The following is a 114,866-nucleotide window of genomic DNA, read 5'->3' on the forward strand; positions in this document are numbered from 1 at the left end:
CGCCGTTGGCTTGCCGACATCATTGTGGGCGAAGTGGTGGCTTACCAAGAACCTGGCCGCTCGCTCGTTTGAGCAGGCTTCAAACTATAAATGTTGAACTTATCGCCGGCAAAAAGTGAAATGCAACGCAAATGGCCTGGTTCAAACATACGTTTGCGGTGGAACCGGGGACGGTCAGCTAGCAGGCGGCCGGTTGATCGTCACCTGGGCCACGTTCGAAGCATTGAGCGCGAAGAAAAACGGACTCGCTGTTGCCGCTGGCGGCAAGCGGGATTTTGAATTGTGTTTCGATTGAGATCCAGGAATCGGAGCTTCGTTGCTAGTGAATCAGGTCTTCGCGAATGTCAACGAACGGGGCGAAAAGCCGCTGCCACCAAGTTATCTTCGCCAAATCCTCCGTCTTATAGCCTTCGGCCCGCATCAGTTCGTTGTGGCAAATACAGTCGAGCACGCTGAGTTTTGGCGGCTCGTCGGACTCAATGACCAACCGCTCGGCATGGGCGGCCAGCAGCGTACTTTCGACGGGGGCGCCTAACATCTGGCGCTCAAGATCGCTGAATCGACGCGCTAGATCAAAGTGCCCACGGGCTCGCTGGCTCGACGCCAAAATGAGATTAACCGCGCTTATCACGGTCACTAACATTGACGCTGCAATGGCAACCGCGTGGGCGTCTTTATCTAGCACTCCGTATATCGCTGCGGAGCCTAAGATAAGCGACAAAGCGTTGCTAATTTGATCGAGCCTGTCGTAAAAGGCGCGTCGCCGTTGGTGATACCGAATGGAACGGCGGATGCCAAACAACATGGCATGCCAATTCTTCCGAAGCGCGGCGTCCGCATCCATCACTTGTTTTTCCGGTCGGGGTCGGGTGGGGGCAGTGTGTCTTTCACGGTGGGCTGATCGTATCGACCGCTGCGATCGTTCTTGATCGATTTCTCGTGCCCCCGGTCTCGCGGAAACGGGTTTGAGTCGTTTGTCTTGCCAGGGTGGATGGGGTTGGATGGATTAGTGGGATTGGATTTTTTGTCAGCCATTCGTTTCTCAGCGTGTTGTTTGTTTTGATTGGGAGATGCGAGTCATCATCCTACCAAATACTGCTAAACGAAATTGGTTGATATATAGCTAGTGTAAGCACAAGTATAGGTCGACCCGTTACCTGTCGTGAAAGAACCACTCAGTAAGCATCTAGCCCCGATGCATCATGGGCGTGTGATGCGACAGATCGGCCGGCGCAGCGGAAGGGACGCGCGGCAGCTCGTGTGCGGAGGGAGAAACGGAGGGAGACGCGGAGGTGTGAGTGCCCATCGTGATTGCTTGGATTTTGCGAATGTCTAAGGGCACGAGTGTACCGCGTCGGGGACATGACGAACCCTCGGCCGGATGGCTAACCCGAAGCTTCGAACTGAGCTCCATCTGCACCTTCAACCGTTTACGCAAAAACGCCGGCAAGCCGGCGTTTTTGCATTGGTCAGGCTGGCGCTTTTACGAACGTCCTGCCAGGAAACCGACCAGCAAGGCGAGGCCCGCGACAGCGCCGAGCGTGTGCCACGGCTTGTCGTGGACGAATTCGTCGGCGTAACCGGCGGCGTCGTTGAAGCGATCCGCAATTGCCGAGGACGAGCCGTCGAACTGCGAACGCGCGGACTTCAGCTTGGCCTGCAAATCCTTGCGCAACTGATCCACATTGACGTCTTTCGCGTCGCGAATCGAACTGTCGAGCTCGTCGAGCAATCCGCGCAATTGCGTGCTGGCCGAATCGACCACATCGCTTGCACCACGCACGGCACGTTGGCCGACTTTGGCGGCGTCATTGATGTTGCTATCGAGTGTAGAACGTGAAAACAGACCCATTTGCAGCTCCTTTGACGTGTCCCTGGTTGGTTTCGATCCGCGCATTGACGCCACGCGGCTCTCGATCGAATAGAGTTTGTAGCAAATACCGTTCCCGCACCCTGCGTTTTATCACTCTTCCACCAGCGCGCCAAGGTCCACGGTGCGCTCATTGCGGGCATGGCGTCGCATTGCCAGGGCCATCATCAGGCAAATAAACACGCCGAATACCACGATGATCCATTCCACCGGCAGTTTGGTCGTAAGCAGGAGCGCATAGGCGCCTAGCATCGATAAAACCGCCAGGTTCTGGTTGAAGTTCTGTACCGCTATTGACGCGCCCGCCGACAGCAACGTCGCGCCGCGATGCTGCAGGATTGCGTTCATCGGTACGATGAAAAATCCCGACAACGCGCCGAGCACGATCATCAGCGGATAAGCGCCGAGGATATAAAGCGGCACGAACAGCGGCCCGAGGTGCACGCCGGAACCCGCCGGAAACAGGTCCTTGTTGTAGAACGCCATGCAAATGGCGACGGCGCCCGTAATCAATCCCACGGGCAGGACCTTGAGCGAGCTGCGCAACGGCACCCACGCGGCTGCCGCACTGGCGCCTATCGCAATGCCGAGACCGGTCACACCTTGCAGCACCGCTGCTTTCGAGAGCGACAGGCCGAGGTTGGCATCGGCCCATTTGAGAACCAGCAATTGCAACGTGACCGCCGCGCCCCACAGCAGCGTGGTCACCCACAACGCAATCTGCGCAAGCTTGTCTGCCCACAAGACCTTGAACGCGTGCTTGAAATCGCCGATGAGCTTTGAAGGTTCCTTCAGACGGTTCTTGTAACGCGCGCCGGTATCGGGAATGCCGATATTGATGAGGGCCGCCGCGGCGTACACGACCATGACCGCGAACATGGCAGCGTCGGCGGCCGATCGAATCAGGACGAGGTGCGCCGCGCTCACGAAATGTTCGACGTACTGGCTGACCAGCGCGCCGCCTATCACCGTGCCGAGAATGGTCGAGCCGACAGTCGCCGACTCGAGCCATGCGTTCGCTGGAATCAGTTTTTCAGGCGGCAACAGCTCGGTGAGAATGCCGTATTTGGCCGGCGAATACGCAGCGGCGCCCAGACCGACGACGCCATAAGCGATCATCGGATGCACGCCCAGGATCATCAGCGCGCAGCCGCCGGCCTTGAGCGCGTTGGAGATGAACATCACGTGGCGCTTCTGCATGGAATCCGCGAATGCACCGACAAATGGAGCGAGCAGCACGTATGAGATCGTGAAGAAAATCTGCAGCAGCGGTGTCACCCAGGACGCGGAGTGCATCACCGAGAGCATCGCGATGGCGGCAATCAGCAGCGCATTGTCGGCTAGCGACGACACGAATTGCGCGGCGATGATCGTGTAAAAGCCTTTTTTCATGTGACGGGCAGGGCGGCAGCAAGAAGGTAAGGAAGTGCCGCGAGCGGCCGGACGGGACACTGTAGCGGAGGCGCGCGCCACGTGCATAAACGCCGTCGAACTGGTGCAAGACTTCTCGCGCGGATTCGATTCAATCCGCGTGCTCCATCGAAAAAGGCGGCCGCAGCCGCCTTTTCTTCAACCGTTATGCGCTCGCGCGCGTGGTCGTGAAGGGATCGAGTATCTTGATCATTTGCGCGTACACCTTCGGGTTCGCCGCGACGATCTCGCTCTTGTGCAGGAAATCCGATTCGCCCGTGTAGTTGCCAACCAGTCCGCCCGCTTCCGTGATCAGCAGGCTGCCCGCTGCTACGTCCCACGCCTTGATGCCCTGCTCGAAAAACGCATCGAGGCGACCCGCGGCCACGTTGGCCAGATCGAGCGCCGCCGCGCCCGGGCGACGCAAACCGGCGCACGCTTCGGTCATCTGCGTGAAGAGCTTGCCGTAGGCTTCAAGGCCGTCGCCTTCGCGAAATGGGAAACCGGTGCCAACGAGTGCATCGCCGAGACGATCCAGCTTGCCCACGCGAATGCGCCGCTCGTTCAGATAAGCGCCCGAACCGCGCGAAGCGGTGAAGAGGTCGTTGCGGGTGGGATCGTAGACCACGGCCTGCGTGATGATGCCCTTGTGGGCAAGCGCGATGGACACGCAGTAATACTGGAAGCCGTGGATGAAGTTGGTCGTGCCGTCGAGCGGATCGATGATCCACTGGAACTCGGATTCCTTGTCCGTCTCGCCCGATTCCTCGGCAAGAATGGAATGCTTCGGGTAAGCGGTCGTCAGCGTTTCGATGATCGCGGCTTCCGAGGCTTTATCGACTTCCGTCACGAAGTCGTTGTGCTGCTTCTTGCTGACCTGGATCCGGTCCAGATCGAGCGACGCGCGGTTGATGATCTGTCCGGCGCGGCGAGCAGCCTTGACAGCAATATTGAGCATCGGATGCATGAATAGAGTCCTTTGCCCGGCGGCAACGCTTTACGCTATGCGCATGAAGCTGGAAAACCCCGAGCGGAAAGTGCCCCGACCGGCGGGCAAAATCGACGTATGTGTCGACGGCAACGAATTGAAGAAGAGCGATGCACGGGCCTTTTCTGATGCCAGAACTGGCTGAATCTGCAAAAGCCGCGCGCGAATCCGGCATTTTACCCGAGTCGGGCCGTGCGCGGGTCGCGAGCGTTCTACCGCCGTGCAACCCGAAAAAACCGCGTCTGGCGATACCATGACGGTTTCTCACCTCTTTTTGCAAGCGTTCACCCTTGAACACGACCATTTCTCCGGCGCAACCCGCCGCTCAACCCGCCGACGCGTTTGCATCGACTCGATTCGTGCTCGTCGAGCCAAGCCATCCGGGCAACGTCGGCGCGGCGGCGCGCGCGCTCAAGACCATGGGATTTTCGCGCCTGATCGTGGTCGCGCCCAAAATCCCGTTCGTCACGCGTGAACCGGAAGCCATCGCGATGGCCTCGGGCGCGGATGACGTGCTGGCATCGGCGCAAGTTGTCGAAACACTCGCCGATGCACTCAGCGGCGTTCATTGGTCCATTGCGCTCACGGCCCGCACGCGCGAATACGGGCCGCCGCAAATGCCACCGCGTGCCGCCGTGGCAAAAGCCTGCGAGCAGGGCGAGGGCGGCGGCGCGCTTGCGCTGGTGTTCGGCAACGAGCGCGTGGGTTTGTCGAATGCGGACGTCGAGCGATGCAGCGCGATCGCGCACATCCCCGCCAATCCCGCGTACAGCTCGCTCAATCTTGCGCAGGCGGTTCAGGTTTTAGCCTACGAATTGCGGCTGGCGTTGCTCGATCGTTCCGAAACCGCTGCTAATGCAACAGCGAGTTCCGCGACCGCGAGCGCGCCAAGCGATGAAATCGAAGGAATGTACGCGCATCTGGAGCAGGCGCTCGTTGCGCTCGATTTCCTCGATCCAGCCAATCCGAAGAAACTGATGTCGAGGTTAAGGCGGCTGTTTTCGCGTTCGGGCCTGGAGCACGAGGAAGTGAATATCCTGCGTGGGATCGCCAAGCACATTCTTTTGCGGGTCAGGCGCTGACCAGGCAGACCGTTCTGCCAGCGGGGGCATCGAAGCGTTTCCGCGCGGCTCGTCCTACAATCTGCACAAAACAAGCTATCGATTCCCGAATTCGTGCTGAGCCCGATCTGAGCCGTAAGGGCATGAGGCACGCGTATTCGCGATAAACCCCGCAGATCACCGACCGAGCCACCGCCATGTTCAACCGACTTCGCGAAGACATTGCCGCCATCCGCGAACGCGATCCCGCCGCCCGCAGCGCCTGGGAAGTCGTGACGTGTTATCCGGGCTTTCACGCGATCGTGTTGCACCGGATCGCGCATGCGTCGTGGGTTGCGGGTGGACACTGGTTTGGACGCTTCGTCTCGCAGATGGCGCGGTTCATGACAGGGATTGAAATTCATCCGGGCGCGACGCTTGGACGGCGCGTGTTTATCGATCACGGGATGGGCGTGGTGATCGGGGAAACGGCGGTTATCGGCGATGACTGCACGATTTATCAAGGCGTGACGCTCGGCGGCACGTCGCTCGCGCGCGGCGCGAAGCGGCATCCGACACTCGAGCGTGGCGTGATCGTGGGCGCCGGCGCAAAAGTGCTCGGCGCGTTCACGGTCGGCGCGGATGCGAAGATCGGTTCGAACGCGGTCGTGGTGAAATCCGTTCCTGCAGGTGGAACGGCAGTCGGCAATCCGGCGCGCGTGGTCATGCCGGCAACGGCAAAACCGGCGCAAAAAGAATGCTCGCCCGAGCGCTCCGCATTCTGCGCCTACGGCATCACGCCGAATGCCGATGATCCCGTTTCCCTCGCGATTCACGGCCTGATCGATCATGCGTCTACGCAGACGCAGCGCGTGGACGAGATTGTCGCGGCACTGGAAAAACTGGGTACGCGAATCGATGCCATCAGCGGCGTGGAGAATGCCGCGTTCATCGACTTGAAGCATCTTTCAGATGTGATGAAGGGCGAGGCGGCGCGTCGCTGAATTTGCCAGGACTTGCGCTATAGCGGCAGCGCCCGGATCCCTTCAGCATCCACACGCAGATAACCGCCGCGCGGCTCGCCATGATCGAGTTCCCAATCAGGCATGACCCACCGCACGCCGTCGTTTTCCCGATGCCGCGCGGGCAAATGCGTGTGCCCGTGGATCATGGTGTGCGTGCCGGTACTGGCGAAGAGTTGCGCGACGGCTTCGCGCGTCACGTCGTATTTAGCTTGAACAGGACGCGCCCGTCCGTTTTCGCTCGTCGACCGCATGCGTTCCGCAATCGATAACCTCAGCTTCAGCGGCAAGCTCAGAAATACTTGCTGCGCCACCGGATTGCGCGCAAATCGCCGGAAGCGCTGATAAGCGGGATCGTCGGTGCAAAGCGCGTCGCCATGAGCGACCACCATGCGCGTGCCGAACGCGGTGATCACGAAAGGATCAGGCAAGGGCATGGCGCCGGCCGCGCGCATGAAGCGCTTGCCGAGCAGGAAGTCGCGATTCCCGTGCATGACATACAAGCCGATTCCACGCTCGGACAAGGTATGCATCAAGTCCGTCATGCGTCGCACGAACGTTGCGCGCGGGCCTTGCACGGAGGCTTCGAGCACGTCGTCGCCGACCCAGAATTCAAATAGATCGCCAAGGATGAACACCGAGTCGGCTTCGTTGGCCGTCACTTCGATGAAATGCTCGAACGCCGCCACCGTCTTTGGAATGGCATCGCTCAAATGGAGATCCGAAATGAAAAACAGCGGGCGCGCTGCAGCTTCAGCGCCCGCTGTTTCAAGTGAATCATTGACGCCTGATGTCAGGTCGGTCAGGTCAGTCAAGTCAGTCATTCACCGACGACAACAGCCTTCTCGATCACGACGTCATCGGCCGGCACGTCCTGGTGAAAGCCCTTCGAGCCGGTCTTCACCTTGCGGATCTTGTCGACGATATCCATGCCGTCCACGACCTTGCCGAACACGGCATAACCCCAGCCTTGCGATGTCGGCGCCGAGTGATTCAGGAACTCGTTGTCACCCACGTTGATGAAGAACTGCGCGGTCGCCGAATGCGGATCGTTCGTGCGCGCCATGGCGAGCGAACCAATTTCGTTCTTCAGGCCATTGTTCGCTTCGTTGTCGATGGGTGCGTCTGTCGGCTTCTGCTTCATGCCCGGTTCGAAGCCGCCGCCCTGGATCATGAACCCGTCGATTACGCGATGGAACACGGTGTTGTCGTAGTGTCCCTTCTTCACGTAGTTCAAGAAGTTCTCGACAGACTTCGGCGCCTTCTCGGCATTCAGTTCGATCTTGATGATGCCGTGATTCGTATGGAGTTCGACCATGATGAATTCCTTTCCTTTTCAAAAGTGGATGGAGCACTACGCGACGCGCACGGCGTATGCCTGCTGCTTGGATCTCTTACTTCCCGACTACGCTCGCGGATTCGATTACGACGTTCGATTGCGGCACATCGCCCATCGGCCCGCGTGTGGTGGTGGGCGTGGCTTCGATCTTCTTCACGACGTCCATGCCCGAGACGACCTTGCCGAAAACGGCATAACCGTTGCCGTCGCCGTTGGGGTAATCGAGGCCGGTGTTATCGACGGTATTGATGAAGAACTGCGACGTGGCCGAATTCGGATCGCTCGTGCGTGCCATCGCGAGGGTGCCGGTGCTGTTCTTCAAGCCGTTCTTGCTTTCAAGCGGAATGGGCGCACGCGTGGGCTTCTCAGCGAAGCTCGTGGTGTAGCCGCCGCCCTGGATCATGAAGCCCGGAATCACACGATGAAAGATTGTGCCGTTGTACTGCCCGGACTTCACGTAATCAAGAAAGTTGGCGACGCTTTTGGGCGCCTTCTCGGGATACAGTTCGACCTTGATGTCGCCTTGCGACGTCTTGAGCAGCACGTTCGGATGAGCGGCTGTCTGCGACGACTGCGCAAACGCAGGCGCCTGGGCGATGAGTGCAGCGCTGCCGAGCGCCAACAACAAACTTTTCATGAGCAATCGTTCCTCTGGTTGGAGCTGCATCTCGTGATGGTTTGAACGGACATCCGACCTTCGCGGTCTGATGTCCGTAGAAACGGGATCACGGTTTGGAAGGTGCGAAATACGGCGTGTTCGAGAGCGGTACGCTGGGTCCGCCGAATGGCGAATAAAGCGGTGCGGACATGTCGCTGGAAGATGAAGACGAGCCGGTCGTGCCCGAGTTCGGCGTGTTCCAGTCAGTGCCGTTCAAGGTTGAAGACGACGCTGACGACGAGGCCACAGGCGCGGAAGCCGACGTTGCAGACGAAGCCGCCGGCACGTGCGAGGCACCCGAAGCAGCAGCCGCAGCAGCGGCGGCCGCCGCTTCCGGACGACGGCGTGGCGGCGGTGAAACGATCTTCTGGATATCGCTCACGCGCTGCGCGGTCAGCGGGCTTCTCGATCCGAGCGTTTGTGCGCGCTTATACGATTCGCTCGCAAGCCGCAAATACAAATCACCGAGGTTTTCGTACGCGAGCGCGTAGCTTGGATTTGCCTTCGTCGCGGTTTCGAGCGCGACGCGCGCTTCGTCATAGCGGCCTTTCTTCGCGTAAAGCGCGGCCAGATTGTTATACGGCTCGGGCAACTCCGGATACGCTTGCGTGAGTTCGGTGAACGCGGTGATGGCTTCGTCGTCGCGATTCAGCCGGGCGAGTACGGTGGCGCGCTTGAACTTCGCCTGGACGTCGCGCGGATTGGTTGCAAGACGTGCGTCGAGCTGGATCAGCGCACTTTGCCATTGCTTCTGCGAGATCGCGGAGTCGATGGCGGGTGTGTCGTCGGCAGTGGCTGTGGAGACTTGTGCAAGCGCCGGCAAGGCCGGCCACAAAGTTGCGCCAAGTCCGAATGCGGCAGTTGCAAGTGCGGTCGCCGCGAGCTTGGCAACGCTTGATACGCGGCGGCTTGTAGGTTTCATAGGCTCGTTTCTGAATGTTATACTCCGGCCCATTCTAACAAAACGTCCGCAACGTTCCGTCGAACGTCCGGACAGTCTTTACGCCACTCGCGGCCGCCTCCGTTTTGATTCGCATGACCCGCATGTTTTCGCGGCGCTGCGCTCCTGTTCCGAGGGATCCTCATCGGTTTCCCATCGCACCGGTTATAGATGAACATGTCTCTCGCCGTTATGCATTCTTCATTATGTTGCTGCGGGTCATGCTGTCGTTCTAGTTCTAGTTCTTGTCGCCGGTCGATAGCAACCTGTAGCATGATCATCTCTGTGCCAATGTGCAGGTTGCACGGTTTGTAAAAGAATCCACGTGTGACACGAACAAGAAAACGCGCAGCACGCTCGCCACATTTGGCCAGCAATCGAAACACTCGGATGTCCCGGCCCCAAGCACCATCGTTTATGAACTCATTGCGCATCTACAACACGCTCGCGCGTGACAAGCAACTTTTTGTGCCGCTCCGTGACGGAGAAGTGCGCATGTATGTCTGCGGAATCACGGTGTACGACTACTGTCACGTCGGGCACGCACGCATGATGATCGTGTTCGACATCGTGCAGCGGTGGCTGCGCACGATCGGCTATGACGTGACATATGTGCGCAACATCACGGACATCGACGACAAGATCATTCGCCGCGCCGTGGAAAACGGCGAATCGATCAAGGCGCTGACCACGCGATTCATCCAGGCCATGTATGACGATCTCGATGCCCTCGGCGTCGAGCGTCCTGACCGCGAGCCACGCGCAACCGATTTCGTGCCGCAGATGCTCGGCATGATCCAGACGCTCGTGAACAACGGTTACGCGTATCAGGCGAGCGATGGCGACGTAAACTATGCCGTGCGCAAGTTCGAGGGCTACGGCAAGCTGTCGGGCAAATCGATTGAAGATCTGCGCGCGGGCGAACGCGTGGCGTCCAACGACGCGAAGCTCGACCCGCTCGACTTCGTATTGTGGAAACGCGCGAAAGAGGGCGAGCCGCCTGACACGGGCTGGGACTCTGCGTGGGGACGCGGCCGGCCGGGCTGGCATATCGAATGTTCGGCAATGGGTTGCACATTGCTCGGAGACCGTTTCGACATTCATGGCGGCGGCCAGGACCTGCAGTTTCCGCACCATGAGAATGAAATTGCGCAGAGCGAGGCGGCAACCGGCGTTCAGTTCGTGAACTACTGGATGCATAACGGCTTCGTGCAAATCGACAGTGAAAAGATGTCGAAGTCGCTTGGCAACTTCTTCACCATCCGCGAAGTGCTCGAGAAATTCGACGCGGAAGTCGTACGCTTTTTTATTGCGCGGGCACACTATCGTTCGCCGCTCAATTACAGCGACGTTCATATAGACGACGCACGTGGGGCGCTCACGCGCCTTTACACCGCGTTGAAAGATGTAAGCCCGGATACGAACCCGCTCGACTGGAACGAAGCGCACGCGTTACGTTTCCAGGCAGCCATGAACGACGACTTCAATACGCCCGTCGCCGTTGCCGTGCTGTTCGAACTGGCGAGCGAAGTGAATCGCTCGCAGGACGCGGTGCTCGCGCGGCAGTTGAAGTCGCTTGGCGGCGTGCTGGGTTTGTTGCAGCGCGAGCCGCGCGCGTTCCTGCAGGACGCGCCGGGCAGTAACAGGAATATTGGCGAAGAGGGCGCTTCCGGCCTCACGCCACTTGATATCGAAACGAAGATCGCTGCTCGCGTTGCTGCGAAACAAGCGAAGAACTATGCCGAAGCAGACCGGATTCGCGCTGAGTTGCTCGAAGCCGGAATTGCACTTGAAGACAAACCGGGTGGGTCGACCGAATGGCGTCGCAGCTGAACGTCCTTCGCATTTTCTGATCGACTCACCAGGTAGGAGGCATGATGGCAACGGCCAGAAAGACGCCGGCTAAACGAGCCGCGTCCGGAAGTAAAGCCGCGACCGATACGACGGTTACGCGGCGTGCAAATGTGAAAGCATCGACAGCGGCGTCCAAGCCATTGGCGAAGAGGCTCAATGGCGCGGCCGACGGCGCTTCGGGCAAGACGGCATCGGCTAAGCGGTTGGTCAACGGGGCAACGTTTGACGATGCGCCAGCTGCGAACGGCGCGACGCGCGCACGCAAGACGGTGCGTGCGGGTGCTGCGAAAGCGTCGCTGAAGAAAGCGAACGGCGAAGCCGCGAAACTGCTCGACGTGAAAACCACTGAAGCCGATGTCGCCGACGGAGCCGCGCAAGCGCTCGTACGCGACCCGCAGGCCGAAGGCGAAATCGTTCGAAAATCACGCGCGATAACGCCGGAAAAAGCGGTCCCCGTGAAAGCGGTCGCCGTGAAGACGGTCCCCGTGAAGACTGTTTCCGTACAGACGCCAGGACTATCGCCCGAAGCCGCGCGCCCTGAATACTGGGACAAGGCCTGCGCGGATCTCGTCAAGCGCGACCGGATCCTGAAGAAGCTGATTCCGAAGTTCGGTCCCGTGCATCTCGTGAATCGTGACGATCCGTTCACCACGCTTGCGCGTTCCGTCGTCGGTCAGCAGATTTCGGTGGCATCCGCGCAAGCTATCTGGAAGCGCGTGGAAGGCGCGTGCCCGACGCTCGCGCCGCAGCAGTTCATCAAGGTCGGACCAGCAAAGCTGCAGTCGTGCGGGTTATCGAAGAGAAAGTCCGAATACATTCTCGATGTCGCGCAGCATTTCGTCTCGGGTGCATTGCACGTGGACAGCTGGACGTCGATGGAAGACGAAGCCGTGATCGCCGAATTGACGCAGATCCGCGGCATCGGCCGGTGGACGGCGGAAATGTTCCTGATCTTCAATCTGTCGCGCCCGGACGTCCTGCCGCTCGACGACCTTGGCCTGATCCAGGCCATCAGCGTCAATTATTTCAGCGGCGAACCTGTCACACGCAGCGAAGCACGCGAAGTCGCGGCCAACTGGGAGCCATGGCGAACGGTCGCCACCTGGTACATGTGGCGCAGCCTTTATCCGGTTCCCGCCGATCACTAAAAGCGTATGATCGGAGTCGGGTAACTATCAATAACGTATAATCGATAGTTTCGACCCGAAATTTAGTGAGGCCGGCGCGGTTAGAATACGCGCTGCCCGATGCTTTAGGATTCGAACATATGAAGACCACTTTTCTGGATTTCGAACAGCCGATCGCTGAACTCGAAGCGAAGATCGAAGAATTGCGCTTTGTTCAGGACGATTCCGCTGTCGATATTTCGGAAGAAATCGAGCGGCTTTCGAAGAAGAGCCAACAGCTCACGAAAGACTTGTACGCCAACCTGACCCCGTGGCAGGTTTCGCAGATCGCGCGTCATCCGCAGCGTCCGTACACGCTCGACTATGTGAACGAACTTTTTACCGACTTCCACGAACTGCACGGCGACCGCTCATACGCTGACGACCTCGCCATTGTTGGCGGCCTCGCGCGTTTCAACGGTCAGGCTTGCATGGTGATCGGCCAGCAAAAGGGACGTGACACGAAGGAACGCGCGGCGCGCAATTTCGGCATGCCGCGTCCGGAGGGGTATCGAAAGGCCGAGCGCCTGATGCGTCTCGCGGAAAAATTCGGTTTGCCGATTTTCACGTTCATCGATACACCCGGTGCGTATCCCGGCATTGGCGCCGAAGAGCGCGGCCAGTCGGAAGCGATCGGCCGCAACCTGTATGTGATGGCCGAGTTGAAGACACCGATCATTGCGACCATCATTGGCGAAGGCGGCTCCGGCGGTGCGCTCGCCATCGCGGTTGCGGACAGCGTGCTGATGCTGCAATTTTCCACGTACTCGGTCATTTCTCCGGAAGGCTGTGCGTCCATTTTGTGGAAGAGCGCGGCGAAGGCGCCGGAAGCTGCCGAGGCGCTCGGTTTGACCGCGCATCGGCTGAAGGCGCTTGGGTTGATCGACAAGATCGTGAACGAACCGCTCGGCGGCGCGCATCGTGATCCAAAGGGCATGGCTGCATTGTTGCGCCGCGCGCTGTCCGACACGCTGCGTCAGTTCCACGGCATGAACGCACTCGACGTCCGTGCCCGTCGTTTCGACAAGCTGATGGCGTACGGCAAGTTCAAGGAAAACATGCCGGGAGCGTGAGCGTGCACGCTTCGCTCACCTTCTGCGGATAAGCGATCCCGTGACTTCCGACACTGAAACTTCCGCCAGCCGTCTTGTAACGGATGCAGTTCGCGCGGCGCTAGCCAATGTGTCGGCGTCCGCTAATAATCCCATCGCCGTCGCGTTCAGCGGCGGTCTCGATTCCACCACGCTTCTCGATGCCGCCGTGCGTTGCGCGGGGCAATCGCACATCGTGGCGTTGCACATTCATCACGGGCTGAGTCCAAATGCCGACGCCTGGGCCGCGCATTGCCACGCGTTCGCCCGTGCATTGGGCGTGCGGTTTGCATCGCGTCAGGTCGATGTGGTGCGAGAAGGGGGCGAAAGTCTCGAAGCGGCGGCGCGCGATGCGCGTTACAGGGCGCTCGATGCCTTATGCGCCGAGCATGGCGCCACGACGTTGTGGCTCGCGCATCACGCCGACGATCAGGCGGAAACCGTATTGCTGCAATTGCTGCGCGGCGCGGGCGTGGCCGGCCTTGCGGCAATGGCGCCGCAACGCGCCGACGGACTGTCCGTGCCGCGTGTGCGTCCGTTGCTGAACTTGCTGAGAGCGCAGCTCGAGCACTACGCGCATGAACGCGACCTGCGCTGGATTGACGACGAATCCAATGCCGATACACGTTACGCCCGCAACGCGTTGCGTCACGATGTCCTGCCGGCGCTCGCCGTGCATTTTCCCGGCTTTCGCGATGCGCTTGCGCGCACGGCATCGCACGCGGCATCGGCGCAACGGCTGCTGGATGATCTTGCGCGCATCGATTTGCAATCGGCTGCCCGCGCTGACGACGACAACGCGTTGAGTTTGCCGGCGTTGCTCGCTCTCGACGACGAACGCGCGATCAATCTGCTGCGTTACTGGATGCGCGCGTTTGGGTTGCAGGCGGCGTCGGCTGCTCGGATTGGTGAGATCCTGCGCCAAGTTCGCGATGCTGCAGCCTCCCGCGACGGCCATGCATTGCGCATCGATCATGCTGGGCATTGCTTGCGGGTGTATCGCGATTCCATTTTCTGGGAAACGGGCGAAAGCGCCGACCCTGCGGATCTCGACAATGGCGCTGCTTCGCCACGTGCGGCCAGCAGGCTGAACTGGGACGGCGAAAGCGTCTGGCGTCTGCCGCAATGGCGCGGGAGTTTCGTGTTCGCGCCGGTGGCCGAGGACGATCCCGACTTGGCCAGCTCCGTGTCCGAGGCTTTGCTGCGTTCCGAGCCGCTCGTTGCGCGTTCGCGTGCGGGCGGCGAGCGCGTGCGGGTTTCGGCGGATGGACCAAGCCGCACGCTCAAAAATCTGTTCCAGGAGCAGGGCGTGCCGGGATGGAAACGCGACGTGCCGCTGCTTTTTTCCGGCGATACCCTGTTGTTCGTGCCGCTGATCGGGATCAACCGGGCGTGCGAGCAACTAGGCGATAAAAGCGGTCACCGGCGGCGTATCGTGTGGCAGCCGGATCTGTTGATTGCATGATTGGGTTTGAAGTCGAAAAGCAAAAACAGATCGGTAAAAAGTTTGCCTTTTTGCACGCTGAAAGAGCGCCAATCCATGTCGCTTTGCCCGTTCCAGCTTGTGTTTTAGGCTTTGATCGGGTACGTTTACCGGTTTCCCGCAACGCCTTTCAAGCAGCTTTTCCGTCCAGAAGACGCGTTTTTGGCCGCTGGAATCGCATTTTGCGCGTGAGCGAACCTTGCGCGCGCGGCAATCGCGTTTCGTCGTCACGCTTAAGTCGTCGATCGCACTTTTCAGGTCCCGCCCGGCTTTATTTCCAGGGGCGGCATCTGTTGCAATACGTGAACCACGTGCGGTACGCGGCGCATTACACGGCGCGCAGCGCGGCTTTTCCTCCAGCTTAAAACGACAATGGCACTCATCGTACATAAATACGGCGGCACTTCGATGGGCTCGGTCGAGCGCATCAAGAACGTCGCCAGGCGCGTCGCCAAATGGCATAAGGCAGGCCACAAAATGGTCGTCGTCCCGTCGGCCATGTCCGGCGAAACGAACCGCCTGCTCGGCCTCGCGCGTGAAATCACCCCTGACCCCGACCCGCGCGAACTCGACATGATCGCCTCCACCGGCGAGCAGGTTAGCGTCGGCCTTCTGGCTATCGCCTTGCAAGCCGAAGGGCTCGAAGCGGTCAGCTATGCGGGCTGGCAAGTCCCGATCAAGACCGATAGCGCGTTCACGAAAGCACGCATTAGCGACATCGACGGCACCCGGGTGCTCGCCGATCTCGACGCCGGCAAAGTCGTCGTGATCACGGGTTTTCAGGGCGTCGATCCGGAAGGCCATATCGCAACGCTGGGACGCGGCGGCTCGGATACGTCGGCGGTGGCGATCGCGGCCGCATTGAAAGCCGATGAATGCCTGATCTATACGGATGTCGACGGCGTGTACACAACCGACCCGCGCGTGGTGGAAGAAGCGCGCCGGCTGGATCGTGTGACGTTCGAGGAAATGCTTGAAATGGCGAGCCTCGGATCGAAGGTGCTGCAGATCCGTTCGGTGGAATTTGCAGGTAAATATCAGGTGAAGACGCGTGTGTTGTCGAGCCTGACAGACCCTTTGATTCCGCTTGAAATTGAAATGTGCTCGGGCACCCTGATTACTTTTGAAGAAGACGAGACCATGGAAAAAGCTGTTATCTCGGGTATCGCGTTCCAGCGCGACGAAGCACGTATTGCCGTGATGGGCGTGCCCGACAAGCCGGGTATCGCGTATCAGATTCTCGGGCCGGTGGCGGATGCGAACATCGACATCGACATGATCATCCAGAACACGAGCGTGGACGGCAAGACCGACTTCACGTTCACGGTCGGTCGCGGCGATTACGCGCGCGCCATGGATATCCTGACGAATCAGGTCAAGGAACACGTGAAGGCCGAGCAGGTTCGTGGCGATCCCAAGGTCTCAAAGGTGTCGGTTGTTGGCGTAGGTATGCGTTCGCACGTAGGCATTGCCAGCACGATGTTCCGTACGCTGGCAGAAGAAGGCATCAATATCCAGATGATCTCGACGTCAGAAATCAAGATTTCGGTGCTTATCGACGAAAAATACACCGAGCTTGCGGTGCGCGCGTTGCACAAGGTGTTTGAACTCGATCGCGCGTGAACCTGCCTGTTGGCGGTTGAACGGCGGGTTAAAGCGGGGTGTTTGTCGGCGTTGCAAGGCTTGATCTGTTGCCTGTCACTGCGCCCTCAGATACGAAAAATTTTGTCTCATGAAATTGACCCGCAGCGGCTAACCCGCTATCATCTTGGCTTCGTCGCGCTGACTCCCGCGCGGCAGAAAGTGCAGGAGACGTGGCCGAGAGGTTGAAGGTACTCCCCTGCTAAGGGAGCATCTGGGCTAAAACCTGGATCGAGGGTTCGAATCCCTCCGTCTCCGCCAGAAGATGGTCAAAAACCCCGTAGATCTAACGATCTACGGGGTTTTGTTTTTGATGCGCCGGTTTTGTGCTTCGTGTGCCGTCAGGTTCTTAACGGTGAGCTTATCGCCCGTGCGAGGCTTGCCTTAACGTTTCAACGCCTGCGGCCGTCGCTTCATCGGCGGCGAAGAATATTTCGATGGCCAGCTCGGACAACGTCACATCGACCGGTGTGCCAAACACGAGCGTCGTCGAGATAAACGACAAACGTCCAGCCGTGGTGTTCAGCACGAAAGGAATGGCGAAAGAGCCTTCGTTTGTCTGATCGTCGTTTGAAGCACCCGGATAGCTTGCCAACTCATCGCGTAACGCCATGAGTTGCGCGTCACCACTTGCACGTATCTGCCCATCGAGCCTTTCGAGCAAATGCTTTCGCCATTGCCCGAGATTCACGATCTTCGACGCCAGGCCGCGTGGATGCAGACTCAAGCGAAGCACGTTGACAGGCTGTTCGAGCAACGCGGGATACGGACCGGCATCGGCGATAAGCGACGCAACAGCAGCGTTCGCCGATACCAGATTCCAGTGCCGATCGATCGCAAGCGCCGGGTAGGGCTCGTGGCTCTTCAATACTTGCTCGATGGCGAGCCTTGCGGGCGCCATCGACTGATCGTCCAGCGGGCGCTGCTGGTAGACCGGCGCGTAACCGGCGGCGGCGAGCAATTGATTGCGTTCACGTAATGGAATCTGAAGGTATTCGGCCAGACGCAGCACCATTGCGCGGCTCGGCGCGGCGCGCCCGGTCTCGATGAAACTCAGGTGCCGGCTCGAAATTTCCGCTTCATTGGCTAACAAAAGCTGACTCATGCGCCGCCGTTCGCGCCAATGCCTGATCAGCGCGCCAATGGATACGGTCGTAGATATGTTCGTCGAGGTCACGATGTTCATGTTCCTACCTTAGCCGAGCGCCGCGCACGCGGCCATTACCTCTAGCGTAATCGACGCGCTGCACGCCGCTGTCGATGATGGCTTCCAGGCCGCGCCAATCGGGTCCGGCCACAAGTCGAGTACGTCGGAAAAGGAGAGCATCATGACCGAGCATGAAATGTTGGTGGACCGTTATATCGATGCCTGGAACGAGACGAACATGTCGCGCCGCGAGACGCTGGCCGAGCAGGTACTGCTTGCAAACGGCCGCTATGTCGACCCGATGATGAACAGCACCGGGCCCCAGGGCTTCGCCGACATGATCGGCGAATTTCAGTCGGCCATGCCGGGTTTGAGCTTCGAGCGCGTTGGCAAAATCGATGCAACCGGCAAGACGGTGCGCTTCAGTTGGCGTTTGATCGATGCAACCGGCCGGCAATTTGCGAGCGGAACGGATATTGGCGATTTCTGCGTCGATGGTCGCTTCGCCAGCATCACGGGGTTTATCGATAGCGCTATAACGAATCCCGACTGGAGCGTCGAAAAATACGCGGCGTTCTGGGCCGCGCCGGACTTTAGCAAGCCGTCGGACGAACTGGCCGCTGGTATCGAGGGATATTGGCCGGGGCTCGATGCGCCGCTCAGCGGTATTGAAGCGTATGTCCGTCCGCTGCATGAACTGGTGCGCCGCGTCCCCGATTTCAGGCTTGAAGTCGCTGATCACGCAAGCCGTGGCGACACGGTTTTTATTCGATGGGTTGCCACAGGCACGCACGGCGGCGAGCCGCTGCGTTTCGAAGGCGTGGATTGCGTTCGGCACAAGGATGGTCAGGTCTATGAAAATCGTATTTTCTGCGACCATCCGCTGGTGCTTTCTCTGAATCGCTAGGTTGGAAAACCGGTTGCTGATGACTTGCTAGTCGTCCAGAACGTCATCTTGATCCGCGTCGGTTTCGGTCTGGCCTCGTACCGTGCGTCGCTTTTGCTGCACGTGATACGCGGTCAACACGGCATGAACGACCATGTCCAGCGCTGGCTTCGCGTTGCCTTGCTTGTCGGTCCAGACCTTCGGTGTGAGGGCGCCGGCAAGCGAGACGCTGTCGCCGTCATCGAGCGCTTGCAGCGCTTCCTTGGCGATATCGTCGAAAGCAATCACATTGATGAAGAGACTCTCGCCGTCGCCCGCTGCGGCGCGAACCCGGCACGTGACGAAGTGAGTGCCATGCTGGCCGGTACGTACTTGAGCCGTACCATAAAGCCGTCCGGAAACGAGACCGTCGATCATCGGATTTTTCCTTCGAAATCGCGGATTGTCTCATCGGAAGCGCGAGTCCGCGTGAAGCCTCGCTGAACATGACCATCCTGGTCCGCAGATCGGTGCCAGAAATCTTATGTCACATCTGGTCGTCGGTCGTAATTCGGGGTTACCGCCTTGAAACAATCCCGGCGACTTGTTCGGCTAAGATTTATCTCAACGAAACCGATAAACGTTGAGGCTTCAAATGAACAACAAATTAAAGACATCGATTTTTGCAGGAGCAGTAGCGGTCGGGGTGTTGGGACTATCTGGCGCGGCAATGGCGCAAGTTCGGCTGGGGATCAATATCGGCGTTCCCGCTCCCGCGCCAGTGTATGTTGCCCCGCAACCCGTTTATGCACCGCCTCCGCCGCCGGTTGTTTATGCGCCGCCCCCGCCGCCGGTGTATGCACAACCTGCCATCGTGATTGGCTGGCATGGCGATCGATACTATGACGGCCGCCGTTATTGGGCTCGCGATGACTGGTATCGCCACCATGGCGGCGGTCCGCGATATGGCGATCATCGCGGCTGGCATTGAGCGGTTGCCGCTCTTAGCGCTGCAAAGCACAAAAGGCCATTCGCGTAAGCGGATGGCCTTTTGATTTATCAGCAAGCTTTAGCGGTTTGCGGCATGTAACAAAGAGTAAGCTTTCCGCAGACAATATGCGCCGCCGTCGAACTTATTACAAAGTTGAAATACTGGATCGGCCTCTATCCGTTATATTCGCTTCCACCTGAACAATGACGGCCCGAGGCACGCCCTTACATGAACACGATCTGCAGTATCCGTAGTCTTGCCGGCATCGCTGGCATATGCCTCGTCACCTTGTCGGGCGCGGCCCATGCAGGCGGCGTGCACCTGGGCATCAACATTGGAATCCCCGCGCCTGTTTATGTGGCGCCACAGCCATATTACGCACCTCCACCTCCGCCTGTCATCTATCAGCCGGCGCCGGTGTATGCGCCTCCTCCGGTTGTGATCGGCTGGTATGGAAACCGGTATTACGATGGCCGGCGCTACTGGGCCCGTGACGACTGGTATCGTCATAACGGCGGCGGTCGCGGCTACTATGGCGGTCCGCCGCGCGGTCATGGCGGCGGCAACGGTCATGGCGGTGGCAATGGCAATGGTAATGGTCACGGCGGCGGACACGGAAACGATCACCGCAGATAACCACGCGCAAGCTGTACAAGTAAAAAGCCCGTTCCGGTATTCCGGGACGGGCTTTTGTTTTGCCGTGAGGCAATGCGTTCGCTGAGGACGTTACTCTGCAGCGCTTTGGGGCGTCATTCCGCCAACGACGGCATTAAAGCCGCTATCGACGTGAATTATCTCGGCGCTCACGCCGGCGGCCAGGTCCGACAACAGGAACGCCGCAACATTGCCCACCTGATCGATGGTCACATTGCGCCGCAACGGCGCGTTGTTTTCGACGAACTCCAGGATCTTGCCAAAGCTCTTGATGCCGCTTGCGGCCAATGTCTTGATCGGGCCGGCCGAGATGCCGTTCACGCGCACGCCTTTGTCACCCAGCGCTTCAGCCAGATACCGCACGCTGGCTTCAAGCGATGCTTTCGCCAAACCCATTGTGTTGTAGTTGGGAATCGCGCGCTCGGCGCCGAGGTAGCTGAGCGTGAGCAAGGCGGCATCGGGGGAGAGCATTGGCTGAGCAGCTTTCGCAAGCGCCGGGAAGCTGTACGCGGAAATATCGTGGGCAATGCGGAAATTCTCGCGCGTCATGCCATCGAGGAAATTGCCTGCAATCGCTTCGCGCGGCGCAAAGCCGATGGAATGCACCAGACCGTCGAGCGTGTCCCAGCGTTCCTTGAGCGAGGCGAAGAGGGCGTCGATGTCCTCGTCGCTTGCAACGTCGCAAGGAAAGATCAGGTCGCTGCCGAATTCCGTCGCGAACTCGGTGATGCGATCCTTGAAGCGCTCACCCACATAGGTGAAGGCGAGTTCGGCGCCTTCGCGCTTGCAAGCCGCCGCAATGCCATAGGCGATCGACCGGTTCGACAGCAAGCCCGTCAGCAGAATCCGTTTTCCAGCGAGAAATCCCATGATGCTCCTTAAGAAGTCAGTATTGCACTCGTCCCGAATGACGGCGCGATAGCGGCGCGAGAAGCGTGTGCGCCTCGTTACAATGCCCGGGACAATTGTTTTAAGTAGAATTCTCTCACATTGCCGGGCCGGCGCCGCGGCCAAGCGGGTATGGCAGACAATGCCGGCAAGACGTTTTTCCGATCATCGTTGAATGGTACGCATAAAGGCACTCATGACGACTGGCTCCCGATGGGTCATCGGTCCACTGTTCGCAACGCTGGTCATTGCTTTTGGCGCGCTCGTGGTTTCCCGTCCGGCATCGGCTGCTTACGCCATCGCGCAATATGGCGAGCCGAAATATCCGGCCGGTTTCAAGCACTTCGATTATGTCGATCCCAACGCGCCACGCGGCGGCACGCTGGTCCTCGCCAATCCGAACCGGCTGACCAGTTTCGATAAATTCAACCCCTTCACGCTGCGCGGCAATTCGGCGCCCGGTCTCGGCTTCATGTTCGAGAGCCTGACGACGGGAAGCCTCGACGAGGTATCGACGGCCTACGGTCTTCTCGCCGACGACATCAGCGTCGCGCCCGATGGACTTTCAGCCACGTTTCACATCAATCCGGGCGCGCGGTTTTCGAACGGCGATCCGGTCACGGCCGAGGACGTCAAATATTCGTTCGAGACGCTCAAAAGCCCGCAGGCCGCGCCGCAATATTCGGTGTACTTCGGGCAGATAACGCGGGCGGTCGTCGTCGATCCATTGACGATTCGCTTCGAATTCAAGGAGCACACGCGCGAGATGCCGTTCATCGCGGGCGGGATTCCGGTGTTTTCGCGCAAGTGGGGCATGAAGCCGGACGGAAGCCACGTGCCTTTCGATCAACTCGCGTTTCAGAAGCCCATAGGCAGCGGCCCTTATCTCATTGAACACTATGACAACGGCCGCACGATTACCTACAGGCGCAATCCGGCGTATTGGGGCAATGCGTTGCCCGTGCGCGTTGGCACGTACAACTTCGAGCGCATCAACTACAAGTTGTATTCGGACGGCGTCGCGCGGCTGGAGGCGTTCAAGGCCGGCGAATACGATGCGCTTGTGGAATATATCGCGCGCAACTGGGTGCGTCGGGATATCGGCAAACGGTTCGACAACGGCGAGCTGATCAAACGCGAATTCCGCAATCACAACGGCACCGGCATGCAAGGGTTCTTCATCAACTTGCGTCGTCCCATCTTCAAGGATCTGCGCGTGAGGCAGGCCCTCGATCTCGCCTTCGATTTCCAGTGGCTCAACCGCCAGTTGTTTTTCAACCAGTACACGCGTATCGACAGTTTTTTTGCCAACACGGATCTCGCGGCGACCGGCATGCCGAGCGCGGGCGAACTGGCGATCCTGTCGCCGTTGCGCGCGCAACTCGATCCCGCGGTTTTCGGTCCGATATTCGGCCCGATGGTGAAGCAGCCCGATACCGACGCACCCGGCTCACTGCGCGCAAACCTGATCAAGGCGCGCCAGCTTCTCGCCGACGCCGGCTGGACATATCGCGATGGCGCCTTGCGCAACGCGAAGGGCGATCCGTTCGTGTTCGAAATCCTGGACGACTCGGGTGGTGGCGCATCGATGGAACCCGTCGTTGCCACGTTCCAGCGCAATTTGCAGAAGCTCGGGATCGTGGCGAACTTTCGCCTGGTGGATTTTGCCTTGATCCAAAAGCGGCTCGATGCGTACGACTTCGACATGACCAGCATCCGCATGCCCGACGTGCAGATTCCCGGCACGGAGCAGGAGACGCGATTCGGCAGCAAATCGGCGGATCAACAGGGCTCGGATAATTACATCGGCTTGAAGTCGCCGGCGGTCGATTCGATCGTGCATACGCTGATCGGCGCACAGACCCGGGAGCAGCTTCTCGATGCCACGCACGCGCTCGACCGGGTCCTGATGCACGGCTACTATGTGATCCCGCATTGGTACACGGCGTCGCACCGGGTCGCGTATCGCAACACGCTCGCGTATCCGGCGACCTTGCCGCTGTACTACACCGCCGAGGACTGGATTACGTCTACGTGGTGGTTCAAGCCGGCTCAGCCCGCAGCGCAGTAAATTAAAGCATTCAACCGGACCGCCGCCCATGTGGAGCTACATCCTCAAACGCATCTTGCTGATGATCCCGACGTTGCTCGGCGTGCTCACGCTCACGTTCGCCGTGATCCAGTTCGTGCCGGGCGGTCCGGTGGAGCAAGCCGTGCACGAGTTGCGGCGCGGCGAGCAAACCACGAGCTTCGGCATGCGCCAGCATACGGGCGTGGATGCACAACAAGTCGCGCAACTCCGCGCGCTCTACGGCTTCGATAAACCTCCGCTACAGCGCTATTTCCTGATGCTCGGCCGCTTCGCGCGCTTCGATCTCGGCGACAGTTATTTCCGCCATCAAAGCGTGTGGTCGCTGATCGTGTCGAAGCTGCCGGTGTCGATCAGCATCGGCTTATGGACGTTTTTTCTTACGTATCTGATCTCGGTGCCGCTCGGCATTGCAAAGGCGGTGCGCAACGGTTCCACATTCGACGTCACCACAAGTTTGCTCGTGTTGATCGGCTTCGCGATTCCCGGTTTCGTGCTCGGCGTGTTGCTGCTCGTACTCTTCGGCGGCGGCTCTTTCTGGCAACTGTTCCCGCTGCGCAATCTCACTTCCGACAACTGGGCGACGCTCAGCCTCGGTGGGAAAATCGCGGACTATTTGTGGCACATCACATTGCCGATCATTGCGTCGGTGGTCGGCAGTTTTGCCGTGATCACCATGCTGACAAAGAACGCGTTCCTCGATGAAATCCGCAAGCAATATGTGCTGACGGCGCGGGCGAAAGGGTTATCGGAGCGAACGGTGCTTTGGAAGCACGTGTTTCGCAACGCATTGCTGCCGTTGATCGTCGGGTTTCCGGGCGCGTTTATCGGCGCATTTTTCACGGGCAGCTTGTTGATCGAGACACTTTTTTCCCTCGATGGCCTTGGTCTCCTCTCCTATGAATCGGTCGTGCGGCGCGACTATCCGGTCGTGCTCGGCACCTTGTATTTGTTCACGCTGATCGGGCTTGCAACCAAGCTGATTTCCGACCTTTGTTATGTGTGGGTCGACCCGCGCATTCAATTCGAACAACTGGAGCGTTGAGTTGAACCAGTCCATGCTCCGCACGCCCCGCGACAGCGACGCGCAACCATTGAGCGCGCCTGTATCGATCACGCCAGGCCGACGGGTCTGGCAGCGTTTCAAGCGCAACCGGCTCGGCTACTGGAGCCTCGTGATCTTCGTGATTGCGTTCGCGATCAGTCTCGCCGGGCCGTTGTGGTCCAACGATAAACCACTGGTTGTCCGCTATCAGGGCCATCTCTACTTTCCGCTGGTGAAGACGTATTCGGAAACCACCTTCGGCGGTGATTTCCCTACGCCTGCCGATTATCTGGATCCGTACATTCGCGACCGTTTCAGCGAAGGCGGCAACTTCGCCGTCTATCCGCCGAATCACTATTACTACGACACGCTCAACTACTTTTCGAAAGGCTCGAACCCGGCGCCGCCATCGCGTGAAAACTGGCTCGGCACCGACGACCGTGGCCGCGACGTCTTTGCGCGGCTGCTATACGGCTTTCGGGTATCGGTGATCTTCGCGCTGGTGTTGACGGCAATAGGCACTGTGCTCGGCATGCTCGCAGGCGCGGTGCAGGGTTATTTCGGCGGGCGCACCGACCTGACCGGCCAGCGGCTGATCGAGATCTGGAGCGCGTTGCCCGAGTTGTATCTGCTGATCATCTTCGCATCGATTTTCGAGCCGAGTTTGTTGCTGCTCGTGGTGCTGTTGTCGCTCTTCGGATGGATCGGATTGTCGGATTACGTGCGCGCCGAGTTCCTGCGCAACCGCACGCAAGACTACGTGCGCGCGGCGCGGGCAATGGGTTTGTCGAACGCACAGATCATCTGGCGGCATATCCTGCCGAACAGCCTCACGCCCGTCATCACCTTCCTGCCGTTTCGCATGAGCGGTGCGATTCTCGCGCTCACGAGCCTCGATTTTCTCGGTCTCGGCGTGCCTTCGCCAACACCGTCGCTCGGCGAATTGCTCGCGCAAGGCAAGGCGAATCTCGACGCGTGGTGGATATCGTTGTCGACGTTCGGCGTGCTGGTCGCGACCTTGCTGCTGCTTACGTTCATGGGCGACGCGCTGCGCAACGCGCTTGACACGCGCATCTCTGATGCCATCAAAGCCGGAGGCGGGAAATGAGCGCGCCGTTGCTGGAAATCGCTGATTTGCGGGTGCGTTTTGGCGACACCATGGCCGTCGATGGCGTCAGCCTCAGGATCGAACCCGGCGAGCGCGTGGCGCTGGTCGGCGAGTCGGGATCGGGCAAGAGCGTGACGGCGCTGTCCATCCTGCGGCTTTTGCGCGATGCCGAGCTGACCGGCTCGATCCGGTTCGACGGCCAGGAACTGCTCGTGAAAAGCGAAGCGGAAATGCGCAAGCTTCGCGGCTCCGACATCGCGATGATCTTCCAGGAGCCGATGACCGCGCTGAACCCGCTTTTCACCATAGGCGACCAGATCATCGAAACCATCGTGCTGCACGATGGTGTGTCGGCACGCGATGCCCGCCGCCGCGCGATCGACCTGCTTGCGCGCACGGGCATTACGGAGCCGGAAAAGCGCATCGACCGGTACGCGCATCAACTTTCCGGCGGGCAACGTCAGCGCGCGATGATCGCAATGGCGCTCGCATGCCGTCCGCGCCTTCTTCTCGCCGATGAACCCACGACCGCCCTCGACGTCACGATCCGCGCGCAGATCGTGGAATTGCTGCTCGAACTTCAGCGCGATGAGGCCGCGTCACGCGGCATGGCCGTCCTGCTGATCACGCACGACCTCAACCTGGTGCGCAAGTTCGCGCAGCGCGTGGCCGTGATGGAGCAGGGCGTGCTGGTGGAAAGCGGCACGGTGGAATCGATCTTCGCGTCGCCGCAGCATCCGTACACGATTCGCCTGCTAGAAAGCAAACCGGAACGTACGGTCCTGCCGGTCTTGCCGCTCTCGCCGGTTTTGCTCGACGCGAAAGATGTATCGGTGGAATTCGCCACGAAGATCGCCGGCGTCGGCGGCTGGTTCCGGCGTGGCGCGTTCAAAGCAGTCGACGACGTGTCGGTCACGGTGCGGCAGGGCGAGACGCTCGGTATTGTCGGAGAATCGGGATCGGGCAAATCCACCTTGGCGATGGCCTTGCTCGGTTTGCAGCGCACATCGCACGGTTCGGTGGAATTCCAGGGACGCGCGCTCGCTGATTACCGCGGCCGCGAGCAGACCGTGCTGCGCTCGAACATGCAAGTGGTGTTTCAGGACCCGTACAGTTCGCTCTCGCCACGCCAGACCATCGAGCGGATCGTGGGGGAAGGTTTGGCGCTGCATCGCCCGGAACTTGGCGCCGCCGCGCGTCACGCGAAGATCATCGCGGTCCTGCGCGAGGTCGGGATGGACCGGACCTGCCTGAATCGCTACCCGCACGAGTTCTCCGGCGGCCAGCGGCAGCGCATCGCAATCGCCCGTGCGCTGGTGCTTGAACCGCGAATCCTGATCCTCGATGAACCGACCAGCGCACTCGATGTCTCAATTCAACATCAAGTTTTGCGTCTGCTTGCCGATATACAACGGAAGTACAACATGGGCTATGTTTTCATCAGCCATGACCTCGAAGTCATTGGCGCGATGGCGCACCGGGTCGTGGTCATGCAGAACGGAACTATCGTCGAGATGGGTGATGTGGAGAATATTTTTGCCACGCCGTCCCACGAATACACAAGAAAGTTACTGAAAGCAGCGATCGCGGCCTAATTTTCACCAATTAGGTGCGCATCTCAATTGTATTTATCTATGCCTTTTGACATGTAAATAATATCTGGCTAGTATCGAGCAAACTTTTTCCGCATCACTCTGATTTTTCAGACTTTTTCACCCCAAACTTACCGACCGATGCAGCCATTGACCTTGACTCACACATGCGCGCGCGCAGCAGCCAGCATGTTGATCGGCCTGATGATGACAGCAGCTAGCGGTGCGTTCGCCGACGAAGTCAACATTTCGAGCCAAAATGCCAGCAACAGCATTTTTTCGTCGCCGAAAGCAGCTAATGACATCTATCCCGTTGCCGGTTCCGGCAATGTGACAAGCACCTCTTCCATCACCCCAGCCGCCGCTTCAAGCGGCAGCACGCGTTCATTCCTTTCCGGCATGGCGAGCAAGGCGGGCGACGTCGTCGTCGGCGCGCTCAACATGATTGGCGTGCGCTATCGCTGGGGCGGCAATACGCCCGATTCCGGCCTGGATTGCAGCGGCTTCGTGCGTTACGTGTTTCAGGACACGTTAGGCATGACGCTGCCGCGCCGCGCCGAAGAAATGAGCCGTGTTGGCGAGAAGGTTCGTGTGAGCGAACTGAAACCAGGCGATCTCGTGTTCTTCAACACCATGCGCCGCTCGTTTTCCCACGTTGGCATCTACATTGGTGACAACAAGTTCGTGCATTCGCCGTCCACCGGCAGCACGATCCGTGTCGACGACATGGACAACAGCTACTGGGAAAAGCGTTACACGGGCGCTCGTAGAATTGAGGCAACGTTCCCAATCGATGGCGTGGATCTGCGTCAGCGAGTCAATGCCACCATTGGCGGCAACGCGGACAATTAAGCCGCTCGGAATAATCTGACCGGCTGACTCTGCGCCAGCCGGCAGCCAAGCCCGCCCTCTAGAAGAAGGCGGGCTTTCCCCGTTTGTTCGTTCATGTCATCTGCGACTTCATAGTCAAGCACAAAACTTGACACGCTGATCGCTGCCTCCAGGCAACCTTGCCACGTACAATCGCCAGCTTTCTACCGCTGCTGTGACGCCCCGTCGCAGTCAATTACGCGAATGCTGTCAAAGCGTTTCGAAGTGAATAAAAGCGCACGTTGAAATTCGAAACAGGCTGCTGCAAATCTTCGCACCCTGACCAGTCAAAGTGCGTTTAGGATCGGAAGCGCTTTTAAACCCCGTCATTCTTCGATCGAAACGAACAAAACAGCTGCTTCTAAAAGTTAATAGTTTCGGAATCCGAAATGGATTTCCGGACATTCAAATGAATGTGACCCGGGGGCGTCAGGCTGCTTGGGTGAGGAGAGTGATATGGGAGAACTCGACCGATCGCGTCGCGGTTTTCTTAAGGCGAGCATTGCAGGATTGACTGTCATCATTGCGCCGCTTGGCAGTCGCGCTTTCGCCGCGTTGTTTGAAGAGAAGGTGCTCACGCCGATCCAGTGGGATATGGCGAATGGCCGCGCGAAGTTTCGTATCGACGGAATCGCGAAAGTGACCGGCTCGAAAGTTTTCGCCCGCGACGTGCGCGCCGCCGACATGCCGCACTGGCCGAATCAGCAATCGCATGCATTCATCTTGCGCACGACGCAGGCAGACCGGACGTACGAAGGGTTTGACCTCAGCCTGCTGGGTGACGAACTCAAGCCGGACCGGCTCGTTACGGCGGAAGATCTGGCGCGCGACGGCCTTGCGTTCCCCGCGTTTTACGGCGACGACATGCTTCTGCCTCCGGGCAAGACGCCGGCTTATCTGGGCCATGCCGTTGCAATGCTGATCTATCACGACTTCGCACGTTTTCGCTTCGCGAAGGACACGCTCCAGTTCCACGATGAAATCATTCGCTATGGCGCGAAGACCGGTTCGCTCGAACGCGATCCGTGGGGCACGTTCCGGTTCGTGCGCGTCGGCGGCGCGACGCCGTACGACGAGGACACGTTCTCGAGCCTGAAGGACACCATGCTGTTCCCGAGCGCCATGCGTAAGCACGAACCCGTCTGGGCCGCCGGCAACGCAAGTGGCAAGCTCGACCAGCAGGGCATGTTCCACGCTGAAAAGTTGCGTGACGAACTGGATCATCCGTCGGCTGACTGGCTTGTGCTCGATCGACACTACACGACCCAATCCATCGATACCGCCGCGCTCGAAGCCGACAACGCAAATTGCTGGTACGACGCGTCAACGCAATCGTTGCACATGGTCGTGCCAACGCAAGGTCCGAGCGAGGTCGCTGCAAGCGCCGCGGGCATGGCCGCCAAATGCCGTTTCCCTGTGAAAAACCTGTTTGTGCATCCGGTATCGACCGTGGGTTACGGGTCCAAGGATCACTACAACGTGCCGTTCTACGGACTCGTTGCAGCCATGTATGGCGAGGGCCGGCCGGTGCGTCTGGCCTTTGATCGATACGAGCAATTCCAGACATCGATCAAACGGCATGCATCGAAAATGCATTACCGGATTGGCGTCGATAGACAATCCGGCATGCTCCAGTCGTTCAATGCAGAACTCGAAGTCAATGGCGGCGGCCGCTCGAACTTTTCGCCTTCTGTGGCAATGGTCGGTGCATCGGCGGCGCAATCGATTTATTACTTCCCGAAAAGCGATCTGACCGGCGTGGCGACGGCCTCGCGTGCAATCGACGCCGGTTCCGCGCGCGGTTACGGCACGCTGCAGACCATGGCCGCAACCGAGATGCTGATCGACGAACTGGCCGGTCAGCTCGAAGTCGACGCCATCGACTTTCGGCTGAAAAACGCGCTGCGTTCGGGCATGAAAAACACGCAGGGCGCGATTCCGGCCGGCGCAATTCGTGTCGATGAAGTCTTGCAGAAGGCGAAGCTTCATCCGCTCTGGACCGGGCGCTCGAAAAAGAAGGCTGAGTACGAGTTGACGCATCCCGGCAACCGCTACGGCGTGGGATTCGCGTGCACGCAAAAGGACTTTGGCACTGGCGCGGAGGCGTCGTTTGCAAAGGTCGAGATTGCGTCCGATGGAACCATCAAGCTGCATCACACCGCTGCGGAAATCGGCACTGGCATTTCCACATCGCAAGCTATTGCGTGCGCGAAGTGGCTGGGCAAGCCGGCGACCGAGGTGCGCATGGCGATTATCGACTGGCCCGAATTGCCGATGATCACGAGCGGCGATCCGTACATGATGTCGCAAGGCGAGCAGGACAAAGTTTCGGCAAATCCTCGATGGACGCCGGAGCTCGTATCCCCTTCTAGTGCAACGAATTCCGCCTTCTATTTCACTCACAGCACGCACGAAGCTGCGCGCGTTGTCTTCACGCAGGGCTTGTGGCCAGCGGCCATGTCGATCTGGGGCGGCGGCATTGGCGGCGGTCAGGCCGCGCCGCTCGTCGTTCGTCGCGAAGATGCGCGATGGGTGCAAGGAAAGCTGACTGCGGCGGGTCTCGAACCGTTGCCGCTCGAACAGCTTGCGAAAAAGGCGCACGAGCTCGGGCTCGTCACCGGCGCGGTCGTGCATGTCTTTAACAGATGGCAGTGGACGGAAGCGGAATTCGATATCCGCGGCGTTACAGAACGTTTGCCGGTAGATGGCTTGTCGCTGCTCTTCGGCGCAGGCGAGCCCAAGAAAGATGACGCCAAGGCGGCCGTTCCCGCGTACCACGCGATCAACCGCAAGCGTGTTTTTATCGCGCCGGTTCAACGCAACAACGCCGCCGTGACGTATTACAGCGCCGTAGGAACGCTGGTCGAGCTTGCTGTGAACGAAGCGAGCGGCCGCGTGGACCTGCTCTCGCATCATTCGATCATGGAGTGCGGCAACATGCTTTCGCCGGAACTCGTATCGGGTCAATTGCAGGGCGGGTTGGCGATGGGTATCGGCCATGCGCTACATGAGTACTTGCCGCTTTACGAAGAAGGTCCCGGCAACGGCACCTGGAACTTCAATCGATATCACCTGCCGCGTGCAAGCGATGTCGCCGTCTGGACCCAGACCGGCGAAGTGCTGCCGCCGCTGTCGGAAACCGATCCGCCGAAGGGCATCGCGGAAGTGGTGATGATTCCGGTGGTCGCCGCAATCGTCAACGGTATTGCGCACGCTATCGGGCATCGCTTCAACGACTTGCCTGTCACGCCTCAAAACATTCAGGAGGCGCTCGCATGACGGCCCCGAATCAAACCAGCTCGATCCAGATGAAGCCTCTTTCGCTCACCATCAATGGCGTGGCGACCGGTCCGCTACAGACGCCCGACGGGCTGATGATGATCGACTTCCTGCATGAATATGTGGGCCTGACGGGTTCGCGGCTTGGCTGCGGGCAGGGCGTGTGCCATGCGTGCGTGGTGATTCTCGACAAGCCCGACGGCACGAGCGAAGAAGTGCGTTCGTGCATCACGGGCGCACATTTCTTCGATGGCAAGAAGATCCGGACCATCGAAGGTCACGGCACGAGAAACGAGCAAGGCGAGGTGGTTGAACTCACGCCTATTCAGCAAAAGTTTCTCGAGCATTTCAGTTTCCAGTGCGGCTATTGCACGCCCGGATTCGTCAATGCGGCGACGGTTTTTATCGAACGTCTGAAGCGCGAACCGATCTCGAAGGCGTCGGTGGATAGCGAGATCATGAAGGCGCTCGACAATCACATCTGCCGCTGCACGGGTTACGTGCGTTATTACGAAGCCGTGAAAGACTTAGTGATGAACACGCCTGGGCTCGTCAAGGATTCCGCATGAGCGCGACATTTTCAATCCGGCTTGGCGCCCTGGCTTTATGCATTGCGGCTTTAGCCAGTTTGACGGCGTGCAGCAAGGGGCCCGATAACGCGCCCGTCGATACACGCACGTCCACGCCCGAACAAATCGCGCGCGGCCGATATCTCGCGAAGGCCGCCGATTGCGCCGCGTGTCACACGCTTGCCGGCGGCGCGCCGTTTGCGGGCGGCGTGCGGCTCGGCTCGCCGTTCGGCACGTTTTACGGCACCAACATCACGCCGGACCCGGCGCATGGCATCGGCAAATGGAACGCGGCCGAGTTTTATACGGCGCTACACGATGGCGTGGCGCCTGATAAACACCTGTACCCGGCAATGCCCTACACGTCGTACCGGACCATGACGCGCGCGGACAGCGATGCGATCTATGCATACTTGATGGCGCAAAAACCGGCCGCCGTGCCGAACCGCGAAGCAGATCTCAAGTTCCCGTTCAACGTTCGTTTTGCTGTGATGTTCTGGAACATGCTGTTTCTGAAAGACAGCTTGCCGGATGCGTCGGTTGGAACATCGGCGGACTGGACGCGCGGAAAATATCTCGCGAACGCACTTGGGCATTGCGCCGAATGCCATACGCCTCGCGGTGTCTTCGGACAGATGAACGGTGCGAAGGCGCTGCAAGGTTCGGATCTCGGCCGCGTCGTGCCGCCTGACATCACGCCGGCAGGACTTGTCGCGCGCGGCTGGACCGGCGCGGATTTGCAGACGTTCTTTGCGACTGGAATCAGCCGCCAAGGGCCCGCGTTCGGTGAAATGCATCCGGTGGTGTTTCTGAGCACGCAATATCTATCGCCGGGCGACTTGCGGGCAATGTCGGTCTATTTGCTTGGCGATGCACCGCCGCCGCCCACGCCGGTACAACCCGGTTCCGCCGATGCCGCTCAGGTCGCCGCCGGTCGCAACACCTACGTTGCGCTGTGCGCGGGATGTCATGGGCTAGGTGGAGAGGGCAAGCCGCACGTGGCGGTATCGATGCAGGGAAGTTCTACACTGCGTCAAGCCGACCCGCACAACCTGCTCGTCGCGATGCTCGATGGCATGGACGCTTCGGCGTTCCCGGGTACGGAGAGCTTGCAGGCCATGCCGGGTTTCGCAAAAACGCTGAGCGACGACGAACTCGCGCAACTCGCGAACTATCTTCGATCAACCTGGGGCGGTCAACCCGGCGATGTCACTGCAGCAAAGGTGAAGGCGCTGCGCGACGCGCCTTCTCATTAGAGCATCGGGGCGCTGCTGTTTTTAAACGGCAGCGCCTTTTGCCGCCAGTTGCCGTTGCAGATCTGGCCAGATCCTGGCGACGGTTTCTTCGCCGGCCAGAATTGCGGCATTGCGCTGACTGAAGTCGCTCCCGCTCATGGCAGCGAGGTTCGGGCGGATGACGAAGTCGGCGTATTTATCGAGTTCATAGGCCTTGATGGTCTGACCCATGATCGTGAAGGTTTGCATCAGGACATCGAACGAACTCTGGGTCAGCGCGGTTTCCGGGCGCGCCGAAATGTCCACGGCAATGACGAAGTCCGCGCCCATCTTGCGCGCGAACGCGGCTGGAACCGGACTCACCAATCCGCCGTCAACATACTCGTGGCCGCCGATCTTCACCGGCTCGAAAATGGACGGCACGCTGCACGAAGCACGCACCGCAATGCCCGTGTTGCCGCGCTGGAACAGAATCGGCTGACCGGTTTTTAGATCGGTCGCGACAATTCCAAGCGGTTTCGCCATTTTCTCGATCGGTTTGTTGTCGAGAGTCTTGTTCAAATAGTTCTGCAGCGCCACGCCTTGCAGGAAACCGCGCGTGCGAAACGGCATGGCCCAGTCGCTTATCGACGCTTCGTCCATGGTGAGGGCGAGCTTGTTGATCGCAATCCCGCTCATGCCCGACGCCGATAACGCCGCGATCACCGATCCCGCGCTCGTTCCACTCAGCAGATCCACCTTCACGTTGCGCGCTTCGAGCGCCTTGATCACGCCGATATGCGCAAACCCGCGCGCCGCGCCGCCACCAAGCGCGAGGCCGATGCGAACAGGCCGCTGCGGCGATGTCGCAATGGGCGATGCGGGCGTAACCCCTGACGTTGTCGAAGCGCCGGACGATGATTGGGACGTGGTGGCCGTCGTGCAGGCGCTGAGCACGGCGGACGCACAGCCGAGAGAGAACGCACGGCGGGACAGCCCGGACGAGCGAGGCAAAGGTGGAAGCGGCGATTTCAAGTAATTCTCCTGCTGTGCGACGTGTGAAGCGAGAAGGGACAGCTCGACGGGCGAACCTGCCCATTTGGATAGGCCGTCGCGTAGCGGCGGACATGATAAAACATGATGACCGGCCGACGCAGGTCGAAAGCCCTCGGCGGGTATAATTCCATCTCGTATTCAGCGCTTGCAGTGTCTGACTGGGCACTGCGAGGGCATTGCGCAGGACAGCGCGCAGATCACGGCGCAGAAGCACTTTGCCCCAAGCCGTTCCCCGACGTATCGCTGCCTGGCAGTCCGTGCCGGCATGCGCATTTGAGCTATCGAGCACACCGCACATGACCCAAGTCCGTACCCGTTTCGCTCCCAGCCCCACAGGCTTCATCCACCTCGGCAATATTCGCTCCGCGCTTTATCCGTGGGCGTTCGCGCGCAAGATGAAGGGCGTTTTCGTGTTGCGCATCGAGGATACCGACCTGGAGCGTTCCACCGACGCATCGGTGGACGCCATCCTCGAAGGCATGGAATGGCTCGGTCTCGAGTACGACGAAGGTCCGATCTACCAGATGCAGCGCATGGACCGTTACCGCGAAGTGCTCAAGCAGATGCTCGACCGCGGCCTCGCGTACCACTGCTACATGTCCACAGAAGAACTCGACGCGCTGCGTGAACGTCAGCGCGCGGCCGGCGAAAAACCGCGCTACGACGGCACGTGGCGCCCGGAAGAAGGCAAGGTGCTGCCGCCCATTCCCGAAGGCGTGTCTCCCGTGATTCGCTTTCGCAATCCGCTTGGCGGCGTGGTGAGCTGGGACGACGCGGTAAAGGGCACCATCGAAATTTCGAACGACGAGCTCGACGACCTCGTGATCGCGCGTCCGGACGGCACGCCTACATACAACTTCTGCGTGGTCGTGGACGACCTGGACATGAAGATCACCCACGTGATTCGCGGCGATGACCACGTGAACAATACGCCGCGCCAGATCAACATCCTTCGTGCGCTCGATGGCGAAGTGCCGGTCTACGCCCATTTGCCGACGGTGCTCAACGAACAGGGCGAAAAGATGAGCAAGCGTCACGGCGCCATGAGCGTGACGGGGTATCGCGACAGCGGGTACTTGCCTGAAGCGGTGCTGAATTATCTGGCGCGGCTCGGCTGGTCGCATGGCGACGCGGAAATCTTCTCGCGTGAGCAGTTTGTGGAGTGGTTCGATCTCGACCATCTCGGCAAGTCGCCGGCGCAATACGATCCGGATCGCCTGAACTGGCTGAACGCGCATTACATCAAGGAAGCCGACAACGCGCGGCTGGAGATGCTCACGAAGCCATTCCTTGGAGAGTTGGGTATCGACGCCGGCATGATCGAGCAAGGACCGGCGCTGGAGCTCGTGATTGGCTTGCTGAAGGACCGCGCATCCACGGTAAAGGAAATCGCCGAGAACGCCGCCATGTTCTATCGCGAACCCGTGATCGACCCGGCTGCGTTCGAACAACACGTCACCGAAGCCGTGCGACCCGCGCTGGCAGATCTGCGGGCGGCGTTGAGCGAAGTCGAGTGGAGCAAGGAAGCCATCGCGGCGGCGTTCAAAGCCACGTTGACGAGTCACAAGCTCAAGATGCCGCATCTGGCCATGCCGGTTCGCCTGCTCGTGGCGGGCACCACGCACACGCCTTCCATCGACGCCGTGTTGATGTTATTTGGACGCGAAACCGTGTTGTCGCGGCTGGAGAAGGGCATCGTCTGAGACTGAGGTGAATGTGCTCGCGCCGGGAATATGGCGCGAGCGCGAACGGTGTCTTATTCGCACGTTCGGTTCGCACCCTAAAGACGATTTATTTTCGGAAGCTGGGGCGAAAGGTATTTACAACTTCAAAAGTGCCCCTTAAAATCTCGTTTCTGTTCTGCAAGGGGGTATAGCTCAGCTGGGAGAGCGCTTGCATGGCATGCAAGAGGTCAGCGGTTCGATCCCGCTTACCTCCACCACGGAACAGAGAGAAGTCGGTTGAAACGCCAAGTCAACGGATAAAAAAGACTTCACAAGATACAAAAAGCTGTTTATAATGTCGTTCTTCGCTGATCACTGAAACAAACCGGTTAATCGAAACAATTCGAATCTAATTGAAACGAATTTGATTCAAAAAATTAAGAAGTTGTTAATCACGATTAATTAGAAATTGTTCAGATATCAAGCGAAAGTAGTTAAAGACATTAACTGAAAAGTTTATGTCCCCTTCGTCTAGAGGCCTAGGACATCACCCTTTCACGGTGAGTACAGGGGTTCGAATCCCCTAGGGGACGCCAAAACATCGGCGGCTGCTAGAAGCGCTGCAAGCTTGACGAGTCGACCAACCTCTCAAGTCGATGAAAAGAAGTGGAGCGGTAGTTCAGTTGGTTAGAATACCGGCCTGTCACGCCGGGGGTCGCGGGTTCGAGTCCCGTCCGCTCCGCCAACGAGTTGCAAAGAAAAAATCCAGCCTATGCTGGATTTTTTTCGTTGTGCGTCCGGTTGTCATTTCGGTGCGTTTTGTCTCGCTGAACTTGTGGGGCGAACGTCACTGAAAACATGTGCCCGGAAAACTCTCCATTGCCAGAGTGCGCCGCCTGACTTAGTGTGATGACCTGATTCAGTGCTTTCATCGCGCAATGCTCGATCCCACCGAAGCCCTCTCGCCGTTTATGTTGCGCCTTGCGTCGATGGACGATTTTTCGTTCGCCGAGGCGCTCACGCGCAACAACATGAACGGCTACTACCGCCGTCACAATCTCGTGTGGCGCAGCGACCTTTTCCTCGGAAGCTGGCGGGAATCCGAAAACTTTGTGCTTGAATGCGATGGCAAAGCGATCGGCGTGATGCGTGTGACGGAAGAAGACGAGTCGCTTCATATTCGCGATGTGCAAGTGGTAGAAGGATGGCGCCGGACGGGCGCCGGCACGTTCCTCCTGGACACGGCGCACAGATGGGCGCGCGCCCGCGGATTAAAAGAAACGCAGCTGCGTGTTTTCGTCGATAACCCCGCAGCACGGCTCTACGTTCGCATGGGATACAAACCCGCGGGCTCGCGCCTTGCGCAATTCGGCGCAATCCGGCATATGGTGCGCAGCGTTTGACGGTTTCGTTAATGGCCTGCCACGTCGTGCGGCTCGCCATCGCGGAGAAAAAACGCACGGGGACTTTCGCCGAATGCGCGCCTGAACATGGCTGAAAACGCGCTTTGACTTTGGTAGCCCAACAGCAGCGCGACTTGCGCAAGCGGTTTTCCCTGACTCAGCAACGGAATGGCGCGCGCCAGAACCGCCTGCTGACGCCATTGCGAAAAACTCACTCCCAATTCACGCCGGAATAGCCGGGCGATCGTGCGCGTGCTTGCACCCACGAGCGTGGCCCAGTGTTCGAGCGAATCGGCGGACGCCGGGTCTTCCAGCACCGCTTCGCACAACGCGAGCAGACGTTTGTCGGTGGGCATTGGAATGGAAAGCGGAAGCGGGCGCGATCGCGTGATTTCATCGAGGGCGAGGGTTCCCAGCAAGCGTTCACGTTCTCGCGAAATGGTCGTGTCGTTCAGCGCAACCGCCACTTCTCGCAACAGCGGCGAAACTTCGACCACCCGGCATGCATCGAGCCCTTCTGGCACAACGCTCTCATCGATATAAAGCGTGCGCAGGAACGCGTCCTCCACAATTACCACTTCATGCGTGACGTTCGGCGGAACCCAGATTGCCCGCGATGGCGGCACCATCCACGTAGAACCTTCCGCGGCGATCCGCAAAACGCCACGAGTCGTGCACGCAACCTGCGCCCAGGCGTGGGTATGGCGCGCGATCCGGACGCCAGCCGGCACGGGCCGCGATCGTACGCGGATGGGATGCGCGGGCGTAGGCGACGACTCGGCCGGAATGTCGAGATGTTCGACTTCCTCGGCGGTTTCGACAAGTGTGGGACGCTCGGTCTTGATCAGCATGCGGTCTCTCGACGGATTTCGATCATGATAGTCAATGCATCGCCGTTTTTGCTCTTGGCATAATGCGCGCTGAATTGTCTGCAACTCTTTGTTCGAGGAATCAAGCGCATGCAACACGTATTCGTCTACGGCACGCTGCGAGCCGGGGAGAGCAATGATATTCATCGCGCGGCCGCACGAAATGGCATTGCGGATCCTGTGCTTGTGGGCGCGGGCCATATCAACGGGCGGCTTTACGATTTCGGCGCGTATCCCGGCGTCGTTTTGGATGCGAGCGCTGCGCCGGTTCATGGCGATGTTTATCGTATAGAACATACGCTCGTTCCCGTTCTCGATGAAATCGAGGAGGTGGTCCCGGATATCAGCGGCCTATTTCGTGGCGAGCATTTGCACGTGAAAGTCGAGCTCGATGGACGCGCTCAAGAGATCGAATGCCTTATCTATCCGGTGAGCGACGCGGCGGTGAAGGGGTTGCCGCGTATCGATAGTGGCGACTGGGTAAGCTACCGAGGTTCGAGATAACGCCGGCAGACCTTAGGCACTCGCCAATTCCGTTACTACAATAGAAAGCGACACGGAGTGCGAGGGAGGCCGCCATGTTCAAGCACATTCTCGTTCCAACGGACGGGTCGATTCTGTCGCAGAAGGCAATCGACGGCGCGATCGATCTGGCGCAATCCGTCGGCGCGCGGATCACGGCGTACGCTTGCTTGCCGCTCTATCCGTATTCCCCGTTCGCCGATGTCGCCGTCGAGCCGCCGAGCGATTTTCACGAGCGATCGGAGAGGGAAGCGCGCGAACATCTGGCCGCGGTTGAAGCCGCGGCGGTTTCGGCAGGCGTTCCGTGCGATGCCGTAACCAGTGTCGAATCGGCGCCTTATATTGGAATAATCGATATCGCCGAACGCGACGGCTGCGATGTGATCTTCATGGCGTCTCACGGACGACGCGGATTAGGAAGCTTGCTGATCGGCAGCGAGACGCAGCGCGTGCTGACGCATACAAAAATTCCTGTGATCGTGTATCGATAAACGAAGCGAAAAGGGCATACGGTTATGGCCGTATGCCCTTTTTTAACCTCAAATCACTCGCGTCGTATCAAGCCACTTTTTCCTCGAAGAACTGTTCGTCTTCGGTGGAACCGTGCAATGCCGTTGTCGACGCTTCCTTCTCGACGGCTTGCGTGACGGCATCGAAATAACCCGTGCCCACTTCGCGCTGGTGCTTCACGGCGGTGAAGCCCTTTTCGGCTGCGGCGAACTCCGCTTCCTGCATCTCGACGAACGCGCTCATCTGGTTGCGCGCGTAGCCGTGGGCGAGGTTGAACATGGAGTAGTTCAACGCGTGGAAACCGGCCAGCGTGATGAACTGGAACTTGTAGCCCATCGCGCCGAGTTCTTTCTGGAATTTGGCAATGGTTGCATCGTCCAGGTTCTTCTTCCAGTTGAACGACGGTGAGCAATTGTATGAAAGCAGCTTGCCCGGAAACTCGCGATGAATCGCTTCGGCGAATTTCTTCGCGTAGGCAAGATCCGGCTTGCCGGTTTCGCACCAGATCATGTCGGCGTACGGCGCGTATGCAAGACCACGCGATACCGCTTGTTCCAGACCCGGCTTCGTGCGGAAGAAACCTTCGATGGTGCGTTCGCCGGTCAGGAAAGGCTTGTCGTTTTCATCCACGTCGGATGTCACCAGATCCGCGGCTTCGGCATCCGTGCGGGCAAGCAGGATCGTGCGCGTGCCAGACACGTCGGCGGCGAGACGCGCGGCCGTGAGCTTGGCCACGTTCTCGCGTGTTGGCACCAGCACCTTGCCGCCCATGTGACCGCATTTCTTGACCGATGCCAACTGGTCCTCGAAGTGCACGCCCGCTGCGCCGGCTTCGATCATCGCCTTCATCAGTTCGAACGCGTTCAGCACGCCGCCGAAACCGGCTTCGGCGTCGGCCACGATAGGCTGGAAGAAATCGAGATAACCTTCATCGCCGGGATTCTTGCCTTCGGACCACTGAATCTGATCGGCGCGCGTCAGCGTGTTGTTGATGCGCTTGACGACCAGCGGCACCGAATTCGCCGGATACAGCGATTGGTCCGGGTACATTTCGCCGGCCACGTTCGCGTCGCCCGCCACTTGCCAGCCAGAGAGGTAGATCGCTTTCAATCCGGCCTTCACTTGCTGCATTGCCTGATTGCCCGTCAGCGCACCGAGCGCGTTGACAAACGGCTCTTCATGAATCGATGCCCACAGTTTTTCCGCGCCGTGCTTGGCGAGCGTATGTTCCACCGGCACCGAACCGCGCAGACGCACGACGTCCTCGGCCGAGTAGCTACGCGTAATGCCTTTCCAGCGCGGATCGGTGTCCCACTGCTTTTGAAGTTCTTGAGCTTGCTGTTGGCGCGACATGGCGTTTCTCCTTTGATTGCCTGGCTAATGAGTAACTGGATGGTCGTCTTGTTAAGCAGGGCGGGGCTTATTGGTTTGCTCCGTTGCCCAACTCTTATATAAGAGTCTAGGGACGTCGCGATCTTCAAGCCAGCTTCTAGTCAAGAAATTTTAAGAATTATTATTGTTTTAATTCAGTTAGTTATGTGATGAATATCACATTATGGAATGACCTCTTTCATCCTGATATGCTGGGTTTTGTGCCGTGCATCAACAATTTCATCGCCCGCGAAGTCTTTCCACATCGTGAAACGTCACGAACAGACGAAAAAAAACCGATGCACGAAGGCATCGGTCTTTTCATCGAGCGAAGCGCGCAAGCAGCGCGCCGCACGTTAACTACATTTAGCTGCCACGACGCGGAGCGCGCGGGCCGTCGTTACGACGTGCCGCATAACCGTCGCGCGAACCGCCGCCGAAGCCCGAACCGCCATCACGCGATCCACCGCCACTGCGGTAGCCGTCACGCGAACCACCGTCACGCGAATCACGTGCACCGGCGCTTGCGGGCTTGTTGCCCCAGCCACCCGGCTTGCCCGAACCGCTGCTGCCACCGCCGTTACCAAAACGACGACCGGCGGCGCCAGCACCCGCACCACCGCCCGGACGGCCGCGGCCGCCAAAGCCCGGACGACCACCGCCGCCAGCCGGAGCCGAACGACGCGGCTCGAAGCCTGCGATCACGCTCACTGCCAACGGCAGGCGCACGAAACGCTCGATGCGCTTCAACGCACCTTGCTCGGCGTGGTGCACGAGGCTGATTGCCGTGCCCGTACGGCCAGCACGACCCGTACGACCGATACGGTGAACATAATCTTCCGCGAACTTCGGCAGGTCGTAGTTGAACACGTGCGTGATGCCGGGAATATCGATACCGCGAGCCGCGACGTCGGTTGCCACCAGCACGCGCACCTTGCGTTCACGCAGCGCACGAATCGTGCGGTTGCGCGCGCCTTGCGGCAGATCGCCGTGCAGTGCGGCCGATTCAAAACCAGCGTCCGACAAGCGGATAGCCAGTTGGTCAGCGTCGTTCTTGGTTGCCGTGAAAACGATAGCCTGGTCAAGGCCGGCGTCGCGCAACAGATGGTCGAGCAGACGATCCTTGTGATCGCGGTCATCGACGTAATGCACGGTTTGCGCAATGTTGTTCTGTGCTTCGAGCTTTTGGATGATCTCGATGCGTTCCGGGTTCTTCAACAGGCGGCCGGTCAGCGAGCTGATCTTGCCGTCGATGGTCGCCGAGAACAGCAGCGTTTGACGCGAAGCGGGCGTAGCGGCAACAATGGTTTCGATATCGTCGATGAAACCCATGTCCAGCATGCGGTCGGCTTCGTCGAGCACGAGCATTTGCAGTTGCGACAGGTCAATACGACCGCGTTCCAGGTGGTCCAGCAGACGGCCCGGCGTAGCGACCAGGATTTCCGGGTTCTTCGCGAGCAGCATCAGTTGCTGGCCATAAGCGACACCGCCCAGGATGCTGACCGTGCGCAGACGGCGCAGATGCTTGCCGTAGGTGGTTGCTGCAGCCGTAACCTGCATGGCGAGTTCGCGCGTCGGCGTCAGAACCAGCATGGTCGGACGAGCAACCGGCTGTTGACGGCGTGCCGGGCGTGCATTCGGATCGTGCGGCTCACGCGGAGCAGCGGCTTTGGCTTTTTCGAGCTGCGAGAAACGTTCGATAGCCGGCAGCATGAACGCTGCCGTCTTGCCCGAACCGGTCGGGCTGGAAACCAGCAAGTCACGGCCGGCGAGCGCTGCGGGGATCGCGCGCTGCTGAACCGGCGTGGGCACCTGGTAACCAGAAGCGGTCAACGCAACGACGATTTCCGGCGACAAGCCAAGCGATTCGAAGCTCGGGCCAGTCTGGACGGCGATCGCTGCGCCAACGGGTGCAACTGAAGAAATGGGGGCAGGGATAGCGGGCGAAGCAGATGATGCCGGCGCCGCGGGTACGTCTGTACCGAGTGCCACTGCAGCGATGGAGTCCAGCGGGCTATTGGTGTTGCTCGAAGTCATGTCGATCCTTGAAACGGGGAATAAGGCGTGTGGCGCCAATCGGCATACCCAAGTCGTCAGATTCAGCGAGCAAAGAAGCAGCGAGCAAATCGAAAAACGGGGGCAGCTCGCAACAATAAAGGCGAGCTTTTCGTTAGAAGCTGTATCGGATTCGACAGGCCGAGGCGGCGTTGTCGTCAGCCTGATGCATGATCGGCCGAAGAAGGCCTAGCAGGGAGGGGACAGTTTCTAAACTGGATTGGAGCAAAACGCTACGAGGCGCCGCGCTGCGTGCGATGAACCGACTTCAAACATCAATTCACCCGGTCACAGTGAAGCGCAGGCAACAGTATATCGGGAATTGTTGCGCTGCGCCAGATTTTAAGACAGTTTGATTCAATAGCAGGTTGGATAGCGTTGGCGGGAGCGACGAACGTTGTTTTGACGCCCGGTTGAAGTCAATGCCAAGCGTGAGCCATCCGTTCAGGCCGATTCGCCATTTTTCAGCGATTCAACCAGTTCCACATATTGCTGTTTGGCCGTGTCCTGCGGCGTGCCGTTGAGCGCAGCCCATGCATCGTATTTGTATTTGCCGACGATATCGGCAAAACCGGGCTTTTCGTCCTTGCTCGCGTCGCCAACGCTGCCCTGCTTGAAGAGCGCATACAGGCGCAGCAGCGTAAGGTTGCCCGGGCGTTCAGGCAGTTCTTTGACATCGGCCTGGGCTTTGACAAACTGCGCATCAATGTCGCTCATTCGGTTCTCCGTAAATGCTTGAATAGGTTGGAAGATCATAGCAAGCGCACGCGGAGCAAATTTCGAGGTTTTCTTCCAGATATTTGCCAAAGGACGTGTCATCAACCTGTTCGCGGAAGGCGCACGCACATTTTTGCGCCGACGCCACGCATTACAATAGCGGCCATGACACGTACAGTTTTGCTCGCCCTCGATACATCGACCGAATATTGCTCGGTTGCGCTGCTGGTCGCCGGGCCGGCGGCCGCTGCGGCTCATCGAAACGCTCCGCACCACGCTTCGGGCGAAATCCAGGTTTGGTTCAGCCATGAATTGACTGGGCCCGTTTCCAGCACGCGCCTGCTGCCCGCCATCCGCGAGTTGTTCGATCAAGCCGGTCTGAAGCTCGCCGATTGCAGCGCAATCGCTTTTGGCGCCGGGCCCGGATCGTTCACGGGTTTGCGCACGGCGACCGGCGTGGCGCAGGGACTGGCCTTTGGCCTGGGCATTCCCGTCGTGCCCGTCGGCACCTTGCTCGCCTGCGCCGAATTCGCGCGCTTGCACGAACCGTCGGTTACGCGTGTGCTCGCCGCGCTCGATGCCCGCATGAACGAAGCGTATTGGGCCGACTTTCGCTGGGACGATGCCGCGAACGATTGGGTCACGCTCCAGGCGGCATCGCTGGATGTGCCGGGCGTCATTCCGGCACCCGATGTTCCTTTCACGCTCGCGGGCAACGCGGCTGCTGCATTCGGCGACCTTTTGCCGATACAGCAATCAGCCGCGTGCCATGTCGACCTCGATGCGCTTCCGCACGCCTTGCCCGTCGCGCTCGCCGGACTTCGCGCTTTTCGCGCTGGCCGCACGGTTGCAGCGGATCAGGCCGCGCCAGAGTACGTGCGCAACAAGGTCGCGCAGACAACCGCCGAGCGTTTGGACGCGCGCGCGGCGAAGGACGCTGCGGCTCAAGCCGCTTCTGAACCCGCTTCTAAGTCCGCTTCCAAGTCCGACTCTCAAACCGCTTCCGCTACGGAGCCGTTACGGTGAGCGGCGTGTTGCTCGCCGATCGCTATCTGTCGCCCATGACGGAAGCAGATCTTGACGAAGTCGCCGCCGTCGAGAAGATTGCGTACGAGTTTCCGTGGAGCCGCGGCAATTTCCAGGATTCGTTGCGCAACGGCTATTTCGGCGTTTGTTTGCGCCATGTCACCGGCACGTTGCTGGGCTATTGCGTGCTGATGCCCGTCGTCGATGAAATGCATCTTCTGAACCTGTGCGTCGCGCCGCAAGCGCAACATGCGGGCGCCGGGCTTACGCTGTTGCGCGAAGCAGTGCGCATCTCGCGGCATCAGAAGCTTGACGGTGTGCTGCTGGAAGTGCGGCCGTCGAATCCGCGAGCCATCCAGCTTTACGAACGCTTTGGGTTTGCCACTATTGGGCGTCGGAAAAACTATTATCCGGCGCGTCACCGGTCGCGCGAAGATGCGCTCGTCATGCGTTTGACGTTTTCAAAGGAGCCCGCCGATGGCGCTGCATAAGTCGATGTTCGACGAGTTCGGACTCGGTACGATCTGGGTCAGACGCGCGACGCAGCCGGCTGAACCGGCCGCCGCTGTGTTCGAAGAACCGGTCACCGTGCCCGAGAGGTCAGCGCCGATCCCGTTGAATCGCGCGGCGGCCGCTGAGCTAGAACGCGCCGCCTCGATCGCGCCCGAACGTGATACCACTGACGCCTTGAGCGCACTCGACGCCGCGCTTTCGGCAGCGCAGAAAAGCCAGGGCTTGGTGCGGGAAACGCAGGTGGCATCGAAATCCGCATCCGGCGAACCGCCAGCCTTCGATGACATCCCGTGGCTCGACGACGTTCCCGAAGAAGCGCGCACCGAGCCCGATACCCTCGATGAAACCGCGAACGACATCGCGTCCCTCGACTGGGATGTGCTCGCTGACCGCGTGTCCGTTTGCGAGCGATGCAAATTATGCGAGCGGCGCACGAACGCGGTTTTCGGCGTGGGCGACCGCGATGCCGACTGGATGCTGATTGGCGAGGCGCCAGGCGAAAACGAGGACAAGCTGGGCGAACCGTTCGTGGGACAGGCGGGCAAACTGCTGGACAGCATGCTGCACTCGGTGGCGTTATCGCGTGAAGACAATGTGTTTATCGCGAACGTGATCAAGTGCCGGCCGCCCGGAAACCGCAATCCGGAACTCGATGAAGTCGCTCGATGCGAGCCGTATCTGAAACGTCAGGTCGCGTTGGTGAAGCCGAAGCTGATCGTCGCGCTCGGACGGTTCGCCGCGCAAAGCCTGCTCAAGTCCGAGGCGAGCATAGCGTCGCTGCGCGGGCGCGTGCACGACTATGAGGGCGTGCCGGTCATCGTGACGTATCACCCGGCTTATCTGTTGCGTAGTCTTCCTGACAAAGCCAAGGCGTGGGCTGATCTGTGCCTTGCGCAGGCGACTTATCGCGAGTCGCTGAAGGCGTCGGACGGCGCGTGACGCTCGCCGGCAATAACACGCAATTCAACGATCCCGCCGTCCGGGATCTCGCGTGGCTACTGTTTTCACCTGATCTGCTGAGCGCATCGCATGCAGGTGCGCCGCTGGCATGCGCTGTAGCACATGACAAGTTTGAGGCCACACTAAGCTGGCTCGCAGCGCTCGATAAAAATCCCGCAGCGCTGCATGTGCAGGCTTACAAGCCATCGCTGAAAAGGCTCGGTTTGTATGCCGAAGCCTTGCTCGAATACTTCTTGCGTCATGGACCCGATGCGCGGCTGATCGCGGCAAATGTGCCGTTGCGAGCGTCGGGACAGACGCTCGGCGAGGTCGACTTTCTGTTGCAAGCCCACAGTGGCGAGCGCTTGCATTGGGAACTCGCGGTGAAGTTCTATTTGCATGTCGGCGAAGGTGAAGGCGCTCCCAGGTTGTCCGATTATGTTGGTCCCAACCTGCAGGATCGCTTCGATCTGAAGCACGATCGGCTTTTGAAGCATCAGTTAGGTTTGAGCGCCCGCGATGAATTCGCATCGCTCGGTTTTGACGGTCCTTGGCGAGCCGAGTTGTTTGTAAAAGGCAAGCTGTTTTATCGGCGAGGAAGCACGCCAATGCCGCCTCGTGAAGTCGCGGATGATCATCTGCGCGGCTGGTGGATGACGGTATCGGAATGGCGGGAATCGAAGCGCGATGAACTTTACGCTGTCCTCCCAAGACTCGCGTGGCTGGCCGAGCGCGCGATATCAACTGAAGACGCTGCGGCGCTGAGCTTCGAAGCAAACGCGTTGACCTCGCCAATCATGGTCGCGAATTACGACCAAAGTTCCGGCGATATCTTGCAAGAACGTTCGCGTGGTTTTATCGTGCCGGAAGATTGGCCCGAGCGGGCGTTGCGTTACGCGCGGCTCACCACCACTTGAAGAAGTGATGTACCGGCCCCACGCCATGACCCACTTCGAGCCGCGCGCTGTGTTCGATTGCGCCCGTCAGATAAAGCTTGGCATCGGCGGTCGCGGCCGCGAGCGAGTCGCGTTGCGGCAACAACGCCGCGATCGATGACGACAACGTGCAGCCCGTTCCGTGCGTGTTTTTCACCGGCACGCGTGGACCGCCGAGCCTGAGCGAACCATTCGCTTCGATGAGCCAGTCGGGACTGTCGGCGGCGTTGAGATGACCGCCTTTCATCAGCACGGATTTTGCGCCCATTGCCCGTAGCGCTTCGCCCTGGCGCACCATCGACTCTTCGTCTTCCGCGGATGCATCGTTCAAAAGCGCCGCCGCTTCCGGCAAATTCGGCGTGACCAGCGTGGCCAACGGCAACAATTCATCGCGCAACGCAGCAACCGCTTCGGGCGCAAGCAACGCGTGATGACTCTTCGAAATCATGACCGTGTCGAGCACGACATGCGCCGGTTTGTATCGACGTAATGCTGCCGCTACCGCGCGCACGACATCGGCGTTGGCGAGCATGCCGATCTTCACGGCGTCGATGCGGATATCATCGAAAACAGCGTCAAGTTGCGCCGTGACGAACGACGCGTCCGGCGTATGGATGGCCGTCACGCCGCGCGTGTTTTGCGCGGTGAGGGCGGTGATCACGGACAATCCATACGCGCCGAGCGCCGAAAATGCCTTGAGATCGGCCTGGATGCCGGCGCCGCCGCCCGAATCCGAACCGGCGATAGTGAGGACGTTGGGGATCGGAAAGGTCATGAGATTTGGAATGTTTCTGCGCGTAGTTGTTGCGCGGCGAGACGTGGATCGGCTGCCTTGCAGATCGCCGATACCACCGCGATTCCGCCCGGCTTCGCGCGTTTGACAACGGCGGCGTTGCTCAACTGGATTCCGCCGATAGCCACCGTCGGATGCGCCGACCGGGCGCACAGCGCCGCGATACCTTCTATACCCAACGCCGCCGACGCATCCGGTTTGGTGGGTGTATCGAATACGGGGCCGACGCCTACGTAATCGATCATCGTGCCGAGCGAATTGGCGTTGTCGGTTTCCTGTTCATTCGATACCGACAAACCAATCAACGCGCGCGGCCCGAGCAGTTTGCGGACGACCTCCGGCGGCAAATCCTTTTGCCCGACATGGACGCCTTCAGCGCCGCAAGCAAGCGCGACATCGATGTGATCGTTGATGATCAGCGGCACGCCAAAGCGGCGCGTGATGGGCAGCAGATCCACAGCCAACGCGAGCCACGCGCGCTTGTGCCACTCGGGCGCGCGCAGTTGCACGATCGTCACGCCGCCTTCGAGCGCCGCTTGCGTGATACCGAGCGACCGCGCATGGCCGCCGCACTGCACGGGATCCAGCACGAGATAAAGCGAAAGATCGAGGTTCATGCTCAAGCCGCCGGGATATCGCGTTGCACGAGCGTCGCGGCGAACGCGTCTTCACCAAGCGACGCAAGCCGGTCGAGATAAGCGACCGCAAAGCTGCCTGGAAGCGCTGCGTCGCGTGCGGCGAGTTCGCCGGCAATGCTCGAATACGCGACGGCTGCGACGGTCGCGGCCCAGAAATCATCGGCTTTCGCCACACCCACGAACGCCGCGACGGTCGCCGACAAAGCGCACCCGACGCCGGTCACACGCGTCATCAACACCGATCCATTCGATAACGCCACGGTGCGGCGGCCGTCGGTGATGTAGTCGGTAACGCCGGTCACCGCCACGATCGCGCCGGTTTTCAGCGCAAGAAGTTGCGCGGCGTCGAGCGCGCTTTCGGCCAGCGCCGTGCTGTCGACGCCGCGTCCGCTCGACGCACCGCCCGACAAGCTGATGATCTCGGACGCGTTGCCACGGATCACGGCGGGTTTTGCATCGAGCAGATCGAGTGCTAACTCGGTGCGAAAGCTCAGCGGGCCGACCGCGACCGGATCGAGAATCCACGGTTTATGCGCGCCGTTCGCGGCATCGACGGCGGCGCGGATCGCACGGCTTTGCGGCAGGTCGAGCGTGCCGAGATTCACCGATACCGCGTTTGCCATCGGCGCAAACTCGCTGACTTCCTCGCGCGCGACGACCATTGCCGGCGCGGCGCCCAGCGCGAGCAACACGTTGGCCGTGAAGTTCGTCACGACGAGATTCGTCAGGCAATGAACGAGCGGCGCGCGTTCGCGCACGCTGCGTGCGAACGAAAAGAGGTCGGCGGCGAGCATGGAATCTGACTCGAAGATGAATGATTAGCCGGATTATCGCGCGTCTGGACGGGCTCGCGCAGTGCGTGGTTCAGTGCCGTGATTCGCCGATCAGCGCAACCGAGTCGAAGGCGCGCTGATTGGCCTGATGCCGCCGCATGACGAAGTACATCATCAGGCAGACGAAAGTCCCGAACAGCACGATCACGAATTGAATCGGTACGTCGAGCCAGACGAGCACGGCATAAAGGCACAGCATCACGAGCACCGAAAGATTCTCGTTGAAATTCTGCACGGCGATCGAATGTCCCGCCGAGAGCAGCACGTGCCCGCGATGCTGCAGCAACGCGTTCATCGGCACCACGAAAAAGCCCGACAAGCCGCCAACGATCATCAGGAAGATATACGCGACGATCAGGTAACCCGGAATGTGCATGCGGCCAAAATAGATGCCCCAATGCACGGGGAAAAGATGCTTCGAATAAAACGCGAGCAGCATTACCGCGATGCCCATCATGATGCCCACAGGCAGCACCGAAAGCGACTTCTTCAAAGGCACGCGCGCCGCGGCGAGAATGGCGCCGACCGCAACCCCGACCGCGATGATCGCCTGGAGAATCGCCGCTTCGGACAGCGACATGCCGAGCGAAACTTCCGCCCACTTCAACACGATGAATTGCAACGTCGCGCCCGCGCCCCAGAAGAGCGTGGTGACGGCGAGCGAAATCTGCCCGAGCTTGTCGTGCCAGAGCGCGGTGAAACAATCGGCGAAATCGGTAATGAGTTTGAGCGGCCGATGTTCCTGCTTCGGATAACGCGCGCCGGTATCGGGAATGCGCAGATTGAAGATCGCGGCCACGATGTACATCAGCACGATCACCAGCATGGCGGCTTCGGCGGGTGTATCGACTTTCGGAATGTGCAGCGCGAGCAGATGCGACGCAATGTGCGGACTGATCAGCGCGCCGCCCATGACGGTGCCCAGAATGATCGACCCGACCGTCGTGCCTTCTATCCACCCATTGGCCGCGACCAGACGGTCGGCCGGCAGCAGCTCGGTCAGAATGCCGTACTTCGCGGGCGAGTACGCCGCCGCGCCGAAACCGACAATGCCGTACGCAAGCAAGGGGTGCGCGCCGACCAGCATGGTCAGGCAGCCCACTACCTTGATGGAGTTGGTGACGAACATCACGCGGCCCTTGGGCCGTGAATCGGCGAACGCGCCTACGAAAGCAGCCAGAACCACGTATGACAGCACAAAGAACAGCTTGAGCAGCGGCGTCATCCAGTTCGGGGCATGAAGATCTTTCAGCAGGGCGATCGCAGCGATCAGAAGGGCGTTGTCGGCCAGCGACGAGAAAAACTGCGCGGCCATGATGGTGTAAAAACCTTTTTTCATCTGATCCGATGCTAGTCGCACTGCGGGTGATCCGCCCCGTTTCCGCACGGCGCGCTCGTCTTTCGCGTCCGGGTTCGCGCTCAGGCTCCCGTTCAGGCAATTTCTGTTTGAAATGGGTTGTGTGCACGGCTTTATAACACGAAAATAGGCGCATTCTGACTAGCAGTAACCTCCATGACAGTCACCTGGCGCTCATGTGACATTCGTGCCGCAACGTCAACTCGCACCAGGGTGACGATAAAGTATTGATTCGAAACATGTGTTCTTTTCGAATTTCGTGCCGGGTTCGCGGTCTCAAGTTCATCGGAGTGTCGGCGGGTCTTCTGTACGAGTTCTCCCGTCCCGCTGCAGCGCGGCAGTTCAAGACCACGCCAGCGCATTCAGAGCGCAATCCGCTGCCGCCGCGCCGACCTTGCAAATGCACCGTCCAACAGGACGGCCAGCTCTCTCGGAATTCCCCGTTCATCAAATAGAACCTTCCATGCCGCGCCCCTTATCCGCCACCGTTCACACCGCCGCACTCGCCAGCAATCTAGCCATCGCACGGCGCCAAGCTCCGAAAGCCAAGATATGGGCCGTCGTCAAGGCCAATGCTTATGGCCACGGATTGGCGCGAGCGTTCCCTGGATTGCGCGCAACCGATGGTTTCGGTCTTCTGGACCTCGAGGAAGCCGTGAAGTTGCGTGAACTGGGCTGGGCGGGTCCAATTCTTCTGCTGGAAGGCTTTTTCCGCCCGACAGACATTGATGTGATCGATCGATACAGCCTCACGACCGGCGTTCATTGCGAAGAACAATTGCGCATGCTGGAAATGGCACGCTTGTCGAAACCGGTGAATATCCAGCTGAAGATGAATACCGGCATGAATCGCCTCGGTTACGCGCCCGAGCGCTTTCGCGCGGCGTGGGAACGGGCGCGGGCGGTGCAGGGGATTGGACAGATCACGCTGATGACCCATTTCTCCGATGCCGACGGTCCACGCGGCATTGAACATCAAATGGAGGCGTTCGAGCGCGGCGCCGAAGGTATTGCCGGCACGCGGAGCCTGGCGAACTCGGCGGCCACGCTGTGGCACCCGGAGGCGCATTTCGACTGGGTGCGCCCGGGCATCATGCTATATGGCGCGTCGCCATCGGGGAAGACCGAGGATGTGGCGAACATCGGCTTGCGGCCGGCCATGACGTTCGCGTCCGAAGTGATCGCCGTGCAAAACGTGGCCGCGGGGCAAACGGTGGGCTACGGTTCGTCGTTTTCGGCCATTTCGCCTATGCGCATTGGCGTAGTGGCGGCCGGATATGCCGACGGTTATCCTCGATGCGCGCCGGAAGGCACGCCTATCATCGTCGATGGCGTTTTAACACGGATTGTCGGGCGTGTTTCCATGGACATGATTACCGTGGACCTGACGCCGGTGCCCACGGCGGGCATCGGAACGCATGTCGAGTTGTGGGGCGCGAAGCTTCCTATAGACGACGTTGCCGCCGCGTGCGGCACGGTCGGCTACGAGTTGATGTGCGCGGTCGCCCAGCGCGTACCCATGCGCGCGGAATAAACGTAGTTTTATTTGTGGCTGTATTTGTATCTGTAACGATCAAACCCGGGAAGTCGAGTGGCGAAAGTAGCGAAGGTTAAAACGTTGTACGTATGCACCGAATGCGGCGGCCAGGCGCCGAAATGGCAAGGCCAGTGCCCGGCATGCGGGGCGTGGAATACGTTGGTGGAGTCGGTAGCGGAGTCGCCCTCCGCGCATCGCTTCCAGGCGTTGGCGAAGACATCGCCCGTGCAGCGTTTGTCGGAAATCGAAGCGTCGGATGTGCCGCGATTCTCCACGGGTATCGGCGAGTTTGATCGCGTGCTGGGCGGCGGCCTTGTCGCGGGCGGCGTGGTGTTGATCGGCGGCGATCCGGGAATCGGGAAGTCCACCTTGTTGCTGCAATCGCTCGCGGAGATTGCCCGCGAACGGCCCGCGCTTTATATCAGCGGCGAAGAGTCCGGTGCGCAGATTGCGTTGCGCGCCCAGCGCCTCGGCTTGCTCGGAGATTCGGGAAACGCCGCGCCGGATTTGCGCTTGCTCGCGGAAATCCAGCTCGAGCGGATCCAGGCAACCATCGATGCCGAACGGCCGGAAGTGGCGGTCATCGACTCCATCCAGACTGTTTATTCCGAAGCGCTGACCTCCGCGCCGGGATCGGTTGCGCAAGTGCGCGAGTGCGCGGCGCAGCTTACGCGGATCGCGAAGCAAACGGGGACGGCCATCATCATGGTCGGTCACGTGACTAAAGAAGGGAATCTCGCGGGGCCGCGGGTGCTGGAACATATCGTGGATACCGTGCTGTATTTTGAAGGCGATACCCATTCGTCGTTCCGGCTCGTACGCGCGTTCAAGAACCGCTTTGGCGCGGTCAACGAACTCGGCGTGTTCGCCATGACCGAGCGCGGTTTGCGCGGCGTGGCGAATCCATCGGCGCTGTTTTTATCGCAGCATGAGCAGAGCGTGCCGGGATCTTGCGTGCTCGTCACGCAAGAGGGATCGCGGCCATTGCTGGTGGAAGTGCAGGCGCTGGTGGATACAGCGCATGTTCCGAACCCGCGCCGTCTCGCGGTCGGCCTGGAGCAGAACCGGCTGGCGCTGTTGCTGGCGGTGTTACACCGGCACGCGGGCATCGCCTGTTTCGATCAGGATGTGTTTCTGAACGCCGTTGGTGGCGTCAAGATCACGGAGCCGGCTGCGGATCTGGCCGTGCTGCTGGCTATTCAATCATCGCTGCGGAACAAACCGCTGCCCAAAGGGCTGATCGTGTTCGGCGAAGTCGGGTTGGCAGGAGAAATCCGGCCCTCGCCGCGCGGTCAGGATCGGCTGAAGGAAGCGGCGAAGCTTGGCTTTTCCGTCGCGCTGATTCCGAAGGCGAATGCGCCGAAGCAACCTATCGACGGACTGGAAGTGATCGCGGTGGACCGGATTGAAGAGGCAATCGACCGGGCGCGCACCTTCGATTGATTTGCGCAAAGTCGGCGATCGCGATCGGACCCTTTCGTAATGTGGCGTAAAAAACCGTGCGTCTGCTGTAACCCAAGTAACGCGTTGGTTTTCTATGCTTCTATCGCGACAAACCCCGATACGAGCGGAAAAGGACGACGCCTTGAAACACGTAAATCAAACTTCGTCAGCCCCATCATTTCATCTGCGCGGCTGCCGCGTGTCAGCACCCATCCCGCAACCCTGGGGCGGCGGCTGCCGGATCGTAGAATGGATCGATGCGGAAGGACAGATATCGCGCCGCGTGGTGGCGGAAAACGTGACTGAGGACGAAGTCGTAGCAACAATCCGCTGTCACGTGAAGGGCCGCAAACACATGCTTCACGACGACGAACGCATGCCGCGGCAGACTTTGCCACGCCGGTAGTCAGGATCTGCAATCAGCCGATCAGCCGATCTGTTCCAGCTCTTCATGCGCTTCGAGCCACTGCGCTTCGAGCGCCTCGAGTTGTCCATTCACGTCGGCCTGACGGCGAATCGACTCGGTGAGCCTGCTTTTCATTGACGGTTCGTAGCTGGCGGAATCGGCTACGAATGCATCGAGTTGCGCCTTTTCCGCATTCAGCTTGTCCATTTCCTTCTCGATCTTCGAAATCCGCGACTGCAGCGGTTTCTTCAAGTGCGAAAGTTTCTGTCGCTCTTGCGCTTCCAGCCTGCGCTGTTCCTTGCGGTTTTGCCCGGAATCGAGCGCGTCGTCCGTGCTTGCGCCTCCAGCTTCCTTGGCCGCTGCGCGCTGTTCGGCCGCGTGCTGAAGCAGCCAGTCGCGATAATCGTCGAGGTCGCCATCGAAGGGTTGCAGGCGGTGCTTTGCGACCAGCATGAACGTGTCCGTGGTGGCGCGCAGCAAGTGGCGGTCGTGCGAGACCAGAATCAGCGTGCCTTCGAACTGCGCCAACGCCATGGTCAGGGCGTGACGCGTTTCGAGGTCCAGGTGATTGGTCGGTTCATCGAGCAGGAGAAGATTCGGCTTTTGCCAGATGATCAGCGCAAGAGCCAGCCGTGCCTTTTCTCCGCCAGAGAATGGCGCAATCTTCGCCGTTGCCATCTCGCCGGAGAAATTGAATCCGCCGAGAAAGTCACGTAGTTCCTGCTCGCGCGTATCGGGCGCGAGCCGAGCGACGTGCTCGAGCGCGGAATCGCCAGGGCGGAGCGTTTCGAGCTGATGCTGTGCGAAATAGCCGATCCGCAAGCCTTTTCCTTCGCGCACATTTCCACTCAGCGCTTCCAGCGTGCCGGCAAGCGTCTTGATCAGCGTGGATTTGCCCTGGCCGTTCGCGCCGAGCAATCCGATGCGTTGGCCGTTCTGAATGGACAGCGTAACGCCTTCTACAATCGGCACCTCGCCCGCCTCCGTGCGATATCCGCAGCGCACGCCTTCCATCACCATCATGGGGTTGGGCGCGGAGTCGGGCGTGCGGAATTCGAACGTGAAAGGGGACGAAGCGTGGGCCGGCGCGATGATTTCCATGCGTTCGAGCGCTTTAACGCGGCTTTGCGCCTGCTTCGCCTTGGTCGCCTGCGCCTTGAATCGGTTGATGAAGCTCTGCAAATGCTCCACGGTCTTTTGCTGTTTCTCGTACGCGCTTTGCTGCAACGCCATCTGCTGCGCGCGAAGAATCTCGAATTGACTGTAATTTCCCCCGTAACGCTTGATCTGCCGGTTTTCGAGATGCAGCGTGACATTGCACACGGAATCGAGAAATTCGCGATCGTGCGAAATCACGATCAGCGTTCCCGGGTATCGATGCAGCCAGTCTTCCAGCCAGATGATGGCGTCGAGATCCAGGTGGTTCGTGGGTTCGTCGAGCAGGAGCAGGTCCGAGCGGCACATCAGCGCCTGAGCCAGGTTCAGGCGCATGCGCCAGCCGCCCGAAAAGCTCGCGACCGGCTCTTTGGTCTGCGCGAGCGTGAAACCCAGGCCAATCAGCAGCGTTTCGGCGCGGGCGGGCGCGGTGTAACCGTCGGCATCGGCAAAGGCGGCGTGCGCCTCCGCTTCGGCGGCGCCATCGTGAGCGGCGGATGCCGCTGCAATCCGCGCCTCGATGCTGCGCAGCTGCGTGTCACCGTCGAGCGTGTATTCGAGCGCGGTCCGGTCGACCGCCGGCGTTTCCTGGGCTACGTGCGCGATCTGCCATGACGGCGGCATCGAAAAATCTCCGCCGTCCGCATGCAAATCGCCCCGCAGCACGGAGAAGAGCGTGGACTTGCCCGCACCGTTTGCGCCCACGAGCCCCGCTTTTTCGCCAGGATTGAGCGCGAACGTGGTCTGTTCGAAGAGCGGTTTCGTGCCGCGGGCAAGGCTGAACTGATTGAAGCGAATCACGGCGTGAGACCCAGGCGAGTACGGGAAAACGCTATTTTAGACTGCTGCTGCAACTCGCCGCGCGCTCATTCAGTTGTGCAAGCAATTGGCGATCCGGCCGAATGTTCTTTGACCGGCGTTTCGCTTAGACTGGTTTTTTTTCAAGCGGAGCAACGAATGAACCCCATCTACTCGTTTTCGGCGGAAACCCTGGGCGGCGATACTGCCAGCCTGGAGCAATATCAGGGCAAGGTGCTGTTGATTGTGAATACCGCCAGCGAGTGTGGATTCACGCCGCAATACAAGGGTCTGCAAGAGCTTTACGACCGGTATAAGGACCGCGGTTTCGCGGTGCTCGGTTTCCCGTGCAATCAGTTCGGCAAGCAGGAACCGGGCGACGCGGCGCAAATCGGCGCCTTCTGCGAGAAGAAATTTGGCGTCACGTTTCCCATGTTTGCCAAAGTTGATGTGAACGGCGCCAACGCGCATCCGTTGTTTCGCTATCTGACCGAGGAAGCGCCGGGCGTGCTCGGCACCGAAGGCATCAAATGGAACTTCACCAAGTTTCTCGTCGACAAGGAAGGCAACGTGATCAACCGGTTTGGTTCGGTGACGAAGCCAGATGCGTTGTCTGGCGATATCGAAAAACTGCTTTAGAAGCAGCGGTGTTTTCCGCTTCAAAGGATTGGTGAAAACAGCCGCGCGACGTGCATGGCCATGCGCCGCAGCGGGGGCGCGCCGAGGTAATCGTCGCGGCTGATTTCCCACGATTGTTCGAAGTCTTCGAGCAACATCTTTTCGACTTCGGCGGCGAAACTTTGGTCCACCGTTAACACCATGATTTCGAAGTTGAGGCGAAACGAGCGGTTGTCCAGATTTGCGCTGCCAATAGCCGCCGACATGTCGTCGACCAGTACCACTTTCTGGTGCAGGAAGCCCGGCTTGTAACGGAAGATCCGCACGCCAGCGAGCAATGCATCGTAGGCATAAAGCTTTGACGCGGCGAACACGACGCGATGATCGCGCCGGCTTGGAATCAGGATGCGTACGTCCACGCCACGCAGCACGGCAAGGCGCAATGCGGAGAACACGGCTTCATCGGGGATGAGATAGGGGGTCGTGATCCAGATCCGCGAACGCGCCGCGTTGATGGCTTCGACAAAAAACAGCGAACACGTCTCCTGCCTGTCGGCCGGCCCGCTCGCGAGCACGAGGCAACTCATGTCTTGATCGGAGACCTTCGACGCCTCGACTTCCGGAATGCGCTGCGTCGCCCAATACCAGTCTTCTATGAACACGAACTGAATGCTCGCGACCGCCGGCCCGCGGACTTCAATATGTGTATCGCGCCACGGCGACAAGCGCGGATTTCCACCGAGATATTCCACGCCGACGTTATGCCCGCCGACAAACGCGCATTCACCGTCCACCACGACGATCTTTCTGTGATTACGGAAATTGATCTGGAAGCGATTGACGAATTTGCGCTTGGTCGCGAACGGATGCGTTTGCACGCCGCCCGCACGAAGCGCGTTGACATAGCGATGAGGCAGATCGAAGCTGCCGATGCTGTCGTAGAGAAAATAAACGCGCACGCCTTCTTGCGCCTTCTTGATCAGCAAGTCTTTTAGCTTCAGCCCGAGTTCGTCGGCGCGCACGATGAAAAACTGCACGATCACATAGGTTTTTGCTTTTTCGATGGCCTCGAAAATCGCATCGAACGTCGCGGTGCCGTTGATCAGCACACGTACCGAATTGCCGCGCAAAAACGGCATGCCGCTCAAACGCGTCAGCGCGCGAATGGTGGGATGCCCGAGATACTCGGCCGGATCGCCGGGAGCAACGCCACGCAGGCGGGCGGCTTCATCGGGAAAATTCCATTCCGTTGGATGCGCGCTCTTACGCAGGATTTCGTTCTCTAGCCGACGCGCATCTATATACCCGGCGAACTTGCTGCGCCCGAGAAACAGATACGGAATCAGCGTGAAGTAGGGCATGGCAACGAGCGATACGGCCCACGCCACCGCGCCCTGCGACGTGCGTGTATTGAGCACGGCATGGCTCGCCGCCACCACGCCCAGCAAATGGGCAATGATGACAAACGTGCCGAGATGCAGCCAGTCCTGCCATTCGATATGCATGTACGCGGTTGGCCTGTAGTCGTACGTTCGCGTTTAAGCCGGCAGGTCTGCCGCTTGAATCAGGAAGACGTTGTCGTCACCGGCGCTGGTAGAGAGCCAGACCATGTCCAGGCCGCCTAACGTCGCTTCCACATTCGCACGTTCATTGCCGATCTCGACCACGAGAACGCCGTCCTCGGTAAGCCATTTGCGCGCTTCGCCGACGATCCGCTTCACGATATCCATGCCGTCCGCACCGCCGGCGAGCGCCAGTTCGGGCTCGTGCCTGTATTCGGCCGGCAACGACTGCATGGCGAGTGCGTTGACGTATGGCGGGTTCGTGATGATGACCTCGTAACGGCCGCCGGGCAGCGGCGCGAACAGGTCGCCTTCGTACAACGCAATACGCGAGTCCAGGTCGTAGTCGTCCACGTTCTGATGGGCAACTTCCAGCGCGGGCGCGGAGATGTCGACGGCATCGATATCCGCGTTCTGGAACGCCTGTGCCGCGAGAATGGCGAGGCAACCCGAGCCCGTGCAAAGTTCGAGCACGCGCGAGACTTCGTCGGGGTCCTGCACGTACGGCTGCAGGCCGTCCTGCAACAACTCGCCAATGAACGAACGCGGCACGATCACGCGTTCATCCACGTAGAAGCGATGCCCGTGCATCCATGCTTCGTTCGTGATGTACGCAGCGGGCACGCGGTCTTTTGCGCGCCGCTCGATCACTTTCATGATGGCGTCGATTTCGGTGTCGAGCAGGCGTGCGTCGAGGAACGGGTCGAGCGTGTCGAGCGGCAGATGCAAAGTGTGCAGGACGAGGTACGCGGCTTCATCGAATGCGTTCGATGAACCGTGACCGAACGACAACTTCGCCTCGGTGAATCGCGAAACGGCAAAGCGCAGCAGATCGCGGACGGTGGTGAAGGGCAGCGCCATCGCAGGCTCCTTTAAAATTGGTTTGGATCAGGCGAGCAGCGTTTCGAGCACGCGCCGATAGACGTTTTTCAACGGGTCGATGAACTCTATTTCAACGTGCTCGTCGATCTTGTGAATGCTGCCGTTCGGCGGTCCGAATTCGACCACTTGCTCGCAAATTTGCGCGATAAAGCGGCCATCCGACGTGCCGCCGGTGGTCGACAGTTCGGTGCGTACGCCGGTTTCGTCGAGAATGGCCTGTTCCAGTGCGTTCGACAACGTGCCGCGCGGCGTAAGGAACGGCAGGCCGCTGACGCTCCAGGCGAGGTCGTAGTCGAGCGCGTGTTTGTCGAGGATCGCATGGACGCGGCTTTGCAAACCTTCTACCGTGCTCGCCGTGGAAAAGCGGAAATTGAACATCAACTCGATGTGACCTGGAATCACATTTGTCGCGCCCGTGCCGCTGTGCAGGTTGGAAACCTGCCACGTGGTCGGTGGGAAATATTCGTTGCCGTCGTCCCAATGCGTCTGGACGAGTTCAGCAAGCGCCGGCGCGAGCAGATGGATCGGGTTTTTCGCGAGATGCGGATACGCAATGTGACCTTGCACGCCCTTCACGGTCAGCTTGCCTGACATCGAGCCACGGCGGCCGTTTTTGACCATATCGCCGAGCGTGGCGCTGGACGTGGGTTCGCCGACGATGCAGTAGTCAAGTCGCTCGCCGCGCGCCTTCAGGGCTTCGATAACCTTTACGGTTCCGTCGGTCGCCGGACCTTCTTCATCGCTGGTGATCAGAAACGCGATCGAACCGCGATGCGATGGATGCGTCGCGACGAACTCTTCGCTCGACACCACAAATGCCGCTATGGACGTCTTCATGTCCGCCGCGCCGCGCCCGTAAAGCTTGCCGTGGCGGTGCGTCGGTTCGAACGGCGGCGATGTCCATTGTTCCAGCGGGCCGGTAGGCACCACGTCCGTATGGCCGGCGAACGCCAGCAACTTGCCGTCCGTACCGTCCGTGCCGCGCTTGACTGCCCACAAATTCGTAACGCCGCCCGAAGCGATGGTTTCACACTCGAAACCGATCGCCGATAAACGTTCGATCAGCACGTTCTGGCAATGTTGATCGTCGGGCGTGACGGACGGACGCGCGATGAGTTGTTCGGATAGAAGAAGAGTGCCGGACATGGATTCGAGCCACTTTCAATAAAAATGCCGGCGCGGCGGCCGGCAGGAATCAAGGTTTGCGTAACAACGCGTGTAAGGATCTTCGAACGTTCAGGCGAACAGCGTTTCGTACTTCACGGCGTCGAAACCCAGCGACTTCACGCGGCCGTTCACAACCAGCACGGGCCGCTTGATGATCGACGGCTTATGGATCATCAAAGCAATCGCGCCGACAGTAGAACCCGCCTCGTCCTTATACGTATCCGACAAGCCGCGCCACGTTGTGCCGCGACGGTTGATCAGTTCGTCGAGCGTGACGTCCTTCAACCAGTCCTGCAACAACGCCGTGGACACTCCGGCCTTCTTGAAGTCGTGGAATTCGAACGGCACGTCATGTTCTTCCAGCCACACGCGTGCTTTTTTCACGGTGTCGCAATTTGGAATCCCATATACGACGATCTTTTTCGCGGCCATGGATCAATCGCCTCGCAGCAACTCGTTCAAGCCCACCTTGGCGCGCGTCTTTGCGTCAACCTTCTTCACAATCACCGCGCAATACAGGCTGTGCGAACCGTCCTTCGAAGGCAGATTGCCCGCCACGACCACGGAACCTGCCGGAATGCGACCGTAGGTCACCGAGCCCGTTTCACGGTCATAAATCTTCGTGCTCTGGCCGAGATACACGCCCATGGAAATCACCGAATTTTCTTCGACGATCACACCTTCGACCACTTCCGAACGCGCGCCGATAAAGCAATTGTCTTCAATGATCACCGGGTTCGCCTGCAGCGGTTCCAGCACGCCGCCAATGCCCACGCCGCCTGACAAATGCACGTTCTTGCCAATTTGCGCGCATGAACCGACCGTGGCCCAGGTATCGACCATCGTGCCTTCATCCACATAGGCACCAATGTTCGTGTACGACGGCATCAAGACCACGTTCTTCGCAATGAACGAACCGCGGCGCGCGATGGCAGGCGGCACGACACGAAAACCGCCGGCCGCGAAATCTTCGGCGGTGTAGTTGGCGAACTTCGACGGCACCTTGTCGTAGAACTGACTGTAACCGCCGGCGGGCATGGGCGCATTGTCTTCAAGGCGGAACGACAGCAGCACTGCTTTCTTCAGCCATTGATTGACCACCCATTCGCCGTTCTGTTTTTCGGCGACGCGCAGCGCGCCTTTGTCGAGCTGCTCGATCGCGTGAGCGACGGCCTCGCGCACGTCGGCGGGCGCCGCTTTCGGCGACAGCTCGGCGCGGTTGTCCCAGGCGGTATCGATGATCTGCTGAAGTTGTTGCGACATGGTCGTGACTTGAAGTGAGTGCTGAGATTAAGGAGGGATTTAGCGACCCAGCGAGCGGCAGAAATCCACGATTCGCTGAGCGCCTTCCACGCATTCGCCGACATCCGCGACCAGCGCTATGCGGATAAAACCGCTGCCGGGATTCGAGCCGTGGGCATCGCGCGCCAGGAACGAGCCCGGCAAAACGGTCACATTATAGTCGGCGTAAAGGCGGCCGGCGAACTCGGTGTCCGAGAGTCCGGTGCGCGCCACGTTCGCCCAAAGGTAGAACGCCGCGTCCGGCAGGCGCACATCCAGGACCTCCGCGAGCATGGGCGTGACCGTGGTGAATTTCTTAAGGTACAGCGCGCGGTTTTCACGAACGTGCGCCTCGTCTTTCCATGCAACAACGCTTGCGGCCTGGAACATGGGCGAGAGCGCCGCGCCATGATACGTACGATAAAGCAGGAACTGCTTGAGGATGGACGCGTCGCCAGCGACAAAACCCGAGCGCATGCCGGGCACATTCGAGCGCTTCGACAAACTCGACAGCATCACCAGCCGCTCGAAACCGCGTCCAAGTTGGTGCGACGCTTCCAAGCCGCCGAGCGGCGGCGCGGCTTCGTTGAAATAGATCTCGGAATAGCATTCGTCGGACGCGATCACGAACCCGTGACGGTCCGATAACGCAAACAACTCGCGCCAGTCTTCGAGCGTGAGCACGGCGCCCGTCGGGTTACCCGGCGAGCAGACGAAAAGCAGCTGCGTGCGCGCCCAGATTGCGTCGGGCACGGCCGAGTAGTCGCAGGCGAAGTTGCGTGCCGGGTCGCTATTCACGAAGTACGGCTCTGCGCCCGCAAGCAAGGCTGCGCCTTCGTAGATCTGATAGAACGGATTCGGGCACACCACAATGGGGGGCTCGGCGGCGGCGCGACTATCGATTACAGTCTGGGCGAGCGAAAACAGGGCTTCGCGCGAACCCGAAACCGGCAGGACTTCCGTTGAGGCATTAACGGCGGGAAGCAAATAACGTTGCTGCGTCCAGTCCGCAATGGCCTGGCGCAACGGTTCGCTCCCGGCGGTGGCGGGATACGACGCAAGGCCTGCCATTGCATTGACCACGGCTTCGCGGATCAGCGCGGGCGTGGCGTGTTTCGGCTCACCGATGCCAAAGCTGATTGGCGTGAATTCTTCGCGTGGCGTGACGCCTTTAAACAGCGCGCGCAGCTTTTCGAAAGGATACGGCTGAAGTTTCTGGAGAAGTGAATTCACGGCTTGGTTCGTGCCTCGGTTTCATGCCTCAGGGCGTGGCTGACAGTGAAACAATAAGGTTGCGATTATATCTCGGGGCGCTTTGCCGGCGGCCGTGGAACTTCAATGATGGGGCCATTCGGACTAGAAAAACGCCTGCTTATTGGCCGGTCGATTGCCAATAAAAGACATACATAAAGCGCTCGCCTTAAGCTAAAAGAAATCATTCCGGGCGATGGTATGATTGTCATCGTTCGCCGGGCAGTGATTTTTCAAGGGTCCAACCCGCGGGGTCCAGCCCGTGCCGCCCGAGCGTTTTCGACCGGCGTCTTACGCCTCACGCTGCACGGACATGCGTGCACACGAGGTTCGCCGGCCCGTTTCCAGCATTCATTTCAATCAGCGATATCGCCGTGCGTCTGACCTCGATAAAACTCGCTGGCTTCAAGTCCTTCGTCGATCCCACCCATTTCCAGGTCCCAGGCCAGCTTGTCGGCGTGGTCGGTCCGAATGGCTGTGGCAAATCCAACATCATCGACGCCGTGCGCTGGGTGCTCGGCGAATCGCGCGCCTCCGAACTTCGCGGCGAGTCGATGCAGGACGTGATCTTCAACGGTTCGACCGCGCGCAAGCCGGGCAGCCGGGCGAGCGTAGAACTGATCTTCGATAACGCCGACGGCCGCGCCGCCGGCCAGTGGGGCACCTACGCCGAAATCGCCGTCAAGCGCGTGCTGACGCGCGACGGCACCTCCAGCTATTACATCAACAACTTGCCGGCACGGCGCCGCGATATCCAGGACATCTTCCTGGGCACGGGCCTCGGGCCGCGTGCCTACGCAATCATCGGGCAGGGCATGATCGCGCGGATCATCGAGGCGAAGCCCGAAGAACTGCGCGTGTTCCTGGAAGAAGCCGCGGGTGTATCGAAGTACAAGGAACGCCGGCGCGAGACCGAAAATCGTCTGCACGACACACGCGAAAACCTGACGCGCGTTGAAGACATCGTGCGTGAATTGAGCGCCAATCTGGAGAAGCTCGAAGCGCAGGCAATCGTCGCGACGAAGTACAAGACGTTGCAGGCCGAAGGCGAGGAAAAGCAGCGGCTTTTATGGCTTTTGCGCAAGAACGAAGCGGGCAACGAGTCCGAGCGCCAGCAGCGCGCCATCAGCGACGCCCAGATCGAACTCGAATCGCAGACTGCGAAGTTGCGGGAAGTCGAGGCGCAGCTGGAAACGCTGCGCGTTGCGCACTACAGCGCGAGCGACGCCATGCAGGGCGCCCAAGGCGCGCTTTATGAAGCGAATTCGGAGGTCAGCAAACTCGAAGCGGAAATCCGCTTTATCGTGGAATCGCGTAATCGCGTGCAGGCTCAGATCGCCGCTTTGACCGCGCAACGCGAGCAATGGCAGATGCAGGCGGAAAAGGCGCGTGGCGAGATCGACGACGCTGAAGAAGCGCTGGCCGTCGGCGAGGAAAAGGCGGCCATCGCACAGGAAACGGCGGCCGCAAAGCAGGACGAATTGCCCGCGCTCGAAGCGCGTTTTCGCGATGCCCAGAACGAACTGAACGACGAGCGCGCGACGATCGCGCGTACGGAACAGGCGCTCAAGCTGGAGGCCGCGCACCAGCGCAACGCCGATCAGCAATTGCAGCAGTTGCAGCAACGTCACGAACGCCTGAAAAGCGAAGCTGGCGGACTCGATGCGCCCGACGAAGCGCAGCTCGAAGAGTTGCGCATGCAGATGGCCGAGCACGAGGAAGTCCTATCCGAGGCTCAGGCACGTCTCGCCGACGCGCAGGATACCGTGCCGCGTCTGGATGGCGAAAGGCGCGCGGCGCACGAAAAAGTGCAGGCCGAAAGCGCGCAGATTCATCAGCTCGAGGCGCGGCTTGCGGCGCTCAGGCAGTTGCAGGAAAACGTCCAGACCGAAGGCAAGATCCAGCCTTGGCTCGACAAGCACGAGCTGGGCTCGTTGCCGCGGTTGTGGAAAAAACTCCACGTGGAAGCGGGTTGGGAAACGGCGCTCGAATCGGTCTTGCGCGAACGGATCGCCGCGCTGGAGGTATCGAATCTCGATTGGGTGAAGGCGTTCGCCACCGACGCGCCGCCGGCCAAGCTCGCGTTTTACGCGCCTCCCAACGCAGGCCAGCCACACGAAGCTCCTGCCGGTTTGCGCCCGTTGCTCTCGCTTATTCGTATCGATGACGCAGGTTTGCGCCCCGTGCTGACCGATTGGCTAGGCCAGTTTTTCGTTGCCGACGACATCTCCCAGGCGCTCTCGACCCGTACGCAATTGCCCGATGGCGGCGCGTTCGTAGTCAAGGCCGGACACGTGGTGACGCGGGTCGGCGTGCAACTCTACGCAGCCGATTCCGAGCAGGCCGGCATGCTCGCGCGACAGCATGAAATCGAGAACTTGACGAAGCAGGTCCGCGCCCAAGCGCTTCTCGCCGATGAAGCCAAAGCCGCCGCCGTGCGTGCCGAAGCGGCGCATACGCAAGCGTCGGGCGCGCTCGGTGACGCGCGTTCGGCCGCCGAACGCGCGACCCAGCGTGTGCATGCATTGCAAATGGACGTGCTGAAGCTCACGCAGGCGCACGACCGTTACATGCAGCGCAGCACGCAGATTCGTGAGGAACTCTCCGAAATCACGGCTCAAATCGACGAACAACGCGCCTTGCGTGCCGAATCCGAAGCGAATTTCGAGCGCCACGACGGTGAACTCGCCGAATTGCAGGCGCGGTTCGAAGACCATCAGCTTGCATTCGAAGCACTCGACGAAGCGTTGACCGACGCACGGCAGGAAGCGCGCGATCTGGAGCGCGCCGCCACGGACGCCAGTTTTGCGGCGCGTGGGCTTGCGGCGAAGATCGAGGAATACCGACGCAATATCGATACGGCAAAAGAACAGAGCGAACGCGTGGCGGGCGCGCTGGAAGACGCCCGCGCCGAGCTTGAAACCATCAATGAACAGACCGCGCACACCGGCTTGCAGGATGCGCTCGAAGTACGGGCGGCCAGGGAAGAGGCGTTGCAATCGGCGCGTATCGAACTGGACGATCTCACCGCGCGCCTGCGTCAAGCCGACGAGCTTCGGCTGATCGCCGAGCGCTCGCTGCAGCCTTTACGCGACAAGATCGGCGAATTGCAGTTGAAGGAGCAGGCGGCGCGCATCAGCGGCGAGCAGTTCGTCGAACAACTGGCGGCTGCCGGCGTTGACGAAGCCGATTTGCAGGCCAAGCTCACGCCGGACATGAAGCCTTCGTATCTGCAAGGCGAAGTCACCCGGCTGAACAACGCAATCACGGCGCTCGGCGCAGTCAACATGGCGGCGCTCGACGAACTTGCTGCGGCGAGCGAGCGCAAGTCGTTCCTCGATTCGCAATCGGCGGATTTGAACGACGCCATTGGCACGCTGGAAGACGCGATCCACAAGATCGATCAGGAAACGCGCTCGTTGCTGCAAGGCACGTTCGACGAAGTGAATCGTCATTTCGGCGAACTATTCCCGCGTCTGTTTGGCGGCGGTCAGGCGAAGCTCGTCATGACCGGCGACGAAATCCTCGACGCCGGCGTGCAAGTGCTCGCTCAGCCGCCGGGGAAGAAGAACTCGACCATTCACCTGCTTTCGGGTGGTGAAAAGGCGTTGACCGCGACCGCGCTCGTGTTCGCCATGTTCCAGTTGAATCCGGCGCCTTTCTGTCTGCTGGACGAAGTCGATGCACCACTCGACGACGCCAACACAGAACGATTCGCTAACCTCGTCCGGGCGATGTCGGAGAAGACGCAGTTCCTCTTCATCTCGCACAACAAGATCGCTATGGAAATGGCGCAGCAACTGATCGGCGTGACGATGCAGGAACAGGGTGTTTCGCGGATTGTTGCCGTGGATATGGAATCTGCGGCGGGATTCGCCCAAAATGCATGAACGTTTCGCCGGATCGCGCTTTAACACGGTTCCAGCGATGAAAAACAGGGTGAAGAACCGGTCGGGAAGGCCGGTTCTGGTGCGCCAGGCGCGGAGTGCTGCACGGGAAAACGAAATCCCATGCGGCGCAGATCGCGGGGCGTAAATTAAAACAAGCGTTGAACACCTTGGCGGCAGCTTCGAAGCGTCGTTCGGGCTTGGGTCAGCGCAAACAGAAAGTATGACGGAGCGTGCATGGACGAGTTGACACTCGGGTTGATCGGAGCAGGAGCCGTGGTAGTGGGCGGCGTGGTGGTCTACAACGCGTGGCAGGGCGCAAAAGTGCGCCGCAAGATGCCCCGTCCCATGCCCGAGGAAGCGGCGGAATCGCTTGCCAGGCAGGATTCGGAAGAAGAACAGCCGTTTATTGAACCAACGCGTCCGGTGCGGCGCGAACCCGCAATGGGCGAGAGCGATGGATCGGACGCTGCGGACTCACGCGTGGAGCCGAGTTTTGGCGGCACGCCTTTGTCTACTGTTGCGCCGGCGGACACCGCGGTTGATATCCAGGCCGAATCGACTTCGGTGAATGGCGACTTCGAGGAACTTGATTCGCCGCCTATCATCGCCGATGACGACGAACCCGTTCTGCCGGCCGCGACCACGATTTCATCGGCGCCGCCGGCTATCGTGGATCGCCGGATCGATTGCGTGGTGCCTATCCGTCTCGTCGCGCCCATTGCCGGTGACAAGCTGATTCCAAGCGCGCAGAAACTACGGCGCGCGGGCGCGAAGCCGGTGCACATCGAGGGCAAGCCTGAAGGCGGCACGACCTGGGAGTTGCTCAAGAACGGCGCACGCTATGAGGAACTGCGGGCGGCGGCGCAGCTTGCCAATCGTGGCGGACCGTTGAACGAACTAGAGTTCTCCGAATTCGTGACGGGCGTGCAGCGTTTTGCCGATGGTATCGACGGTTCGCCCGAATTCCCGGACATGCTGGAAACGGTCGGCATGGCGCGGGAACTGGATGCGTTCGCCGCGCAATGCGACGCGCAGCTGTCCATCAACATTCTCTCCGACGGCGCTCCCTGGTCCGCCAATTACGTGCAAGCGGTGGCGTCGCAGGACGGCTTGCTGCTCTCGCGCGACGGCACGCGCTTCGTCAAGCTCGATGCACGCCAGAACCCGGTTTTCATGCTGCTTTTCGGCGATACCAATTTCCTGCGCGACGACCTGACCTACAAGGGCGGCCAGATGATCACGCTGGTGCTGGACGTGCCGGTCGCCGACGAAGACATCCTGCCGTTCCGCCTAATGTGCGATTACGCGAAGTCGCTGTCCGAGCGCATTGGCGCGCGGGTCGTGGATGACCAGCGCCGCCCGTTGCCGGAAAGCTCGCTGCTTGCCATCGAAAAGCAGTTGATGACGCTTTACGCGAAGCTGGAACAGGCCGGCATCCCCGCTGGTTCGCCCGCCACGCGGCGCTTGTTCAGTCAATAAATCTTACCGCGGCTACGGAAGATCGCTGAATGATTTCGGAGGCATCGGCCATTCGGTCGATGCCACGATCAGCTGTTCTCTGAGACAATCAACAGGTCGGTTTCTTCCACTTTTTAACCTGTCCTGTTGCATGTCCGCCAAACCAAAAGCCGCTGCCAAAGCAAAGAAAGCAGAGCCTGCTGTTTCCGCCACGCCCATCCCCGGCGCCGACGAGCCGGCCGAGCGCGCCGCATGGCTGCGCGTTGAGCTGGAGCGCGCGAACTACGCGTATTACGTGCTCGATCAGCCTGATCTGCCAGACGCGGAATACGACATTCTATTCAAGGAACTACAGCAGATCGAGGCGGCCGCCCCCGAGTTGATTACGCCCGATTCACCCACGTTGAGGGTTGGCGGGCTGGTCGCGACGGGCTTTGAGCCAGTCACGCACGATGTACCCATGCTGTCGCTGAACAATGGATTTGCTGACGAAGATATCCTCGCCTTCGACAAACGCGTGGCCGACGCGCTCGGCCACACGCCCGTGGAATATGCGTGCGAACTGAAATTCGACGGCCTCGCGATCTCGCTACGTTACGACGACGGCGTGTTTGTGCAGGCGGCGACCCGCGGCGACGGCGCCACGGGCGAAGAGGTGACTGAGAATGTCCGCACCATTCATTCAATCCCGCTGAAACTCAAGGGCAAGAACATTCCGAAGCGGCTCGACGTCCGCGGCGAAGTGCTGATGTTCAAGCGCGATTTCGAGCGGCTGAACGCGCGGCAGCGCGAGGCGGAGCAGCGTGAATTTGCCAACCCACGCAACGCGGCCGCAGGCGGCCTTCGCCAGCTCGATTCCAAGATGACCGCGCAACGCAAGCTGTCCTTCTTTGCGTATGGCATCGGCATGCTGGAAGGCGCGGAGATGCCGCCATCGCACTCGGCGCTGCTCGACTGGTACAAGGAAATGGGGCTGCCGGTCAACGCGGAACGCGGCGTGGTGCAGGGCTCGGACGGGCTGCTGGCGTTCTTCCGCAAGACTGGTGAAAAGCGTGACGGGTTGCTGTATGACATCGACGGCGTGGTTTATAAAGTCAATCAACGCGACGAACAGGACAAGCTCGGGTTCGTCTCTCGTGCGCCGCGTTTTGCGCTCGCACACAAGTTTCCGGCGCAGGAAGCCCTCACGCAATTGCTCGCCATCGACGTGCAGGTTGGCCGGACCGGCGCAATCACCCCGGTCGCGCGGCTGACGCCGGTGTTTGTCGGCGGCGCGACGGTGACGAACGCGACCTTGCATAATGAAGACGAAGTGCGGCGCAAGGACATCCGTATTGGCGATACGGTGATCGTGCGGCGTGCCGGCGACGTGATTCCGGAAGTGGTCGGCGCGATCCTGGACCGTCGTCCCGACGACGCGCGCGAATTTGTAATGCCGACCGAATGCCCCGTGTGTGGATCGAAGATCGAACGGCTGCCGGACGAGGCCATCGCGCGATGTACGGGTGGCTTGATTTGTCCCGCGCAACGCAAGCAGGCGCTGTGGCATTTTGCGCAGCGGCGCGCGTTGGATATCGACGGATTGGGTGAGAAAATCATCGACCAGTTGGTGGAGCAGAACATCGTGCGCACGCCGGCCGATCTGTTCAATCTGGGCGTGGCAAAACTTGCGGCGCTGGACCGTTTCGCTGATAAATCCGCCCAGAATCTTTACGAGTCCATCGAAAAAGCGAAGCACACTACCTTGCCGCGATTTCTCTATGCGCTGGGTATCCGGCACGTGGGTGAATCCACCGCGAAAGATCTCGCCAAGCATTTTGGTTCGCTTGATCCAATTCTGTCTGCGAGCGTCGAAGAACTGCTGGAAGTGAATGATGTCGGGCCTGTTGTCGCTGAATCGCTGCACAACTTTTTCAGCGAAGAGCACAACCAGATGGTGATCGAGCAACTGCGCGCGCCGGGAAACGTGACGTGGCCCGAAGGTCCGCCTGCGCCGAAAGCACCGCAAGGCGTGCTCGCCGGCAAGACGATCGTGCTGACCGGTACGTTGCCTACGCTTTCGCGCGAGGACGCCAAGGAAATGCTCGAGGCGGCGGGCGCGAAGGTGGCGGGATCGGTATCGAAGAAAACGGATTACGTGGTTGCTGGAGCTGAAGCGGGCAGCAAGCTCGTGAAGGCCGAGGAACTCGGCATTCCAGTCCTCGACGAAGACGGTATGCGCAAACTTTTGGAGGGAGAAACCCCATGATTCGCGAAATCCTCAAAATGGGCGATCCGCGTTTGTTGCGTATCGCCGAGCCGGTGGATCATTTCGATACACCCGAACTGCACGCTTTGGTGGAGGACATGTTCGATACCATGCGTCACGCAAACGGCGCGGGGCTCGCGGCGCCACAAATTGGCGTGGACCTGCAGGTGGTGATTTTCGGCTTTGCTCACAACGAGCGTTATCCGGACGCGCAACCGGTGCCGGAGACGGTGCTGATCAATCCGATCATCACGCCTGTGTCGCACGACATGGAAGAAGGCTGGGAAGGGTGTTTGTCGGTGCCGGGCTTGCGCGGCGCCGTGCAGCGGTATTCGATGATCCGCTATCAAGGTTTCGATCAGTACGGAACGGCAATCGAACGGCTCGCCGAGGGATTTCACGCGCGCGTTGTGCAGCACGAGTGCGATCACTTGATCGGCAAGCTCTATCCCATGCGGGTGACGGACTTCTCGAAATTTGGATTCACCGAGGTGTTGTTCCCCGGACTGGATCCGAAAAGCGACGACTGACCCACGCCAAGCATCTGCGACCCCGGATGTCTGACGGGGCCGTCTCACCGCTTCGCGTTTTACCGAGCCGCCTGAATGGGCGGCTTCGTTGTTTTAACGCTCGGTCGTTCAGGCGAAACTTTTGCTGCCCGAGGCCGCTTGCGGCTGGCGAAAGAGCTTGATGTGTTCCGGATTCGCCGATGCCTGCAGCCGTCCGTCCGGCAAACGGGCAATAACAACTTCGCCGATGCCCGGGCTCGTTACGACGACTTCGTCGCGCAAGGCGAGCAGTGCGTCGAGTCGGCGTCGGCCGCTGATGATTTCGAGGCCGGTCTTTGTTTCGCGAACAATGATCTCAACGGACATGACAATTCTCCAGTGGCTGTCGCAAAGCACACGCGGTGGGAAGCGGTAAATAGCGCGTATATCTGCCTATCGGTCGTCAGTCATATTTTCTTTAACCAAAAATTCGGCCAAAAAAAATCGATGCGTCTGGCGTGTGCCATTCACATCGATTTGTGACGATTTTGTGGTTTTTCCGCGACGCCCATGCTAGCTGAAGCGCGCTTTGCAGCCGGATCGTCGCTTAAAAAGCCTCGTCCGCGCCGAGGTAACGCCATTGTCCCGGCGGCAGCGCGCCTAACGTTACGCGTCCCATGCGGATACGTTTCAAACCGACAACTTCGAGTCCGACAAGCTCGCACATCCGACGAATCTGGCGTTTCTTCCCTTCGCGCAGCACGAAGCGCAGTTGCTCGCCGTTTTGCCAGCTGACTTGTGCCGTCTTGAGCGGCACGTCATCCAGTGACAGGCCATGGCGGAGCAATGCGAGGCTTTCAGGCGGGAACTGCGATTCGATATCGAGTTCATGCTCGCCGAATTTGACACGCACGAGGTATTCCTTATCGACTTCCGAATGACCGCCGATGAGTTGCTTCGCCACCCGGCCGTCCTGCGTGAGCACGAGCAGACCCGTCGAATCGATGTCCAGGCGTCCCGCTGGCGCGAGCGTGCGGAGATGCGTCGGTGAAAAGCGAATGCCGGACTGGTCATCGGCCCAATGGTTCGACGGGTTGACCAGCGTGACCGCCGGCTGATATCCGTCTTCCGCCTGACCCGAAACGTAGCCGACCGGCTTGTGGATCAGGATGGTCACCTGCTGCATTTGCGCGGCGTGCGCGGCTTGAGCGATCTCGATGTTCTGGTCCGGACGGATCTTGGTACCGAGCGTGTCGATGACCACGCCGTCGACCAGCACCCAGCCTTTTTCAATCCACTCGTCGGCTTCCCGGCGTGAACAAAGACCCAGTTCCGACATCACTTTCGATAAGCGCACCATTCCATCTTCACCTTCGCGGGCGATGCGGGCGGGTGACGGTGGTGCGTCGGCGTCGCGGGGTTTTGCCAGTTTTGCAGCCGGTTTGCGTGCGGGTTTGCGCTCATCGCCGAAGCGTTCCGGCGATGTCTCGCGTTTCGCGTAAGGACGGTCGCCTGGCGGACGTTGGCGGTCGAAAGAGGCCGGACGCGGGCCGCCATCGTGTGCGTGGTTGCGCTCGCGGCGAGGTGCGCCGTTGTCGTTGAACGACGGACGCGGCGCACGATCGCTTCCTGGGCCACGGGAATCTTCCCGCGGTTTGAACGGGCGGCGTTCGCCGTCACCGCTTGCGCGATCACCACGAGGTGCGCCGCGGTCGCTGAAAGCAGGACGTGGGCCGCGGTCGGCGCTCGGACCGCGCGGACTACCGCGGTCGTTGAAAGAAGGGCGCGGCGTGCGATCGCTGCTTGCGCCACGCGGCGCGTCGTCGCGAGGGCTGAATGGACGACGTTCGCTATTGCCTGAAGGTCCCGAAGGACGATCACCACGTGGAGCGCCGCGATCGCCGAACGAAGGCCGCGGTCCGCGATCATTACGTGGCGCATCACCACGCGGCGTGAACGGTCTACGCTCGCCATCGCCGGAAGGACCCGAAGGACGATCACCGCGCGGTGCGCCACGATCGCCGAACGAAGGCCGTGGACCGCGTTCACCCCTTGGCGCATCACCACGCGGCGTGAACGGACGACGCTCACCATCGCCGGAAGGATCCGAAGGACGATCACCGCGCGGTGCGCCACGATCGCCGAACGAAGGCCTCGGCCCCCGATCACCCCTTGGCGCATCACCGCGAGGCGTGAACGGACGACGCTCGCCTTCGCCCGAAGGACCCGAAGCACGATCACCGCGCGGAGCACCACGATCGCCAAACGAAGGCCTCGGACCGCGATCACCTCTTGGAGCATCGCCACGCGGCGTGAACGGACGGCGCTCGCCATTGCCCGAGGGTCCCGAAGAACGATCACCGCGCGGTGCGCCACGATCGCCGAACGAAGGCCGCGGACCGCGATTACCGTTTGGAGCATCGTCACGCGGCGTGAACGGACGACGCTCGCCACCGCCAGAAGGACCGGAAGAACCAGAAGGACCCGAAGGACGATCCCCACGTGGTGCACCCCGATCGCCAAAAGAAGGCCTCGGCCCCCGATCCCCCCTCGGCGCATCGCCACGCGGCTTTGCCGGCCGATCGGGCCGGTCCCCGCCCGGCGCTTCCGCACGCGGCGGTTTTTTCCGTCCGGCGACGCTGCCGGTACGAACGGGGGAACGTGCCGGCGATGCCGGTCGCGGATGTTTCGCTGTCAGTTTGACGCGCATAAATTCTCAGGCTGCGATCGCGCGCAGCAGCTCGGTTTCGACCTGGATTTGCGTCCGGTTGTCGGATAGGGTTTTGCCGTCGAGCAGGAACACGTCTTCCACGCGTTCGCCAAGCGTGTTGATCCGCGCCGCATGGACGCCGATCCGGTGCTGGGCGAGAACCCGCGCGATCGAATAAAGGAGGCCCTGCCGGTCGTTTGCAGACACGGACAGGATGTAATACTGACCACGTTCGTCGGGACGCAAATCCACGCGCGGTGTGATCGGGAAGGTGCGCACCAGCCGTGAAACCCGTCCCTTCGACGGTTCCGGCAAGATGCCCTCGGCGGTCAGCAGCGTGCTCAACTGCTGTTCGACGAGATTTGCGATGTCGCGATAATGCCCGTCATGGTCCGGATGCGCGACCAGAAAATTGTCGAGCGCGTAGCCGTGGCGAGTCGTGGTGATGCGTGAATCAAGGACGGAAAGGCCGTTTTTATCGAAGTAAGCACAGATGCCCGCAAACAAATCGGGGCGGTCCTTCACGTACACGAGCACCTGAAGCGCTGCGCCGATCGGCGACGGACGCGCCCGCACGATCGGCTTTCCACTCTCGACGTGTTTATAAAGCACGCGGGTTTGCCAGGCGATATCGGCGGCGTCGTGCCTCAGAAAATAGCCGACGTCCAGCTTGTCCCACAACGCTTTTTCGGCGTTTTCCGGCACGGTTTCGAGGCGCAGCAACGCCAGCGCGTCTTCCTGGCGCGACTTGAGTTCCGAATGTGCATGCATCTCTGCACCGCCGAGCACGGCGCGTGTTCCCCGGTACAGGTCCTCGAGCAACTTGCCTTTCCACGCATTCCAGACCTTGGGACTGGTGCCGCGGATATCGGCGACGGTCAGCAAATAAAGCGCGGTCAGCCGGCGCTCGGTTTTCACCATCGATGCAAACCGCTTGATGACTTCCGGATCGCTCGTGTCCTGTTTCTGCGCAACCTGGCTCATGGTCAGATGCTGTTCGACAAGCCACACGACCAGATCGCTGTCTTCCGCGTTCATGTTGTGATCGCGGCAAAAACGCCGTGCATCGGCCATGCCGAGCGTTGAGTGATCGCCGCCGCGACCCTTCGCTATATCGTGAAAAAGCGCTGCCACGTACAACACCCACGAGCGTTCGAAATTGCCCATGAGCTGCGTGCAAAACGGATATTCGTGCGCGTGTTCGGCCATGGCGAAACGGCGGATATTGCGCAACACCATCAGGATGTGCTGATCGACGGTATAGACGTGATACAGGTCGTGCTGCATTTGCCCGACGATACGCCGGAAATTCAGCAGATAACGGCCGAGCACGCTCGTCTGGTTCATCAGCCGGAGCGCGTGCGTGATGCCTTCAGGCGCTTGCAGGATTGCCATGAACAGGCGCCGGTTCTCAGGGGCACGCCGCCAGTCGCGGTCCATCAGGTCGCGAGCGTTGTAGATCGCCCGCAGCGTTCTCGCCGATAAACCCTTGACCCCGCGCGTCTGCTCATACAGCAGGAATGCTTCGAGAATCGCGTTCGGCTGGCGCTCGAATACGTCGTCGCTGGCAATTTCGAGCATTCCCTGTTTCTCGACGAAACGCTCGTTCAACACGCGTGTCACGCCGCTCGTCGATGGAAACAGTTGCGCTTCCACGTTCTGGATCAGGATGGTGGCAAGCTGCGTAACCGCTTTCGCCGCCCAGTAATAGCGGCGCATCAGCTGCTCGCTGGCGCGCTTCGACGACGTCGCCTTGTAGCCGAGACTCTCCGCGAGCGCGGTCTGCAAATCGAACACGAGGATGTCCTGCCGCCGCTTCGCAATCACGTGCAAACGCGCGCGCAACGTCTTCAGAAAACCCTCGTTGCGCCGCAATTCGCTGGCTTCGCGCTCGGTGATGAGCCCGCGTGAATCGAGTTCACGCCAGCTGCTGCCAAAACCCGCTGCGCGCGATATCCACAAAATCAGCTGCAGATCGCGCAAACCGCCCGGACTTTCCTTGATGTTCGGCTCGAGGCTATATGGCGTGTCTTGATATTTGGCGTGTCGTTGGCGCATTTCCAGCACTTTCGCCTGGAAAAAAGCACGCGGATCGAGCGTTTGCTGATAACGCGCTTCGAAGGCATCGACCAGTTTCTCGTTGCCCACGATCCTGCGTGCTTCGAGCAGCGAAGTGCGAATGGTGATGTCGTTGCTGGCTTCATCGATGCATTGCGATACCGAACGCACGCTGCTGCCAAGTTCGAGCCCGAGATCCCACGCCATGCCGATCAGCTTTTCGATACGCGCGCCGAGCGTTTCCACGTGATCGGGCGTTTCGTGATCGGGCAGCAGGACGAGGATATCGATATCGGAATACGGCGCGAGTTCGCCGCGCCCGTAGCCGCCGACCGCGAGCAACGCCGCCGATGCCGGCATCTCGCACGCATCCCATGCGCCCTTGAGGGCGTCGTCGGTGGCGCGCGCGAGGGCGTGCATCAGGCCATCCACGTTGGTCGCGCTTTTGAAGCGTTCGAGCAACGCCGCCTTTGCCATCTTGTAGGAGGCTTTCAGCGAGTCGGCAATAGGCGGGGCGTCGGCGGGTACGCTCATGGGCGGGCGGATCGTAGAGATCGTGAGGTCAGTGGAAGAACGTTGCAATCGGCAACACGCTGCTTTCGCCGTCTTTCATGCGCCGCGTCGTGCTGAACGGCCGGCGAGAGCCCGGCGCTCGCGGGTAATTCGCTTGGGCGATTCGTACTCAAGCCGTTGCGGCGATCAACTCGGAAGGCGCCTGCGTACCCGCCGACACGGTCAGCACCTCATACCCGGTCGGCGTGACGAGCACCGTATGCTCCCATTGCGCCGAAAGGCTGCGGTCGCGCGTCTTCACGGTCCACTGATCGGGCATGGTCCGTATATCGCGGCGACCGGCGTTGATCATGGGTTCGACGGTAAAGATCATCCCTGCCTGCAGTTCGATGCCGGTACCCGGACGTCCGTAATGCAATACCTGCGGGTCTTCGTGGAACACCTTGCCCACGCCGTGGCCGCAATATTCACGAACCACGCTGTAACCTTGCGCCTCGGCGTGCTTCTGGATGGCGTAGCCAATGTCGCCCAGATGCGCGCCCGCCTTGATCTGGTCGATGCCAAGCCACATGCAGTCGAACGTGGTCTGAACCAGGCGCTTTGCCAAGATCGATCCCTCGCCGACCAGGAACATGCGGCTGGTATCGCCGAAATACCCGTCCTTGATCACCGTAATATCGATATTCAGCGCGTCGCCGTTCTTCAGCGCTTTATCGCCGGGAATGCCGTGGCAGATTACGTCGTTGACCGAGATACAAGTGGCCTTGGGATACGGCGGGTAACCCGGCGGCTGATAATTCAGCGGTGCGGGCACGGTGCCTTGTTCCTTCACCATGTATTCGTGGCAAAGGCGGTCCAGTTCGCCCGTCGTCACGCCGGCAACAATGTGAGGCGTGATGAAGTCGAGCACTTCGCTCGCGAGCCGGCAGGCGATGCGCATTTGCGCAATATCGTGGTCGTTTTTCAGCGTAATGGACATGACTTGGATCGAAAATGCATGTAAGCGGCTTGGAGAGCCAATCGCGCATTATCGCACCTTAGGCGCCGCGCCGCAGCCGAAAACCCGCGCGGTTTTCGCCAAAAGCACCGCCTGGCGCGGCATTGGCGGCCTGTGCCCATCTCAAAAACCGGCATAGGCCGCGCCTTGCAATCCGTCAGGCAGCTTGAATCGCGACATTGGTGCGTGATATACTCGCTGGCTAAGTCTGCATCAACTTTGCAATTGTCTTTTCAATGCGGCTTTCCTCGAAACCTCGAGTTTTCCTGGAATGTCAGCGCGAAGAGGCGCTTCAAATGAGATCGGACTTGAATCGCAAGCCGGCGCACCCAGGGTGTCCGACGCCTCGAAAAGCTAAGAATCACGAGGCGCCCGATGCGGCAGCCGGCTTAAGACCCAACCCTCGCGGAGAACTCTCATGGCAGTAACAATGCGTCAAATGCTGGAAGCCGGTGTCCACTTCGGTCACCAAACGCGCTTCTGGAACCCGAAAATGGCGCCGTTCATTTTCGGTCATCGCAACAAGATTCACATTATCAACCTCGAAAAAACGCTGCCGATGTACAACGACGCGCTGAAGTACGTGCGTCAACTGGCAGCAAATCGCGGCACGATCCTGTTCGTTGGCACGAAGCGCCAATCGCGTGACACGGTGGCAGAAGAAGCGCAACGCGCCGGCATGCCTTTCGTGAACGCACGCTGGCTCGGCGGCATGCTGACCAACTTCAAGACGCTGAAAGTATCGATCAAGCGCCTGAAGGACATGGAAGCAGCGCTGGAAGCCGGTGAAACGGAACGCATGAGCAAGAAAGAAGCGCTCCTGTTCGAACGCGAAATGGCCAAGCTGGTGAAGTCGATTGGCGGCGTGAAAGACATGGGCGGCATTCCGGACGCAATCTTCGTGGTTGACGTCGGTTACCACAAGATCGCTGTGACCGAAGCCAAGAAGCTGGGCATTCCGGTCATCGCCGTGGTTGACACGAACCACTCGCCGGAAGGCATCGACTACGTGATTCCGGGTAACGACGACGCCAGCAAGGCTGTTGCGCTTTACACGCAAGGCGTGGCCGACGCGATCCTGGAAGGCCGTTCGAACGCGGTGAACGAAGTGGTGCAAGCAGTTCGCAGCGGCGAAGGCGACGAGTTCGTTGAAGTCAACGCAGAAGCGTAAGTTGCAAAAGATGACGCCGGTGTAATGTTTCCGGCAAGAAAGGGGGCTTTGCGAAAGGCCCCCTTTTTTTAGCCAGCCTCAGTAAGCCAGCCACAGGAAGCGCTGAGCAATACGCGGGTCATCGAACAATGTTGAAGTAGTAGCAGTACCCAATTCTGGCCGCGGGTGTTTATCGCCGGCGGCGCGTGTCAATAGTGCGATCTACGTGCCTCCAACTCGGGGCGCGGCACAGACTCAAGGAGCAAATGATGGCGGCAATTACCGCAAGCATGGTGGCAGAACTGCGCGCAAAGACCGACGCGCCCATGATGGAATGCAAGAAGGCGCTGACCGAAGCCGATGGCGACATGGACCGCGCTGAAGAACTGCTGCGCGTGAAGCTCGGCAACAAGGCGAGCAAAGCGGCATCGCGTGTGACGGCTGAAGGCATCATTGCAGCGCACATCGCCGACGGCGTGGGCGTTCTGGTCGAGCTGAACTGCGAAACCGACTTCGTTGCGAAGAACGACGACTTCCTGGCTTTCGGCAAGACGGTCGCTGAACTGATCGCCAAGAACCATCCGGCTGACGTGGCTGCCTTGTCGGCGTTGCCGCTGGAAAGCTCGACGGTCGACGCCGTGCGTCTCGCGTTGATCGGCAAGATTGGTGAAAACGTCTCGGTACGCCGTTTCGTGCGTTTTGAATCCGCGAACAAGCTGGCTTCGTATCTCCACGGTACGCGCATTGGCGTGCTCGTCGAGTTCACGGGTGCGGACGAGCAGGTCGGCAAGGACGTCGCCATGCACGTTGCAGCAATGAAGCCGGTTTCGCTGTCGTCGAATGACGTTCCGGCAGAATTGATCGCTAAGGAACGCAGCATTGCCGAGCAAAAGGCTGCTGAATCGGGCAAGCCGGCAGAAATCGTCGCGAAGATGGTCGACGGCAGCGTGCAAAAGTACTTGAAGGAAGTCTCGTTGCTGAACCAGACGTTCGTCAAGAACGACAAGCAGACGATCGAACAAATGCTGAAAGCGGCAGGCGCATCGGTTCAGAAGTTTGCGCTGTTCGTGGTCGGTGAAGGCATTGAAAAGCGTACGGACGACTTCGCCGCAGAAGTGGCCGCGCAAGTTGCCGCTGCAAAGCAAGGCTAAGAATCACGTATCTGGCTTCATGTTGTTAGCCGTGGCGGGCGTTCGCAAATAATGGTCAGCCGGTCCGAATCACTGGGCCGCTCGATCAATGCACAGCTCGCCGCCGTGTTGCCAGAGTTTCAAAAAGCAGTCGGATGCGGGTCTGGCGTTCCCATCGAGGAACGCTCGTTCCGCACCCTCATAGCGGCCAAAACCGCGCCGGATGGGCAAACCGGGGTCAACCCGTTACGCCGCCGCGGCTTGCCCAATATGGGATGCTTGCCGTAAATATCGTTTCACCCCTACAGTTCTACGTTGTTGCACTCCCTCTCGGCGCGAAACCGGAAATCTCTTATGCCCACAGCCTACAAACGCGTACTCCTCAAACTCTCCGGCGAAGCACTCATGGGCGACGATGCCTTCGGCATCAATCGCGCGACAATCGAAAGGATGGTGGCAGATGTTGCGGAAGTGGTGCGCATGGGGACACAGCTTGCTGTCGTGATCGGCGGCGGTAATATTTTCCGCGGTGTAGCAGGCGGCGCGGCCGGCATGGACCGTGCGACGGCCGACTACATGGGTATGCTCGCCACCATGATGAACGCGCTCGCTCTGCAAGACGCCATGCGCCACGCTGGAATCGAAGCGCGCGTGCAGTCCGCGCTGCGCATGGACCAAGTGGTCGAACCGTACATCCGCCCGCGCGCGATTCGTCAGCTCGAAGAAGGAAAAGTCGTGATTTTCGCGGCCGGCACGGGCAACCCATTTTTCACTACCGATACCGCTGCTGCGTTGCGCGGCGCGGAAGTCGGTGCCGAAGTCGTGCTCAAGGCGACTAAAGTGGACGGTGTATATTCCGCCGATCCCAAGAAAGATGCGAGCGCGACGCGTTACAGCACGATCAGCTTCGACGAAGCGATCGGCAAAAACCTGCAGGTTATGGACGCGACGGCGTTTGCGCTGTGCCGCGACCAGAAGCTGCCTATCCGGGTGTTCTCAATCAACAAGCCGGGGGCGCTCAAGCGCATCATCCAGGGCGACGACGAAGGTACGCTCGTCCACGTGTAAACTCTCGCGGTAAGTTAGGAAAGCAGGCTTGAGGCCGAGCGCGGGTTCTGCGGGACCGGCGCCCCGCAGGCCTGCACTGCGTGTAACAAAGCTAGTACGGAGGCTGAAATGAGTGTGGCTGACATTAGAAAGAGCGTCGACCAGAAGATGCAGAAGTCTATCGAGGCGTTCAAGAACGATCTCGCCAAGATTCGCACGGGTCGCGCCCATACGGGTTTACTTGACCATATCCAGGTGGATTACTACGGCTCGAGCGTACCTATCTCGCAAGTCGCGAACATGACGTTGATCGACGCTCGCACGATCGGCGTTCAGGCGTGGGAAAAGAAGATGGTGCCGGTGGTGGAAAAGGCGATTCGCGATTCGGATCTGGGCCTGAACCCGTCGAACCAGGGCGATCAGATCCGCGTGCCAATGCCCGCGTTGACTGAGGAACGCCGCCGCGAGCTGACGAAAGTGGTGAAAAGCGAAGGCGAAAACGCCAAGATCGCGATTCGCAACTTGCGCCGCGACGCGAACGAGCAGTTGAAAAAGCTCGTGAAGGACAAGGAAATCTCCGAGGACGACGAACGTCGTGCAAGCGATGACGTCCAGAAACTCACTGACAAAAACGTCGCTGAAATCGACAAGCTGGTGGTGTCGAAAGAAGCCGAAATCATGACGGTTTGAGGCGAATTACGGTCTCTTGCGTCGTGCCGGCGCGTCACTCTGTCGATACTAAGATTCAGCGGCCATGACCTATACCAGCTCTACCGTTCGCGTGCCCGATGTCGCGGCAGTCCCGCGTCATATCGCGATCATCATGGACGGCAATGGCCGTTGGGCCACGCAGCGGCGCCTGCCGCGCGTAGCGGGCCACACACGCGGCGTCGATGCCGTGCGGGCGACGGTCGAAAGCTGCGCGCGCCAGGGCGTCCAGTTCGTGACGTTGTTTGCTTTCAGTTCCGAAAACTGGCGGCGTCCGAACGACGAAGTCTCGTTTCTCATGCGCCTGTTCGTGACGGCGCTCGAGCGTGAGGTGGGCAAGCTCCACGCAAACGGCATCCGTTTGCGCGTGGTGGGCGACACCGCCATGTTCGATGACCGCATTCGCGCGCTGATCCAGCGTGCCGAAACCAAGACGGCGCGCAATACGCGCCTCACGCTGACCATCGCGGCGAACTATGGCGGGCGCTGGGACATCATGCAGGCCGCCAAAAAACTGGCCGAGCAGTCCTTGGAAGAAGGGCGTGTGGTTCCCGTCGACGAAGCGTCGTTCGAGCAGCATCTGGCCATGGCCTATGCGCCCGAACCGGATCTTTTCATCCGCACTGGCGGGGAACAGCGCATCAGCAATTTCCTGCTGTGGCAGCTCGCCTACACCGAGTTCTATTTCACCGATACCTACTGGCCCGACTTCGACGCCGAGGCGCTTGCGCGCGCGATCGAATCGTATGGCGAGCGGGAACGCCGTTTCGGGCGCACGAGCGCGCAGCTCGAACCGCAATCGCAGAAGGCCGATACCCTTTCATGCTAAAGACCCGTGTCATCACGGCAATCGTCTTGCTGGCAGTGCTCCTGCCAATCACTTTCTTCGCGCCGGTGGGCGCTTTTGCTGCGCTGATTGCGGTCGTCGTCATTTTCGCGGCGTGGGAATGGGCGCGGCTCCTGAAGCTCGGCGGTGGATCACCGGTGGTGTATGCGGTGATCGCGGGCGTGGCTCTGGTCGCCAGCACGCGGCTCGGGCTCGGTTACAAACCCCTGTATCAGATGGCCGCGATTTTCTGGGTGCTGGCTGGGCCGTTTGCGCTTGCCCGCAAGCCCCTACTGGCCGAAGGCGCCTGGCGCGTGTTTCTGCTGTTCGCCGGGATCGTTACGTTCGTGGCCTGCTGGCACGCATTGGTCGCGGCTCGCACGGTAGGCGTAGCATTCGTGCTATCGCTTCTCCTAGTCGTATGGCTGGCCGACATTGGCGCATACTTCGCCGGAAAAGCGTTTGGCCGTCACAAGCTCGCGCCGTCCATCAGTCCGGGCAAAACGCGCGAAGGGGCGGCCGGTGGCTGGCTGGCGGTCATGATTGTCGGCTCGGTTGCCGCTGCGACGATGGTTTTCGCGCCAACCCTTTATACGGCGCTCGTGGAGCATCTCGGCTGGCCCGGGGCGTTGCTCTCGTTGACCGTGCTGACGGCGTTCAGCGTTATCGGCGATCTGTTCGAGTCGCTGCTCAAGCGCCAGGCCGGGGTCAAGGATTCGAGCGGATTGCTGCCGGGACACGGCGGCGTGCTCGACCGGATCGACGCTTTGTTGCCCGTATTGCCGATCGCGTTGCTGTTGCTCGGATCGTTCGGCGCATAAGCGGCTAAAAAGCGCAGCCAGATGCGCCAAATCGAAGCTAAATTGGCGGCCGGTGATTCCGGCCAGCCCGCTAAAGAAGGATTTATGCAAAAACGTCTGACTCTGCTCGGCTCGACGGGCTCGATCGGCGAGAGCACGCTCGATGTCGTGGCGCGGCATCCCGACCGGTTCAAGGTCTACGCGCTGAGCGCGCATCGCAACGGCGACAAACTCGTCGATCAATGCCTGCAGTTCCAGCCGGAAGTGGCGGTCGTAGGTGACGCCGATACGGCGGCGAAAGTCTCCGCTGCACTGCGCGACAAGGGCTGCAAGACCGAGGTGAGCTACGGGCCGCAGGCGCTCGTGGATATATCGGCGAGTGCGAGTTGTGACACGGTCGTTGCCGCGATTGTCGGCGCTGCGGGTTTGAATCCCACGCTGGCTGCCGCCCGCGCCGGCAAGCGCATCCTGCTCGCGAACAAGGAAGCGCTGGTCATGTCGGGCCAGATTTTTATCGATGCCGTGCGCGATAACGGCGCAACTCTGCTGCCGGTCGATAGCGAGCACAACGCCGTGTTCCAGTGTTTGCCGCGGGAAGTCGCGCTGCACGGCGGGGTATCGAAGATCATTCTGACTGCATCGGGCGGCCCGTTTCGCACGCGCGATCCGTCGTCGCTCAAACACGTCACGCCCGACGAAGCCTGCAAGCATCCGAACTGGGCAATGGGCCGCAAGATTTCCGTCGACTCCGCCACGATGATGAACAAAGGCCTCGAAGTGATCGAGGCGCACTGGCTGTTCAACGTGCCGGGATCGCGCATCGAAGTGCTGATTCATCCGCAAAGCGTGATTCATTCGCTCGTTTCCTATGTGGATGGTTCCGTGCTCGCGCAGCTCGGCAATCCCGACATGCGCACGCCGATCGCAAACGCGCTGGCGTTTCCGGATCGTGTCGACTCTGGCGTCGCTCAGCTTGATCTCGCACAAATCGCCACGCTTACGTTCGAGAAGCCCGACCTCAAGCGTTTCCCGTGTCTCGCGCTCGCGCTCAAGGCGCTGGAAGCCGGCGGCACGGCGAGCGCCGCGCTGAACGCGGCCAACGAAGTGGCGGTGGAGGCCTTCCTGGAACGCCGTATCGGCTTCATGGCGATTGGCGAAGTGGTCGAGCGTGTGTTGAATGCAATGCCGAACGGCAACGCATCGACGCTCGATGAAGTGCTCGCAGCCGACGCCGAAGCGCGCCGTCTCGCGGGCGAGTTCTCGGCCTTGTTGACCATGGACGCGCCGCAAGCCGAACGCGTCCTGCATTGAGACGCACATGAACTTCCTGACTGAAATCGTTGCGTTTGTCGTGGCTATCGGCGTGCTGGTCGTCGTCCACGAATTTGGCCATTTCAGCGTCGCGCGGTTGTGCGGCGTGAAGGTCCTGCGATTTTCGGTCGGCTTTGGCAAGCCGCTCGTGAAGTGGGTCAGCAAGACTACCGGCACGGAATGGACCATCTCGGCGCTGCCGCTTGGCGGCTACGTGAAGATGCTCGACGAACGGGAGTCGGAAGCAACTATTCCCGAAGCTGATTTGCCGCACGCGTTCAACCGTCAGTCCGTGTTCAAGCGCATCGCGATCGTCGCGGCGGGACCGGTTTTCAACTTCATTCTCGCCATCCTGCTGTTCGCCGGCGTGTTCGCCGCGGGCGTTTCGGAACCGGCGGCAATACTCGCAACGCCGGCCGCCGGCACGGTCGCCGCAAAGGCGGGTTTCGAAGGCGGCGAGACGGTTGTTTCAATGCGCGACATGACGCCCGGCGGCGGCGCAACCGGCGACACGCTGCCAATCCGCTCATGGTCCGACCTGCGCTGGAAGCTGCTCGATGCATCGTTCGACCAGCGCCGCGTCGTGCTCGCGGCCAAGACGAGCGAAGGCACGTTCGACTTCCCCGTGACGGTCGGCAAGGTCGATGACCAGGACATCGATCAGGACTTCATGGACAAGCTCGGCTTCGAGCCGGGCGGCGGCACGTTGTCGGTGGCGGGCGTGGAAGCGGGCAGCGCGGCGGCGAAGGCGGGTCTTCAGGCAGGCGACGTATTGCGCGCGATCGATGGCAAGAAGATCGATAACGCCATGGGTTTCATCGATTATGTTCAGCATCGTCCTGGCACGCCGGTTTCGTTGACGGTCGAGCGCAACGGCACGCAGCGCGCGGTTCAGATCGTGCCGGAACTCAAGGCCGATGCCGCTACGAACCGCAACGTCGGCCGCATTGGTGCTTCACTGGCCACGCGCATTCCTTCGGTCGATGTACGCTACGGTCCCATCGAAAGCCTGCAGCTCGGCGCGAAACGGACCTGGGACATCAGCATCTATTCGCTGCGCATGTTTGGCCGGATGATCACGGGCGAAGCTTCGCTCAAGAATCTTTCGGGGCCCGTGACAATCGCGGACTATGCGGGCAAAAGCGCGCGGCTCGGCGTGTCAGCGTTTCTGTCTTTCCTCGCACTCGTGAGTATTAGCCTCGGAGTGTTGAACTTGTTACCGATTCCGGTTCTTGACGGTGGGCATCTGTTATATTATTTGGTTGAAGCCGCAACAGGCAAAGCCGTGTCAGATCGCTGGCAGATGGTTTTGCAGCGAGCGGGTCTTGTTTGCATCGTCGCCTTGTCGGCAATTGCGCTCTTTAACGACCTTGCTCGGCTGATTCGCTTTTGATCCGGTTTCCGATTCACATTGATCCTTTTCATCTTGTCCGGCGGCGCTTGAACGAACGCGGTCCGGCTCGATGCAGCTATACACACTGGGGAAGCACGTTGTTCAAACCTCATCGCTTTGTTCCTAAGTCGGCTGTGGCCGCAGCATTGGCCGCTACCGGCATGGCGGCGCACGCGACAACGCCGTTTGTCGTGCAGGACATCCGGATTGACGGCCTTCAGCGCATCGAACCCGGCTCGGTTTTCGCCTACTTGCCCATCAAGCAGGGCGACACGTTCACCGACGACAAGGCCTCTGAAGCCATTCGCGCGCTTTATGCAACGGGCTTCTTCAACGACGTCCAGATCGCCACACAGGGCAACGTGGTGGTCGTGCAAGTGCAAGAACGTCCGGCTATTTCGCAGATCGATTTCTCCGGCATTCACGAGTTCGAAAAAGACAACCTGATCAAGGCGCTGCGCTCGGTTGGTCTGTCGCAGGGCCGCTCGTATGACAAGGCGCTTGTCGACAAAGCCGAACAGGAACTCAAGCGCCAGTACCTGACGCGCGGTTTCTATGCAGCGGAAGTCACGACCACGGTCACGCCGGTCGATCGCAACCGCGTGCAAATTTTGTTTTCGGTGGCTGAAGGTCCGAGCGCGAAGATCCGCCAGATCAACTTTATCGGCAACAAGGCCATCAGCACGAGCACGCTGCGTGACGAGATGCAGCTTTCCACGCCGAACTGGTTCTCGTGGTACACGAAGAACGACTTGTACGCGAAGGAAAAGCTCACGGGCGACCTCGAAAACGTGCGCTCGTATTACCTGAACCGTGGTTATCTCGAGTTCAACATCGACTCCACGCAGGTGTCCATCTCGCCGGACAAGAAGGACATGTACCTCACGGTTTCGCTGCACGAAGGCGAGCCGTACAAGATCAGCGCCATCCAGCTTTCGGGCAATCTGCTCGACCGTCAGGCCGAGCTGAACAAGCTCATCAAGATCAAGGCAGGCGACCGGTTCTCGGCTGAAAAGCTGCAGGCGACCACGAAGGCAATCGTCGACAAGCTTGGCGAGTATGGTTATGCGTTCGCCCAGGTCAACGCCCAGCCGCAGATCAATCAAGCGAACCACACCGTCGACCTGACGCTCAACGTCGACCCGAGCCGCCGCGTTTATGTGCGCCGCGTGAACATCGTCGGCAACACGCGTACGCGTGACGAAGTCGTGCGTCGCGAAATGCGTCAGCTGGAAAGCTCGTGGTTCGATTCGAGCCGCCTCGCGCTCTCGAAGGATCGTGTGAATCGTCTCGGTTACTTTACCGATGTGGACGTGACGACCATCCCGGTCGAAGGCACGAACGACCAGGTTGATGTGGACGTGAAGGTTGCTGAAAAGCCGACCGGCGCAATTACGCTCGGCGCGGGGTTTTCATCGACGGACAAGGTGGTGCTTTCGGCCGGCGTGTCGCAAGACAACGTGTTCGGTTCGGGAACCAGCCTTTCGGTCAACATCAATACGGCCAAGACGTATCGGACGTTGACGGTGACCCAGGTCGATCCGTATTTCACTATCGACGGTATCAAGCGCATTACCGACTTGTACTACCGCACGTATCAGCCGCTCTATTACTCCACGGATTCGAGCTTCAAGATCGTGACGGTGGGTGGCGACCTGAAATTCGGCATTCCGTTTTCGGAGCAGGACACGGTCTACTTCGGCGCGGGCCTCGAGCAGAACACGCTGGACGTGGATGCATCGACGCCGCAAAGCTACAAGGACTACGTCAACGAGTTTGGTCGCGTGGTGAACAACGTGCCGGTGACGGTGGGTTGGTCGCGTGACAATCGCGACAGCGCGCTGGTCCCGAGTCGCGGTTACTACACGCAAACGAACGCTGAATACGGCACGCCTGCGGGTAACACCACCTACGTCAAGGTGGACGCACAAGCACAGTATTACTATTCGTTCGCTCGCGGCTTCGTGCTGGGCCTGAACCTGCAAGGCGGTTACGGTAAAGGCCTGAAGGGCCAGACCTACCCGATTTTCAAGAACTACTATGCGGGTGGTATCGGCTCGGTCCGGGGTTATGAACCAAGCTCGCTCGGTCCGCGCGACACGACCACGGGCGACCCGATCGGCGGTTCGCGCATGGCAGTGGGTAACATCGAGTTGACATTCCCGTTGCCGGGCACCGGTTATGACCGCACGCTGCGCGTATTCACGTTCCTTGACGGTGGTAACGTCTGGGGCGATCCGGGTCAGGGCGGTACGACCACTGGCGCGAACGGCCTGCGTTACGGTTATGGTGTGGGTCTCGCGTGGATCTCGCCTATCGGCCCGCTCAAGCTGAGCCTGGGTTTCCCGCTGCAGAAACATGAAGGCGACCAGTATCAGAAGTTCCAGTTCCAGATTGGTACGGCGTTCTAAGACTGGTTTGAATAGCTTTGACGGCTCGGTTTGCGCGTTGGCAAGAATCGGGTCGGGACGAAACAAGTTGCGCAGCAACGTAAATCGAGCAACGTAAATCAAGCGACGTAAATAAGTAACGTGAGGAAGACTTTGCGAACCGGTAAGCTTTCGAAACATGCGGCATTGGCGCTGTTGATGTCGGTGACATTTGGACTGATGGGCGTGGCTACCGCAGACGCGCAAGAAGCCCGGATTGCAGCCGTCAATTCCGATCGCATCTTGCGCGAGTCGGCAGCGGCCAAGGCGGCGCAATCGAAGCTCGAGCAGGAGTTTTCGAAGCGCGACAAGGCGTTGCAGGACATGGCGGCGCGGCTGAAGACCATGTCGGATGCCATGGACAAGAACGGCGCGGGGATGGCGCCCGCAGACCGAGCCGCGAAACAGCGCGATCTGTCGCAGCTCGACCAGGACTTCCAGCGCAAGCAGCGCGAGTTCCGCGAAGACCTGAACCAGCGACGCAATGAAGAACTCGCGGGTGTTTTGGATCGGGCCAACAAGGTCATCAAGCAGATCGCCGAGCAACAGCACTACGACCTGATCGTGCAGGAAGCGGTGTATGTGAGCCCGCGTATCGATATCACCGATCAAGTGTTGAAAGCGCTCGCGGCGAACCAGTCGAGCCTTTCGGCTAATCCGGGCGCGTCGAACTAAATATCACTTTAGTCACTGAAGTCACTGAATTTGCACTGATTTGGAGCGGTAGAGCGGATGGCATCAAACAGCGCAATCACGTTAGGTGAATTGACACAGCGCTTCGGCGGAGACATAGCGGGCGATGCCGGACATCGCGTGAACGGCCTTGCGCCGCTCGATAAAGCGGGGCCCGAGCAACTCGCGTTTCTCGCGAATCAAAAGTATTTGTCGCAAGTGGAAAGCACGCGGGCAGGCGCCGTGTTGATCTCGCCGGCCGACCTGGAAAAAGTAGCGTCGCCGGACGGGCGCAACTTTATCGTCACACCAAATCCTTATGCCTATTTCGCCCGCGTGGCGCAGGTCTTCATCGACCTTGCAACGCCGCCGGTCGAACCGGGCATTCATCCCACGGCGTTTATTCATCCGGCGGCGAGAGTCGCGGCGAGCGCCGTGATCGGGCCGCACGTCAGCGTGGAAGCGGGCGCCGTGATTGGCGAGCGCGTCAAGCTGGAGGCGGGTGTTTCGATCGGGCAAGGCGTCAAGCTAGCTGACGACGTGCATCTTTACCCGCACGTGACCGTCTATCATGGCTGCAAGCTCGGCGCGCGCGTGATCGTGCATGCGGGCGCGGTGATTGGCGCGGACGGTTTCGGCTTTGCGCCAGACTTCGTGGGCGAAGGCGATGCACGTACCGGCAGCTGGGTGAAGATTCCGCAGGTCGGCACGGTGGTTATCGCCGACGACGTCGAAATCGGCGCAAACACTACTATCGACCGTGGTGCCATGGCCGATACGATCATCGAAGAGTGCGTGAAGATCGATAACCTCGTGCAGATCGGGCACAACTGCCGGATCGGCGCTTACACGGTGATCGCGGGCTGCGCTGGTATTGCCGGCAGCACGAACATTGGACGGCATTGCATGATCGGCGGCGCGGTGGGGATTGCCGGCCACGTCACCCTCGCGGATTACGTGATCGTCACGGCGCAGTCGGGTGTATCGAAATCCCTGCTGAAACCTGGCATGTACACGAGCGCATTCCCCGCTGTGAATCACGCGGACTGGAACAAGAGCGCGGCTATTGTACGGAATCTGGACAAGCTGCGCGAGCGCATCAAGACGCTGGAAACATCCTCGGCCGAAGCCGATATCACGAAGCGGCAAGACAATCCGGAAAGCACGTCGGACACACACTAAGACGGTAAAACCGCCATCCCACGCGAAGTCGCCCGAGACGAAATCCACGGCGCCTTCGCAGTCAACACCCGCGCTGTGAAGCGCGCGAGCAGAACGACTATGAGCACCGAAAAAATCAATCTGGACATTCACAAGATTCTCACGCTGCTGCCGCATCGGTATCCGATCCTGCTCGTGGATCGTGTGCTCGAACTCACGCCGCACAAAAGCATCAAAGCGCTGAAGAATGTGTCGATCAACGAGCCCTATTTTCAGGGCCATTTTCCGACACGACCAGTGATGCCCGGCGTGCTGATTCTCGAAGCGCTCGCGCAAGCCGCGGCGCTTCTGACGTTTGTCGAAGAAAAAGAGCCGCACGATCCGGAAACGACGTTGTATTACTTCGTCGGCATCGATAAAGCGCGTTTCAAGCGCGTGGTCGAACCGGGCGATCAACTGATCCTGAACGTGAATTTCGAGCGCTATATGCGCAGCATCTGGAAGTTCAGCGCCGTGGCGGAAGTGGACGGCGTGGTTGCAGCGGAAGCCGAGCTGATGTGCACGGTGAAGAACACCGCTATTGAAAGATGATGCGTGCGGCGCGATCCGGCGAGTGGGTGCAACCTGTGCAACCCCGGCAATCCGCGCGGCAGACAAGCAACGGAACACCTAGCGAGGGCGCATGAGCAAGATTCACCCTACCGCGATTATCGAACCGGGCGCGCAGCTCGACGAATCTGTCGAAGTGGGCCCGTACGCGATCGTCGGTCCGCACGTGCAGATCGGCGCGCGCACGACCATCGGCTCGCATAGCGTGATCGAAGGCCATACGATCCTGGGCAGCGATAACCGCATCGGCCATTACGCGTCAGTCGGCGGCCGGCCGCAGGACATGAAGTACAAGGACGAGCCCACGCGGCTCGTGATCGGCGACCGCAACACCATCCGCGAATTCACGACCATCCATACCGGCACGGTTCAGGACACGGGCGTGACCCACATTGGCGACGATAACTGGGTCATGGCCTACGTGCATATCGGCCACGACTGCCAGTTGGGCAGCAATATCGTCATGTCGAGCAATGCGCAGCTTGCGGGACACGTGATCATTGGCGACCACGCTATTGTTGGCGGCATGTCGGGCGTGCACCAGTTCGTGCGGATTGGCGCGCACTCCATGCTGGGCGGCGCGTCGGCGCTCGTGCAAGATATTCCTCCGTTCGTGATTGCCGCGGGCAACAAGGCCGAACCGCATGGCATCAACGTGGAAGGGCTGCGCCGTCGCGGTTTTTCGGCTGAAGCCATTTCCGCGTTGCGTTCGGCGTATCGGCTGGTCTACAAGAGCGGCGCGACGCTCGAGGAAGCCAAGTTGCAATTGCGCGAGCTCGCGTCTGCGGGCGGTGACGGCGATGCGCCGGTCACCGCGTTTGCCGATTTTATCGACGCGTCGCAACGCGGCATCATCCGTTGACCGAGCGCCCCATGACGCTTGCTCCCGCGCCCTTGCGCGTTGCGATGGTCGCAGGCGAACCGTCGGGCGATCTGCTCGCTGCGTCGCTGCTCGACGGCCTGAACGCGCGCTTGCCTGCGGGGACGCAATTCAGCGGTATCGGCGGTCCGCGCATGACGGCCGTTAATTTCGATGCCCACTGGCCCATGGAAAAGCTGACCGTCCGTGGTTATGTTGAAGCGCTGAAACACATTCCCGAGATCCTCGGCATTCGCAACGAGCTCAAGCGGCAATTGCTCGCTGAGCCGCCGTCGGTGTTTATCGGCGTGGATGCGCCCGATTTCAATTTCGGTCTCGAACACGCATTGCGCGATGCCGGCATTCCGACCGTGCATTTCGTGTGTCCTTCGATCTGGGCGTGGCGCGGCGGCCGCATCAAGAAGATCGTCAAGGCCGTCGATCATATGCTGTGCGTGTTCCCATTCGAGCCGGCGCTGATGGCGAAAGCGGGCGTGGCGTCCACTTACGTGGGCCATCCGCTGGCTGATGAAATCCCGCTCGTCCCCGACGTTGAAGGCGCACGTCGCGAGCTGGGCTTGACGGCCGGTGGTCCGATCATCGCCGTGTTGCCGGGTAGCCGGCGCTCGGAGATTGCGTTGATCGGTCCGACGTTTTTCGACGCCATGGAGCTGATGCAGCAACGCGAACCCAGCGTGCGCTTCGTGATGCCGGCAGCCACCGCCGCGTTGCGCGAACTGCTGCAGCCGCTCGTGGCAGCGCATCCGAATCTCTCGCTGACCATTACGGAAGGCAAGGCCCAGGTTGCGATGACCGCCGCCGACGCCATCCTGGTCAAGAGCGGCACGGTGACGCTCGAAGCGGCATTGCTGAAAAAGCCGATGGTCATTTCGTACAAGGTGCCTTGGCTGACTGGTCAGATCATGCAGCGCCAGGGTTATCTGCCGTATGTCGGTTTGCCGAATATTCTGGCGGGACGTTTTGTCGTGCCCGAGATTCTTCAGCATTTCGCGACACCCGAAGCGCTCGCCGATGCAACCCTCAAGCAGTTGAACGACGACGCAAACCGCGCGACACTCACGGAAATCTTCACTGAAATGCATCACGTGCTGCGCCAGAACACGGCGCAACGGGCGTCGGAGGCTGTGGCGCAGGTGCTGGAAACGAGGAGGCCGCGGTAATGGCGAAGATCGTGGTGACGAAAGCCGTGACCAAACGCGCGAAGCAGCCGGAGTTCGATTTCGATTCGCCGTCCGACGTCATTTGCGGCGTCGATGAAGCCGGCCGTGGTCCGCTCGCGGGCCCCGTGGTTGCAGCAGCGGTGATCTTCGATCCATCCAAGCCGAAGATTCGCGGTCTCGACGATTCGAAAGTTCTGAGCGCAAAAAAGCGCGAGGAGTTGTACGAGAAGATCGTCGATCGCGCGCTGGCTTATTGCGTGGCGTCGGCGAGTGTCGAGGAAATCGACACCATCAACATTCTCCACGCCGCCATGCTCGCGATGAAGCGCGCGGTCGAAGGGCTGTCGGTCACACCGACGGTCGCGAAAATCGATGGCAACCGGTGCCCGGCTTTATCGATGCGCTCTGTCGCGGTGATCGGCGGTGACGCGCTGATTGCGCAAATATCGGCGGCGTCGATCCTGGCTAAGGTCACGCGCGACCGCATGCTGCTGCAATTACACGATACCCATCCCGTTTATGGCTTCGACGCCCACGCCGGTTACGGCACGCCGCAGCATCTGAAGGCGTTGCTCGATCATGGGCCGTGCGAGCATCATCGGCGGTCGTTTGCGCCGGTGCGTGAAGCGCACGCGCGATTCGGCGTGATGCTGCCGGTCGTTGCGCCGGAATTGCTCGCGGCGGCCGCTGCCGAGCAGGGCGCCGACGCGCCTCCGTTCTGAATCCCAAGTGAAAGTCATAACCTCGCGGGACAACCCGCTTTACAAGCGGCTGAAGGCGCTCGCCGGATCGACTGCGCAGCAGCGCCGCAGCGGTCACGCGTTGCTCGAAGGCTTGCATCTCGCCGATGCGTATCTGCAAGCGGCCGGCCAGCCCGAGACGTGCGTAGTAACCGAAGGCGCTTTTCAGCACGATGAAGCGCGGGAAATCGTCGCACGGATCGACCCGGCGCACGTCTACTCGTTGCCCGACGCGTTGTTTGGCCAGTTGTCGAGCGTCGTGCACGGCGTGGGAATGCTCCTGCTGGTCGATCGCGTTGCGCCGCCGTTGCCCGAGCGCGTGACGCAGACATGCATCGTGCTCGACGGCGTTCAGGACGCGGGCAACGTCGGTTCCATTCTCCGAAGCGCGGCGGCGGCAGGCATTCAGCATGTGTTTTGCGCGCCGGGAACGGTGTACGCATGGTCGTCGAAAGTATTGCGCGCCGGAATGGGCGCGCATTTTCTGCTGAACGTCCACGAGGATGTCGATGCCGCAGATTTGACCACTCGGCTGGATCCGGAAGTGCTGATCACCATCACCGATTCGCACGGCGCGAAGGCAATCTACGATACCAACCTGTCCGGGCCGCTTGCGTGGGTGATGGGCAACGAGGGCGCGGGCGTCTCGGCGTTCTGGCGCGATCAAGCGGCGCTGCGGGTGACGATTCCGCAGCCGGGCGGCATGGAATCGCTGAACGTCGCGGCGGCCGCGGCGGTGTGTATTTTCGAGCAGTGCCGGCAGCAACGCGCATAAAAAAAGCCGTTCAGTTCACGCTGAAACGGCTATTCGCTCGCGGCCTTCCAAACACTAATAATATGAAGGCCGTTCCAGGCGAATCTCTTGCAGGATCGTCGTGGCGATTTCCTCAATCGACTTGTGTGTCGACGATAACCACTTGACGCCTTCGCGCTTCATCATCGCTTCGGCTTCGTTGATTTCGTACCGGCAATTCTCCAGCGCGGCATATTTGCTTCCCGGACGACGCTCGTTGCGAATCTCGGACAACCGTTGCGGATCGATCGACAAACCAAACATCTTTTCCCGATACGGCAGCAAAGGCGTCGGCAACCTTCCGCGCTCGAAGTCTTCCGGAATCAGCGGATAGTTGGCTGCCTTCACGCCGTATTGCATCGCCAGATACAACGACGTCGGCGTCTTGCCGCTGCGCGATACGCCCACCAGAATCACATCGGCGTCTTCCAGATTGCGATTCGACTGGCCGTCGTCATGCGCCAGCGAAAAATTGATCGCCTCGATTCGATTCTTGTACTCGTCCGTGTCCGCGTTCTGGTGGACCCGGCCCATGGCGTGCGTGGACTTGATGTCGAGCTCGATTTCCAATGGCTCGATAAACGTCTGGAACATGTTGAGCACTAGCGCGTTCGCGCGCTGCACGATCTCGTTCGACTCGCTGTCAACGAGCGTGGTGAACACGATCGGGCGCCGGCCGTCCAGCGACACGGCTTCATTGATTTTCGCGATGGTCGCGTGCGCCTTCTCGGTGGAGTCCACAAACGGGACGCGCACGAGTCTGAACTTCTGGTCGAACTGGGAGAGGATCGAATGCGCGAAGGTCTCGGCAGTGATCCCGGTGCCATCTGAAACAATGAAAACGGTTGGCGGCATCGGCTTGGGGAGCGTTGAATGACGTGAAAGAATGAAGGCAATTATCGCCGATGTGCGCCGCCACACGAAGCACGTATGGCGGGCCTCATTGCGCAGCGGAATTATGCCCCGCAATGAAACATTTCGAGAGCCATCACGGTAGAATAGCGTCAACCTGTTCGATAAGCAATTGCGAACAATCTGTCAACGATTTAAGCGAAGATAAGCACAAATCGCGCGTTCTAAATGAATTTGCTGGATTTTTAGAGCGAATTTAGTTGTTGGCAGCGAGTTTGGCCGAGCTTCTGCAATCGCTGCGCAAGTCCTATGCGACTGCTTATCAAACAGGTTATGCAGGTTGTGGTGCGCGCCTCCTATAAGCGCCGCCGCTCCGAGCCCACTTGCATGATCGTGAATTCCATCCACCTTAGGGGCTTGTATGACTAACGAAGCTAACGTTGCAAAGGACCAGGCGTATGTAGTTCCATTCGAGCAGTTGCGAATGACCGACGTCGACATTGTCGGCGGCAAGAACGCGTCACTCGGCGAAATGATCAGCCAGCTCGCCGAAGCCGGCGTGCAGGTGCCGACCGGTTTTGCGACCACGGCGCAGGCGTTTCGCGACTTCCTGCATCACAACAACCTGACTGAGCGCATCGCCAAGCGTCTGGAACTCTTCGACGTCGACGATGTGAAAGCCCTTGCCGAAGCAGGCAAGGAGATCCGTCAATGGATCGTCGATGCGCCGCTGCAGCCACGTCTCGAAGAGCTGATCCGCAAAGGCTTCGACACGCTTCAGGCAAGTTCGCCCGAAGAGTTGTCGTTCGCCGTGCGTTCGTCGGCAACGGCTGAGGACTTGCCCGATGCATCGTTCGCCGGCCAGCAGGAAAGCTATCTTAATGTGATTGGCATCGACGAAGTGCTCGATCGCATGAAGCACGTGTTTGCGTCGCTCTATAACGACCGCGCTATTTCGTATCGCGTGCACAAAGGTTTTACGCACGCTGAGGTTGCGTTGTCGGCGGGCGTGCAGCGCATGGTTCGCTCGGACGTGGGCGCGGCCGGCGTGATGTTTACGCTCGATACCGAATCGGGTTTCAAGGACGCCGTGTTCATTACGTCGAGCTACGGTCTCGGCGAAACGGTCGTGCAAGGCGCCGTGAATCCGGACGAGTTCTACGTCTTCAAGACCACGCTCGAACAAGGCAAGTACCCGATCATCCGCCGCTCGATTGGCTCGAAGCTCATCAAGATGGAATTCACGAAGGCCGGCGAAGCGGGTCGCGTGAAGACGGTTGATGTATCGCACGAGCAGCGCAACCGCTTTTCCATTACCGACGAAGACGTGATCCAGCTCGCGAAGTACGCGGTGATCATCGAAAAGCATTATCAGCGTCCTATGGACATCGAGTGGGGCAAGGACGGCCGCGACGGCAAGATCTTCATTTTGCAGGCACGCCCCGAAACGGTGAAGAGCCAAGCTGTCGGCAAGGCTGAAATGCGTTTCAAGCTAAAGGGCCAGTCGAACGTGCTCGCAACCGGTCGCGCGATTGGCCAGAAAATCGGCGCGGGTCCGGTGCGTGTGATTCACGATCCGTCGGAAATGGATCGCGTGCAACCTGGCGACGTGCTTGTCGCCGACATGACCGACCCGAACTGGGAACCGGTGATGAAGCGTGCGTCGGCGATCGTGACGAATCGCGGCGGCCGCACTTGCCACGCGGCGATCATCGCGCGTGAGCTGGGCGTGCCGGCGGTGGTGGGTTGCGGCGATGCCACCGACTTGCTGAAAGAAGGCCAGCTGGTGACGGTTTCGTGCGCGGAAGGCGACGAAGGCAAGATCTACGACGGTTTGCTCGAAACCGAAGTGACCGAAGTCGAGCGCGGTGAATTGCCCGAGATTCCGGTCAAGATCATGATGAACGTGGGCAACCCGCAACTTGCGTTCGATTTCTCGCATTTGCCGAATGCAGGCGTGGGTCTGGCGCGGCTCGAGTTCATCATCAACAACAACATCGGCGTGCATCCGAAGGCGATTCTCGAGTATCCGAACATCGATGCCGATCTGAAGAAAGCCGTGGAAAGCGTCGCGCGCGGTCATGCATCGCCGCGAGCGTTTTATGTCGACAAGTTGACCGAAGGTATCGCGACGATTGCCGCGGCGTTTTATCCGAAGCCGGTGATCGTGCGTCTGTCGGACTTCAAGTCGAACGAGTACAAGAAGCTGATCGGCGGTTCGCGTTACGAGCCGGACGAAGAAAACCCGATGCTCGGTTTCCGCGGTGCATCGCGTTATATCTCGGAGGACTTCGCCGAAGCCTTCCAGATGGAATGTGTGGCGTTGAAGAAAGTGCGCGAAGAGATGGGCCTCGACAACGTCGAGATCATGGTGCCGTTCGTGCGGACTTTGAAACAAGCCGAGAAGGTTGTTGGCTTGCTCGAAAAGTTCGGCCTGAAGCGCGGCGTGAACGGCTTGCGCCTGATCATGATGTGCGAGATTCCGTCGAACGCGATTCTTGCCGAAGAGTTCCTGGAGTTTTTCGACGGCTTCTCGATCGGATCGAACGACCTGACGCAGCTTACGCTGGGTCTGGATCGCGACTCGGGCATGGAGTTGCTCGCAGTCGATTTCGACGAACGCGACCCGGCTGTGCAGTTCATGCTGAAGCGCGCCATCGAAACATGTTTGCGGCTGGACAAGTACGTGGGTATCTGCGGTCAAGGTCCTTCGGATCATCCGGATCTGGCTGAATGGCTCGCGAAGGAAGGCATCGCGTCGATGTCGCTCAATCCGGACACGATCATCGACACGTGGAAGACGCTTGCGAAGGCTTTGAACAAGTAAGGCTGCAGCAATTCACGCTTTGGGCGAGAAGGCTTTTATCGAGCTTTCAAAACCGTAAGCGTGCTATAACACCCCGGACCCTATCCGGGGTGTTTTTGTTTGGAGTTCGTGTGGAGGTAGGCAATGGCTGCTAACGGATTGTTCTGGTGGATCGGCGCTGGCGCGCTCGTTCTGCTCGAACTGATGTCGGGCACTTTTTATTTGTTGATGATCGCGCTCGGGTTCGTTGCGGGCGGGATCGCGCATCTGCTGCGCGCGGGACTTGAGATCGAGTTGCTGGTGGCCGCATTGGTCGCGGTGATCGCCGGCGCGGTGCTGCGTCGATCGAAGCTCGGACACACAACACGTCGCGATGCATCACATGATCCGGGTGTGAATCTCGATATTGGCGAGACGCTGAAAGTGAACGAATGGCATGAGGGCCGCGCGCGAGCGATGTATCGCGGGGCCGAATGGGATATTGAACTGGCGCCCGGCGAAACCGAAGGCGCGCCGCTGTACAGGATCACGGCGTTTTCCGGCAATACACTGGTGGTGGCCGCCAAGCGCTGAGACGTTGGGCCGGGGTTTGAGCTTTCAAGCGCAGACCATGAGCAAGACCTGCATAACAAGGAGTAGAGATGGACGTGACTATCATCGGGGCAATTTTGTTGATTATCGTCATCGCGATTGCCGCGCAGACGATCAAGATCGTGCCGCAACAACACGCATGGGTGCTCGAACGGCTCGGGCGTTATCACGCGACCTTGACGCCGGGAATGACGATCGTGCTGCCGTTTATCGATCGGGTGGCGTACAAGCACGTGCTCAAGGAAATCCCGCTCGAAGTGCCGAGCCAGGTCTGTATCACGCGCGACAACACGCAACTGCAAGTGGATGGCGTGCTGTACTTTCAGGTCACCGATGCCATGAAGGCCTCGTACGGATCGAGCAACTTCATCTATGCAATCACGCAGTTGTCGCAGACCACGCTGCGTTCGGTGATCGGCAAGCTCGAGCTCGACAAGACTTTCGAAGAGCGCGATTACATCAACCACAGTATCGTTACGTCACTAGATCAGGCAGCCGCGAACTGGGGCGTAAAAGTGCTGCGCTACGAGATCAAGGATCTGACGCCGCCGAAGGAAATCCTCCACGCTATGCAGGCACAAATTACGGCAGAACGGGAGAAACGCGCGGTGATCGCTGCGTCCGAAGGTCGCAAGCAGGAGCAGATCAATATTGCATGGGGCGCACGCGAAGCAGCCATTCACAAGTCCGAAGGCGAGCGTCAGGCGCAGATCAACCAGGCGGAAGGCGAGGCGTCGGCCATTCTCGCGGTGGCCGTGGCCAATGCTCAGGCGATCGAGAAGATCGGTGCGGCAATCCAGACGGCTGGCGGCATGGAAGCCGTGAACCTCAAGGTCGCCGAGCAATATGTCACGGCGTTTGGGAACATCGCGAAGCAGGGCAATACGCTGATCGTGCCGGGGAATTTATCGGAGATGAGTTCAATGATCGCGTCCGCGCTGACCATCATCAAGGGCGACGCAGCGCCTGGTGGCGTGATCCGCAAGAGCTGAGCTTACGAAGACTGAATGCAAAAGGGCGCCGACTCAACCAGTCGACGCCCTTTTTGTTTTGACATACTTAAGGCCGTGATCGTGACGCCCGATCAATGCTTGGCGCCGCGCATGATCTGCGCTTTTTCGCGTTCCCAGTCACGCTTTTTCTCGGTTTCGCGTTTGTCGTGAAGCTTCTTGCCTTTGGCGAGGCCGATTTCGCACTTTACGCGCCCGCCTTTGTAGTGAAAGTTCAGCGGCACGAGCGTGTGGCCTTTCTGCTCGACCTTGCCGATGAGCTTGGAGATTTCTTCGCTATGCAGCAGCAGCTTGCGCGTGCGGACCGGATCCGGATGGATGTGAGTCGAGGCTTCGGGCAATGGGCTGATGTGCGCGCCGATCAGGAACAGCTCGTTGTCGCGAATGATGACGTAGCCTTCCTTGATCTGGCCGCGGCCAGCCCGAAGGGCCTTGACTTCCCACCCTTCCAGCACGAGCCCCGCCTCGTAGCGATCTTCGATAAAGTAATCGAAGAAGGCTTTTCTGTTGTCGATGATGCTCATGAATGAAAAGTGCCTAACTCGTTTAAAATCCTGATTTTAGCAGCGTGGGCGCGGTAAGGCCCGCAATGCTTCCCACTCTTGCCACGCGTTGCGCCCTTTATGGCAGATGTTCAGAAAACTGTATTGATTCGCCACTCTGCAGAGCAGATGTTCGACCTCGTCACCGATGTCCCCGATTACCCCAATTTTTTGCCATGGTGCGGCGGCGTGGAGGTAGGCCACCACGACGAACGCAGCATGGAAGCGAAGATTCACATCAATTTCAAGGGTATCAAGCAGCATTTCGCGACGCGCAACGTGCAGACGCGCCCGACTAGCATTGATATGGAGTTCCTCGACGGTCCTTTCAAGAAGTTCACCGGCTACTGGCGCTTCACGCCTTTGCGGGCGGACGCCTGCAAGATCGAGTTCGCGCTGCATTATGAATTTTCGAACATCATTCTCGAGAAGATCATCGGGCCGGTGTTCAGTCATATTGCGCATACGTTCGTGGATTCGTTCGTGAAACGCGCCGATCAGCGGTACGGAAAGTGATGCCGATTTCCATCGAGGTTTGTTACGTGTTGCCGGAGGGGAATGGGGCGGTTTGTCCGCTTTCCCTTGTCGAGGGCGCGACCGTGCAGGACGCGATTGCCGCGAGCGGCTTGCTTGCGCAGTTTCCCGAAATAGACCTTGGCGTGCAGAAGGTAGGCGTTTTCGGAAAGATTCAGCCGCTCGATGCAGTGCTGGCCGATCTGGACCGCGTGGAGATTTATCGGCCGCTCAAAGTCGATCCCAAGGTCGCGCGGCAGCGGCGGGTCGAAAAAACCCGGCGCGGCGGATCGATTGAAGGGCGACGGTGGACGCGCAAGGAAGCCCGGTAGGCGCCGGGCATCGTTTCCTTGCGTTCCGCAAAAGCGAACTTCGATCGAACTTGAGTCGAGCAAAAACCCGAAACCGGAGCACAAAAGCGCGGTGCAAAAATTGCACCGGAAATGGCAACCGCGGCGTAAGCCGCTGTTCGGGCAGTGAAAATCCGGGGAACTATCGGTATAATTCGGTTTTGCGCCCATAGGATTTGCCATGCGTCTGATCCAGAAAGCACTCACGTTCGATGACGTGCTCCTCGTGCCCGCGTTTTCCAACGTTCTCCCGCGCGACACCAGCCTGAAAACTCAGGTAACCCGCAAGATTTCCCTGAATATGCCCCTGTTGTCCGCCGCCATGGACACAGTCACCGAAGGCCGGCTCGCCATCGCGATGGCCCAGCTCGGCGGCGTCGGCATCATCCACAAGAACCTTACCGCTGCAGAACAGGCCCGCGAAGTCGCCAAAGTAAAGCGCTTCGAATCCGGCGTGGTGCGTGATCCGATCACAGTTCCGCCGCAAATGAAAGTGCGCGATGTGATCGCACTGACGCGACAGCATGGTATTTCCGGCTTCCCGGTCGTGGAAGGGCCGCAGTTGATCGGCATCGTGACGAACCGGGATTTGCGCTTCGAAGAGCGTCTCGACGACGAAGTGCGCAAGATCATGACGCCGCGTGAACGTCTCGTGACGGTCAAGGAAGGCACGCCGCTCGCGGAAGCCAAGGCGCTGATGCATAGCCATCGGCTGGAACGCGTGCTGGTTGTCAACGACGCGTTCGAGTTGCGCGGCCTCATGACGGTCAAGGACATCACGAAACAAACCGAACATCCGGATGCCTGTAAAGACGAGCACGGCAAGCTGCGCGCCGGCGCGGCAGTCGGCGTAGGCCCGGAAAACGAAGAGCGCGTGGATCTGCTCTCGGCGGCGGGCGTTGATGTGATCGTCGTCGATACCGCGCACGGACACAGCCAGGGCGTGCTCGAACGCGTGCGCTGGGTGAAGCAGAACTATCCGCATATTGAAGTGATCGGCGGGAATATCGCCACGGCCGCAGCCGCCAAGGCGCTCGTGGAATACGGCGCGGACGGCGTGAAGGTCGGTATCGGCCCGGGTTCTATTTGTACAACGCGGATCGTGGCCGGCGTCGGCGTGCCGCAGATCACGGCGGTGGCGAATGTTTCGGACGCGTTGCGTGGTTCCGGCGTGCCGGTGATTTCGGACGGCGGCGTGCGTTTTTCCGGCGATGTCAGCAAGGCGCTCGCCGCTGGCGCGGACGCGGTGATGATGGGCAGCATGCTCGCCGGCACCGAGGAATCCCCAGGCGACGTGTTCCTTTTCCAGGGACGCCAATACAAGGCGTATCGCGGCATGGGTTCGGTCGGCGCAATGAAGGACGGCGCGGCTGACCGCTATTTCCAGGACAACTCGGCGAATATCGACAAGCTGGTTCCGGAAGGCATTGAAGGGCGCGTGGCTTACAAGGGTTCGGTCAACGCTATTCTGTTCCAGGTCGTTGGCGGCGTGCGGGCGAGCATGGGATATTGCGGCTGCCGCAACATCGGCGAGATGCATGACAAAGCCGAATTCGTCCAGATCACGGGCGCGGGCATGCGTGAGTCGCACGTGCACGACGTGCAGATCACGAAGGAAGCACCCAACTATCACGTGGACTGATCATGAAACCGCTGCTGCGCGTTGTCCTCGTCATCAATGCACTGATCTTCCTCGCGTTCGGCGTGCTGTTCCTGTTGACACCATGGGGATCGCTGTGGGATTCGATGCATCTTGTGCGCGTGCAGCCGCCTCTGGTCGGGCAGTTGCTGGGCGTGGCGCTGATCGGGTTCGCGTGGCTCGGGTTTCACGCGGCCGTCGATGGCGCCTTGACAGCTACGGCCGCGAAGGTTTCCGGACATGTCGAATGGTTGTCGGGCTTGATTCTGATTGTGTGGCTCGGGCTGCGTTTGTCGGAGGTGACGGGTTTCGGGCAGTTGCTTGGCGCGCTGATCGGTGCCGCGTTGCTGATTCTGGGACTTGGCAGCGTTCGGCTCTCCAGCGCCGTGCGCAGACGTGAGCGTGCCGCGATTGCCGGTGCGGCCGCTGCTGAACGTGCCGAGAAGCAGGCTGCGAAGACGCGAGCGGAAGAGCGGGCCGCTGCAGGTACTCCGGTGCGGCCTCCAATGACGTCCGATCCTGTCGCGCCGGCAAATCCGCGCTGGGACGCCGAGCCGGTCGCGGGAGCGCCTGTGCCGCCGCTGGCGCCATCGGCCGCCCGTCCGGCAGCGCCAGCACCGGCCGCAACCGCGTTTGATCCGGCCACGGGACATGCCATCGATCCGGCGACGGGCCGTTCGCTTCATCCCGTAGCCGGCCGCGCGTTTGAGCCTGTGAGCGGCGGGCACAAGATCGATCCCGAAACGGGTCGCGCAATTGATCCGGTCACCGGGCAGGTTATCGACCCCGTGACAGGCGTTCCGGTTCGCCGCGATCCGCTTTGAACGTCGTGAGCGGTGACTACACCGCTCGATTAGTTTTCAAACACGGTCGGCATCGCGTGCCGGCCGTTGATATTTTTGCGTGACACGACGCGCGGGATCTCGTTCCCGCCGCCTCGCGTTTCCGTTTTGCCAACCGTTTCCGCTTACTCGCCTTCTGGCCGCTGCCATGCACGACAAGATCCTGATTCTCGATTTCGGCTCCCAAGTCACCCAACTGATCGCGCGACGCATCCGCGAATCACACGTGTATTCGGAGATCCATCCGTACGACGTCGATGAAGCATTCATCCGCGAATTCGCGCCGAAGGGCATCATTTTGTCGGGTGGACCGAACTCGGTTACCGAACTCGATTCGCCGCGCGCGCCGCAAGTCGTCTTCGATCTCGGCGTGCCGGTGCTCGGCATTTGCTACGGCATGCAGACCATGGCCGAACAACTCGGCGGCAAGGTCGAACTCGGCAATGTCCGCGAGTTCGGCTACGCGGAAGTGCGCGCGCACAACCATACGAGTTTCCTAAACGGCATTGAAGATTTTCAGACGGCCGAAGGGCACGGCATGCTCAAGGTATGGATGAGCCACGGCGACAAAGTGGCTGACATGCCATTGGGATTCAAGTTGATGGCGTCCACGCCGGCGTGCCCGATTGCAGCCATGGCCGACGACGAACGTCATTTCTACGGCCTGCAATGGCATCCGGAAGTGACGCACACGGTGCAGGGCCGCGCGATGCTCGATCGCTTCGTGCTCGAACTGTGCGCGGCGCGGCCGGATTGGGAGATGGGTCATTACATCGATGAAGCCGTCGAGAAGATCCGCGCCCAGGTCGGCGATGAACATGTGATTCTCGGCTTGTCGGGCGGCGTGGATTCATCGGTGGCGGCGGCGCTTTTGCATCGCGCGATTGGTGCGCAGCTGACGTGCGTGTTTGTCGATCACGGCTTGTTGCGGTTGAACGAAGCCGAGCAGGTCATGACGACGTTCGCCGATCACCTCGGCGTGAAAGTGATTCATGTCGATGCCAGCGAAGTTTTCTTGTCGAAGCTTGCCGGCGTGACCGATCCCGAGGCGAAGCGGAAGATCATTGGCGCTGAGTTCGTGGAAGTGTTCCAAACGGAAGCGAACAAGCTGAAGGACGCGAAGTGGCTCGCGCAAGGGACCATTTATCCGGATGTGATCGAATCGGCGGGCAAGGGCAAGAAGGGCCACACGATCAAGAGCCATCACAACGTGGGCGGCTTGCCCGAGACGTTGAACCTGAAGTTGCTCGAACCGTTGCGCGAGTTGTTCAAAGACGAAGTGCGGGAGTTGGGCGTGAAGCTTGGGTTGCCGCCGGCGATGGTTTATCGGCATCCGTTCCCGGGACCGGGTCTGGGCGTGCGGATTCTCGGCGAAGTGAAGCGCGAGTTCGCGGATCTGCTGCGTCACGCGGATGCGATTTTTATCGAGACGTTGAGGAATACGTTCGATAAGAAATCGGCCAAGTCATGGTACGAGTTGACAAGCCAGGCTTTCGCGGTGTTCTTGCCTGTGAAAAGCGTGGGCGTGATGGGCGATGGGCGGACTTACGAGTATGTGGTCGCTTTGCGTGCCGTGCAGACGCTGGACTTCATGACGGCGCAATGGGCGCATCTGCCGCATGAGTTGCTGGGGCATGTTTCGAACCGGATCATTAACGAAGTGCGCGGGATCAATCGCGTTGTTTATGATATTTCGGGGAAACCGCCGGCTACGATTGAGTGGGAGTGAATGTAGAGCACTTGGTGGGATCCGTGGTTTCAATCGACAAAACCACCTCCGCTCACCAATAAAAAAACGCGCGATGCCGCTCACCGGCATCGCGCGTTTTTCACATCTCACTGCTTGTCCGGCAACGCATAAGCCACCACATAATCGCCCAGCTTGGTCCCGAACGACCCATGGCCACCAGCCGCGATGACCACATACTGCTTGCCACCAGCCTCATACGTCATCGGCGTCGCCTGTCCTCCGGCCGGCAGGCGAGCTTCCCAAAGCTGTTCACCGGTATCGGTATTAAAGCCCCGCAAATAATTGTCCGCAGTCGCTCCGATAAAAAACACATGACCTGCCGTCGTGACCGGACCGCCGAGCATCGGCATGCCCATCTTGAACGGAATCGGGATTGGAGATGAATCGCGCGTCGTGCCGATGCGTTTCTTCCAGATCACCTTGTTCGTGCCTAGATCGACGGCCGACACGTAACCCCAAGCCGGCTGTTTGCAAGGCAAGCCCAGCGGCGATAGAAACGGGTTCAGCGTCACACCGAACGGCACGCCGTATTGCGGCTGGATACCGGTCTCGGTGCCCGTGCCACCCCGTGCAGATGCAGTCGGCTCAATCGGATTACCCGGTCCGCGTGCAATGAGCTTCGATACAAACGGCAGCGCGATCGGATTGGCAATGGCGAGGCTGCGGTCGGTATCGATGGCAAGGCCGCCCCATTCGAACATGCCGAGATTTCCCGGAAACACGAGCGTCCCTTGCTCCGAAGGCGGCGTGAACGGCCCTTCATATCGCAGACGATGAAACATCACGCGGCACACGAGTTGATCGAACATCGTTGCGCCCCACATGTCCGCACCGGTCAGGTTCTTCTTCGGCCTGAACGTGAGGTCCGAGAACGGCTGTGTCGGCGATACATGATCGCCCGTCGCCGCGCCTTGCGGCACTGGCTGTTCGGGCGCGGGCACGATCGGCTTGCCGGTGCGGCGATCAAGCACGAAGATATTGCCCGTCTTGGCCGGCGCGTAAATCGCGGGGATGACGTTGCCGCTGCTGTCCTTGATATCCGCGATAGTCGGCTGCGCCGGAAGGTCCATATCCCACAGGTCGTGGTGAACGGTCTGATAGAACCAGGCGAGCTTGCCCGTCGATGCATTCAGCGCAAGCAATCCGCTTGCATAGCGTTCCTGATCGGGCGTGCGATGGCCGCCCCAGATGTCGGGAGTCGTTACGCCCATCGGCAAATAGACGATATCGAGTTGCGGGTCGTAGGCCGCGGGAGCCCATGAGTTCGGCGAGTTCATCGTGTAACTGTGTTGATCGCCGGAGATCGCATTCGGGTCGGGCGCGCCGGGATCGAATGCCCAGAGCAGCTTGCCGGTGTCGACATCGAAACCGCGTATCACGCCTGACGGCTCGCGCGTGCCGTAGTTGTCTGTCACTGCACCCGCGACCACGATGACCTTCGATGTAATCACCGGAGGCGAAGTCGGCTCGTACTGTCCCGGCGTCTTGACCGGTTGCAGATGCTGCAGATCGAGCGAACCGTTATCGGCGAAAGTGAGGCATCGCTGACCGGTGGCGGCATCGAGTTCGAACAGGCGGCCGTCGTTCACGGGGAGGATGATCCGGCGCGCGCACATCGCTTGCGAGGCTGGGCTGTTAGCTTGACGCGCTTGCGAAGCAGCGGCCGTCTCGTGATAGGAAACGCCTCGGCAGGTTACGTGCTGGAAGCTGGGATCGGGCTTGAGGCCGGGATCGAAGCGCCATTTCTCCTTACCTGTCGCTCCGTCCAGCGCAATTGCAATTTGATGCGGTGTGCAGAAATACAGCGTGCCGTCGACCGCGAGCGGCGTCACTTCATTCGTGATTTCGACCGGATCATTGGGGCCCTTCATATCGCCTGTGCGATAAGTCCACGCTTCCTGCAGATCCTTCGTGTTCTTGTTGTTGATCTGCGCAAGCGGCGAATATCGCGTTCCTGCTTGGGTGTTGCCGTAGTTCAGCCAGTCACCCGCGCGGCTGGCTGGCGTTGCCGGGGCTTCGGCAGTTTGCGCCGCCGCCACCGTGCCGTTGATCTCCTGCGGATCGTTGAATGCGGCGTACACGAGCGCGATGCCGGTAAACACGATCGCCGCGGCGAGAGTCAATCCGCCGTTCTTCACGGGCTTTAGAAACAAGCGATAAGTGAACGGAAGCAACAGCCAGATGCCAACGATGACAAGCACATCGACACGCGGCGCCAGTGCCCAAAAATCGAAACCTGCTTCGATAACCGCCCATACCAACGTGCCGAAAAGCAGCAGCGCATAAAGATAGAGCGCCGAGACATTTCTTCGCCAGGTTAAAACCGCAACCGCCAACATGAAGATTCCGGCGACTACGTAGTAGGGCGACCCTCCGATTGCAATCAGCCAGATTCCCATTGCGACGAGATAGATTCCCGACAGCGATAAAAACGCAATCGTCAGCCACTTCACAATGGGAGATGCCGAGGCAGGCGATCGCGGCGGCGAATAGTTCGAGTTCATTTACGCACCTCTGGTTGTCGGCGGTAGCGGCTCATGGCAGACCATGCCATGGAGAATTTACGCGACGGGAAAGGTAATCGGTGGGAGCCACGCATCGTCGGGTCGGCAAGACGCGTCTGCTGCATCTGCAAGCTTTCGTAAAGGTCAAGACCTCAGCTACGCGCGTGAGTGCGACCCTTAACAAACACGCGTGCTGTCGCAAACAACATGCCCGGACAGGTCGAGACTCGAAATTCTCTAGGGTTGACGGGACGTATCAACATAACCACTCGGCGCCCATGTCTAGCAAGACCACGGATATCACGGTCGCCAATAGTGCCTTCATTGCCGGTCGTTCGCCGCTTCTGTATGGTGGTCGTCAGGCGCGACGAATCGATGCGCAGAACAAACAAGCATACCGAAGGAAAAGCGAATGGCTTCCGAAACCGGCACACATACCGATACCCCCATCCGCACCGATGTCCTGATCGTGGGCGCAGGTCCTGTCGGACTTTTTGCGGCTTTCGAGGCAGGCGTTGTCGGCTTGTCGTGCCAGATTGTCGATACGCTCGGTCGTATTGGCGGGCAATGCATCGAGCTGTATCCCGACAAGCCCATCTACGACATCCCCGCGGTTCCATCGTGTACGGCGCGCGAGCTCGTCGACCGGCTGATGGACCAATGCCGACCGTTTAATCCGCCAATCCACCTGAACCAGCGCGTGAATACAGTCGAGCAACGCGACGATGGCCGCTGGACCGCGACAACCAAGCAGGGCCTCGTCTTCGATACCGCCGCCATCATGCTCGCGGCCGGTAACGGCGCCTTCGTGCCGCAGCGTCTCGCGCTGCCCGAAGCCACGCCGCTGGAAGACCAGTTCGTGCACTACAGCGTGCGCGCGCTTTCCGACTTCGCCGGCAAAACCGTCGTGGTCGCAGGCGGCGGCGACTCCGCGCTCGACTGGGCGCTGGCCTTGCGCAAGGTTGCGCGACGGGTCGTGCTGGTGCATCGGCGCAACGGATTCAGCGCGGTGGCATCGAGCGTCGATCAGATGAGACGCGCGGTCGATGCCGACGAGATGGAGTTCATGGTCGGCTCCATCGCGGGGCTGCATATGCTCGACGACAAGCTCGCGTCAATCGAGATCAGGCAGATAGGCGGCACGGCGCAAATTGAAGCCGATCATCTCGTTGTGCTGTACGGTCTCGTCGCGGATCTCGGGCCGATCGCGAAGTGGGGACTTGAGATTGCCGGTGGCCGCGTGAATGTCGATACATCCAATTATGAAAGCACGCGGCCGGGGATTTTCGCGGTAGGCGATATCGCCAATTATCCGAACAAGCAGAAGCTGATTCTCTCGGGATTTCATGAAGCGTCGCTCGCGTTGCGAAAGGCGTTCACCTACGCATATCCCGAGAAAAAGCGCACTCACGTGCATTCGAGCTACGACTCGGGACTCGCCGAGCGGATCGCGTCCGGCGCCGCGCACGACGATAAAACGCCGTAGACGCGAGCGCCATGTCATCAACTGACGTTGAAATGAACGCGAACGTCCTGATGGCTTTCGATCGCGTGGCCGTCCTGCATCGCCGGGAAGAAACGCCATTTTCGCAAGGCGTCCAGAAGCAGCGCGTTCAGGCGTGGATTGGACGTGGGCTTCGACAGCTCGACATCGACGGTACCGTCCGCATGCACATCGAAGCGGGCAATCGCCATGGTTTGATAGGCATCCTCACGAAGATCGTCGGGGAGAAAAGGCATCGGCTGACTGATGACTCGCGCGGCGGAACCTGCGGGTAATGCCGGTTTCTCGTTTTCCGATGACGGCAAGGCTGGCGCAGGTTCATTTGGATGCGGCGGCGTCTCGGTGTTGGGCAGTGAATGTTCAATTACCGGTGAGGGAGTCACGCGCGGGCGGATCGCACGAACGGGCGGAGGATTCGAATGAGAATGAAGCGGCGCGGCGGCGGGTTGGCTGTGGGCTGCTTCGGGATTGGGCTTTGGCAAAGACGGTGGCGCGAGTTCGACCAGACGCATCTCCATCACCTTTTGCTCAGGCGCGGGAATCGTTGCTGATCGTTTCGACAAACGGCTAACGACTAGTGCGAGCAAGACCATCCATGCGGCGATGGCGATCAGCAGCGCAACGCTCAACCTGAAGCGCTGACCATCGAACAGAGTCTTCAAGGCCACGTCCATCTACTCACGATGCACGGCGATCAAAAAATGCTCGGCGCCGCCGCGACGGGCGGCGAGCATCGCCTGAACCACGGCGCCTTGAGCCGCGGCGTCGTCGGCGGCAATCACCACGTTTTTATCGGCCTTGAGCAGCTTCCTTACGCTGCCTTCGACCTGGTTCAATCGAACCGGACTGTGATCGATAAAAATTCCGTTCTTCTGGTCGATGCTCATCGTCAACGGCTCACTTTCGGACATGCGCTCAGCCTGTCCCGATGGCAGGTTGATCTTCACTGCGTCGAGTCGCTGCATCGCGAGGGACGCGAGCATGAAGGTCGCGAGCAGAAAAAACATCACATCGATCATCGGAATGATTTCGATGCGGCCGCGCTTCGATGCTCGTGATCGCCGGAGTTTCATTGGACCTTGCCCGTGCCAGCTAAATCGTTTTCAGCGTGCAGCCGGACGCCGGCGAGACGTTCGTTCGCATAAAGCTCGAGATCGTCTATCAAGCGCTCGAGGCGTCGCGAAAAGTAGTTGAAAGCGAAAAGCGCGAATAACGCAACGATCAACCCGATAGCGGTAGCGACCAGTGATTGCGCAACACCTCCCGTGACCCCACCAGGATTGACGAGTCCGCTGCCGCCGAAAAGCTGGAAGGAATGCATCATTCCCACGATGGTTCCAAGCAGCCCGAGCAAAGGTGCCGCCGTGACGATCGTTTCGAGCACCCAAAACCCGCGGCTCATATCGCGCTCGATGCGCGTGGCGAGGGATTGCGCACGCGTTTCGTACAACCACAACGGCGTACCGGGCTGCATGACGAACGTGGCGTCGAGGCGTCTGAATGCGTGCTGTGCGGGAAGCGTATCGATACGCGTCGATGGCTCGCCTGCAAAGCGCGAAAAAACATAAGCGCGATCGATTGCAATTGCGATCGCGAGTACGGCGAGCAGTGTCAGCGGATAAACAACCCATCCGCCCACTTGCGCAGCGGCGACAATTCCTCCCCAATCCTGCATGATCAAAACCCTTGGTTAGTTATCCGTTGCATCAGAAATTCTTTGTTATACCGGCATATAGCGCAACGTGCGGACCATACTGCGGCGCACCTACACCAATGCCCGAGCCATCGCGTAACTCATACACACGGTTGAACGCGTTAATGAGAAGCAGTCGCCCGTCGAACTTGCCGATGAGCGGCTCCTTGAAGTCGAAATGATGAATCACGCCGAGGTTGACCTGCGTGTACACCGGCAATCGATCCGTGTTGGCGAAACCGCTCCGTAGTCCGCTGCCGACAATGCCATCGAAGGTAAATGTCGTCGTTCCCAACTGATAAGCACCGCCAAACGATGCGGTCACGCGCTGGTCATGATCGAGGAACACGTAATGGCTGCCGATAAACGCGAGTTCATCGGCACCGAAGTTGAACTGCGCCGAGTCGATGTCCTTACCCTGGGCGCGGCTGAACGCCACGTTCATATACGCCGAGACGTTTCCTTGTTTGTAGTTGCCGGTGAATTCGACGCCGTACACGCGTCCATACTGGTAGTTGAACGGAGTGAAAATCAGCGCGGTGCCGAACTGGCCTTCATCGAGCAGATTGGTCGATTTCTTGTAGTACGCATCCACGCCGACGGTGATCGCGGACGTCAGCCGTTGCGTGACGCCGAGATCGAAATAGTGGCTGCGTTCCGGCTGCACGGGATCGTTTTGCGTCGATGTCTGCGCCGTGGTTCCAGCGAACCGGGCGATGTCCGCGCCAGAAACAAGCTCAAACGCCGGCGGCGTGAAGTAGCGCGAATAACCCGCGTGAACGGTGGTTGTCGGCGTCAATGCATACACAAGGCCGACGCGCGGACTAAGCTGACTCGCGCTTACGTACTCGTCCATCTTGTCGTAGCGCAGGCCGTAATTGATCGTGAGTTTGTCGGTGACTTTCCACTCGTCCTGCACGTAGGCACTGTAGAGATAACCCGTCTTGCTGCTCGAATCCGGCACGTTGAAGGGTTGATCGGAGGTCTGGTTGCCGTCTGCATCGGCGGGAAAAACGCTCAGATCATTGTTGAACACCGCGTGTTCCTGTTGAAACGATATACCCGCGCGCAACGTGTGCTTTGCGTTGAGCCGGTAGGTCGTGTCCGCCTGCACGCCGTTCGCGGTGTCGCTGTGAAAATCACTCGCGGCCACGCCGTTGAAAAGCAGATCGCCGACCGGATCAGGATTGAATTTCGTGCGGGAATAACGCGTGAAAAGCGCCACCTGATAGTCCAGTGCGCCGCCGTTCGTGCCTTGCAAAGCGACGACCGCGAACTGATTGAGCTCGGACTGGGTTTCGTTGAGTTTGCTCGAATCGAAGGCGGTGTTGCCGTTCAACGTGAAGTTGGTCGGCAAGCCGGCCGTGTTTGGAATATCGAACTGATTGCTGGTCGTGCCGAACATCAGACTCACGCGCGTGAGCGGATTGATGATGTACGACATGAGCCCGAATGCATCGCCTTGACGCGTGTGATCGTGAATGGCGTTCGCGCTCGATGTCGGATTTTCTATACCCAGGTTGTTCTCGCCAACCGAGCCGCTGAAGTAGTAGCTGAACGGGCCCTTGCTGCCGAATACATCGGCGCTGGTCCTGATGGTTTGATGGCTGCCGCCGAATACATCGATGGACCCGCCGTTACCTTGGTCGCCGTTCTTCGTATGGATATCGACAATGCCGGCCGTCCGGTCACCGTATTGTGCGGGTAAAGCCCCCGTCAACAGATTCAATTGATCGATGATGCGCGTATCGAGCGATTGCCCGAAACCGCTGATCGGTTCCGGGATGATCACGCCGTTGATCCGGTATTGCAGGTTTGCGTGGTCTCCCCGCACGTGCAACTGGCCATACGAATCGCTTGCCACGCCCGGCGCTTGCAGCAGCACCTGATTGAGCGGCGTGTCCTGGCCGGCGGGAAGGGTGTTGATATCACCCTGACTGAATCGATACACACTGCTTCCCGTCTCCGGCAGCAATCCATTGCGCGCCCGGTCGAGTCGCTTGGCGTTGACTTGTACATCGAGCGTGTCGCTCTTTATAATCGATATGGATACCGAAGTATCACGGCCGTCATTTGTGGTCGCTATGCTGCTTCCGCTTGCGTACCCTGGTGCGGCCACGACCACGGCGTAGGTGCCCGAAATGACGTTGTGTACGACGAAATGGCCGCCTTTGTCCGTGCTGGCTGTCCCGGCGGCCGCGCCGCTTGCGCTTTGCAGTACTACGCTGGCGTTCGCGACGGGCTTGCCCGCGCAGTCGATCACAGAGCCGGAAACCGTGCCGGCTGATCCGGCGGCATGAGCGTGAGTCGCCGCCATTTGAGCGAAGAGCAGCAGTGCCGTATGGGCGAAGAGCGTGCGATTTTTCATCGATTATTTTTTTGCTTGAGTGGCGGTGATGTGCGTAACGGGTTAGCTCGATCCGTGTTTTTAGAAGCGCGCAATCGGCTTTAGTACGTGCCAATATGTAATGTTATAACATTCGTAGCGAAGTGTACGAGGACTTTTTGCGTATGAATCGTTCAGAAAGCTATTGGTAAATGTTTTGTCGGGATTGTTCGGCCGTAGGCAAAACCACGTTGTAGACGTCCGTGGTCCTTGGGCCGAGGTGTTGCGCGGCGCGCATTGTTCCGACGCACACGACACGAGATCGCGCACTCTGCGTATCTAGCGCGTTTGCCAACGTATGTAGTTCTTGGTCGCAAGCCAAGGGTGAATGCTGCAGCGGTACGGGTTCGATGATTCTTCTACTGCGTGGCAATAGGAAAAAACCAGCCCAGCTACTCAACAACGAATCTCATTCACCGCACGAAGCGAGCTCAGCCACTTGCAACACTTCGCCACTCGTTCCGCGTTCAACGAACGCAACGACGCCGAAGCGCATGGCATCCGACGCGTAATCGCCGGATAGTTGCGCGTGTCCTCCGGTCAATCGAATCGGCCCGATCCATTGACGTACTACGCGATCGTGATGCAGCGTTGCGCCATTGTTTTCTCCGCCTTTGACCGCGCTGACGAGCTGGTTTTCATACACGGCGGCGTAGGCGACGGCGTCATCGGGAAGACTTTTGCGCGCTGCGAATGATGCATTGAAGGCGATGTGGCCAGGCGCTGATGGACGGCCATCGATATGAATATCGGCGAGCGGCGTTTCACTGTTCAGCTGCTGAATACGCGATTCGAAACTTGCGTTGCTGGACCAGCTGCGCAGCTCGTTTCCGCCGACAAAAACTTCCGGCGTGTACACGACGTGTCCTCCACCATTCGATGTCAGTTGCTGCTGGCGTGTCGTGAATGCTGCTTGCGCAAAACGGTCTTTCCACGCCCAGTTGTCCCAGTAGTCCACGTGCAACGCGAGCGGGACAATGGTGCTTGTCTTGCGCGCGTGATCGAGCGCGCTTAGCCAGTTATCGGCGGGCGGGCAGCTGTTGCAGCCTTCGCTCGTATAAAGTTCGACGAGCGCCGCGCGATGAGCCGGGCTCGATGCGCTGCACATATTGATCGATGCAGCATTGGCGGTCGCGGCGCATAGCGAGACCAGAACCGAGGCAAACCAAAAAGACAGAGCGCGCATCGCGGCCTCCACAGAAATAGGACAGATGAAACCTAATTCGGCTTTGGCGTGAGACGGGTTACATCGCGAACAATAAAAGCGCGATGCGCACCTACCATCGCAGGAAACGCGGTCCCAGAACGCCGCCAACCATTGTCGGCGCCATCATCCCGAGCACGTACCAGACGCCCCAGAACGGAACTGTCATTTCCACGCAGTAGAGCGTGTACACGAGCACCGCTTGTGCGCCGCTGAGCAGGCCGGCGGCAGCGCCGGCGATCACCGGACGCGTCGGCGCGAGTCCCTTCATGGCCCAGAACACCGCGATAAACGTTGGTATCGACAAGACCGAAATGTTCAACGCGCAGACCTGCCACGTGCTGCCGAGCACGAGTTTAAGCCGCAGCGCAGGGGGCGCAGCGACGATCACGGCTAGCGCCACTACCCATATCAATACGAGCGGCGCGGCGAGCGTGATCCATGCGAAGGTCGTGCCGGCGCCGGGACGTGACAGCCGCATCGCGATGAAGAGAGACGCGCCGACGACCGCCAGAGGGAACGCGACCTTCAGCCAGAAGAGCGGCGTAGTGAGCATTTGCGGCATGTCACCGCGTACGCCGTAAAGGGCAACGACCAGGCACGCAGCGCCACTCAAGCCGAAAAATAGCGCCGCTGCAAATCGTCGTGCAACAACATAGGGATGGGTTGGAACGATGCCGGTGGCAAGCATCGATACAAACTCGCTGGTTTTCATGGCCACTCCGCTGACAGGAACCTTTTAGCGCCGAGCGCATGATTTCTATTCGGTTCTGTCAGCGCGAGGGTTACGCTCGTTCGCGAATTAATTCAGCGGTATTTCACCAACGCAGGAAACGCGGCCCAAGCAACGCACCGATCAGCGTGGCGAGCGTCATGCCGAGCAGGTACCAGACTGCCCAGAACGCCACGCTCATTTCGGGGCAATGCAGGCAATAAGCCATCGTCGCGATGGTTCCCGCCAGCATGCCGCCGGCGGCGCCCGCGAGACGCAAGCGCGTGGGCGCAAGTCCGCGAATCGCCCAGAACACGGCGACAAAGGCCGGCACCGAAAGCAGCACGATATTGAACGGGCAAGAGCGCCACGTGGTGCCCATCACGAGCGGAATGCGGGCATCGGGAGAGGCGAGGCAAAGGACGGCGACCGCAGCGCTCCACACCACGATGACAGGCACAGCCGGCGCTGCCCAGAAGGCGCCGATCCGTGTTCCCGGGCGCGACAAGCGCGCCGCCAGAAACAGTGCGCACGCTGCAAGCGTCGCGGGGAATGCGAAGCGCGCCCAAAAGAGCGGCGTGCGCGATACCACCGCGATGTCGTGCCGCAAGCCATAAACCACCAGCATGAGCACGAACGAACCAACGCCGCCGAGCAGCAACGCGCGCGCGAACCGGCGCCGG

At 59.9% G+C, this 114,866-nt stretch carries 104 protein-coding genes and 4 tRNA genes (2 of these 108 running past the window's edge); 65 read left to right on the plus strand and 43 right to left on the minus strand.

The features are described from left to right. A protein-coding gene (locus tag ASG35_RS03115) for a hypothetical protein (protein WP_056352591.1) crosses the window boundary here: on the plus strand, window positions 1-72 show its final stretch. It extends 177 nt beyond the left edge of the window; only the last 72 of its 249 coding nucleotides appear in the window; its start codon lies off the left edge, out of view; the stop codon is at window positions 70-72. A 247-nt stretch (window positions 73-319) separates the two neighbouring features. Here ASG35_RS03115 and ASG35_RS03125 read toward each other — a convergent pair whose 3' ends face one another. The 4 genes from ASG35_RS03125 to ASG35_RS03140 all read right to left on the minus strand — a co-directional run bounded on the left by ASG35_RS03125 (window position 320) and on the right by ASG35_RS03140 (window position 4,247). Continuing rightward, window positions 320-844, minus strand: coding sequence for a hypothetical protein (locus ASG35_RS03125; RefSeq protein WP_056352595.1), 525 nt, complete (start codon window positions 842-844; stop codon window positions 320-322). A 639-nt stretch (window positions 845-1,483) separates the two neighbouring features. Continuing rightward, a complete protein-coding gene (locus tag ASG35_RS03130; RefSeq protein ID WP_056352950.1) occupies window positions 1,484-1,852 on the minus strand; it encodes a DUF883 family protein in 369 nt (122 codons plus the stop codon). A 111-nt stretch (window positions 1,853-1,963) separates the two neighbouring features. Beyond that, entirely contained in the window at window positions 1,964-3,262 is a 1,299-nt protein-coding gene (gene lplT, locus ASG35_RS03135) for a lysophospholipid transporter LplT (protein WP_056352597.1), read from the minus strand. Between the two features lie 184 nt (window positions 3,263-3,446). Continuing rightward, window positions 3,447-4,247, minus strand: a complete 801-nt coding sequence (locus ASG35_RS03140) for an inositol monophosphatase family protein (RefSeq protein WP_056352599.1) — start codon at window positions 4,245-4,247, stop codon at window positions 3,447-3,449. A gap of 311 nt (window positions 4,248-4,558) precedes the next feature. Between ASG35_RS03140 and ASG35_RS03145 the strand changes: the two genes are divergently transcribed. Together ASG35_RS03145 and cysE are read left to right on the plus strand one after the other, a co-directional pair. Further along, the gene (locus ASG35_RS03145) at window positions 4,559-5,350 is read left to right on the plus strand and encodes an RNA methyltransferase (RefSeq protein WP_056352601.1); all 792 of its coding nucleotides are present in this window, start codon (window positions 4,559-4,561) and stop codon (window positions 5,348-5,350) included. A gap of 176 nt (window positions 5,351-5,526) precedes the next feature. Continuing rightward, window positions 5,527-6,312: a serine O-acetyltransferase gene (cysE, locus tag ASG35_RS03150; protein ID WP_056352602.1), complete on the plus strand. Its 786-nt coding sequence runs from the start codon at window positions 5,527-5,529 to the stop codon at window positions 6,310-6,312. Window positions 6,313-6,329: 17 nt separating this feature from the next. On the opposite strand, the gene ASG35_RS03155 is transcribed toward cysE, so the two are convergent. The 4 genes from ASG35_RS03155 to ASG35_RS03170 all read right to left on the minus strand — a co-directional run bounded on the left by ASG35_RS03155 (window position 6,330) and on the right by ASG35_RS03170 (window position 9,249). Beyond that, window positions 6,330-7,154 (minus strand): UDP-2,3-diacylglucosamine diphosphatase, encoded by an 825-nt coding sequence (locus ASG35_RS03155; protein ID WP_082508197.1) that lies wholly within the window; start codon window positions 7,152-7,154, stop codon window positions 6,330-6,332. Further along, on the minus strand, window positions 7,151-7,648 hold the full coding sequence (locus ASG35_RS03160; RefSeq protein ID WP_056352604.1) for a peptidylprolyl isomerase: 498 nt from the start codon (window positions 7,646-7,648) through the stop codon (window positions 7,151-7,153). The genes ASG35_RS03155 and ASG35_RS03160 overlap by 4 nt, the downstream gene beginning before the upstream one ends. 76 nt (window positions 7,649-7,724) lie before the next feature. Continuing rightward, entirely contained in the window at window positions 7,725-8,306 is a 582-nt protein-coding gene (locus ASG35_RS03165) for a peptidylprolyl isomerase (RefSeq protein WP_056352954.1), read from the minus strand. Window positions 8,307-8,394: 88 nt separating this feature from the next. Further along, window positions 8,395-9,249, minus strand: a complete 855-nt coding sequence (locus ASG35_RS03170; protein ID WP_056352606.1) for a tetratricopeptide repeat protein — start codon at window positions 9,247-9,249, stop codon at window positions 8,395-8,397. 435 nt (window positions 9,250-9,684) lie between these two features. On the opposite strand from ASG35_RS03170, the gene cysS reads away from it, so the two are divergent. The 7 genes from cysS to ASG35_RS03200 all read left to right on the plus strand — a co-directional run bounded on the left by cysS (window position 9,685) and on the right by ASG35_RS03200 (window position 16,763). Beyond that, window positions 9,685-11,100 (plus strand): cysteine--tRNA ligase, encoded by a 1,416-nt coding sequence (gene cysS / locus ASG35_RS03175; RefSeq protein WP_056352609.1) that lies wholly within the window; start codon window positions 9,685-9,687, stop codon window positions 11,098-11,100. Between the two features lie 44 nt (window positions 11,101-11,144). Next, window positions 11,145-12,269: a DNA-3-methyladenine glycosylase family protein gene (locus ASG35_RS03180; protein WP_056352956.1), complete on the plus strand. Its 1,125-nt coding sequence runs from the start codon at window positions 11,145-11,147 to the stop codon at window positions 12,267-12,269. Window positions 12,270-12,388: 119 nt separating this feature from the next. Continuing rightward, window positions 12,389-13,360 (plus strand): acetyl-CoA carboxylase carboxyltransferase subunit alpha, encoded by a 972-nt coding sequence (locus tag ASG35_RS03185; protein WP_056352611.1) that lies wholly within the window; start codon window positions 12,389-12,391, stop codon window positions 13,358-13,360. A 40-nt stretch (window positions 13,361-13,400) separates the two neighbouring features. Then, window positions 13,401-14,843: a tRNA lysidine(34) synthetase TilS gene (gene tilS / locus ASG35_RS03190; RefSeq protein WP_056352612.1), complete on the plus strand. Its 1,443-nt coding sequence runs from the start codon at window positions 13,401-13,403 to the stop codon at window positions 14,841-14,843. Beyond that, window positions 14,840-15,226 carry a hypothetical protein gene (locus tag ASG35_RS31185; protein ID WP_156392971.1) on the plus strand — a complete coding sequence of 129 codons (387 nt, stop codon included), beginning with the start codon at window positions 14,840-14,842 and terminating at the stop codon, window positions 15,224-15,226. Before tilS ends, ASG35_RS31185 begins: the two co-directional genes overlap by 4 nt. Window positions 15,227-15,233: 7 nt before the next feature. Next, on the plus strand, window positions 15,234-16,484 hold the full coding sequence (locus tag ASG35_RS03195) for an aspartate kinase (RefSeq protein WP_056352614.1): 1,251 nt from the start codon (window positions 15,234-15,236) through the stop codon (window positions 16,482-16,484). 185 nt (window positions 16,485-16,669) lie between these two features. Next, window positions 16,670-16,763: transfer RNA gene (locus tag ASG35_RS03200), tRNA-Ser, on the plus strand. 100 nt (window positions 16,764-16,863) lie between these two features. On the opposite strand, the gene ASG35_RS03205 is transcribed toward ASG35_RS03200, so the two are convergent. Continuing rightward, a complete protein-coding gene (locus tag ASG35_RS03205; protein ID WP_056352615.1) occupies window positions 16,864-17,688 on the minus strand; it encodes a helix-turn-helix domain-containing protein in 825 nt (274 codons plus the stop codon). Window positions 17,689-17,697: 9 nt separating this feature from the next. Next, window positions 17,698-17,832: a hypothetical protein gene (locus ASG35_RS32435; protein WP_268761109.1), complete on the minus strand. Its 135-nt coding sequence runs from the start codon at window positions 17,830-17,832 to the stop codon at window positions 17,698-17,700. Here ASG35_RS32435 and ASG35_RS03210 point away from each other — a divergent pair. Next, a complete protein-coding gene (locus tag ASG35_RS03210) occupies window positions 17,831-18,556 on the plus strand; it encodes a nuclear transport factor 2 family protein (protein WP_056352617.1) in 726 nt (241 codons plus the stop codon). The genes ASG35_RS32435 and ASG35_RS03210 overlap by 2 nt on opposite strands. A 27-nt stretch (window positions 18,557-18,583) precedes the next feature. Here the strand turns inward: ASG35_RS03210 and ASG35_RS03215 are convergent, their stop codons facing one another. After that, window positions 18,584-18,952: a single-stranded DNA-binding protein gene (locus ASG35_RS03215; RefSeq protein WP_056352619.1), complete on the minus strand. Its 369-nt coding sequence runs from the start codon at window positions 18,950-18,952 to the stop codon at window positions 18,584-18,586. A 217-nt stretch (window positions 18,953-19,169) separates the two neighbouring features. Between ASG35_RS03215 and ASG35_RS30660 the strand changes: the two genes are divergently transcribed. Together ASG35_RS30660 and ASG35_RS03220 are read left to right on the plus strand one after the other, a co-directional pair. Then, entirely contained in the window at window positions 19,170-19,505 is a 336-nt protein-coding gene (locus ASG35_RS30660; RefSeq protein WP_082508199.1) for a hypothetical protein, read from the plus strand. A 228-nt stretch (window positions 19,506-19,733) separates the two neighbouring features. Then, complete coding sequence (locus ASG35_RS03220) at window positions 19,734-20,141, plus strand: hypothetical protein (RefSeq protein WP_056352621.1); 408 nt, start codon at window positions 19,734-19,736, stop codon at window positions 20,139-20,141. A 90-nt stretch (window positions 20,142-20,231) separates the two neighbouring features. Here the strand turns inward: ASG35_RS03220 and fabI are convergent, their stop codons facing one another. Next, window positions 20,232-21,029 carry an enoyl-ACP reductase FabI gene (gene fabI / locus ASG35_RS03225; protein ID WP_056352623.1) on the minus strand — a complete coding sequence of 266 codons (798 nt, stop codon included), beginning with the start codon at window positions 21,027-21,029 and terminating at the stop codon, window positions 20,232-20,234. 214 nt (window positions 21,030-21,243) lie between these two features. On the opposite strand from fabI, the gene ASG35_RS03230 reads away from it, so the two are divergent. From ASG35_RS03230 to ASG35_RS03265, 8 genes are all read left to right on the plus strand, one after another. Then, window positions 21,244-23,118, plus strand: coding sequence for an extracellular solute-binding protein (locus ASG35_RS03230; RefSeq protein ID WP_056352625.1), 1,875 nt, complete (start codon window positions 21,244-21,246; stop codon window positions 23,116-23,118). A 28-nt stretch (window positions 23,119-23,146) separates the two neighbouring features. Next, window positions 23,147-24,181 carry a microcin C ABC transporter permease YejB gene (locus ASG35_RS03235; protein ID WP_056352626.1) on the plus strand — a complete coding sequence of 345 codons (1,035 nt, stop codon included), beginning with the start codon at window positions 23,147-23,149 and terminating at the stop codon, window positions 24,179-24,181. Window positions 24,182-24,194: 13 nt separating this feature from the next. Beyond that, the gene (locus ASG35_RS03240; protein WP_056352628.1) at window positions 24,195-25,289 is read left to right on the plus strand and encodes an ABC transporter permease; all 1,095 of its coding nucleotides are present in this window, start codon (window positions 24,195-24,197) and stop codon (window positions 25,287-25,289) included. Continuing rightward, on the plus strand, window positions 25,286-26,884 hold the full coding sequence (locus ASG35_RS03245; protein WP_056352630.1) for an ABC transporter ATP-binding protein: 1,599 nt from the start codon (window positions 25,286-25,288) through the stop codon (window positions 26,882-26,884). Before ASG35_RS03240 ends, ASG35_RS03245 begins: the two co-directional genes overlap by 4 nt. 138 nt (window positions 26,885-27,022) lie before the next feature. After that, complete coding sequence (locus ASG35_RS03250) at window positions 27,023-27,733, plus strand: C40 family peptidase (RefSeq protein WP_056352632.1); 711 nt, start codon at window positions 27,023-27,025, stop codon at window positions 27,731-27,733. A gap of 474 nt (window positions 27,734-28,207) precedes the next feature. Continuing rightward, the gene (locus ASG35_RS03255; protein WP_056352958.1) at window positions 28,208-31,030 is read left to right on the plus strand and encodes a xanthine dehydrogenase family protein molybdopterin-binding subunit; all 2,823 of its coding nucleotides are present in this window, start codon (window positions 28,208-28,210) and stop codon (window positions 31,028-31,030) included. Next, on the plus strand, window positions 31,027-31,599 hold the full coding sequence (locus ASG35_RS03260; protein ID WP_056352635.1) for a (2Fe-2S)-binding protein: 573 nt from the start codon (window positions 31,027-31,029) through the stop codon (window positions 31,597-31,599). The genes ASG35_RS03255 and ASG35_RS03260 overlap by 4 nt, the downstream gene beginning before the upstream one ends. After that, window positions 31,596-32,855 (plus strand): c-type cytochrome, encoded by a 1,260-nt coding sequence (locus ASG35_RS03265; protein WP_056352637.1) that lies wholly within the window; start codon window positions 31,596-31,598, stop codon window positions 32,853-32,855. The genes ASG35_RS03260 and ASG35_RS03265 overlap by 4 nt, the downstream gene beginning before the upstream one ends. A gap of 21 nt (window positions 32,856-32,876) precedes the next feature. On the opposite strand, the gene ASG35_RS03270 is transcribed toward ASG35_RS03265, so the two are convergent. Continuing rightward, window positions 32,877-33,848 carry a patatin-like phospholipase family protein gene (locus tag ASG35_RS03270; RefSeq protein WP_056352639.1) on the minus strand — a complete coding sequence of 324 codons (972 nt, stop codon included), beginning with the start codon at window positions 33,846-33,848 and terminating at the stop codon, window positions 32,877-32,879. Window positions 33,849-34,165: 317 nt separating this feature from the next. On the opposite strand from ASG35_RS03270, the gene gltX reads away from it, so the two are divergent. The 5 genes from gltX to ASG35_RS03295 all read left to right on the plus strand — a co-directional run bounded on the left by gltX (window position 34,166) and on the right by ASG35_RS03295 (window position 36,936). Further along, on the plus strand, window positions 34,166-35,572 hold the full coding sequence (gene gltX / locus ASG35_RS03275) for a glutamate--tRNA ligase (protein WP_056352641.1): 1,407 nt from the start codon (window positions 34,166-34,168) through the stop codon (window positions 35,570-35,572). Between the two features lie 163 nt (window positions 35,573-35,735). After that, window positions 35,736-35,811, plus strand: a tRNA-Ala gene (locus ASG35_RS03280). Between the two features lie 242 nt (window positions 35,812-36,053). Then, a tRNA-Glu gene (locus ASG35_RS03285) sits at window positions 36,054-36,129 on the plus strand. A 72-nt stretch (window positions 36,130-36,201) separates the two neighbouring features. After that, window positions 36,202-36,278, plus strand: a tRNA-Asp gene (locus tag ASG35_RS03290). Between the two features lie 193 nt (window positions 36,279-36,471). Beyond that, the gene (locus ASG35_RS03295) at window positions 36,472-36,936 is read left to right on the plus strand and encodes a GNAT family N-acetyltransferase (RefSeq protein WP_056352642.1); all 465 of its coding nucleotides are present in this window, start codon (window positions 36,472-36,474) and stop codon (window positions 36,934-36,936) included. Between the two features lie 8 nt (window positions 36,937-36,944). Here ASG35_RS03295 and ASG35_RS03300 read toward each other — a convergent pair whose 3' ends face one another. Continuing rightward, a complete protein-coding gene (locus ASG35_RS03300) occupies window positions 36,945-37,787 on the minus strand; it encodes an AraC family transcriptional regulator (protein WP_056352645.1) in 843 nt (280 codons plus the stop codon). 108 nt (window positions 37,788-37,895) lie between these two features. On the opposite strand from ASG35_RS03300, the gene ASG35_RS03305 reads away from it, so the two are divergent. Next, a complete protein-coding gene (locus ASG35_RS03305) occupies window positions 37,896-38,309 on the plus strand; it encodes a gamma-glutamylcyclotransferase family protein (protein ID WP_056352647.1) in 414 nt (137 codons plus the stop codon). Between the two features lie 74 nt (window positions 38,310-38,383). Further along, window positions 38,384-38,818: a universal stress protein gene (locus tag ASG35_RS03310; RefSeq protein ID WP_056352650.1), complete on the plus strand. Its 435-nt coding sequence runs from the start codon at window positions 38,384-38,386 to the stop codon at window positions 38,816-38,818. 67 nt (window positions 38,819-38,885) lie between these two features. On the opposite strand, the gene aceA is transcribed toward ASG35_RS03310, so the two are convergent. The 3 genes from aceA to ASG35_RS03330 all read right to left on the minus strand — a co-directional run bounded on the left by aceA (window position 38,886) and on the right by ASG35_RS03330 (window position 42,980). After that, window positions 38,886-40,190 (minus strand): isocitrate lyase, encoded by a 1,305-nt coding sequence (aceA, locus tag ASG35_RS03315; RefSeq protein ID WP_056352652.1) that lies wholly within the window; start codon window positions 40,188-40,190, stop codon window positions 38,886-38,888. A 384-nt stretch (window positions 40,191-40,574) separates the two neighbouring features. After that, window positions 40,575-42,245 (minus strand): DEAD/DEAH box helicase, encoded by a 1,671-nt coding sequence (locus ASG35_RS03320; RefSeq protein WP_056352655.1) that lies wholly within the window; start codon window positions 42,243-42,245, stop codon window positions 40,575-40,577. 462 nt (window positions 42,246-42,707) lie between these two features. Next, window positions 42,708-42,980, minus strand: a complete 273-nt coding sequence (locus ASG35_RS03330) for an acyl-CoA-binding protein (RefSeq protein WP_056352658.1) — start codon at window positions 42,978-42,980, stop codon at window positions 42,708-42,710. A gap of 165 nt (window positions 42,981-43,145) precedes the next feature. Between ASG35_RS03330 and tsaB the strand changes: the two genes are divergently transcribed. The 4 genes from tsaB to ASG35_RS03350 are packed head-to-tail and all read left to right on the plus strand — an operon-like array spanning window position 43,146 to window position 46,375. Next, window positions 43,146-44,006: a tRNA (adenosine(37)-N6)-threonylcarbamoyltransferase complex dimerization subunit type 1 TsaB gene (gene tsaB / locus ASG35_RS03335; RefSeq protein WP_056352659.1), complete on the plus strand. Its 861-nt coding sequence runs from the start codon at window positions 43,146-43,148 to the stop codon at window positions 44,004-44,006. Continuing rightward, the gene (gene rimI, locus ASG35_RS03340) at window positions 44,003-44,497 is read left to right on the plus strand and encodes a ribosomal protein S18-alanine N-acetyltransferase (protein ID WP_056352660.1); all 495 of its coding nucleotides are present in this window, start codon (window positions 44,003-44,005) and stop codon (window positions 44,495-44,497) included. Before tsaB ends, rimI begins: the two co-directional genes overlap by 4 nt. After that, window positions 44,484-45,458 (plus strand): uracil-DNA glycosylase, encoded by a 975-nt coding sequence (locus tag ASG35_RS03345; RefSeq protein WP_056352661.1) that lies wholly within the window; start codon window positions 44,484-44,486, stop codon window positions 45,456-45,458. The genes rimI and ASG35_RS03345 overlap by 14 nt, the downstream gene beginning before the upstream one ends. Then, window positions 45,455-46,375, plus strand: a complete 921-nt coding sequence (locus ASG35_RS03350) for a DUF1853 family protein (protein WP_056352662.1) — start codon at window positions 45,455-45,457, stop codon at window positions 46,373-46,375. The genes ASG35_RS03345 and ASG35_RS03350 overlap by 4 nt, the downstream gene beginning before the upstream one ends. Here the strand turns inward: ASG35_RS03350 and thiD are convergent. From thiD to lplT (ASG35_RS03370), 4 genes are all read right to left on the minus strand, one after another. After that, window positions 46,362-47,168, minus strand: a complete 807-nt coding sequence (gene thiD / locus ASG35_RS03355) for a bifunctional hydroxymethylpyrimidine kinase/phosphomethylpyrimidine kinase (protein ID WP_056352663.1) — start codon at window positions 47,166-47,168, stop codon at window positions 46,362-46,364. The genes ASG35_RS03350 and thiD overlap by 14 nt on opposite strands. Further along, complete coding sequence (gene thiE, locus ASG35_RS03360) at window positions 47,165-47,803, minus strand: thiamine phosphate synthase (protein ID WP_056352665.1); 639 nt, start codon at window positions 47,801-47,803, stop codon at window positions 47,165-47,167. The genes thiD and thiE overlap by 4 nt, the downstream gene beginning before the upstream one ends. 2 nt (window positions 47,804-47,805) lie before the next feature. Further along, window positions 47,806-48,618 (minus strand): hydroxyethylthiazole kinase, encoded by an 813-nt coding sequence (gene thiM / locus ASG35_RS03365; protein ID WP_056352667.1) that lies wholly within the window; start codon window positions 48,616-48,618, stop codon window positions 47,806-47,808. 70 nt (window positions 48,619-48,688) lie between these two features. After that, window positions 48,689-49,996 (minus strand): lysophospholipid transporter LplT, encoded by a 1,308-nt coding sequence (lplT, locus tag ASG35_RS03370; RefSeq protein WP_056352669.1) that lies wholly within the window; start codon window positions 49,994-49,996, stop codon window positions 48,689-48,691. A gap of 481 nt (window positions 49,997-50,477) precedes the next feature. Between lplT (ASG35_RS03370) and alr the strand changes: the two genes are divergently transcribed. The 3 genes from alr (at window position 50,478) to ASG35_RS03385 (ending at window position 53,400) form a co-directional block, all read left to right on the plus strand. Continuing rightward, window positions 50,478-51,548: an alanine racemase gene (gene alr / locus ASG35_RS03375; RefSeq protein WP_056352670.1), complete on the plus strand. Its 1,071-nt coding sequence runs from the start codon at window positions 50,478-50,480 to the stop codon at window positions 51,546-51,548. A 57-nt stretch (window positions 51,549-51,605) separates the two neighbouring features. Beyond that, window positions 51,606-52,994: a DNA repair protein RadA gene (gene radA / locus ASG35_RS03380; RefSeq protein ID WP_056352672.1), complete on the plus strand. Its 1,389-nt coding sequence runs from the start codon at window positions 51,606-51,608 to the stop codon at window positions 52,992-52,994. A gap of 94 nt (window positions 52,995-53,088) precedes the next feature. Then, entirely contained in the window at window positions 53,089-53,400 is a 312-nt protein-coding gene (locus tag ASG35_RS03385) for a DUF2866 domain-containing protein (RefSeq protein WP_156392974.1), read from the plus strand. A gap of 21 nt (window positions 53,401-53,421) precedes the next feature. Here ASG35_RS03385 and ASG35_RS03390 read toward each other — a convergent pair whose 3' ends face one another. After that, window positions 53,422-55,356 (minus strand): ATP-binding cassette domain-containing protein, encoded by a 1,935-nt coding sequence (locus ASG35_RS03390; protein WP_056352674.1) that lies wholly within the window; start codon window positions 55,354-55,356, stop codon window positions 53,422-53,424. A 156-nt stretch (window positions 55,357-55,512) separates the two neighbouring features. Here ASG35_RS03390 and ASG35_RS03395 point away from each other — a divergent pair, with 156 nt between their 5' ends. Beyond that, on the plus strand, window positions 55,513-55,992 hold the full coding sequence (locus ASG35_RS03395) for a glutathione peroxidase (RefSeq protein WP_056352960.1): 480 nt from the start codon (window positions 55,513-55,515) through the stop codon (window positions 55,990-55,992). A gap of 20 nt (window positions 55,993-56,012) precedes the next feature. Here the strand turns inward: ASG35_RS03395 and cls are convergent, their stop codons facing one another. The 6 genes from cls to dapC form a co-directional block, all read right to left on the minus strand. Next, a complete protein-coding gene (gene cls, locus ASG35_RS03400) occupies window positions 56,013-57,476 on the minus strand; it encodes a cardiolipin synthase (RefSeq protein ID WP_200945678.1) in 1,464 nt (487 codons plus the stop codon). Between the two features lie 33 nt (window positions 57,477-57,509). Next, complete coding sequence (gene prmB, locus ASG35_RS03405; RefSeq protein ID WP_056352675.1) at window positions 57,510-58,394, minus strand: 50S ribosomal protein L3 N(5)-glutamine methyltransferase; 885 nt, start codon at window positions 58,392-58,394, stop codon at window positions 57,510-57,512. Window positions 58,395-58,421: 27 nt separating this feature from the next. Next, complete coding sequence (gene dapE / locus ASG35_RS03410; RefSeq protein ID WP_056352677.1) at window positions 58,422-59,561, minus strand: succinyl-diaminopimelate desuccinylase; 1,140 nt, start codon at window positions 59,559-59,561, stop codon at window positions 58,422-58,424. Between the two features lie 90 nt (window positions 59,562-59,651). Continuing rightward, window positions 59,652-60,014, minus strand: a complete 363-nt coding sequence (locus tag ASG35_RS03415; RefSeq protein ID WP_056352680.1) for an ArsC family reductase — start codon at window positions 60,012-60,014, stop codon at window positions 59,652-59,654. A gap of 3 nt (window positions 60,015-60,017) precedes the next feature. Continuing rightward, entirely contained in the window at window positions 60,018-60,845 is an 828-nt protein-coding gene (dapD, locus tag ASG35_RS03420) for a 2,3,4,5-tetrahydropyridine-2,6-dicarboxylate N-succinyltransferase (RefSeq protein ID WP_056352682.1), read from the minus strand. A 39-nt stretch (window positions 60,846-60,884) separates the two neighbouring features. Then, window positions 60,885-62,096 carry a succinyldiaminopimelate transaminase gene (gene dapC, locus ASG35_RS03425; RefSeq protein WP_056352684.1) on the minus strand — a complete coding sequence of 404 codons (1,212 nt, stop codon included), beginning with the start codon at window positions 62,094-62,096 and terminating at the stop codon, window positions 60,885-60,887. Between the two features lie 392 nt (window positions 62,097-62,488). Here dapC and smc point away from each other — a divergent pair, with 392 nt between their 5' ends. The 4 genes from smc to def all read left to right on the plus strand — a co-directional run bounded on the left by smc (window position 62,489) and on the right by def (window position 70,240). Next, on the plus strand, window positions 62,489-66,004 hold the full coding sequence (gene smc / locus ASG35_RS03430; protein WP_056352964.1) for a chromosome segregation protein SMC: 3,516 nt from the start codon (window positions 62,489-62,491) through the stop codon (window positions 66,002-66,004). Window positions 66,005-66,238: 234 nt separating this feature from the next. Next, window positions 66,239-67,483, plus strand: a complete 1,245-nt coding sequence (locus ASG35_RS03435) for a cell division protein ZipA C-terminal FtsZ-binding domain-containing protein (RefSeq protein ID WP_056352686.1) — start codon at window positions 66,239-66,241, stop codon at window positions 67,481-67,483. A gap of 130 nt (window positions 67,484-67,613) precedes the next feature. Next, the gene (ligA, locus tag ASG35_RS03440) at window positions 67,614-69,710 is read left to right on the plus strand and encodes an NAD-dependent DNA ligase LigA (RefSeq protein ID WP_056352687.1); all 2,097 of its coding nucleotides are present in this window, start codon (window positions 67,614-67,616) and stop codon (window positions 69,708-69,710) included. Continuing rightward, complete coding sequence (def, locus tag ASG35_RS03445) at window positions 69,707-70,240, plus strand: peptide deformylase (protein ID WP_056352690.1); 534 nt, start codon at window positions 69,707-69,709, stop codon at window positions 70,238-70,240. The genes ligA and def overlap by 4 nt, the downstream gene beginning before the upstream one ends. Before the next feature lie 108 nt (window positions 70,241-70,348). Here the strand turns inward: def and ASG35_RS03450 are convergent, their stop codons facing one another. From ASG35_RS03450 to map, 5 genes are all read right to left on the minus strand, one after another. Further along, on the minus strand, window positions 70,349-70,585 hold the full coding sequence (locus ASG35_RS03450; protein ID WP_056352692.1) for a hypothetical protein: 237 nt from the start codon (window positions 70,583-70,585) through the stop codon (window positions 70,349-70,351). 220 nt (window positions 70,586-70,805) lie between these two features. Further along, window positions 70,806-71,558, minus strand: a complete 753-nt coding sequence (locus tag ASG35_RS32500) for a pseudouridine synthase (RefSeq protein ID WP_056352693.1) — start codon at window positions 71,556-71,558, stop codon at window positions 70,806-70,808. Next, window positions 71,537-72,700 (minus strand): hypothetical protein, encoded by a 1,164-nt coding sequence (locus ASG35_RS32505; protein WP_327019633.1) that lies wholly within the window; start codon window positions 72,698-72,700, stop codon window positions 71,537-71,539. Before ASG35_RS32505 ends, ASG35_RS32500 begins: the two co-directional genes overlap by 22 nt. 214 nt (window positions 72,701-72,914) lie before the next feature. Next, a complete protein-coding gene (locus tag ASG35_RS03465) occupies window positions 72,915-75,500 on the minus strand; it encodes a [protein-PII] uridylyltransferase (RefSeq protein WP_056352697.1) in 2,586 nt (861 codons plus the stop codon). A gap of 148 nt (window positions 75,501-75,648) precedes the next feature. Next, window positions 75,649-76,458 carry a type I methionyl aminopeptidase gene (gene map / locus ASG35_RS03470; protein WP_056352699.1) on the minus strand — a complete coding sequence of 270 codons (810 nt, stop codon included), beginning with the start codon at window positions 76,456-76,458 and terminating at the stop codon, window positions 75,649-75,651. 436 nt (window positions 76,459-76,894) lie between these two features. On the opposite strand from map, the gene rpsB reads away from it, so the two are divergent. From rpsB to ASG35_RS03550, 16 genes are all read left to right on the plus strand, one after another. After that, window positions 76,895-77,647, plus strand: a complete 753-nt coding sequence (gene rpsB, locus ASG35_RS03475) for a 30S ribosomal protein S2 (RefSeq protein ID WP_056352701.1) — start codon at window positions 76,895-76,897, stop codon at window positions 77,645-77,647. Between the two features lie 248 nt (window positions 77,648-77,895). Next, a complete protein-coding gene (gene tsf / locus ASG35_RS03480) occupies window positions 77,896-78,777 on the plus strand; it encodes a translation elongation factor Ts (protein ID WP_056352702.1) in 882 nt (293 codons plus the stop codon). Between the two features lie 333 nt (window positions 78,778-79,110). Next, window positions 79,111-79,824, plus strand: coding sequence for a UMP kinase (gene pyrH, locus ASG35_RS03485; RefSeq protein WP_056352704.1), 714 nt, complete (start codon window positions 79,111-79,113; stop codon window positions 79,822-79,824). Window positions 79,825-79,932: 108 nt separating this feature from the next. Continuing rightward, window positions 79,933-80,493 (plus strand): ribosome recycling factor, encoded by a 561-nt coding sequence (gene frr, locus ASG35_RS03490; RefSeq protein WP_056352706.1) that lies wholly within the window; start codon window positions 79,933-79,935, stop codon window positions 80,491-80,493. 64 nt (window positions 80,494-80,557) lie between these two features. Beyond that, complete coding sequence (gene uppS, locus ASG35_RS03495; protein WP_056352708.1) at window positions 80,558-81,340, plus strand: polyprenyl diphosphate synthase; 783 nt, start codon at window positions 80,558-80,560, stop codon at window positions 81,338-81,340. Continuing rightward, on the plus strand, window positions 81,334-82,158 hold the full coding sequence (locus ASG35_RS03500; protein WP_056352710.1) for a phosphatidate cytidylyltransferase: 825 nt from the start codon (window positions 81,334-81,336) through the stop codon (window positions 82,156-82,158). Before uppS ends, ASG35_RS03500 begins: the two co-directional genes overlap by 7 nt. Window positions 82,159-82,242: 84 nt before the next feature. Next, window positions 82,243-83,448: a 1-deoxy-D-xylulose-5-phosphate reductoisomerase gene (locus ASG35_RS03505; RefSeq protein WP_056352965.1), complete on the plus strand. Its 1,206-nt coding sequence runs from the start codon at window positions 82,243-82,245 to the stop codon at window positions 83,446-83,448. A 7-nt stretch (window positions 83,449-83,455) separates the two neighbouring features. After that, complete coding sequence (rseP, locus tag ASG35_RS03510) at window positions 83,456-84,841, plus strand: RIP metalloprotease RseP (RefSeq protein ID WP_056352712.1); 1,386 nt, start codon at window positions 83,456-83,458, stop codon at window positions 84,839-84,841. 98 nt (window positions 84,842-84,939) lie between these two features. Then, the gene (gene bamA / locus ASG35_RS03515) at window positions 84,940-87,252 is read left to right on the plus strand and encodes an outer membrane protein assembly factor BamA (protein ID WP_056352968.1); all 2,313 of its coding nucleotides are present in this window, start codon (window positions 84,940-84,942) and stop codon (window positions 87,250-87,252) included. A gap of 177 nt (window positions 87,253-87,429) precedes the next feature. Beyond that, window positions 87,430-87,945: an OmpH family outer membrane protein gene (locus tag ASG35_RS03520; protein ID WP_056352969.1), complete on the plus strand. Its 516-nt coding sequence runs from the start codon at window positions 87,430-87,432 to the stop codon at window positions 87,943-87,945. Window positions 87,946-88,002: 57 nt separating this feature from the next. Then, window positions 88,003-89,124 (plus strand): UDP-3-O-(3-hydroxymyristoyl)glucosamine N-acyltransferase, encoded by a 1,122-nt coding sequence (gene lpxD / locus ASG35_RS03525; protein ID WP_056352713.1) that lies wholly within the window; start codon window positions 88,003-88,005, stop codon window positions 89,122-89,124. Between the two features lie 99 nt (window positions 89,125-89,223). Next, window positions 89,224-89,694, plus strand: a complete 471-nt coding sequence (fabZ, locus tag ASG35_RS03530; RefSeq protein ID WP_056352971.1) for a 3-hydroxyacyl-ACP dehydratase FabZ — start codon at window positions 89,224-89,226, stop codon at window positions 89,692-89,694. 91 nt (window positions 89,695-89,785) lie between these two features. Next, window positions 89,786-90,574: an acyl-ACP--UDP-N-acetylglucosamine O-acyltransferase gene (gene lpxA, locus ASG35_RS03535; RefSeq protein ID WP_056352715.1), complete on the plus strand. Its 789-nt coding sequence runs from the start codon at window positions 89,786-89,788 to the stop codon at window positions 90,572-90,574. A gap of 11 nt (window positions 90,575-90,585) precedes the next feature. Then, on the plus strand, window positions 90,586-91,752 hold the full coding sequence (gene lpxB / locus ASG35_RS03540) for a lipid-A-disaccharide synthase (protein ID WP_056352972.1): 1,167 nt from the start codon (window positions 90,586-90,588) through the stop codon (window positions 91,750-91,752). Further along, window positions 91,752-92,474: a ribonuclease HII gene (gene rnhB / locus ASG35_RS03545; RefSeq protein ID WP_056352717.1), complete on the plus strand. Its 723-nt coding sequence runs from the start codon at window positions 91,752-91,754 to the stop codon at window positions 92,472-92,474. Before lpxB ends, rnhB begins: the two co-directional genes overlap by 1 nt. 7 nt (window positions 92,475-92,481) lie before the next feature. After that, on the plus strand, window positions 92,482-93,267 hold the full coding sequence (locus tag ASG35_RS03550; protein WP_056352719.1) for a TrmH family RNA methyltransferase: 786 nt from the start codon (window positions 92,482-92,484) through the stop codon (window positions 93,265-93,267). A 54-nt stretch (window positions 93,268-93,321) separates the two neighbouring features. Here ASG35_RS03550 and ppsR read toward each other — a convergent pair whose 3' ends face one another. Then, window positions 93,322-94,140 carry a posphoenolpyruvate synthetase regulatory kinase/phosphorylase PpsR gene (gene ppsR / locus ASG35_RS03555; protein ID WP_056352720.1) on the minus strand — a complete coding sequence of 273 codons (819 nt, stop codon included), beginning with the start codon at window positions 94,138-94,140 and terminating at the stop codon, window positions 93,322-93,324. Between the two features lie 418 nt (window positions 94,141-94,558). Here ppsR and ppsA point away from each other — a divergent pair, with 418 nt between their 5' ends. The 3 genes from ppsA to ASG35_RS03570 all read left to right on the plus strand — a co-directional run bounded on the left by ppsA (window position 94,559) and on the right by ASG35_RS03570 (window position 98,526). Continuing rightward, entirely contained in the window at window positions 94,559-96,964 is a 2,406-nt protein-coding gene (gene ppsA / locus ASG35_RS03560; protein ID WP_056352721.1) for a phosphoenolpyruvate synthase, read from the plus strand. 123 nt (window positions 96,965-97,087) lie between these two features. Then, window positions 97,088-97,516 carry an NfeD family protein gene (locus tag ASG35_RS03565; RefSeq protein ID WP_056352723.1) on the plus strand — a complete coding sequence of 143 codons (429 nt, stop codon included), beginning with the start codon at window positions 97,088-97,090 and terminating at the stop codon, window positions 97,514-97,516. Window positions 97,517-97,584: 68 nt separating this feature from the next. After that, window positions 97,585-98,526, plus strand: coding sequence for an SPFH domain-containing protein (locus ASG35_RS03570; protein WP_056352725.1), 942 nt, complete (start codon window positions 97,585-97,587; stop codon window positions 98,524-98,526). A 92-nt stretch (window positions 98,527-98,618) separates the two neighbouring features. Here the strand turns inward: ASG35_RS03570 and smpB are convergent, their stop codons facing one another. Continuing rightward, entirely contained in the window at window positions 98,619-99,068 is a 450-nt protein-coding gene (gene smpB, locus ASG35_RS03575; RefSeq protein WP_056352727.1) for an SsrA-binding protein SmpB, read from the minus strand. Window positions 99,069-99,167: 99 nt separating this feature from the next. Between smpB and ASG35_RS03580 the strand changes: the two genes are divergently transcribed. The 5 genes from ASG35_RS03580 (at window position 99,168) to guaA (ending at window position 104,159) form a co-directional block, all read left to right on the plus strand. Then, a complete protein-coding gene (locus tag ASG35_RS03580; RefSeq protein WP_056352729.1) occupies window positions 99,168-99,602 on the plus strand; it encodes a type II toxin-antitoxin system RatA family toxin in 435 nt (144 codons plus the stop codon). Then, window positions 99,602-99,931: an RnfH family protein gene (locus tag ASG35_RS03585; RefSeq protein ID WP_056352731.1), complete on the plus strand. Its 330-nt coding sequence runs from the start codon at window positions 99,602-99,604 to the stop codon at window positions 99,929-99,931. The genes ASG35_RS03580 and ASG35_RS03585 overlap by 1 nt, the downstream gene beginning before the upstream one ends. Window positions 99,932-100,130: 199 nt before the next feature. Continuing rightward, window positions 100,131-101,591: an IMP dehydrogenase gene (guaB, locus tag ASG35_RS03590; protein ID WP_056352733.1), complete on the plus strand. Its 1,461-nt coding sequence runs from the start codon at window positions 100,131-100,133 to the stop codon at window positions 101,589-101,591. Window positions 101,592-101,593: 2 nt separating this feature from the next. After that, entirely contained in the window at window positions 101,594-102,412 is an 819-nt protein-coding gene (locus ASG35_RS03595; RefSeq protein WP_056352736.1) for a hypothetical protein, read from the plus strand. Between the two features lie 166 nt (window positions 102,413-102,578). Then, entirely contained in the window at window positions 102,579-104,159 is a 1,581-nt protein-coding gene (gene guaA, locus ASG35_RS03600; protein ID WP_056352737.1) for a glutamine-hydrolyzing GMP synthase, read from the plus strand. Window positions 104,160-104,266: 107 nt separating this feature from the next. On the opposite strand, the gene ASG35_RS03605 is transcribed toward guaA, so the two are convergent. Next, window positions 104,267-106,684, minus strand: a complete 2,418-nt coding sequence (locus ASG35_RS03605) for a glucose/quinate/shikimate family membrane-bound PQQ-dependent dehydrogenase (RefSeq protein WP_056352739.1) — start codon at window positions 106,682-106,684, stop codon at window positions 104,267-104,269. Window positions 106,685-107,096: 412 nt separating this feature from the next. Between ASG35_RS03605 and ASG35_RS03610 the strand changes: the two genes are divergently transcribed. Beyond that, window positions 107,097-108,170 carry an NAD(P)/FAD-dependent oxidoreductase gene (locus tag ASG35_RS03610; RefSeq protein WP_056352741.1) on the plus strand — a complete coding sequence of 358 codons (1,074 nt, stop codon included), beginning with the start codon at window positions 107,097-107,099 and terminating at the stop codon, window positions 108,168-108,170. Between the two features lie 17 nt (window positions 108,171-108,187). Here the strand turns inward: ASG35_RS03610 and ASG35_RS03615 are convergent, their stop codons facing one another. The 7 genes from ASG35_RS03615 to ASG35_RS03645 all read right to left on the minus strand — a co-directional run. Further along, window positions 108,188-108,700 (minus strand): energy transducer TonB, encoded by a 513-nt coding sequence (locus tag ASG35_RS03615; RefSeq protein WP_235527426.1) that lies wholly within the window; start codon window positions 108,698-108,700, stop codon window positions 108,188-108,190. Between the two features lie 162 nt (window positions 108,701-108,862). Then, complete coding sequence (locus tag ASG35_RS03620; protein ID WP_056352746.1) at window positions 108,863-109,261, minus strand: ExbD/TolR family protein; 399 nt, start codon at window positions 109,259-109,261, stop codon at window positions 108,863-108,865. After that, on the minus strand, window positions 109,258-109,863 hold the full coding sequence (locus ASG35_RS03625) for a MotA/TolQ/ExbB proton channel family protein (protein ID WP_056352748.1): 606 nt from the start codon (window positions 109,861-109,863) through the stop codon (window positions 109,258-109,260). The genes ASG35_RS03620 and ASG35_RS03625 overlap by 4 nt, the downstream gene beginning before the upstream one ends. A 31-nt stretch (window positions 109,864-109,894) precedes the next feature. Further along, a complete protein-coding gene (locus tag ASG35_RS03630; protein WP_056352749.1) occupies window positions 109,895-112,249 on the minus strand; it encodes a TonB-dependent receptor in 2,355 nt (784 codons plus the stop codon). 427 nt (window positions 112,250-112,676) lie between these two features. Further along, window positions 112,677-113,453 (minus strand): DUF1223 domain-containing protein, encoded by a 777-nt coding sequence (locus tag ASG35_RS03635; protein WP_056352751.1) that lies wholly within the window; start codon window positions 113,451-113,453, stop codon window positions 112,677-112,679. Window positions 113,454-113,544: 91 nt separating this feature from the next. Next, window positions 113,545-114,186, minus strand: coding sequence for a DUF1109 domain-containing protein (locus ASG35_RS03640; protein ID WP_056352753.1), 642 nt, complete (start codon window positions 114,184-114,186; stop codon window positions 113,545-113,547). A 103-nt stretch (window positions 114,187-114,289) separates the two neighbouring features. Further along, a protein-coding gene (locus ASG35_RS03645) for a DUF1109 domain-containing protein (protein ID WP_056352755.1) crosses the window boundary here: on the minus strand, window positions 114,290-114,866 show its 3' portion. It continues 65 nt past the right edge of the window; only the last 577 of its 642 coding nucleotides appear in the window; its start codon lies beyond the right edge, outside the window; the stop codon is at window positions 114,290-114,292.

This window comes from Burkholderia sp. Leaf177 (assembly GCF_001424345.1).
Lineage (GTDB): Bacteria > Pseudomonadota > Gammaproteobacteria > Burkholderiales > Burkholderiaceae > Caballeronia.

What these genes read in the sequence shown, in the direction of transcription:
- thiE (WP_056352665.1), bottom strand. Translation starts at nt 47,803, where the DNA reads ATGAACCTCGATCTTTCGCTTTATCTCGTGCTGGATCCCGTGCAGTGC.
- ASG35_RS03465 (WP_056352697.1), bottom strand. Translation starts at nt 75,500, where the DNA reads ATGAGCGTACCCGCCGACGCCCCGCCTATTGCCGACTCGCTGAAAGCC.
- smpB (WP_056352727.1), bottom strand. Translation starts at nt 99,068, where the DNA reads ATGAGCATCATCGACAACAGAAAAGCCTTCTTCGATTACTTTATCGAA.
- ASG35_RS03160 (WP_056352604.1), bottom strand. Translation starts at nt 7,648, where the DNA reads ATGGTCGAACTCCATACGAATCACGGCATCATCAAGATCGAACTGAAT.
- thiD (WP_056352663.1), bottom strand. Translation starts at nt 47,168, where the DNA reads ATGACCTTTCCGATCCCCAACGTCCTCACTATCGCCGGTTCGGATTCG.
- ASG35_RS03605 (WP_056352739.1), bottom strand. Translation starts at nt 106,684, where the DNA reads ATGAACTCGAACTATTCGCCGCCGCGATCGCCTGCCTCGGCATCTCCC.
- ASG35_RS03130 (WP_056352950.1), bottom strand. Translation starts at nt 1,852, where the DNA reads ATGGGTCTGTTTTCACGTTCTACACTCGATAGCAACATCAATGACGCC.
- map (WP_056352699.1), bottom strand. Translation starts at nt 76,458, where the DNA reads ATGTCCATTACGCTGAAAAACGACCACGATATTGCGCAAATGCGCATC.
- fabZ (WP_056352971.1), top strand. Translation starts at nt 89,224, where the DNA reads ATGAGCACCGAAAAAATCAATCTGGACATTCACAAGATTCTCACGCTG.
- ASG35_RS03330 (WP_056352658.1), bottom strand. Translation starts at nt 42,980, where the DNA reads ATGAGCGACATTGATGCGCAGTTTGTCAAAGCCCAGGCCGATGTCAAA.
- ASG35_RS03240 (WP_056352628.1), top strand. Translation starts at nt 24,195, where the DNA reads ATGCTCCGCACGCCCCGCGACAGCGACGCGCAACCATTGAGCGCGCCT.
- ligA (WP_056352687.1), top strand. Translation starts at nt 67,614, where the DNA reads ATGTCCGCCAAACCAAAAGCCGCTGCCAAAGCAAAGAAAGCAGAGCCT.
- ASG35_RS03170 (WP_056352606.1), bottom strand. Translation starts at nt 9,249, where the DNA reads ATGAAACCTACAAGCCGCCGCGTATCAAGCGTTGCCAAGCTCGCGGCG.
- ASG35_RS03140 (WP_056352599.1), bottom strand. Translation starts at nt 4,247, where the DNA reads ATGCATCCGATGCTCAATATTGCTGTCAAGGCTGCTCGCCGCGCCGGA.
- ASG35_RS03245 (WP_056352630.1), top strand. Translation starts at nt 25,286, where the DNA reads ATGAGCGCGCCGTTGCTGGAAATCGCTGATTTGCGGGTGCGTTTTGGC.
- lpxD (WP_056352713.1), top strand. Translation starts at nt 88,003, where the DNA reads ATGGCATCAAACAGCGCAATCACGTTAGGTGAATTGACACAGCGCTTC.
- ASG35_RS03125 (WP_056352595.1), bottom strand. Translation starts at nt 844, where the DNA reads ATGGATGCGGACGCCGCGCTTCGGAAGAATTGGCATGCCATGTTGTTT.
- cysS (WP_056352609.1), top strand. Translation starts at nt 9,685, where the DNA reads ATGAACTCATTGCGCATCTACAACACGCTCGCGCGTGACAAGCAACTT.
- rseP (WP_056352712.1), top strand. Translation starts at nt 83,456, where the DNA reads ATGAACTTCCTGACTGAAATCGTTGCGTTTGTCGTGGCTATCGGCGTG.
- ASG35_RS03435 (WP_056352686.1), top strand. Translation starts at nt 66,239, where the DNA reads ATGGACGAGTTGACACTCGGGTTGATCGGAGCAGGAGCCGTGGTAGTG.
- ASG35_RS03615 (WP_235527426.1), bottom strand. Translation starts at nt 108,700, where the DNA reads ATGCGTCTGGTCGAACTCGCGCCACCGTCTTTGCCAAAGCCCAATCCC.
- rpsB (WP_056352701.1), top strand. Translation starts at nt 76,895, where the DNA reads ATGGCAGTAACAATGCGTCAAATGCTGGAAGCCGGTGTCCACTTCGGT.
- ASG35_RS03630 (WP_056352749.1), bottom strand. Translation starts at nt 112,249, where the DNA reads ATGAAAAATCGCACGCTCTTCGCCCATACGGCACTGCTGCTCTTCGCT.
- ASG35_RS03255 (WP_056352958.1), top strand. Translation starts at nt 28,208, where the DNA reads ATGGGAGAACTCGACCGATCGCGTCGCGGTTTTCTTAAGGCGAGCATT.
- ASG35_RS03595 (WP_056352736.1), top strand. Translation starts at nt 101,594, where the DNA reads ATGAAACCGCTGCTGCGCGTTGTCCTCGTCATCAATGCACTGATCTTC.
- ASG35_RS03585 (WP_056352731.1), top strand. Translation starts at nt 99,602, where the DNA reads ATGCCGATTTCCATCGAGGTTTGTTACGTGTTGCCGGAGGGGAATGGG.
- ASG35_RS32500 (WP_056352693.1), bottom strand. Translation starts at nt 71,558, where the DNA reads ATGGTGCGCTTATCGAAAGTGATGTCGGAACTGGGTCTTTGTTCACGC.
- lplT (WP_056352669.1), bottom strand. Translation starts at nt 49,996, where the DNA reads ATGAAAAAAGGTTTTTACACCATCATGGCCGCGCAGTTTTTCTCGTCG.
- ASG35_RS03345 (WP_056352661.1), top strand. Translation starts at nt 44,484, where the DNA reads ATGGCGCTGCATAAGTCGATGTTCGACGAGTTCGGACTCGGTACGATC.
- ASG35_RS32435 (WP_268761109.1), bottom strand. Translation starts at nt 17,832, where the DNA reads ATGATGCTCTCCTTTTCCGACGTACTCGACTTGTGGCCGGACCCGATT.
- fabI (WP_056352623.1), bottom strand. Translation starts at nt 21,029, where the DNA reads ATGGGATTTCTCGCTGGAAAACGGATTCTGCTGACGGGCTTGCTGTCG.
- lplT (WP_056352597.1), bottom strand. Translation starts at nt 3,262, where the DNA reads ATGAAAAAAGGCTTTTACACGATCATCGCCGCGCAATTCGTGTCGTCG.
- ASG35_RS03295 (WP_056352642.1), top strand. Translation starts at nt 36,472, where the DNA reads ATGCTCGATCCCACCGAAGCCCTCTCGCCGTTTATGTTGCGCCTTGCG.
- ASG35_RS03300 (WP_056352645.1), bottom strand. Translation starts at nt 37,787, where the DNA reads ATGCTGATCAAGACCGAGCGTCCCACACTTGTCGAAACCGCCGAGGAA.
- ASG35_RS03155 (WP_082508197.1), bottom strand. Translation starts at nt 7,154, where the DNA reads ATGACTGACTTGACTGACCTGACCGACCTGACATCAGGCGTCAATGAT.
- ASG35_RS03215 (WP_056352619.1), bottom strand. Translation starts at nt 18,952, where the DNA reads ATGATCGACGGTCTCGTTTCCGGACGGCTTTATGGTACGGCTCAAGTA.
- ASG35_RS03505 (WP_056352965.1), top strand. Translation starts at nt 82,243, where the DNA reads ATGCAAAAACGTCTGACTCTGCTCGGCTCGACGGGCTCGATCGGCGAG.
- ASG35_RS03385 (WP_156392974.1), top strand. Translation starts at nt 53,089, where the DNA reads ATGCTTCTATCGCGACAAACCCCGATACGAGCGGAAAAGGACGACGCC.
- ASG35_RS03165 (WP_056352954.1), bottom strand. Translation starts at nt 8,306, where the DNA reads ATGAAAAGTTTGTTGTTGGCGCTCGGCAGCGCTGCACTCATCGCCCAG.
- rnhB (WP_056352717.1), top strand. Translation starts at nt 91,752, where the DNA reads ATGGCGAAGATCGTGGTGACGAAAGCCGTGACCAAACGCGCGAAGCAG.
- ASG35_RS03570 (WP_056352725.1), top strand. Translation starts at nt 97,585, where the DNA reads ATGGACGTGACTATCATCGGGGCAATTTTGTTGATTATCGTCATCGCG.
- cls (WP_200945678.1), bottom strand. Translation starts at nt 57,476, where the DNA reads ATGCATATCGAATGGCAGGACTGGCTGCATCTCGGCACGTTTGTCATC.
- ASG35_RS03310 (WP_056352650.1), top strand. Translation starts at nt 38,384, where the DNA reads ATGTTCAAGCACATTCTCGTTCCAACGGACGGGTCGATTCTGTCGCAG.
- ASG35_RS03415 (WP_056352680.1), bottom strand. Translation starts at nt 60,014, where the DNA reads ATGGCCGCGAAAAAGATCGTCGTATATGGGATTCCAAATTGCGACACC.
- ASG35_RS03635 (WP_056352751.1), bottom strand. Translation starts at nt 113,453, where the DNA reads ATGCGCGCTCTGTCTTTTTGGTTTGCCTCGGTTCTGGTCTCGCTATGC.
- thiM (WP_056352667.1), bottom strand. Translation starts at nt 48,618, where the DNA reads ATGCTCGCCGCCGACCTCTTTTCGTTCGCACGCAGCGTGCGCGAACGC.
- ASG35_RS03235 (WP_056352626.1), top strand. Translation starts at nt 23,147, where the DNA reads ATGTGGAGCTACATCCTCAAACGCATCTTGCTGATGATCCCGACGTTG.
- lpxA (WP_056352715.1), top strand. Translation starts at nt 89,786, where the DNA reads ATGAGCAAGATTCACCCTACCGCGATTATCGAACCGGGCGCGCAGCTC.
- frr (WP_056352706.1), top strand. Translation starts at nt 79,933, where the DNA reads ATGAGTGTGGCTGACATTAGAAAGAGCGTCGACCAGAAGATGCAGAAG.
- alr (WP_056352670.1), top strand. Translation starts at nt 50,478, where the DNA reads ATGCCGCGCCCCTTATCCGCCACCGTTCACACCGCCGCACTCGCCAGC.
- ASG35_RS03565 (WP_056352723.1), top strand. Translation starts at nt 97,088, where the DNA reads ATGGCTGCTAACGGATTGTTCTGGTGGATCGGCGCTGGCGCGCTCGTT.
- ASG35_RS03185 (WP_056352611.1), top strand. Translation starts at nt 12,389, where the DNA reads ATGAAGACCACTTTTCTGGATTTCGAACAGCCGATCGCTGAACTCGAA.
- ASG35_RS03500 (WP_056352710.1), top strand. Translation starts at nt 81,334, where the DNA reads ATGCTAAAGACCCGTGTCATCACGGCAATCGTCTTGCTGGCAGTGCTC.
- ASG35_RS03210 (WP_056352617.1), top strand. Translation starts at nt 17,831, where the DNA reads ATGACCGAGCATGAAATGTTGGTGGACCGTTATATCGATGCCTGGAAC.
- lpxB (WP_056352972.1), top strand. Translation starts at nt 90,586, where the DNA reads ATGACGCTTGCTCCCGCGCCCTTGCGCGTTGCGATGGTCGCAGGCGAA.
- ASG35_RS03610 (WP_056352741.1), top strand. Translation starts at nt 107,097, where the DNA reads ATGGCTTCCGAAACCGGCACACATACCGATACCCCCATCCGCACCGAT.
- ASG35_RS03520 (WP_056352969.1), top strand. Translation starts at nt 87,430, where the DNA reads ATGTCGGTGACATTTGGACTGATGGGCGTGGCTACCGCAGACGCGCAA.
- ppsR (WP_056352720.1), bottom strand. Translation starts at nt 94,140, where the DNA reads ATGCCGCCAACCGTTTTCATTGTTTCAGATGGCACCGGGATCACTGCC.
- cysE (WP_056352602.1), top strand. Translation starts at nt 5,527, where the DNA reads ATGTTCAACCGACTTCGCGAAGACATTGCCGCCATCCGCGAACGCGAT.
- ASG35_RS31185 (WP_156392971.1), top strand. Translation starts at nt 14,840, where the DNA reads ATGATTGGGTTTGAAGTCGAAAAGCAAAAACAGATCGGTAAAAAGTTT.
- pyrH (WP_056352704.1), top strand. Translation starts at nt 79,111, where the DNA reads ATGCCCACAGCCTACAAACGCGTACTCCTCAAACTCTCCGGCGAAGCA.
- ASG35_RS03260 (WP_056352635.1), top strand. Translation starts at nt 31,027, where the DNA reads ATGACGGCCCCGAATCAAACCAGCTCGATCCAGATGAAGCCTCTTTCG.
- uppS (WP_056352708.1), top strand. Translation starts at nt 80,558, where the DNA reads ATGACCTATACCAGCTCTACCGTTCGCGTGCCCGATGTCGCGGCAGTC.
- guaB (WP_056352733.1), top strand. Translation starts at nt 100,131, where the DNA reads ATGCGTCTGATCCAGAAAGCACTCACGTTCGATGACGTGCTCCTCGTG.
- def (WP_056352690.1), top strand. Translation starts at nt 69,707, where the DNA reads ATGATTCGCGAAATCCTCAAAATGGGCGATCCGCGTTTGTTGCGTATC.
- tsf (WP_056352702.1), top strand. Translation starts at nt 77,896, where the DNA reads ATGGCGGCAATTACCGCAAGCATGGTGGCAGAACTGCGCGCAAAGACC.
- gltX (WP_056352641.1), top strand. Translation starts at nt 34,166, where the DNA reads ATGACCCAAGTCCGTACCCGTTTCGCTCCCAGCCCCACAGGCTTCATC.
- ppsA (WP_056352721.1), top strand. Translation starts at nt 94,559, where the DNA reads ATGACTAACGAAGCTAACGTTGCAAAGGACCAGGCGTATGTAGTTCCA.
- ASG35_RS03230 (WP_056352625.1), top strand. Translation starts at nt 21,244, where the DNA reads ATGACGACTGGCTCCCGATGGGTCATCGGTCCACTGTTCGCAACGCTG.
- ASG35_RS03640 (WP_056352753.1), bottom strand. Translation starts at nt 114,186, where the DNA reads ATGAAAACCAGCGAGTTTGTATCGATGCTTGCCACCGGCATCGTTCCA.
- prmB (WP_056352675.1), bottom strand. Translation starts at nt 58,394, where the DNA reads ATGGCGCTGCCCTTCACCACCGTCCGCGATCTGCTGCGCTTTGCCGTT.
- ASG35_RS03395 (WP_056352960.1), top strand. Translation starts at nt 55,513, where the DNA reads ATGAACCCCATCTACTCGTTTTCGGCGGAAACCCTGGGCGGCGATACT.
- ASG35_RS03625 (WP_056352748.1), bottom strand. Translation starts at nt 109,863, where the DNA reads ATGCAGGATTGGGGAGGAATTGTCGCCGCTGCGCAAGTGGGCGGATGG.
- ASG35_RS03580 (WP_056352729.1), top strand. Translation starts at nt 99,168, where the DNA reads ATGGCAGATGTTCAGAAAACTGTATTGATTCGCCACTCTGCAGAGCAG.
- ASG35_RS03620 (WP_056352746.1), bottom strand. Translation starts at nt 109,261, where the DNA reads ATGAAACTCCGGCGATCACGAGCATCGAAGCGCGGCCGCATCGAAATC.
- aceA (WP_056352652.1), bottom strand. Translation starts at nt 40,190, where the DNA reads ATGTCGCGCCAACAGCAAGCTCAAGAACTTCAAAAGCAGTGGGACACC.
- ASG35_RS03205 (WP_056352615.1), bottom strand. Translation starts at nt 17,688, where the DNA reads ATGAACATCGTGACCTCGACGAACATATCTACGACCGTATCCATTGGC.
- ASG35_RS03180 (WP_056352956.1), top strand. Translation starts at nt 11,145, where the DNA reads ATGGCAACGGCCAGAAAGACGCCGGCTAAACGAGCCGCGTCCGGAAGT.
- ASG35_RS03320 (WP_056352655.1), bottom strand. Translation starts at nt 42,245, where the DNA reads ATGACTTCGAGCAACACCAATAGCCCGCTGGACTCCATCGCTGCAGTG.
- ASG35_RS03250 (WP_056352632.1), top strand. Translation starts at nt 27,023, where the DNA reads ATGCAGCCATTGACCTTGACTCACACATGCGCGCGCGCAGCAGCCAGC.
- tsaB (WP_056352659.1), top strand. Translation starts at nt 43,146, where the DNA reads ATGACACGTACAGTTTTGCTCGCCCTCGATACATCGACCGAATATTGC.
- ASG35_RS03450 (WP_056352692.1), bottom strand. Translation starts at nt 70,585, where the DNA reads ATGTCCGTTGAGATCATTGTTCGCGAAACAAAGACCGGCCTCGAAATC.
- ASG35_RS03220 (WP_056352621.1), top strand. Translation starts at nt 19,734, where the DNA reads ATGAACACGATCTGCAGTATCCGTAGTCTTGCCGGCATCGCTGGCATA.
- dapE (WP_056352677.1), bottom strand. Translation starts at nt 59,561, where the DNA reads ATGTCCGGCACTCTTCTTCTATCCGAACAACTCATCGCGCGTCCGTCC.
- dapD (WP_056352682.1), bottom strand. Translation starts at nt 60,845, where the DNA reads ATGTCGCAACAACTTCAGCAGATCATCGATACCGCCTGGGACAACCGC.
- ASG35_RS30660 (WP_082508199.1), top strand. Translation starts at nt 19,170, where the DNA reads ATGAACAACAAATTAAAGACATCGATTTTTGCAGGAGCAGTAGCGGTC.
- ASG35_RS03305 (WP_056352647.1), top strand. Translation starts at nt 37,896, where the DNA reads ATGCAACACGTATTCGTCTACGGCACGCTGCGAGCCGGGGAGAGCAAT.
- guaA (WP_056352737.1), top strand. Translation starts at nt 102,579, where the DNA reads ATGCACGACAAGATCCTGATTCTCGATTTCGGCTCCCAAGTCACCCAA.
- ASG35_RS03265 (WP_056352637.1), top strand. Translation starts at nt 31,596, where the DNA reads ATGAGCGCGACATTTTCAATCCGGCTTGGCGCCCTGGCTTTATGCATT.
- ASG35_RS03195 (WP_056352614.1), top strand. Translation starts at nt 15,234, where the DNA reads ATGGCACTCATCGTACATAAATACGGCGGCACTTCGATGGGCTCGGTC.